General features: G+C 65.0%; 90 protein-coding genes, 1 tRNA gene and 4 pseudogenes (2 of these 95 only partly in view). 52 read left to right on the top strand and 43 right to left on the bottom strand.

Going from position 1 to position 115,343, the window contains the following annotated elements:
- Positions 1-292, bottom strand: the 5' portion of a protein-coding gene (locus tag ACVIYL_RS10920; protein ID WP_253605295.1) for an MFS transporter. It extends 1,199 nt beyond the left edge of the window; 292 of the gene's 1,491 nt are visible here — the first part of the coding sequence; the start codon lies at positions 290-292; its stop codon lies beyond the left edge, outside the window.
- 184 nt (positions 293-476) lie between these two features.
- Here ACVIYL_RS10920 and ACVIYL_RS10915 point away from each other — a divergent pair, with 184 nt between their 5' ends.
- Positions 477-845, top strand: coding sequence for a DUF3175 domain-containing protein (locus ACVIYL_RS10915; RefSeq protein ID WP_253605298.1), 369 nt, complete (start codon positions 477-479; stop codon positions 843-845).
- 190 nt (positions 846-1,035) lie between these two features.
- Here the strand turns inward: ACVIYL_RS10915 and ACVIYL_RS10910 are convergent, their stop codons facing one another.
- A complete protein-coding gene (locus ACVIYL_RS10910) occupies positions 1,036-3,069 on the bottom strand; it encodes a methyl-accepting chemotaxis protein (RefSeq protein ID WP_456778513.1) in 2,034 nt (677 codons plus the stop codon).
- Between the two features lie 465 nt (positions 3,070-3,534).
- Between ACVIYL_RS10910 and ACVIYL_RS10905 the strand changes: the two genes are divergently transcribed.
- Together ACVIYL_RS10905 and ACVIYL_RS10900 are read left to right on the top strand one after the other, a co-directional pair.
- Positions 3,535-4,707, top strand: a complete 1,173-nt coding sequence (locus tag ACVIYL_RS10905) for an FIST N-terminal domain-containing protein (RefSeq protein WP_456778512.1) — start codon at positions 3,535-3,537, stop codon at positions 4,705-4,707.
- Entirely contained in the window at positions 4,704-6,077 is a 1,374-nt protein-coding gene (locus ACVIYL_RS10900) for an ATP-binding response regulator (RefSeq protein ID WP_456778511.1), read from the top strand. Before ACVIYL_RS10905 ends, ACVIYL_RS10900 begins: the two co-directional genes overlap by 4 nt.
- Positions 6,078-6,182: 105 nt before the next feature.
- On the opposite strand, the gene ACVIYL_RS10895 is transcribed toward ACVIYL_RS10900, so the two are convergent.
- The 4 genes from ACVIYL_RS10895 to ACVIYL_RS10880 form a co-directional block, all read right to left on the bottom strand.
- Positions 6,183-6,923, bottom strand: a complete 741-nt coding sequence (locus ACVIYL_RS10895; protein ID WP_456778510.1) for a LuxR C-terminal-related transcriptional regulator — start codon at positions 6,921-6,923, stop codon at positions 6,183-6,185.
- Between the two features lie 280 nt (positions 6,924-7,203).
- The gene (locus ACVIYL_RS10890) at positions 7,204-7,884 is read right to left on the bottom strand and encodes a response regulator (protein ID WP_016843264.1); all 681 of its coding nucleotides are present in this window, start codon (positions 7,882-7,884) and stop codon (positions 7,204-7,206) included.
- 135 nt (positions 7,885-8,019) lie between these two features.
- On the bottom strand, positions 8,020-9,219 hold the full coding sequence (locus tag ACVIYL_RS10885) for a c-type cytochrome (RefSeq protein WP_456781807.1): 1,200 nt from the start codon (positions 9,217-9,219) through the stop codon (positions 8,020-8,022).
- Positions 9,220-9,246: 27 nt separating this feature from the next.
- On the bottom strand, positions 9,247-10,962 hold the full coding sequence (locus ACVIYL_RS10880) for a PQQ-dependent dehydrogenase, methanol/ethanol family (protein WP_456778509.1): 1,716 nt from the start codon (positions 10,960-10,962) through the stop codon (positions 9,247-9,249).
- Positions 10,963-11,366: 404 nt separating this feature from the next.
- Here ACVIYL_RS10880 and ACVIYL_RS10875 point away from each other — a divergent pair, with 404 nt between their 5' ends.
- The 4 genes from ACVIYL_RS10875 (at position 11,367) to ACVIYL_RS10860 (ending at position 16,558) form a co-directional block, all read left to right on the top strand.
- Positions 11,367-11,852, top strand: a complete 486-nt coding sequence (locus tag ACVIYL_RS10875) for a (2Fe-2S)-binding protein (RefSeq protein ID WP_456778508.1) — start codon at positions 11,367-11,369, stop codon at positions 11,850-11,852.
- Between the two features lie 90 nt (positions 11,853-11,942).
- Positions 11,943-14,282, top strand: a complete 2,340-nt coding sequence (locus ACVIYL_RS10870; protein WP_456778507.1) for a xanthine dehydrogenase family protein molybdopterin-binding subunit — start codon at positions 11,943-11,945, stop codon at positions 14,280-14,282.
- Between the two features lie 13 nt (positions 14,283-14,295).
- The gene (locus ACVIYL_RS10865; RefSeq protein WP_456778506.1) at positions 14,296-15,096 is read left to right on the top strand and encodes an FAD binding domain-containing protein; all 801 of its coding nucleotides are present in this window, start codon (positions 14,296-14,298) and stop codon (positions 15,094-15,096) included.
- A 349-nt stretch (positions 15,097-15,445) separates the two neighbouring features.
- The gene (locus ACVIYL_RS10860) at positions 15,446-16,558 is read left to right on the top strand and encodes a CaiB/BaiF CoA transferase family protein (protein ID WP_456778505.1); all 1,113 of its coding nucleotides are present in this window, start codon (positions 15,446-15,448) and stop codon (positions 16,556-16,558) included.
- 370 nt (positions 16,559-16,928) lie between these two features.
- Here the strand turns inward: ACVIYL_RS10860 and hppD are convergent, their stop codons facing one another.
- Positions 16,929-18,047: a 4-hydroxyphenylpyruvate dioxygenase gene (hppD, locus tag ACVIYL_RS10855; protein ID WP_456778504.1), complete on the bottom strand. Its 1,119-nt coding sequence runs from the start codon at positions 18,045-18,047 to the stop codon at positions 16,929-16,931.
- Between the two features lie 123 nt (positions 18,048-18,170).
- Between hppD and ACVIYL_RS10850 the strand changes: the two genes are divergently transcribed.
- Positions 18,171-18,647 carry an Lrp/AsnC family transcriptional regulator gene (locus tag ACVIYL_RS10850; RefSeq protein WP_050384067.1) on the top strand — a complete coding sequence of 159 codons (477 nt, stop codon included), beginning with the start codon at positions 18,171-18,173 and terminating at the stop codon, positions 18,645-18,647.
- Between the two features lie 81 nt (positions 18,648-18,728).
- The gene (locus ACVIYL_RS10845; protein ID WP_092089998.1) at positions 18,729-19,040 is read left to right on the top strand and encodes a DUF1272 domain-containing protein; all 312 of its coding nucleotides are present in this window, start codon (positions 18,729-18,731) and stop codon (positions 19,038-19,040) included.
- Between the two features lie 99 nt (positions 19,041-19,139).
- On the opposite strand, the gene fahA is transcribed toward ACVIYL_RS10845, so the two are convergent.
- The 5 genes from fahA to ACVIYL_RS10820 form a co-directional block, all read right to left on the bottom strand.
- On the bottom strand, positions 19,140-20,411 hold the full coding sequence (gene fahA / locus ACVIYL_RS10840; RefSeq protein WP_456778503.1) for a fumarylacetoacetase: 1,272 nt from the start codon (positions 20,409-20,411) through the stop codon (positions 19,140-19,142).
- Positions 20,412-20,537: 126 nt separating this feature from the next.
- The gene (hmgA, locus tag ACVIYL_RS10835) at positions 20,538-21,884 is read right to left on the bottom strand and encodes a homogentisate 1,2-dioxygenase (RefSeq protein ID WP_057021113.1); all 1,347 of its coding nucleotides are present in this window, start codon (positions 21,882-21,884) and stop codon (positions 20,538-20,540) included.
- Positions 21,885-21,886: 2 nt separating this feature from the next.
- Positions 21,887-22,840: an MBL fold metallo-hydrolase gene (locus ACVIYL_RS10830; protein WP_057021112.1), complete on the bottom strand. Its 954-nt coding sequence runs from the start codon at positions 22,838-22,840 to the stop codon at positions 21,887-21,889.
- Positions 22,841-23,064: 224 nt separating this feature from the next.
- The gene (locus ACVIYL_RS10825; protein WP_050401747.1) at positions 23,065-23,292 is read right to left on the bottom strand and encodes a DUF2783 domain-containing protein; all 228 of its coding nucleotides are present in this window, start codon (positions 23,290-23,292) and stop codon (positions 23,065-23,067) included.
- 9 nt (positions 23,293-23,301) lie between these two features.
- Positions 23,302-24,930, bottom strand: a complete 1,629-nt coding sequence (locus ACVIYL_RS10820) for an FAD-dependent oxidoreductase (RefSeq protein ID WP_456778502.1) — start codon at positions 24,928-24,930, stop codon at positions 23,302-23,304.
- A gap of 169 nt (positions 24,931-25,099) precedes the next feature.
- On the opposite strand from ACVIYL_RS10820, the gene ACVIYL_RS10815 reads away from it, so the two are divergent.
- On the top strand, positions 25,100-25,660 hold the full coding sequence (locus tag ACVIYL_RS10815) for a MarR family winged helix-turn-helix transcriptional regulator (protein ID WP_375167041.1): 561 nt from the start codon (positions 25,100-25,102) through the stop codon (positions 25,658-25,660).
- 238 nt (positions 25,661-25,898) lie between these two features.
- On the opposite strand, the gene ACVIYL_RS10810 is transcribed toward ACVIYL_RS10815, so the two are convergent.
- The gene (locus tag ACVIYL_RS10810) at positions 25,899-26,858 is read right to left on the bottom strand and encodes an NAD(P)-dependent oxidoreductase (protein WP_309145204.1); all 960 of its coding nucleotides are present in this window, start codon (positions 26,856-26,858) and stop codon (positions 25,899-25,901) included.
- Entirely contained in the window at positions 26,855-27,661 is an 807-nt protein-coding gene (locus tag ACVIYL_RS10805) for an N-acyl homoserine lactonase family protein (protein WP_456778501.1), read from the bottom strand. Before ACVIYL_RS10805 ends, ACVIYL_RS10810 begins: the two co-directional genes overlap by 4 nt.
- 387 nt (positions 27,662-28,048) lie before the next feature.
- Between ACVIYL_RS10805 and ACVIYL_RS10800 the strand changes: the two genes are divergently transcribed.
- The 4 genes from ACVIYL_RS10800 (at position 28,049) to ACVIYL_RS10785 (ending at position 34,731) form a co-directional block, all read left to right on the top strand.
- Entirely contained in the window at positions 28,049-29,608 is a 1,560-nt protein-coding gene (locus tag ACVIYL_RS10800) for a caspase family protein (protein WP_253605328.1), read from the top strand.
- 141 nt (positions 29,609-29,749) lie between these two features.
- Positions 29,750-30,400 carry an OmpA family protein gene (locus ACVIYL_RS10795; RefSeq protein ID WP_028343656.1) on the top strand — a complete coding sequence of 217 codons (651 nt, stop codon included), beginning with the start codon at positions 29,750-29,752 and terminating at the stop codon, positions 30,398-30,400.
- A gap of 247 nt (positions 30,401-30,647) precedes the next feature.
- Positions 30,648-31,565, top strand: coding sequence for an efflux RND transporter periplasmic adaptor subunit (locus tag ACVIYL_RS10790; protein ID WP_456778500.1), 918 nt, complete (start codon positions 30,648-30,650; stop codon positions 31,563-31,565).
- 13 nt (positions 31,566-31,578) lie between these two features.
- The gene (locus ACVIYL_RS10785) at positions 31,579-34,731 is read left to right on the top strand and encodes an efflux RND transporter permease subunit (protein ID WP_253588560.1); all 3,153 of its coding nucleotides are present in this window, start codon (positions 31,579-31,581) and stop codon (positions 34,729-34,731) included.
- A 420-nt stretch (positions 34,732-35,151) separates the two neighbouring features.
- On the opposite strand, the gene ACVIYL_RS10780 is transcribed toward ACVIYL_RS10785, so the two are convergent.
- From ACVIYL_RS10780 to ACVIYL_RS10755, 6 genes are all read right to left on the bottom strand, one after another.
- Positions 35,152-35,787, bottom strand: a complete 636-nt coding sequence (locus tag ACVIYL_RS10780; protein WP_253605331.1) for a pyridoxamine 5'-phosphate oxidase family protein — start codon at positions 35,785-35,787, stop codon at positions 35,152-35,154.
- A 107-nt stretch (positions 35,788-35,894) separates the two neighbouring features.
- On the bottom strand, positions 35,895-37,196 hold the full coding sequence (locus ACVIYL_RS10775; protein ID WP_456778499.1) for an ArgE/DapE family deacylase: 1,302 nt from the start codon (positions 37,194-37,196) through the stop codon (positions 35,895-35,897).
- The gene (locus ACVIYL_RS10770; RefSeq protein ID WP_456778498.1) at positions 37,193-38,881 is read right to left on the bottom strand and encodes a dipeptide ABC transporter ATP-binding protein; all 1,689 of its coding nucleotides are present in this window, start codon (positions 38,879-38,881) and stop codon (positions 37,193-37,195) included. The genes ACVIYL_RS10775 and ACVIYL_RS10770 overlap by 4 nt, the downstream gene beginning before the upstream one ends.
- On the bottom strand, positions 38,878-39,711 hold the full coding sequence (locus ACVIYL_RS10765; protein WP_253593437.1) for an ABC transporter permease: 834 nt from the start codon (positions 39,709-39,711) through the stop codon (positions 38,878-38,880). Before ACVIYL_RS10765 ends, ACVIYL_RS10770 begins: the two co-directional genes overlap by 4 nt.
- On the bottom strand, positions 39,711-40,712 hold the full coding sequence (locus tag ACVIYL_RS10760; RefSeq protein WP_310883249.1) for an ABC transporter permease: 1,002 nt from the start codon (positions 40,710-40,712) through the stop codon (positions 39,711-39,713). Before ACVIYL_RS10760 ends, ACVIYL_RS10765 begins: the two co-directional genes overlap by 1 nt.
- The gene (locus ACVIYL_RS10755) at positions 40,709-42,286 is read right to left on the bottom strand and encodes an ABC transporter substrate-binding protein (RefSeq protein ID WP_456778497.1); all 1,578 of its coding nucleotides are present in this window, start codon (positions 42,284-42,286) and stop codon (positions 40,709-40,711) included. Before ACVIYL_RS10755 ends, ACVIYL_RS10760 begins: the two co-directional genes overlap by 4 nt.
- 185 nt (positions 42,287-42,471) lie before the next feature.
- Between ACVIYL_RS10755 and ACVIYL_RS10750 the strand changes: the two genes are divergently transcribed.
- Positions 42,472-43,332: an AraC family transcriptional regulator gene (locus ACVIYL_RS10750; RefSeq protein ID WP_456778496.1), complete on the top strand. Its 861-nt coding sequence runs from the start codon at positions 42,472-42,474 to the stop codon at positions 43,330-43,332.
- A gap of 246 nt (positions 43,333-43,578) precedes the next feature.
- Here the strand turns inward: ACVIYL_RS10750 and ACVIYL_RS10745 are convergent, their stop codons facing one another.
- The gene (locus tag ACVIYL_RS10745; RefSeq protein WP_057021095.1) at positions 43,579-44,253 is read right to left on the bottom strand and encodes a Crp/Fnr family transcriptional regulator; all 675 of its coding nucleotides are present in this window, start codon (positions 44,251-44,253) and stop codon (positions 43,579-43,581) included.
- Positions 44,254-44,464: 211 nt separating this feature from the next.
- On the opposite strand from ACVIYL_RS10745, the gene ACVIYL_RS10740 reads away from it, so the two are divergent.
- The 4 genes from ACVIYL_RS10740 to ACVIYL_RS10725 all read left to right on the top strand — a co-directional run bounded on the left by ACVIYL_RS10740 (position 44,465) and on the right by ACVIYL_RS10725 (position 51,404).
- A complete protein-coding gene (locus tag ACVIYL_RS10740; RefSeq protein WP_456778495.1) occupies positions 44,465-46,483 on the top strand; it encodes an AsmA family protein in 2,019 nt (672 codons plus the stop codon).
- Between the two features lie 130 nt (positions 46,484-46,613).
- Positions 46,614-49,052, top strand: coding sequence for an adenylate/guanylate cyclase domain-containing protein (locus ACVIYL_RS10735; protein ID WP_456778494.1), 2,439 nt, complete (start codon positions 46,614-46,616; stop codon positions 49,050-49,052).
- A gap of 470 nt (positions 49,053-49,522) precedes the next feature.
- Complete coding sequence (locus tag ACVIYL_RS10730; RefSeq protein ID WP_456778493.1) at positions 49,523-50,518, top strand: alpha/beta fold hydrolase; 996 nt, start codon at positions 49,523-49,525, stop codon at positions 50,516-50,518.
- Between the two features lie 7 nt (positions 50,519-50,525).
- Positions 50,526-51,404 (top strand): efflux RND transporter periplasmic adaptor subunit, encoded by an 879-nt coding sequence (locus tag ACVIYL_RS10725; RefSeq protein ID WP_456778492.1) that lies wholly within the window; start codon positions 50,526-50,528, stop codon positions 51,402-51,404.
- Positions 51,405-51,612: 208 nt separating this feature from the next.
- On the opposite strand, the gene ACVIYL_RS10720 is transcribed toward ACVIYL_RS10725, so the two are convergent.
- Entirely contained in the window at positions 51,613-52,464 is an 852-nt protein-coding gene (locus ACVIYL_RS10720) for a caspase family protein (RefSeq protein ID WP_253638342.1), read from the bottom strand.
- A gap of 372 nt (positions 52,465-52,836) precedes the next feature.
- Here ACVIYL_RS10720 and ACVIYL_RS10715 point away from each other — a divergent pair, with 372 nt between their 5' ends.
- The 9 genes and pseudogenes from ACVIYL_RS10715 to ACVIYL_RS10675 all read left to right on the top strand — a co-directional run bounded on the left by ACVIYL_RS10715 (position 52,837) and on the right by ACVIYL_RS10675 (position 65,080).
- Complete coding sequence (locus tag ACVIYL_RS10715; RefSeq protein WP_456781806.1) at positions 52,837-54,567, top strand: hypothetical protein; 1,731 nt, start codon at positions 52,837-52,839, stop codon at positions 54,565-54,567.
- A gap of 249 nt (positions 54,568-54,816) precedes the next feature.
- The gene (locus tag ACVIYL_RS10710; RefSeq protein ID WP_456778491.1) at positions 54,817-55,542 is read left to right on the top strand and encodes a thermonuclease family protein; all 726 of its coding nucleotides are present in this window, start codon (positions 54,817-54,819) and stop codon (positions 55,540-55,542) included.
- A 158-nt stretch (positions 55,543-55,700) separates the two neighbouring features.
- Positions 55,701-56,534 (top strand): LssY C-terminal domain-containing protein, encoded by an 834-nt coding sequence (locus ACVIYL_RS10705; protein WP_456778490.1) that lies wholly within the window; start codon positions 55,701-55,703, stop codon positions 56,532-56,534.
- 131 nt (positions 56,535-56,665) lie between these two features.
- On the top strand, positions 56,666-57,850 hold the full coding sequence (locus ACVIYL_RS10700; protein ID WP_456778489.1) for a pyridoxal-phosphate-dependent aminotransferase family protein: 1,185 nt from the start codon (positions 56,666-56,668) through the stop codon (positions 57,848-57,850).
- A 262-nt stretch (positions 57,851-58,112) separates the two neighbouring features.
- Complete coding sequence (locus ACVIYL_RS10695; protein ID WP_456778488.1) at positions 58,113-58,421, top strand: GIY-YIG nuclease family protein; 309 nt, start codon at positions 58,113-58,115, stop codon at positions 58,419-58,421.
- A gap of 284 nt (positions 58,422-58,705) precedes the next feature.
- Positions 58,706-59,758, top strand: coding sequence for an ABC transporter ATP-binding protein (locus tag ACVIYL_RS10690; RefSeq protein WP_310882791.1), 1,053 nt, complete (start codon positions 58,706-58,708; stop codon positions 59,756-59,758).
- 22 nt (positions 59,759-59,780) lie between these two features.
- Complete coding sequence (locus ACVIYL_RS10685) at positions 59,781-60,845, top strand: extracellular solute-binding protein (RefSeq protein ID WP_456778487.1); 1,065 nt, start codon at positions 59,781-59,783, stop codon at positions 60,843-60,845.
- Positions 60,846-61,060: 215 nt separating this feature from the next.
- Complete coding sequence (locus ACVIYL_RS10680; RefSeq protein WP_456778486.1) at positions 61,061-62,779, top strand: ABC transporter permease; 1,719 nt, start codon at positions 61,061-61,063, stop codon at positions 62,777-62,779.
- Positions 62,780-62,970: 191 nt separating this feature from the next.
- A pseudogene (locus tag ACVIYL_RS10675) lies at positions 62,971-65,080 on the top strand (S9 family peptidase).
- A gap of 418 nt (positions 65,081-65,498) precedes the next feature.
- On the opposite strand, the gene ACVIYL_RS10670 reads toward ACVIYL_RS10675, so the two are convergent.
- The 3 genes from ACVIYL_RS10670 to ACVIYL_RS10660 form a co-directional block, all read right to left on the bottom strand.
- Positions 65,499-66,218, bottom strand: a complete 720-nt coding sequence (locus ACVIYL_RS10670) for a ribonuclease activity regulator RraA (protein WP_456778485.1) — start codon at positions 66,216-66,218, stop codon at positions 65,499-65,501.
- A gap of 104 nt (positions 66,219-66,322) precedes the next feature.
- Entirely contained in the window at positions 66,323-68,062 is a 1,740-nt protein-coding gene (gene araD, locus ACVIYL_RS10665; protein WP_456778484.1) for an L-arabinonate dehydratase, read from the bottom strand.
- Positions 68,063-68,237: 175 nt separating this feature from the next.
- Positions 68,238-68,870 carry a response regulator transcription factor gene (locus tag ACVIYL_RS10660; RefSeq protein WP_018269422.1) on the bottom strand — a complete coding sequence of 211 codons (633 nt, stop codon included), beginning with the start codon at positions 68,868-68,870 and terminating at the stop codon, positions 68,238-68,240.
- A 154-nt stretch (positions 68,871-69,024) separates the two neighbouring features.
- Here ACVIYL_RS10660 and ACVIYL_RS10655 point away from each other — a divergent pair, with 154 nt between their 5' ends.
- The gene (locus tag ACVIYL_RS10655) at positions 69,025-69,333 is read left to right on the top strand and encodes a hypothetical protein (RefSeq protein ID WP_456778483.1); all 309 of its coding nucleotides are present in this window, start codon (positions 69,025-69,027) and stop codon (positions 69,331-69,333) included.
- Positions 69,334-69,469: 136 nt separating this feature from the next.
- Here ACVIYL_RS10655 and ACVIYL_RS10650 read toward each other — a convergent pair whose 3' ends face one another.
- The 6 genes and pseudogenes from ACVIYL_RS10650 to ACVIYL_RS10625 form a co-directional block, all read right to left on the bottom strand.
- Positions 69,470-69,787: a hypothetical protein gene (locus ACVIYL_RS10650; RefSeq protein ID WP_028338017.1), complete on the bottom strand. Its 318-nt coding sequence runs from the start codon at positions 69,785-69,787 to the stop codon at positions 69,470-69,472.
- Between the two features lie 3 nt (positions 69,788-69,790).
- Positions 69,791-70,648 carry a CheR family methyltransferase gene (locus ACVIYL_RS10645; protein WP_456778482.1) on the bottom strand — a complete coding sequence of 286 codons (858 nt, stop codon included), beginning with the start codon at positions 70,646-70,648 and terminating at the stop codon, positions 69,791-69,793.
- A gap of 37 nt (positions 70,649-70,685) precedes the next feature.
- Positions 70,686-71,075, bottom strand: a complete 390-nt coding sequence (locus ACVIYL_RS10640) for a response regulator (RefSeq protein ID WP_456778481.1) — start codon at positions 71,073-71,075, stop codon at positions 70,686-70,688.
- Positions 71,076-71,118: 43 nt separating this feature from the next.
- On the bottom strand, positions 71,119-71,592 hold the full coding sequence (locus ACVIYL_RS10635) for a chemotaxis protein CheW (RefSeq protein ID WP_456778480.1): 474 nt from the start codon (positions 71,590-71,592) through the stop codon (positions 71,119-71,121).
- 22 nt (positions 71,593-71,614) lie between these two features.
- Positions 71,615-74,371: a hybrid sensor histidine kinase/response regulator gene (locus ACVIYL_RS10630; protein ID WP_456778479.1), complete on the bottom strand. Its 2,757-nt coding sequence runs from the start codon at positions 74,369-74,371 to the stop codon at positions 71,615-71,617.
- A 388-nt stretch (positions 74,372-74,759) separates the two neighbouring features.
- Positions 74,760-76,284: pseudogene (locus ACVIYL_RS10625) on the bottom strand (flagellin N-terminal helical domain-containing protein).
- A gap of 550 nt (positions 76,285-76,834) precedes the next feature.
- On the opposite strand from ACVIYL_RS10625, the gene ACVIYL_RS10620 reads away from it, so the two are divergent.
- The 3 genes from ACVIYL_RS10620 to ACVIYL_RS10610 all read left to right on the top strand — a co-directional run bounded on the left by ACVIYL_RS10620 (position 76,835) and on the right by ACVIYL_RS10610 (position 78,859).
- Positions 76,835-77,545, top strand: a complete 711-nt coding sequence (locus ACVIYL_RS10620; RefSeq protein WP_253605379.1) for a Crp/Fnr family transcriptional regulator — start codon at positions 76,835-76,837, stop codon at positions 77,543-77,545.
- A 189-nt stretch (positions 77,546-77,734) separates the two neighbouring features.
- Positions 77,735-78,454, top strand: coding sequence for a Crp/Fnr family transcriptional regulator (locus tag ACVIYL_RS10615; RefSeq protein WP_057020884.1), 720 nt, complete (start codon positions 77,735-77,737; stop codon positions 78,452-78,454).
- Positions 78,455-78,610: 156 nt separating this feature from the next.
- Positions 78,611-78,859: a hypothetical protein gene (locus ACVIYL_RS10610; RefSeq protein ID WP_310882780.1), complete on the top strand. Its 249-nt coding sequence runs from the start codon at positions 78,611-78,613 to the stop codon at positions 78,857-78,859.
- Positions 78,860-78,975: 116 nt separating this feature from the next.
- On the opposite strand, the gene ACVIYL_RS10605 is transcribed toward ACVIYL_RS10610, so the two are convergent.
- A complete protein-coding gene (locus ACVIYL_RS10605; protein ID WP_456778478.1) occupies positions 78,976-79,578 on the bottom strand; it encodes a helix-turn-helix domain-containing protein in 603 nt (200 codons plus the stop codon).
- Positions 79,579-80,177: 599 nt separating this feature from the next.
- On the opposite strand from ACVIYL_RS10605, the gene ACVIYL_RS10600 reads away from it, so the two are divergent.
- Complete coding sequence (locus ACVIYL_RS10600; RefSeq protein ID WP_253609829.1) at positions 80,178-80,573, top strand: hypothetical protein; 396 nt, start codon at positions 80,178-80,180, stop codon at positions 80,571-80,573.
- A gap of 376 nt (positions 80,574-80,949) precedes the next feature.
- On the opposite strand, the gene ACVIYL_RS10595 is transcribed toward ACVIYL_RS10600, so the two are convergent.
- Positions 80,950-81,951: a glycoside hydrolase family 3 N-terminal domain-containing protein gene (locus ACVIYL_RS10595; RefSeq protein WP_456778477.1), complete on the bottom strand. Its 1,002-nt coding sequence runs from the start codon at positions 81,949-81,951 to the stop codon at positions 80,950-80,952.
- 182 nt (positions 81,952-82,133) lie between these two features.
- On the opposite strand from ACVIYL_RS10595, the gene ACVIYL_RS10590 reads away from it, so the two are divergent.
- Positions 82,134-84,179 carry an acetoacetate--CoA ligase gene (locus ACVIYL_RS10590; RefSeq protein ID WP_456778476.1) on the top strand — a complete coding sequence of 682 codons (2,046 nt, stop codon included), beginning with the start codon at positions 82,134-82,136 and terminating at the stop codon, positions 84,177-84,179.
- Positions 84,180-84,217: 38 nt separating this feature from the next.
- Positions 84,218-85,351, top strand: a complete 1,134-nt coding sequence (locus ACVIYL_RS10585) for a threonine synthase (RefSeq protein WP_456778475.1) — start codon at positions 84,218-84,220, stop codon at positions 85,349-85,351.
- A gap of 26 nt (positions 85,352-85,377) precedes the next feature.
- On the opposite strand, the gene ACVIYL_RS10580 is transcribed toward ACVIYL_RS10585, so the two are convergent.
- Entirely contained in the window at positions 85,378-86,571 is a 1,194-nt protein-coding gene (locus ACVIYL_RS10580; RefSeq protein ID WP_456778474.1) for a serine hydrolase domain-containing protein, read from the bottom strand.
- A gap of 143 nt (positions 86,572-86,714) precedes the next feature.
- A complete protein-coding gene (locus tag ACVIYL_RS10575; protein WP_456778473.1) occupies positions 86,715-88,355 on the bottom strand; it encodes a flavin-containing monooxygenase in 1,641 nt (546 codons plus the stop codon).
- 302 nt (positions 88,356-88,657) lie between these two features.
- Between ACVIYL_RS10575 and ACVIYL_RS10570 the strand changes: the two genes are divergently transcribed.
- Positions 88,658-89,560 carry an AraC family transcriptional regulator gene (locus ACVIYL_RS10570; protein WP_076834585.1) on the top strand — a complete coding sequence of 301 codons (903 nt, stop codon included), beginning with the start codon at positions 88,658-88,660 and terminating at the stop codon, positions 89,558-89,560.
- A 19-nt stretch (positions 89,561-89,579) separates the two neighbouring features.
- Here ACVIYL_RS10570 and ACVIYL_RS10565 read toward each other — a convergent pair whose 3' ends face one another.
- On the bottom strand, positions 89,580-90,614 hold the full coding sequence (locus tag ACVIYL_RS10565) for an aldo/keto reductase (protein ID WP_456778472.1): 1,035 nt from the start codon (positions 90,612-90,614) through the stop codon (positions 89,580-89,582).
- Between the two features lie 22 nt (positions 90,615-90,636).
- Positions 90,637-91,818, bottom strand: a complete 1,182-nt coding sequence (locus ACVIYL_RS10560) for an MFS transporter (protein ID WP_456778471.1) — start codon at positions 91,816-91,818, stop codon at positions 90,637-90,639.
- 101 nt (positions 91,819-91,919) lie between these two features.
- Here ACVIYL_RS10560 and ACVIYL_RS10555 point away from each other — a divergent pair.
- Both ACVIYL_RS10555 and ACVIYL_RS10550 read left to right on the top strand, forming a co-directional pair.
- Positions 91,920-92,877 (top strand): annotated as a pseudogene (locus tag ACVIYL_RS10555) (LysR family transcriptional regulator).
- A 7-nt stretch (positions 92,878-92,884) separates the two neighbouring features.
- Entirely contained in the window at positions 92,885-93,373 is a 489-nt protein-coding gene (locus ACVIYL_RS10550) for an SRPBCC family protein (RefSeq protein WP_456778470.1), read from the top strand.
- A gap of 6 nt (positions 93,374-93,379) precedes the next feature.
- Here ACVIYL_RS10550 and ACVIYL_RS10545 read toward each other — a convergent pair whose 3' ends face one another.
- Positions 93,380-94,129, bottom strand: a complete 750-nt coding sequence (locus ACVIYL_RS10545) for a class I SAM-dependent methyltransferase (protein ID WP_456778469.1) — start codon at positions 94,127-94,129, stop codon at positions 93,380-93,382.
- Between the two features lie 340 nt (positions 94,130-94,469).
- On the opposite strand from ACVIYL_RS10545, the gene ACVIYL_RS10540 reads away from it, so the two are divergent.
- The 5 genes and pseudogenes from ACVIYL_RS10540 to ACVIYL_RS10520 all read left to right on the top strand — a co-directional run.
- The gene (locus tag ACVIYL_RS10540) at positions 94,470-96,845 is read left to right on the top strand and encodes a glucose/quinate/shikimate family membrane-bound PQQ-dependent dehydrogenase (RefSeq protein ID WP_456778468.1); all 2,376 of its coding nucleotides are present in this window, start codon (positions 94,470-94,472) and stop codon (positions 96,843-96,845) included.
- 250 nt (positions 96,846-97,095) lie between these two features.
- On the top strand, positions 97,096-98,415 hold the full coding sequence (locus tag ACVIYL_RS10535) for an Hsp70 family protein (protein ID WP_456778467.1): 1,320 nt from the start codon (positions 97,096-97,098) through the stop codon (positions 98,413-98,415).
- Between the two features lie 132 nt (positions 98,416-98,547).
- On the top strand, positions 98,548-100,137 hold the full coding sequence (locus tag ACVIYL_RS10530) for an ABC-F family ATP-binding cassette domain-containing protein (protein ID WP_456778466.1): 1,590 nt from the start codon (positions 98,548-98,550) through the stop codon (positions 100,135-100,137).
- 815 nt (positions 100,138-100,952) lie between these two features.
- Complete coding sequence (locus ACVIYL_RS10525; RefSeq protein ID WP_456781805.1) at positions 100,953-101,591, top strand: flavodoxin family protein; 639 nt, start codon at positions 100,953-100,955, stop codon at positions 101,589-101,591.
- Positions 101,588-102,314: pseudogene (locus tag ACVIYL_RS10520) on the top strand (sigma factor); the annotation flags it as partial. The gene ACVIYL_RS10525 and the pseudogene ACVIYL_RS10520, both read left to right, overlap by 4 nt.
- A 193-nt stretch (positions 102,315-102,507) precedes the next feature.
- On the opposite strand, the gene ACVIYL_RS10515 reads toward ACVIYL_RS10520, so the two are convergent.
- Complete coding sequence (locus tag ACVIYL_RS10515) at positions 102,508-103,923, bottom strand: MFS transporter (protein WP_456778465.1); 1,416 nt, start codon at positions 103,921-103,923, stop codon at positions 102,508-102,510.
- A 251-nt stretch (positions 103,924-104,174) separates the two neighbouring features.
- On the opposite strand from ACVIYL_RS10515, the gene ACVIYL_RS10510 reads away from it, so the two are divergent.
- The gene (locus ACVIYL_RS10510) at positions 104,175-104,930 is read left to right on the top strand and encodes an ArsR/SmtB family transcription factor (RefSeq protein WP_456778464.1); all 756 of its coding nucleotides are present in this window, start codon (positions 104,175-104,177) and stop codon (positions 104,928-104,930) included.
- 230 nt (positions 104,931-105,160) lie between these two features.
- Here ACVIYL_RS10510 and ACVIYL_RS10505 read toward each other — a convergent pair.
- Positions 105,161-105,250 (bottom strand) — tRNA-Ser (locus ACVIYL_RS10505).
- 213 nt (positions 105,251-105,463) lie between these two features.
- Between ACVIYL_RS10505 and ACVIYL_RS10500 the strand changes: the two genes are divergently transcribed.
- Positions 105,464-106,327 carry an alpha/beta fold hydrolase gene (locus ACVIYL_RS10500; protein WP_456778463.1) on the top strand — a complete coding sequence of 288 codons (864 nt, stop codon included), beginning with the start codon at positions 105,464-105,466 and terminating at the stop codon, positions 106,325-106,327.
- A 466-nt stretch (positions 106,328-106,793) separates the two neighbouring features.
- Here the strand turns inward: ACVIYL_RS10500 and ACVIYL_RS10495 are convergent, their stop codons facing one another.
- Together ACVIYL_RS10495 and ACVIYL_RS10490 are read right to left on the bottom strand one after the other, a co-directional pair.
- On the bottom strand, positions 106,794-107,951 hold the full coding sequence (locus ACVIYL_RS10495; RefSeq protein WP_456778462.1) for an ROK family protein: 1,158 nt from the start codon (positions 107,949-107,951) through the stop codon (positions 106,794-106,796).
- Between the two features lie 121 nt (positions 107,952-108,072).
- Positions 108,073-108,876, bottom strand: coding sequence for an SDR family NAD(P)-dependent oxidoreductase (locus tag ACVIYL_RS10490; RefSeq protein ID WP_456778461.1), 804 nt, complete (start codon positions 108,874-108,876; stop codon positions 108,073-108,075).
- 124 nt (positions 108,877-109,000) lie between these two features.
- Here ACVIYL_RS10490 and ACVIYL_RS10485 point away from each other — a divergent pair, with 124 nt between their 5' ends.
- The 4 genes from ACVIYL_RS10485 to ACVIYL_RS10470 all read left to right on the top strand — a co-directional run bounded on the left by ACVIYL_RS10485 (position 109,001) and on the right by ACVIYL_RS10470 (position 111,814).
- Complete coding sequence (locus ACVIYL_RS10485) at positions 109,001-109,951, top strand: GlxA family transcriptional regulator (RefSeq protein WP_456778460.1); 951 nt, start codon at positions 109,001-109,003, stop codon at positions 109,949-109,951.
- Between the two features lie 255 nt (positions 109,952-110,206).
- On the top strand, positions 110,207-110,674 hold the full coding sequence (gene rplU / locus ACVIYL_RS10480; RefSeq protein WP_016847849.1) for a 50S ribosomal protein L21: 468 nt from the start codon (positions 110,207-110,209) through the stop codon (positions 110,672-110,674).
- Positions 110,675-110,776: 102 nt separating this feature from the next.
- Entirely contained in the window at positions 110,777-111,046 is a 270-nt protein-coding gene (gene rpmA, locus ACVIYL_RS10475; protein WP_016847848.1) for a 50S ribosomal protein L27, read from the top strand.
- A gap of 171 nt (positions 111,047-111,217) precedes the next feature.
- Positions 111,218-111,814 carry a GNAT family N-acetyltransferase gene (locus ACVIYL_RS10470; RefSeq protein WP_456778459.1) on the top strand — a complete coding sequence of 199 codons (597 nt, stop codon included), beginning with the start codon at positions 111,218-111,220 and terminating at the stop codon, positions 111,812-111,814.
- A 105-nt stretch (positions 111,815-111,919) separates the two neighbouring features.
- Here ACVIYL_RS10470 and ACVIYL_RS10465 read toward each other — a convergent pair whose 3' ends face one another.
- Positions 111,920-112,834: a DMT family transporter gene (locus ACVIYL_RS10465; protein WP_456778458.1), complete on the bottom strand. Its 915-nt coding sequence runs from the start codon at positions 112,832-112,834 to the stop codon at positions 111,920-111,922.
- A 154-nt stretch (positions 112,835-112,988) separates the two neighbouring features.
- Between ACVIYL_RS10465 and ACVIYL_RS10460 the strand changes: the two genes are divergently transcribed.
- From ACVIYL_RS10460 to proB, 3 genes are all read left to right on the top strand, one after another.
- Complete coding sequence (locus ACVIYL_RS10460) at positions 112,989-113,468, top strand: MaoC family dehydratase (protein ID WP_137484028.1); 480 nt, start codon at positions 112,989-112,991, stop codon at positions 113,466-113,468.
- Between the two features lie 101 nt (positions 113,469-113,569).
- Positions 113,570-114,622 (top strand): GTPase ObgE, encoded by a 1,053-nt coding sequence (obgE, locus tag ACVIYL_RS10455; protein ID WP_456778457.1) that lies wholly within the window; start codon positions 113,570-113,572, stop codon positions 114,620-114,622.
- Between the two features lie 67 nt (positions 114,623-114,689).
- A protein-coding gene (gene proB, locus ACVIYL_RS10450; RefSeq protein ID WP_057020908.1) for a glutamate 5-kinase crosses the window boundary here: on the top strand, positions 114,690-115,343 show its 5' portion. It continues 489 nt past the right edge of the window; only the first 654 of its 1,143 coding nucleotides appear in the window; the start codon lies at positions 114,690-114,692; its stop codon lies off the right edge, out of view.

Raw genomic sequence — 115,343 nt, 5'->3', positions numbered from 1 at the left:
CGGCGCCGGCGAGATACGCGCTGCTGGCAAGACCGACATCGGCATTGGAGAAGCTCATCGTCGGGCTGTCCTTCAGCGCACCCGACAATGCACCCGCGAGCGTCACTTCCAGCCCGTCGAGGATCCAGGTGATGCCAAGCGCCAGCACGACGCGGGTGTGAAAGCGGCTCCAGCTGAGATTGTCGAGCCGGACCGGAATCGAGGTCTCGATGATGCGGTCATCGTCCGGCGTGACCGGAGCCACGGCCTCTTGCGTCGTCGCGGAACTCAATTGTGTCGGCTGCACTGTCATCAGAATCGACCAATGAGAAAAACCCCGGAACGATCTGTTCCAAGGCTCACTCACCCGGAATTGCGGCAAACGGAGTGCCCGCCACGCGACGTCAACGCCGCAGGCCGGCAAGGGTTCCCGCGATGCGGCATAGGAACCGCGATCGCGGCGAACTGTTCTCGGCTCAAAAGACACGGAGGCATCGATGGCCGCACACAAGAAAGCAACGCGCAAGACGGTAAGGACATCACCGGCACGGTCCACGAGCACGACGCGTCGCAGGCGTGGCGCAAGCAAGAGGACGGCGAAGCGCTGGTCGCAGCGGGTGACCAAGGAGAGCGACGCGCTCGACCTCAAGCACGGTGTGTTCAAGCAGACCAGCGCGAAGAAGATCGCATCATCGCTGAAGCAATCCGCCCAGCACAGCGCGCGCCGCAAGAGCGGCGCCTATCGTTCCGCGCTCTCGATGCTGACCTTCTATATCAACCGCGCCGGCAAGACGCTGCCGAAGATCGAGCGGTCGCGGCTGGAGCGCGCCAAGGTCGAGTTGAAGCACCAGTTCGGGCGGGACTAGTCGCATCATCCCGCCAACCAACAGCGTCGTCCCGGCGCAGGCAATTAATTCGTCGTCCTGGCGAAAGCCAGGACCCATACGCCGCGGCCCAACAAAAGGGCACGCGGCGAGTTGCACTTAAAACAATAGTGAGTGGTGATTATGGGTCCTGGCTTTCGCCAGGACGACGATGGATAGATCCGCGCGCGCCTTACGCCGCGCGGATATTCGCCATGAAGCGGTCGAGCTCCTCGCGCAGCCGCGAGCTCTCGACCGACAGCGAACGGGCCGAGTTCAACACCTCCTCGGAGGCAGTTCCGGTCTCGGTGGCGCCGCGATTCACCTGGGTGACGCTGGACGCCGCCTCCTGCGTACCCTGCGCAACGTTCTGCACGCTGCGCGCGATCTCCTGCGTCGCCGCGCTCTGCTGCTCGACCGAGCTTGCGATATTGGTCGCGATCCCGGAGATCTGGCCGATGGTGCCGCCGATCTCCTTGATCGCGGCGACCGATTCCTGCGTCGCCGCCTGCATGCCCGAGATGTGGGTGGAGATCTCGTCGGTGGCCCTGGCGGTCTGGCTCGCCAGCGACTTCACCTCGGCGGCAACCACCGCGAAGCCGCGCCCGGCGTCGCCGGCGCGCGCCGCCTCGATGGTGGCGTTCAGCGCCAGCAGATTGGTCTGCTCGGCGATCGCCGTGATCAGCTTGACGACGTCGCCAATCTCCTGCGCGGCGCGCGAGAGCTTGCCGATCCGCGCGTCGGTCTGCTCGGCCTGACGCACGGCGGAATCCGCGATCTGGCTCGACTCCTTGGCGCGACGGCCGATCTCGTCGACGGACGCCGACAGCTCCTCGGTCGCGGAGGCGACCGACTGCATGTTGCTGGAGGCTTCCTCCGAGGCGCCGGCGACCTGGCTCGACAGGTTTTGCGTGGTCTCGGCAGTCCGCGTCAGCGTACCGGCCGCGGATTCGAGCTGCACGGCGGAGGCCGACACGTTGGAGACGATCGAGCCGACGGCGGATTCGAATTCGTCGGCAAAACGAATCAGCTCGTTGCGCCGCGCGGTCGCACTCGCCTTGTTCTGCGCTTCCTGGGTCGCGGCATCGCGTTCGGCCTTGGCGATCGCCTGGACCTTGAATTCCTCCACGGCGCCGGCCATCTCGCCGAGTTCGTCGCGGCGGCCGAGGCCCGGCAGCACAACGTCGAAATTGCCCGCCGCGAGCTCGCGCATCGCCGCACACATCGCCGCGATCGGTCGCGAAATACCCTTGCCCAGCAGGAACGCCCAGACCAGCCCGAGCACGAAGCTGCCGGCGGCGAGCATCAGGATCAGCTGCTCGGTCTCGCCGATCATGGTGTGCGATTCGTTTTCAAGCCGCTTCTGGTCGGCGAGCAGATCGGACTTCATCGCCGCCGCGCCCTGGCTGATGGCGGCCGCGGACTCCGTCATCTCGACGGTCAGTTCGTCGATCGACTTCGCGTTCGCGATCAGCTTGGCGAGCGCCTCGCGGTACTCTTCGAGCAGCGCGGTGATGTCCTTCACGCTCTGGGTGATCCGCTCGTTATTCGAGGTGATCGCCTTCACCAGATTGTCGGCGAATTTCAGCCGGGCGAGCGCGCTGGAAGCGACCGTCTTGTCGCCGTTGACGACGAAGGTATTGACGGCCCCGGTGATCGACTGGAGCTGGTCGGCCACCTTCTTGGCGCCGAACTGGATCGACTGCAGCTCGGAATCATCGGCGTTGCTCGGGAGATCGTCGAGCTTGTAGCGCATCGAGGTCGCGCTGCGGGTCAGCTTGTTCTGCGCGGTCTGTGCGCTGTCGTTCTTGATGCGGACGATCTCGGCGAAGATCTTGGTGAAGGCGCGGAATTCGCGCTCCAGCTTGGTGATCTGCTCGAGCCGGGCCGGGTTGGTGGTGCCCTTCATCGACGCCATGATGGCATCCTTCAGGCTGCCCTCGGCGGCGAGCGCGGCCTTGGCGTCGTCCTCCTTGCCGGTCGCAACGAAGTAGCGCGCCAGCGAACGGTAGGAGATCAATTCGCGATCGATGTTGCGGGCCAGATCGGCTTCCGCGACGCTCTGGCGATAGGAGCCGACGCCGGCGGAGACCCGCTCGAAGCCCATATAGGCAAAGCCCATGGTGGCTGCCGAAAGCGCCAGCGTGACGGCAAAGCCGAGCATGATCTTGGCGCGAAATCTGAGGGTTGGGATCCTGATCGACAACGATCGCTTCAGCCCCGGCATTCCAACCCCCGTCTTCATTCTGAAAACCACGCGGGGTCCGGCAGCAACCCGCCCCAGACCCCGGAGCGCAAAACTAAGGCAGAATCGATAAGGCCCGGTAAATGGGCAGCGGCCGCTTGGCCCGGCGCGATACTACCTTGGTCGGGCTAGGCGGGTGGGTAAGATGATTGACGCGGGGGTCCGGCCCGATAGTTTAGAACCGATCAAACCTGTCCCTGCCCGGGCCAGGAGAACACACATCGGGAGGTGTCCCATGTCATCGCGTCGACCGGCGCCATTGGCGCTTGCGGCGAGCGTAGCTGCCGGCGCAATAGCCCGGCCAATGGCATTTCCCCTCACGACCTGAAAGACACGGGCAAGCCGGAACGCGAGCCATCGCGCCATTGTCCGGATGCCCTCACGACCCGCGCGGGTTCAACCGCCCGCGCCAAGAAAAGCAAAAGATTCTGGTCAGGGAGAGCGCCTTTGGCGAAGCAGAACGGTGGCACCGCCGACAGTATTGTCGTGGTGCAGGCAAAGACCGACGGGCCGCGGGAAGCAGCCGACGAGATCGCGCGCCAATTGACGGCGGCTGATCTCGCGATGCTCGTGGTGTTCGTGTCGCCGGTCTACGAGCCAGAGACATTCATTGCCGAACTGTCCAGCCGCATGCCCGACGTACCGATCTTCGGCTGCACCACGGCCGGCGAATTGTCGCCCGGCGGTTGGGACGAGGACAGCGTCGTCGCGATGGGCTTCAACGCGGCCGATTTCGTCATCGCGGCCCGGCCGCTGTTCGACCTTTCGACATTTCGGGTCGATCACGGCCGCTCAATCTGCACCGAATTGCAGAACGAATTCGCGCAACGCACCGAGCACTGCGATCACACCCATGATTCCTTCGGGCTGCTCTTCATCGACGGCATGTGCCAGCGTGAGGAGACCATCATGTCGGCGATCTATGCGTCGCTCGGCGACATCCCGGTGGTCGGCGGCTCCGCCGGCGACGGCCTGCGCTTCGAGAAATCGTGGGTCTTCCATGGCGGCGAGGCCTTTACCGATGCCGCCGTCCTGATCCTGATCCGGACCCGGCTGCCGTTCCGCCTGTTCAAGTGCGACCACTTCGAACCGACCTCGACCAAGATGGTGGTGACCGAGGCCGACATCGAGCATCGCATCGTCAAGGAATTGAATGCCGAGCCGGCCGCGCTGGAATATTCCCGCGCCGTCGGCCTCAGCGACAGCAAGCTCGAATTGTTCTCGTTCGCCGCGCATCCCGTGCTGGTTCGCGTCGGCGGCGCCTATTACGCGCGGTCGATTCAGCGCACCAACCCGGACGGATCGCTGCAATTCTTCTGCGCCATCGACGAGGGCATGGTGCTGACGGTGGCGCGCGAGCGCGACCCGATCGACGTGACGAGCCGCCTGCTCAAGGAGCTGACCGAGGATCTCGGCGAGGTCTCGATGTTCATCGGCTTCGAATGCGTGCTGCGCCGGCTCGACGTCGAGCAGCGCCAGCTGTCGCGGGAGATGTCGGAGCTCTATCGCCGCAACAAAGTGATTGGCTTTCAGACCTATGGCGAGCAGTATCGCTCCATGCATGTCAACCAGACGCTGACCGGCATCGCCATCGGCAAGCGGGCACTCGCGCCGCAATGACGGATACCAAGACCACGCGAATTGCGGCGCTCGAACGCGAGGCCGAGAAGCTGCGCAAGATCAACGCGGCGCTGATGTCGCGCGTCGAGCGCTCGACCGATCAGCAGCTCAACGCCTTCTCGCTGTTCGAGACCGCGATCGCGCTGGATCAGCAGGTGCGCGACCGCACCCAGCAGCTCAAGCAGGCGCTGCAATCGCTGGAGAAAACCAATGGTCGCCTGCTGCAGGCCAAGCAGCAGGCCGAAGCGGCGAGCTCGCTGAAATCATCCGTGCTGGTCTCGGTCACCCACGATCTGTTGCAGCCGCTGAATGCGGCGCGGCTGACGCTGTCCGCGCTGACCGAGATGGCAACCGAGTCGAAGAGCGTCGCGCTGACCGATCAGATCGACCGTTCGCTGGCGACGCTCGAGGACATGCTGCGGACGCTGCTCGACATCTCCAAGCTCGATGCGGGCGTGCTCAGGCCCGAATTCGGACCGGTCGCGATCGCCTCGCTGTTCGAGCCGCTGGAGCAGGAATTTGTCGCGACCGCCGCCAAGCGCAATCTCGGTTTCCGGATCATGCCGTCGTCCGCGGTCGTTCGCTCCGATCCGCTGATGCTGCGACGGATTCTGCAAAACCTCGTCGCCAATGCGCTGCGCTACACCCAGCGCGGCAGCGTGCTGATGGGATGCCGTGCCAGGGGCGATGACATCTGCATCGAGGTGCACGACACCGGGCCGGGCATTCCGGAAGCGCAGCGCGAAGCCATCTTCGTCGAGTTTCAGCGCGGCGAAACCAGCGCCGGCGACAAGGCCGGCATCGGGCTTGGTCTCTCGATCGTGCGCCGGTTTGCCGACCTGCTCGGCCATGACATCAGGCTGAGCTCGCGCGCCGGCAAGGGCTCGGTGTTCTCGGTCACCGTGCCTCGCACGCTGGATCCGGTTGCGATCCCGGTGCGCGAACAGGCCAGCGTCGACTATCGCTATGGCGGCATGGAGGGCGCCAAGATCCTGCTGATCGAGAACGACCTCTCGAGCGCCGAGGGGCTCGCCCATTTGCTGGAGAAATGGGGCTGCGACGTCGCGGTGACGATCTCCAAGACCGAGGCGCTCGAGCGCATCCACGCGCTCGACGGCATTCCCGACGCCATCATCGCCGATCTGCATCTCGACAATGGCGAGACCGGAATTCAGGCCGTCGATGTCATCCGCGGCGCGATCAACGCCAAGGTGCCGGCGATCATCGTGACCGCCGACTACTCGGCCAAGGCCGCCTCCGACGTATCGGCCTTCGGCCATGAGCTGTTGAAGAAGCCGATCAAGCCCGCCGAGATGCGCTCGCTGCTGTCGTTCCTGCTGGCGGCGGAGCAGGCGGGTGCGCGGTTATGAGCAGAGCGTTTTCGAGCGAAGTGGATACCGGTTCCCGTGAAGAAAACGCGTCAAGACAAAAACCTGGAGCTTTCCCGTTGCGATTCCATCGAAACGGGAAAGGCTCTAGGCGCCATGCGACGATGGCGAGGCCGTCACCGGCGCGTGGTCGTGCTTGCCGAAGTCCAGCTTCGACAGCGCGATGATGGCCTCGGTGCGGCTGCGCACGCCGAGCTTGCGCAGGATCTCCGAGACATGCACCTTCACGGTGGTGACCGAGATATCGAGCTCATAGGCGATGTGCTTGTTCTGCAGGCCGCGGCAGATCATGTCGAGCACGCGAAGCTGCTGCGCGGTGAACTGGCCGAGCTGCTGCACCAGCTCGCGCGTCTCGGCCTGGGCCTTCCGCGCGGCGGCGGTATCGCGAAAGCGCGGCGGCAGGCACACCGCGCCTTCGAGAATGCCGCGCAACAGCCGCGCCAGCTCGAGCTTCGGCGTCGACTTCGGGATGTAGCCGGAAATCCCGAGCGAGATCGCGCCGCCGACGATCCGGGAATCGTCATGCGCCGACACGATCACCAGCGCGCTGCGCGGCGCGGCGGCACGCACCCGGTAGGCGCCGAGCAGGCCCGTGGTGCCGGGCATCGACAGATCGAGCAGGATCAGATCGAGGCCGTCGCGCGCCGCGATCACATCCAGCGCACCGTCGATCGACGTCGCCTGCAGCACCTCGGCATCGGGAAACTCGGCCCCGATCACGCCGATCAGGGCGGCACGGAACAGCGGGTGATCCTCGACGATCAGCAGTCGAGGCGTACCCGCCTTGCCAAGCGGCGGCTCGTCCGCCAGGGGCGCGGTCGTGGTCAATGCTGCGCCGTCCTCCCTCGGATGCTCATAACAGCCATTGTGCGCACGACGTTATCTCAAAGCCGGATGGCAGCCTATAGGCAGGATTTCCAATGCGCCCGCCTCGCAGTGCAGCACGGCTAGTGTCCCGAATCCGAAGTTCGCATCATTTGCCGCACCTTCGGAGCGAACTTCGGATTCGATAAGGACACTAGCAAACTTATGATTCTAGTGTGCTTTATGAATGCGAAGTTCGTGAAAGTGGCTGCCGCGAAATCGCACGAACTTCGCATTCAGCACACTAGGGCGCCTTCTCCGCCTTTGCGCCCGAACAGGCCTCCGGGACCGGAAGCGGAATCTTGCCGAGCTCGATGATCGCCTTGTTGCGGCTGAACAGCTTCAGCTTGCGCAGGATCTCGGTGACATGCGCCTTCACGGTGGATTCCGCGAGCTTGAGCTCGGCGGCGATCTCGCGGTTCTGCAGGCCGCGGATGATCAGATGGAGCACGCGGATCTGCTGCGGCGTCAGCTTCTGAATGCGTTCGCGCAGCGTCCGCGCCGTCTCGGACTGTTCCAGCGCACCGACCGCGACGAAATCCCGCGGCGCGGAGACCGACCCGCTCAGCACACGCGCGATCGCCTGCGAGAGCTCGCCGAGCGAGGTCGACTTCGGCAGATAGCCGACCGCACCCATCTCGAGCGCCTCGCGGATGGTGTGCTTGTCCTCCTCGCTCGAGACGATGGCGATCGGCAGCCGCGGATAGCGATCCCTGATCTTCTGGAAGCCGGAGAAGCCGACCACGTCGGGCAGCAGCAGATCGAGCAGCGCCAGGTCGATATTCGGCTCGCTGGCGAGGATGCCAAGGGCCCCCTTGATCGAGGTGGCCTCATAGATCCGGGCATCGGGATGCGAGATGCGGATGGCGTTGCCAAGCGCCTCCCCGAACAGGGGGTGATCGTCGATGATCAGGAACCCCATCATGAGGACCCTCGCACTGCTCAAGCCTCCGTTCCGATTGGATCGGAACGGGGCTCTCGATTCATGTTCTGACGCGTTTTCTTCACGCGAACCGGTATCCACTTCGCTCGAAAACGCTCCTCTTGCGAACCGCAGCTTCTAGTTCGGTCCGCCGGTATCCTGCACGCTCTGCAGATAGACATATACGTTTCTGAGCTCGTCGTCGTTGAAGACGTCCTTCCAGGCCGGCATGCCCTTGGCCGGCCGCCCGTCATGGACCGTCTTCCAGAATGTCGATTCCATGTCGTCAGCATAGCGCTTCTTGAGCAGCCTGAGATCGATCTTTCGCTCGGCCTGCACCGCGTCCGGGCCGTGGCAATGCGCGCAGGTTCCGTTAAAGACCTCTCGCCCGGCGGTGGCATCCCCCTTGGCGTCGCCGGCGGTCGCGGCGGTCTGAACCGGTTTCTCGGCCGCGGCCTGCCCGACCGTGACGGGCTCGCTGGCGCCGACGGACGACGTCGTCGCGCGGTCGGCCTCGCCGAACTTCACCGGCGCGCCGTTCGGCACGCCATATTTGGCAAACAGGGCGGCGATCTCCCCCTGCAGCGCCGGCAGCACGCCGTCGACTTCATCGCGCAGCGCGCCGGACGCCTTGGCGAAACCGATCGCGGTCGCCCAGAGCAGGCCGTCGCCCTCGGTCGACACGATCTGATATTTGTCGCCGAAGCTGGTCTTGTTGAGCCAGCCCGCCACCGGCGCCCAGATGAAGGCGATGTCGGCCTTGCCCTGTTCGAGCGCCGCCATGCCCTCCTCCGGGCTGAGCACGGTCACCTTCTGGACGTCGTCGCGCAGCGCGAGCAGGTTCTGCGGCGTCGATTGATACTGCACCGCAACCCGCAATCCCCTGAGGTCGTCGACGCCGGCAAGCTTGCGGTCCTTGCTGCCGACCAGCGCATAGCCCTCATGGGCGATCGGCTTCGAGAAGATCACCGCCGGGCCCATGAAATCGTCGATCAAAGGCAGGCCGACCATGGCGTCGCACTGCTTGCTGAGCAGCGTCTCCCGCACCGTGCGCTTGCCGAAATAGGACTTGTACCAGTTGGTGCTCACCGTGCGGCCGAGCTTCTGCGCCACCGCCTGGCCGATCTCGAGATAGAGGCCGGGCTTGCCCGGGTCGTCGCTCGAGAAAGGCAGGTTGGTCGGATCGGCGCAGAGCCGCAGCGGCGGCTTTGTCTCGTCGGCGCCGGCCGCCAGGGCCGGCACCATGAGCAGGGCGGAGAGCAGCACGGTCCGGATTGCATGTTCCAACCGCGTGTTGCGCGAGGGGGTGCGCAGTTCGTTTCGGGCGATGCAAGACACGGACAATGCTGCCTCCTAGACGATCGTTTACTGCAGGGCGAACACGAACAGCGAGCCGCCTTCGGGCGCCGCGGCGACCATCTTCTTGCCGATGTCACCGAGGAAGGCCGGCAGCGCCGCGGTGCGTCCGACCACGATCGCGACATACTGCTTGCCGTCGACCGAATAGGTCACTGGACCTGCACCAATGCCGCTGCCGAGGTTCTTGCTCCACAGCACCTTGCCGTTCTTGGCATCGATGGCGCGGAAGTCGCCATGCAGGTTGCCGGAGAACACCAAATTGCCGCCGGTCGTCAGCGTGCCGCCGTTGAAGGGCAGGTCTTCCTTGATGCTCCACACCTTCTTGTTGGCGATCGGATCCCAGGCCACGAGCTCGCCGAGGAAGCCGCCGGGGCCCGGCTTGGTCGGGAATTCGGCGCCGAGATAGAACACGCCGCGCTTGTAGTTCACGTCAGAGACCGACCAGTCCATGCAGACATTGTTGCTCGGGATGTAGACGAGGCCGGTCTGCGGGTTGAACGACATCGGCTGCCAGTTCTTGCCGCCGATCAGGTTCGGGCAGATATCCTTGGCGGGATAGCCCGGGCCCGGACGCTTGTCCGGATCCTCTTCCGCCCGCATCGTGTTGACGTCCCACTTCTTGGCCCAGTTGGCGAAGACGTATTTCTCCGCGGAGATCACCTTGCCGGTCTCGCGGTTGGCCACGAAGAAGAAGCCGTTGCGGTCCGCCTTCATCAGCACGGGCGTCTCGGTGCCCTTGATCTTGAGGTCGGCGAGCAGCAGCTCGTTGACGCCGTCATAGTCCCAGGCATCGGCCGGCGTGCCCTGGATGTGCCACTTGATCTTGCCGGTGTTGGGATCGATCGCCAGCGTCGAGGCCGTGTAGAGGTTGGTCAGCTTGCCGAAATTGCCGTCGCCGGTGGAGCGCACCGCGGTATTCCACGGCCCCGGATTGCTGGTACCCCAGTAGACCGTGTCGGACTTGGCATCGTAGGAGCCGACCAGCCAGGCGGCGCCGCCGCCGTGCAGCCCGGTGTCGCCCTTCCAGGTGTCGCTGCCGGGTTCGCCCGGCGCCGGCACCGTGTAGGTCTGCCAGAGCAGCTTGCCGTCCTTGAGCGAGAACGCCTGCAACGCGCCGCGGACGCCGTATTCGCCGCCGCCGAAACCGGTGATGACCTTGTCGCGGACGACGAGCGGCGGCGAGGTGATGACCGAGCCCTGCTTGTAGTCGACGACCGTCGAGGTCCAGAGCTCCTTGCCGGTCTCGGCGTCGAGCGCGGTCAGCTTGCCGTCGAGTCGGCCGACGAAGATCTTGCCGTCGGCATAGGACACGCCGCGATTGTTGACGTCGCAGCAGGCGTATTGGAGCACGTCATCCGGAATGTCGGGCTGCCAGGTCCATTTGCGGGCGCCGGTCGCGGCATCGATCGCATAGACGTATTTCGGGCCCCACGAGGTCGACACATACAGGTTCTTGCCGATCACAACCGGCGACGACTCGTTGGAGCGGAGCGAAGCCAGCGACAGCGAATAGACCAGCTGCAGCTTGCCGGCATTCTCGGAGTTGATCTGCTTCAACGGGCTGAAGCGCGTATTGCCGTAATCGTGGCCGGCGATTGCCCATCCGTTGGGATCGGACGCCGCCTTCACGACGGAATCATTGGCTTTCGACGCACCAATGCCTGCCAGCACCATGGCGACCAGCGACACGCCGGCAAAGAAAATCCCGATCCTCAGCTTCATTGGCTTCCTCCAATATGGTTTCGTTGCCGCGATGGGTGCATCGCGCGCGCGTCTCTCGACCCAATTTCGTGAACCAGCGATCTTCCGTCGCTGCGTCGGCGATGAAAATGACAGCAACGCTTTTGCGTCGTTATAGGCGGAAGGTAGTAGCGATCGCGGCGACGATTTTGGCGTGCGGCGAGCACCGTCAGTTTGCCGAAAACCGCTTGCGCTGCCGGGCAATTTCGTCGCGCCGGAGCACGCCGCCGGCTGCTTGCAAATTGCCCATTGAACGGCCGCCTGCTAGGATCGCAGGCACTGCCCGGCGCCTTCATGACAGGGCCGCGACTACGACTTTGATCGCGGTTACGACCCACATGAAGCGTGGTCTACTGGGCCCATAACGAAGCTATTGGGAGAAACGCGTGTCTACAGTCAAACTGACGGTAAACGGCAAGGCGGTCTCGGTCGACGTTGAGGACCGAACCCTCCTCGTGCACCTCTTGCGCGAAAACCTGAATCTCACCGGCACCCATGTCGGCTGCGATACCAGCCAGTGCGGCGCCTGCGTCGTCCATGTCGATGGACGGGCGGTCAAATCCTGCACCATGCTGGCCGGCCAGGCCGCGGGCTGCAACGTCACCACGATCGAAGGCCTCGCCAAGGGCGACGAGCTGCACCCGATGCAGGCGGCGTTCCGCGACAATCACGGCCTGCAGTGCGGCTATTGCACCCCCGGCATGATCATGTCCGCTGTCGACATCGTGCACCGCCATGGTAGCAAGCTCGATGAGGAAACGGTTCGCCACGAGCTCGAGGGCAATATCTGCCGCTGCACCGGCTACCACAACATCGTCAAGGCGGTGCTCGACGCAGCCGGCCGCATGAAGGTTGCGCAGGCCGCCGAATAGCGCGCCACGCACCGCACACGATCAAGCTCACCACCGCCGGTCTCGATGGAAACGGCGGCAAATCGAATCTCCGGTCGGGAGGACTAGACAATGGGTGTTGAAGGAATTGGCGCACGTGTCGTGCGCAAGGAAGATCGCCGGTTCATCACCGGACAAGGACGTTACGTCGACGACGTCAAAATGGTCGGCATGAGCTACGCTCACTTCATCCGCAGCCCGCATGCCCATGCCAAGGTCAAGGGCATCGATTCCGCCGAGGCCATGAAGATGCCCGGCGTGATCGCGGTGCTGACCGGACAGCAGATCGTCGACGACAAGGTCGGCAATTTGATCTGCGGCTGGGCCATCACCTCGAAGGACGGCTCACCGATGAAAATGGGCGCGTGGCCGGCTATGGCGCCGGAGACCGTGCGCTTTGTCGGGCAGGCGGTCGCGGTCGTGATCGCCGAGACCAAGAACCAGGCCAGGGACGCCGCCGAAGCGGTCGTCGTCGATTACGAAGAACTTCCCGCGGTGCCTGACATCAAGGCCGCGATCAAGCCGGGCGCCGCGCAGCTTCATCCCGAAGCTCCCGGCAACATCGTATATGACTGGCATCTCGGCGACGAAGCCGCGGTCAAGGATGCCTTCGGCAAGGCGGCCAATGTGGTGACGCTCGACCTCACCAATAACCGCCTGGTGCCGAACGCGATGGAGCCGCGCGCGGCGATCGCGCATTACGACCAGGCCGAAGAGCACTACACGCTCTACACGACGTCGCAGAATCCGCACGTCGCCCGCCTCGTGCTGTCGGCGTTCTACAACATCGCGCCCGAGCACAAGCTGCGCGTGATCGCGCCCGACGTCGGCGGCGGCTTCGGCTCCAAGATCTACATCTATCCCGAAGAGATGGTGGCGCTGTGGGCCTCGAAGAAGGTGGGCCGCCCGGTGAAGTGGACCGGCGACCGTTCGGAAGCCTTCCTCACCGACGCGCATGGCCGCGACCATGTCTCGAAGGCGGAGTTGGCGTTCGACAAGGACAACAAGATCCTTGGCCTGCGGGTGAAGACCCACGCCAATTTCGGCGCCTATATGTCGCTGTTCTCCTCGGCCGTCCCGACCTATCTCTACGCGACGCTGCTGTCGGGCCAGTACGTGATTCCGGCGATCTATGCCGAGGTGATCGGCGTCTACACCAACACCACGCCGGTCGACGCCTACCGCGGCGCCGGCCGCCCCGAGGCCAGCTATCTGATCGAGCGCATGATGGAGACGGCGGCGCGGCAGTTGAAGGTCGATCCGACCGAGCTGCGCAAGAAGAACTTCATCACCCAGTTCCCGTATCAGACGCCTGTGATCATGGCGTATGATATTGGTGACTTCCACGCTTCGATCGATGCCGCGATGAAGGCGATCGACTATGCCGGCTTCCCGGCCCGCAAGGCCAAGGCCAAAGCCGACGGCAAGCTGCGCGGCATCGGCATCTCCTGCTACATCGAGGCCTGCGGCATCGCGCCGTCGAAGGCGGTCGGCAGTCTCGGCGCCGGCGTCGGCCTGTGGGAGTCGGCTGAGATCCGCGTCAACCCGGTCGGCACCATCGAGGTGCTCACCGGTTCGCACAGCCACGGCCAGGGCCACGAAACGACGTTCTGCCAGATCATCGCGGAGCGGCTCGGCGTGCCGATCAGCCAGGTCTCGATCGTCCATGGCGACACCGACAAGGTGCAGTTCGGCATGGGCACCTACGGCTCGCGCTCGCTCGCGGTCGGCGGTACGGCGATCGTGAAGGCGATGGAGAAGGTCGAGGCCAAGGCCAAGAAGATCGCGGCGCATGCGCTCGAGGCGTCCGAGAGCGACATCGTGATCGAGAACGGCGAGTTCAAGGTCACCGGCACCGACAAGTCGATCGCGCTGCCGATGGTCGCGCTCGCCGCCTACACCGCGCATAATTTGCCTGATGGCATGGAGCCTGGCCTGAAGGAGACGGCGTTCTACGACCCGACCAACTTCACCTTCCCGGCCGGCGCCTATATCTGCGAGCTCGAGGTCGATCCGGGCACCGGCAAGACCTCCTTCGTCAACTTCGTCGCAGCCGACGATTTCGGCCGGCTGATCAACCCGATGATCGTCGAGGGCCAGGTCCATGGCGGCCTTGCGCAGGGCATCGGCCAGGCACTGCTCGAAGGTGTGGTCTATGACGGCACCGGTCAGCTCATGACCGCGTCCTTCATGGACTACACCATGCCGCGGGCCGACGACCTGCCCTCGTTCCAGCTCTCCCACACCACGACGCTGTGTCCGGGCAACCCGCTCGGCGTCAAGGGCTGCGGCGAAGCCGGCGCGATCGGCGCCTCGGCTGCCGTGATCAACGCTATCACGGACGCGATCGGCAACAACAAGCTGGAAATGCCGGCGACGCCCGATCGCGTCTGGCACGCCATTCACGGTTGAGGGAGGAAGAGCCATGTACGAGACAAATTATCACCGCGCTTCCTCGGTCGCTGACGCCGCCGCAACCTTCGCCAAAGGCGCGGAATCAAAATTCCTCGCCGGCGGACAGACCCTGCTTCCGGTGATGAAGCAGCGTCTTGCCGCGCCTTCCGACGTGATCGACCTGTCCAAGGTGCAGGAGATGATCGGCATCGAGGTGTCGGGCGACACCGTCACCATCAAGGCCGCGACTCCGCATTACGATGTGGCGCAAAGCGATGCGGTGCAGAAGGCGATCCCGGCGCTCGCCAATCTGGCGTCGCTGATCGGCGATCCCGCCGTGCGCTATCGCGGCACGATCGGCGGCTCGCTCGCCAACAATGACCCGGCGGCGGATTATCCGGCGGCGGTGCTGGCGCTCGGCGCGACGGTCAAGACCAACAAGCGGTCGATCGCGGCGGATGATTTCTTCAAGGGCCTGTTCACGACGGCGCTCGAGGATGGCGAGATCATCACCGCGGTGTCGTTCCCGGTCCCGGCCAAGGCGGGCTACGCGAAGTTTCCGAACCCGGCCTCGCGCTTCGCGCTAACCGGCGTGTTCGTCGCCAAGACCAAGTCGGATGACGTCCGCGTCGCCGCGACCGGTGCGTCGCAAAGCGGCGTCATGCGGGTCGCGCCGATCGAGCAGGCGCTGAAGGCGAACTGGGCGGCCTCGGCGCTCGACAGCGTGACGATCCCGGCGAGCGGCCTGCTCGCCGACATCCACGGCTCGGCGGATTACCGCGCCAACCTCGTGAAGGTGATGGGACAGCGGGCGGTGACCGCGGCCGGTTGATCAAGCATGATCCGGAAAAGTGCGAAGCGGTTTTCCTCGCGACAAACGCGAAGCGTTTGCGCGGAGATCATGCTCAAACAAAGGGCTAAAGCGTGATGACGAACCTCATCGCGCTTTAGCGCCTAAACACAACTCTGCAACGGCGCGCAGTGATGCGCGCCGTTCGCGTTTTTACCGGCGGCACAGGACAAAAGGTGCTTGCCACATCCGGCTTTAGGCGAGACAATTTAGCTAATCAGCTAATTAAGAATACCGTCCCACGGACGGCTGGGAGAACGCATGAAGTTCGGCACCAAGCCAGCCGTGACATCTCAGCCGCCTAGCGCCCCGCAACCAACGGAAGAACAACGTGCTCGATAAACCTGCCTCCCAGACCGCCGCCCGCACCTCGGGCCCGCTCGCCGGCTTCCGCATCGTCGAATTCGCCGGCATCGGTCCCGGCCCGTTCGCCTGCATGCTGCTCGCCGACATGGGCGCCGAGGTCATCACGCTCGATCGGGTCGGCGCCGGCAAGAATCTGAAGGCGGTCGCAACCCGCAGCCGCAAGGTCATCGAGCTCGACCTCAAGAACAAGGCGGCGATTGCTGAAGTGCTCGACCTGCTCGGCCACGCCGACGCGCTGATCGAGGGCTTTCGTCCCGGCGTGATGGAGCGCCTCGGCCTCGGCCCCGATGTCGTGCTCGCGCGCAATTCAAGACTGGTCTATGGCCGCATGACCGGCTGGGGCCAGGAAGGCCCGCTGGCCAATGCCGCCGGCCATGACATCAACTACATCTCGATCACGGGCGCGCTGGCTGCGATCGGCACCAAGGAGAAGCCGGTGCCGCCGCTCAACCTGGTCGGCGATTTCGGCGGCGGCGCGCTCTACCTCGTGGTCGGCGTGCTCGCCGCGCTGCTGGAAGCGCAGAAGTCCGGCAAGGGCCAGGTGGTCGATACCGCGATGTGCGACGGCGCGGCCTCGCTGATGTCGATGTTCTACGACATGGCCGCGCAGGGCCGCTGGAGCGGCGGTCGAGACCAGAATTTCCTGGATGGCGGCGCGCATTTCTACGGCGTCTATGAATGCTCCTGCGGCAACTTCATCTCGATCGGCTCGATCGAGCCGCAGTTCTACGCGCTGCTGCGCAAGCATGCCGACCTGACCGACGCCGACTTCGACGCGCAGATGGACCGCAAGGCCTGGCCGGCGCTGAAGGAGAAGCTGACCCGGGTGTTCAAGAGCAAATCGCGCGCGGACTGGTGTCAGATCATGGAAGGCACCGACATCTGCTTCGCGCCGATCCTGACCATGGAGGAAGCGCCGAAGCATCCGCATATGGCGGCACGCCAGGTGTTCGTCGACCGCCACGGCGTCACCCAGCCCGCCCCCGCGCCGCGTTTCTCGCGGACACCGTCCGCAATCCGCGAGCCGGAGCTGGCGAATATCGGGGATGTGACGGCGGCTTGGAAAGCAGCGAAGTAAATCTCGTTGTCGTCCCGGCCAAGCGAAGCGCGAGCCGGGACCCATAACCACGACACGCGGTTGTGGCGCGCGGCTTTTTCCGCGGGACTACTACCCGGCACACGCGATAGATTCCGCGGTATGGGTCCCTGCGAAAGCACTAGCGTATATACATATCCTCCGCAGTCTTTCCGGAGTCTTCTCAAAGAGTTGGCCGAAAACCGCAGAGAACTTACTCATCTGCACTAGGGTTGCGCCCGCCGATTTCGGCTCTCGCCTAGTAGCTAACCCCTTGATGATGAGTCGGTTTTCTAGCCTCGAAGAGATGTGTAAATGCCCTAGTGCTTTCGCAGGGACGACACCAGAGCGCTAGCGTGGCATTACGGCGTGCTCATGCCGCGTGATCGACCTTCAGCACGCCGCGGCGGATCTGGTCTTCCTCGATCGATTCGAACAGCGCCTTGAAGTTGCCTTCGCCGAAGCCATCGTCGCCCTTGCGCTGGATGAACTCGAAGAAGATCGGCCCGATCGCGTTGGCCGAGAAGATCTGCAGCAACACCTTGGTCTGGCCGCCGTCGACCACGCCCTCGCCGTCGATCAGGATGCCGTTGGTCCTGAGCCGGGCGACGTCCTCGCCATGCTTGGGCAGGCGGGCGTCGATCCGCTCGAAATAGGTATCGGGCGGCGACGGCATGAACGGCAGGCCGTCGGCGCGCAACCTCTCGACCGTCGCGTGGATATCGTGCGCGCCGCAGGCGATGTGCTGGATGCCCTCGCCGCGGTAGACGTTGAGATATTCCTCGATCTGACCGGAATCGCCGGCGTCCTCGTTGATCGGAATCCGGATCTTGCCGTCCGGACTGGTCAGCGCACGGGAGAACAGGCCGGATGCGCGGCCCTCGATGTCGAAGAAACGGATCTGACGGAAGTTGAACAGTTTTGCATAGAAGCCGGTCCAGACATCCATCCGGCCGCGATGGACGTTATGGGTGAGGTGATCGATGTAATAAAGCCCCGAGCCTGCGGGGCGCGGGTTGGCCGCGCCGAGCCACTCGAACTCGGCATCATAGGCCGAACCCTTGGCGCCGTAGCGGTCGACGAAATAAAGCAGGCTGCCGCCGATGCCCTTGATCGCGGGCACATCGAGCGTCTTCGCTGCGGGCGAGACTTCCGCCGGCTCCGCGCCGAGCGCGATCGCGCGCTCATAGGCATGCTTGGCGTCGACCACGCGGAACGCCATCGACGGGGCGCAGGGACCGTGCGCGGCGACGAAGTTGAAGCCGTGGCTGCCCGGCTCCTCATTGACGAGATAGTTGATGTCGCCCTGGCGATAGACCGTGATCTGCTTGGTCCGGTGGCGGGCGACCGCGACGAAACCCATCAGCTTGAACAAAGCGTGAAGCTCGCCGGGATTGGGGTGGGCATATTCGACGAACTCGAAGCCGTCGGTGCCCATCGGGTTCTCAGTGCTGATTTCGGCCGGCGGCGCATCGTGCGGAAACGGACCCATGGCGGCAACTCCCTGTTTTGTCTGGAGATCAGTTTCCGTCACTTGGTGCGCAACGTGCGTGCAAAGTGACCCTTGATTTGCTAGTATCGCGCATGACCCGTGCATGAAATGGACATTCTTCGCATGCCTGAAGTCGATGCCTTCGACCTGAAAATGCTCGCCGCGCTGCAGGACGATGGCCGGCTGACCAACCAGCAGCTGGCCGACCTCGTCGGGCTGTCGGCATCGCAATGCTCGCGGCGGCGGATGCGCCTGGAGGAGGAGAAGGTCATCGCCGGCTACCACGCCGATCTCGCCGGCGAGGCGCTCGGCTTCGGCCTGATCGCCTTCATCCACATCACGCTTGCGACCCACTCGCCCGACAACGCCAAGCGGTTTCGCGAACTGGTCAACCGGGTCGACGATATCCAGGAGGCCTATGCGCTGACCGGGGATGCCGACTACGTGCTCAAGGTGATGCTGCGCGACCTCAAGAGCCTGTCCGACATCGTCAACAACGTGCTGATGCCGCACCAGAGCGTGGCCCATGTGCGCTCCTCGATCGTGCTCGACCGGCTAAAGGAGAGCACCAGGCTGCCGCTGAAGTCGCTACAGGCGTGATGGCTCGAATCGAGGGAAATCCGCCATTCGCTTTTGCGGCACCACTTGCGATCATTCCGGCAACGGCAAGAGAGACGAACCATGGCGCTGCAGCTGCGACCGAACTGCGAATATTGCGACAAGGACCTGCCACCGAGCGCAACCGACGCGCGGATCTGCTCCTATGAATGCACGTTCTGTGCGGATTGCGCCGAGACCAAGCTCGGCAATGTCTGCCCGAACTGCGGCGGCGGTTTTGCGCCGCGGCCGATCCGCCCGGCCAAGCCGTGGCGGCCGGGTGTCTGCACGGTCAACCAGCCGCCGTCGGACAAGCGGGTGCATTTGAAGTACAGCCTCGAGGACGTCGCGGCGAATACGGCGCGCTTGAGGGATGTCAGGCCCGAGGAACGGTAGCTGGCCCACCCGTCATTCCGGGATGGTCCGAAGGACCATACCCGGAATCTCGAGATTCCGGGCTCGATGCTACGCATCGCCCCAGAATGACAGCGCGAGCTACTCCGCCGCGATGATCGTGCCTTCGACCTCGCCGAAGCCGACGCGATAGCCGTCGCCCTGGCACCAGCCGCGCATCACGAGCGAATCGCCGTCCTCCAGGAACGAGCGCATGACGCCGCTGGCAAGTTCGATCGGCTCGGTGCCGTTCCAGCTGATTTCCAGGAGACTGCCGCGCTGATGCTTTTCGGGGCCGGAGATCGTGCCGCTGCCCAGGAGATCGCCGACATTCATCGCGCAGCCGCTGGAAGCGTGGTGCACGAGCTGCTGCACCGACGACCAGTACATGTATTTGAAGTTGGTGCTGCAGATTGTCTTCGCCTCGTTCATCGCACCGGCGCGCAGCGCGACGTCGAGCTGCATGTCGTAATTGTTCGGCTGGGTCTGCTTGAGGTACGCCAGCGGCTCCGGCTGCTGCGCCGGGCCCTGCATGCGGAACGGCTCCAGCGCCTCGCGCGTCACCACCCACGGGCTGATCGAGGTCGCGAACGCCTTGGCCTGGAACGGGCCGAGCGGCACATACTCCCACTGCTGGATGTCGCGCGCGCTCCAGTCGTTGAGGATGACGAAGCCGAAGATCATCTCCTCGGCCTGCTTCTCCGTCAGCATCTCGCCCATCCGCGAGGCCTGGCCGACCACCACGCCCATCTCGAGTTCGAAATCGAGCCGCTTGCAGGCGCCGAAGCTCGGCACCTCAGCAGTCGGCGGCTTCAGCTGGCCGCGCGGACGCCGCACTTTGCTGCCCGACACGACCACCGTCGAGGCGCGGCCGTTGTAGCCGATCGGCATATGCAGCCAGTTCGGCTGCAGCGCATTGTCCTTGCCGCGGAACATGACGCCGACATTGGTGGCGTGCTCCTTCGACGAATAGAAATCGGTGTAGCCCGAGACCGCAAACGGCATGTGCAGCCTGACGTCGGCCATCGGCACCAGCGCCCGCGCCCGCAATTCCCTGTTGTCGCGCAGCTCCGGATAATCCGAGCGGAGCAGCTCGCTGATCCGCGCCCGCGTCGCCGACCACACTTTCGGCCCGAGCGCCATGAAGGCGTTGAGCGACGGCTGCGAGAACACGCCGAGCGGCCCGACATCGAGCCGCGAGTCCTGCTCGAGCTCCCAGAGGTCGAGCACATAATCGCCGATCGCAACGCCAACGCGCGGCGCAAGGCCATCCTTCGACGAGAACACGCCGTAAGGCAGGTTCTGGATCGGGAAGTCGGAGGTCGGTGCGACGTCGATGAAGGAGCGGAGCGTTGGGTCGTTGGGATGGGGCACTGATTCCTCCAATCAGAAAGTCGTCATGCTCAGAAAGTCGTCATGCCCGGGCTTGACCCGGGCATCCATCTTCGGAAAGCGCGATGGATCGCCGGGTCAAGCCCGGCGATGACGAGGGACACAAACTCACGGCTTGTTCGGGTCGAACTTCTTCTCCAAGCCCTTCCAGCAATCCGAGTAATCGTCCTGCAGCGTCGACGATTTCGCCGCATGTTCGGTCACGCGCTGCGGGAACCGGGTCTCGAACATGAAGGCCATCGTGCCGGTCAGCTTGACCGGCTTCAGCTCGCTGTTGCTGGCGTGCTCGAAGGCTTCGCGGTCGGGACCGTGCGGCAACATGCAATTGTGCAAACTGATGCCGCCGGGCACAAAGCCCTGCGGCTTGGCGTCGTAGACGCCGTAGATCAGCCCCATGAACTCCGACATGATGTTCATGTGGTACCACGGCGGACGGAAGGTGTTGTCGGCCACCATCCAGCGCTCCGGGAAGATCACGAAGTCGATATTCGCGGTGCCCGCGGTCTCCGACGGCGAGGTCAGCACCGTGAAGATCGAGGGATCGGGATGATCGAAGGCGATCGCGCCGACCGGCGAGAAGGTACGCAGATCGTATTTGTAGGGCGCGTAATTGCCGTGCCAGGCGACCACGTCGATCGGCGAATGCGGCAGCGTGGTCTTGAACAGCGAGCCGCCCCATTTCACGTAGAGCTCGGTCGGCGTGTCCTTGTCCTCGTAGCTCGCGACCGGTGTCAGGAAGTCGCGCGAATTGGCGAGGCAGTTGGCGCCGATCGGGCCGCGCTCCGGCAGCGTGAACGCGCCGCCGTAATTCTCGCAGAGATAGCCGCGCGCCGGGCCGCCGGGAATTTCGACGCGGAATTTGACGCCGCGCGGGATCACCACGATCTCGCCCGGCTCGGCGTCGATCCGGCCGAACTCGGTGACGAAACGCAGATTGCCCTGCTGCAGCACGAACATCATCTCGCCATCGGCATTGTAGAAATGCTGATCGACCATCGATTTGGTGATGAGATAGATGTGTGCGGCCATGCCGGCCTGGGTGTTGGCATCACCCGCCGTGGTCATGGTCTGCACGCCCTGCAGGAAGGTCATGTCCTCCTTCGGGATCGGCGCGGGGTCCCAGCGCAACTGTGCGATCGGCATGTCGTATTCGTGGCACGGCGCGGTGCGCCACAGCCCGCTATCTGCCTTGGCGAAGCGGCCGGAGTGCCGCACCGACGGGCGGATGCGATAGAGCCACGAGCGCTCGTTGGTGCCGCGCGGCGCCGTGAACGGCGAGCCGGACAATTGCTCGGCATAAAGCCCATAGGCGCAGCGCTGCGGCGAATTGCGCCCCATCGGCAGCGCGCCGGGCAAGGCCTCGGTCTCAAAGCTGTTGCCGAAGCCGGACATGTAGCCCGGGGTGACTTGCCCTGAGCTGCGGACGATCTGATCAGGCGAGGTATTGATGTTCATCACTATCCTCCTTGCAGGGCGGCCCACATTTCCTGGTCGCGCTTGTCGGTCCAGATCACGGGATCGTCGATCCCCGACGCCTCGTCATAGGCGCGCGAAACGTTGAACGGCAGGCAGTGCTCGTAGATCGCAAACTTCGAGAACTTCGGATCCATCACCTCGCGCGTCGCCGCCATCGATTCCTTCAGGCTGCGGCCCTTGGCGACCGACGATTCGGCAGCGCCGTAGAGCGTGGTGACGAAATCGCGGGTCATCGCGATCGCATCGCGCCCGGTGGCGAGCCCCTTCAGCGCATCGCCGCGGCCCGGCGCGATCGCCTTCGGATTGAAGGCGCGGATCTCGTTCAAGGTCGTCGGCCATTCGCGCAAATGCGCATCGCCACAATAGCACGCCGAGTGATATTCGATCAGATCGCCGGAGAACATTACCTCCGCATCCGGCACCCAGGCGACGATGTCGCCCGAGGTGTGGCCGGCGCCGAGTTGCATCAGCCGCACCTCGCGCTTGCCGAGATAGATCGACATCTCGCCTTCGAAGGTCAGCGTCGGCCAGGTCAGGCCGGGAATGCTCGCCGCATCCTGGAACAGCCGCGGGAAGCGGCCATATTCGGAATCCCAATCCTGTTGGCCGCGCTCCTCGATCAGGCGATAGGTTTCCTGCGAGGCGACGATGCCCTGCGCGTGATAGGCGGAGGCGCCGAGTACGCGCACCGCGTGATAATGCGACAGCACGACATATTTGATCGGCTTGTCGGTGACGGTCTTGACCCGCTCGATCACCTTGTTGGCCATCGCCGGCGTCGCCTGCGCGTCGAACACCAGGCAGCCGTCGTCGCCGACGATCACGGCGGTGTTGGGATCGCCCTCGGCAGTGAAGGCATAGAGATCGGTGCCGATCTCGGAGAAGGTGACCTTCTTCTCCGAAAGATCCGTGGTCGATGCGAAACCTTTGGCCATCAGTTCAATCCTGTCCGTTCAAGAGCATTCGCCCCCTCTCCCCGTTCTTACGGGGAGAGGGTTGGGGTGAGGGGCTGTCTCCGCATACACGGCGACAGATGTGTCTGCGGAAGCTCCCCCTCACCCGGAACGCATCTGACGATGCGTTCCGACCTCTCCCCGCAAGCGGGGCGAGGTGGAGGCTGCTGCGCGATTTGACACCGATTCATTCGGGTTTGACCTAGCTATTGCTGTTGCTGCTGTTGCTGCTGGCTGGCGTCCAGCATCCGCCGCTTCGCCAGCGCGATCGCCTCGCGCAGCACGTCGAGATCGCCGATATGGTTGGCGAGCACCAGAACCAGCGCAGCATCGAGATCGGCGCTCTGCGCCTCGGTGAGGCCGCGATGGGCCTCGACGATGGCGCGGAAGGCGTCGTCGGGCTTTGCGAAGTTCGAACTGGTCGACAGCGCCATGACGAATCCTCACCTCACACCGGCTGCGCGCGCCAGCGCCGCATCAAGTGCCGGCCGCGCCGCGTTGCGGAAGCGTGCCGCGACATAGCCGTCCGGCCGCAGCAGATAGGCGGTGCCGGGCTCGGCATCGTAGCGCTTGCCGGCAAGGCCCTGCGCGTCGACCAGCCCATCCTCGCCGCCGACTCGGATGCTGCCGACGCCATCGGGCACATCGGCAGCCGCGCCATTGCCAAACTCCAGCAGCGTGAAGCGCGTTCCCTGTCTGATGAAAACATCGGTCAGATAGGTGGAACCTCCGCCCTGCTCCGTCACCGGAGCATCCGGCATCGAGGCGCCGGGCCGCGGGCCGCCGCGCCAATCATCGCGATCGCCGCTCGACAGCGGCGTATCGTAGACCGACGGCACCGACAGCCGCCCGCCATTGACCATGCGCTTGCCGAACTCGGTATCTTTGGCGAGCGACAGCACGGCCTGGCGCAGCCGCGCTTCCTGTTTCGTCACCGGCGCCATGAAGTCGGTCGAGCGGGTCGACTCGCGGATGTTCTCGTCCGCCGCCGCGCTGCGCTCGATGTGATAGCTCTCCAGCAAGCCCTCCGGCGACAGCCGTCGCAGCACGCGGTCGAGCTTCCACGCCAAATTCTCGGCGTCCTCGAGCCCGGAATTGGCGCCGCGCGCGCCGAACGGCGAGACCTGGTGGGCGGAATCACCGGCAAAGATCACCCGGCCGTGGATGAACTTGGCCATCCGGCGACACTGGAACTTGTAGAGCGAGATCCATTCGAACTCGAACTTGTCATGGCCGAGCATGCGCTCGATCCGCGGCCGGACATTCTCGGGCTGCTTCTCGGCCACCGGATCGGCATCCGGATTGAGCTGCAGGTCGATCCGCCAGATATCGTCCGGCTGCTTGTGCAGCAGCGCCGAGCGTCCGGCATGGAACGGCGGATCGAACCAGAACCAGCGCTCGGTCGGGAACGCCGCCGTCATCTTGACGTCGGCGATCAGGAACTGGTCCTCGAACACCTGGCCTGCGAACTCCGCGCCGACCATCTGCCGCAGCGAGGAACGGGCGCCATCGCAGGCGACGACAAAGGAGGCGTGCACTTGATAGGAGCCTTCAGGTGTAGCAATCGTCAGCGCGACGCCATCGTTGCGGCTCTCCAGCGCGATCACCTTGTTGCGCCAGCGCAGGTCGATTTCAGGCAGTTGCCCGACCCGGTCGACCAGATAGGCCTCGGCGTAGAACTGCTGCAGATTGATGAAGGCGGGCCGCTTGTGGCCCTCCTCGGGAAGCAGATTGAACTGATAGAGTTGCGAGGCGCCGTGGAAGATCTTGCCTACGCTCCACACCACGCCTTTCTCGACCATGCGGTCGCCGACCCCGAGGCGATCCCAGAACTCAAGCGAGCGCTTCGAGAAGCAGATCGCGCGCGAGCCTTCGCCGATCCGGTCGGCATCGTCGAGCAGCACCACGCGCTGGCCGCGCTGCGCGAGATCGATCGCGAGCGACAGTCCCACCGGCCCGGCGCCGACCACGACGACGGGATGCTCCGCGACGTTGGCACCCGAGCGCTCCTGGTCGGGGTGACGGCGATAGCCGAACTGGGTTTTGGCCTGTGCCGTGTTGGCGTGTGCCATTGCGTGACCCTGGATGTTTCCCTTGCGCCGCGGCCTCTGGCTGCGGTTCTGTGTGACCGGCTTGCGACCGGGACCTTGCGAGCCGGCCGCAACCTTGCTAAATTAGTCTCACTTGCAACTATCTTAAACCCCCAGTCGGGGCTGCCGTCAACTCAAATTGGAGGGATTTTTGGCACGGACCTCTGCAAGCCAGCCTCCAGCCCGGCCGCGCAGTGCCGTGGAAGCGGAGCTGCGCGACACTATCGCGCCGACCAAGAAGCGCCTCGATCTCTTCCATTTCATGCCGTTCCGCCTGAACCGGCTAGCGGCCGAGGTGTCCTCGGCGCTGTCGAGCGAATATCAGGCGCGCTACGGCCTCGACATTCCGGAGTGGCGCGTGCTCGCAACGCTCGGCTTCCGCAGCGATCCCTGCAGCGCGCAGTACATCGCGCACTGCACGCGCACCCATAAATCCACCATCAGCCGCGCGGTGTCGGCGCTGATGGAGCGCGAGATCGTCGAGCGCGTCGAGAACGCCGACGACCGCCGCGAATTCCGCCTGCGACTGACCAAAACGGGCCAGGCGCTCTACGAGGAACTGATCCCGCGCCTGCTGCGCAAGGAACAGGAGATCTTGTCCTGCCTCTCCGCACAGGAACGCCGCGACCTCGGCCGCTTGCTCGGCAAGGTCGAGAACAGCCTCGAACTGGTGCAGACCAGCGAAGAGGCCGACGCCAAGGACGTGTATTAGGCTCACTCAACCCGTCATCCTGAGGAGCGCGCAGCGCGTCTCGAAGGATGCACGGCCCGGCTGGTGGCCGTCGACCCTTCGAGACGCGCGCAAGAGCGCGCTCCTCAGGGTGACGGTGATGGAATTTTGTGCGCGGCCCCCTCGATCGTCATTGCGAGCGAAGCGAAGCAATCCATGCATCCGAGCATGCGGGACGATGGATTGCTTCGTCGCTACGCTCCTCGCAATGACGGTGCCGTTACGCCCTGTCGATATGTGTCGCGATGACAGGGAAATAATTGTCCTTCGATCCCTTGTCGATCGCTTCCTGCAGCACCGTGCCGATCAGCTCCGCACCGCGGATCTTGATGCCGGCGTCGGCGGCGAGCTCCAGCGCGTAGGACAGATCCTTCAGCGCATATTCGGTCGAGAATGCGCGCTCGGGAAACACGCCGGGCACGATCGCCTTCATGCCATGGTTGCGCAGCGCAAAGCTGTCGGCCGAGCCCTTCGACAAGGTTTCCAGCAGCAGCTTCGGATCGACGCCATTGTGCTTCGCCACCGCGACAGCCTCGGCCAGCGCGTTCACGGTCTCGAACAGCACCATGTTGTTGAGGATCTTGGTCACCTGCCCGGCGCCGACGTCACCGCAATTGGTGACATCGGTGGCGAAGCAGCGGATCAAGGGCTCGATCGCGGCATAAAGCGCCGGCACCGCGCCGACCATCACGCTGAGCGTGCCGTCCTGCGCCGCCTGCCGCGTGCGCGCGATCGGTGCGTCGACCCACGCCGCGCCCTTGGCCTGCAACTGCGCGGCGAAATCGCGGGTCTGGCTGACTGAAGACGTGCCGAGATCGACCACGATCTGGCCGCTTCTCGTGTTCTTCAAGATACCGTCGCCTTCGAACACCGCGCGCACGTGCCTGGCGCTCGGCAAGCAGAGGAACAGCACATCGCTCTGCTTGATGACGTCGGCGACCGACGCGGCAACCTCGGCACCGTCGGCGCGCAACCGCTGCAGCGGTTCGGCCGAGAGGTCGAACACGACAACGCGCTTGCCGCTCTTCTTGACGAGGTTGCGGCAAATCGGCTCACCCATCACGCCGAGGCCGATGAACCCGAGAGTCTTGGTGTCAGTCGTCTTGGTGTCAGTCATATCGCTTCTTTTTGACGTTTCTTGACGTGCTGCAGACGTGCCTCGCCCAACCGGCGAGGCTATTTCGCGAACGATCGCGACGGCGCCAGATGCAGCGCGAACGCGTCGACCTTGTCGCTGACGCGCGGATAGATCTCGCTGACGATCGGATCGTGACCGGGAATGAAACGGTCCGGATGACCGGCGAGCCGCTCGACGGTCTCCCAGCCCTGCGCCATGTCGCCGACATTGTAGACGATCGGGAACGGGCTGCGCTTGTGCAGGTTCGCATAATAATGCGCGGCATCCGACGCCAGCACGACCGGGCCGCGCGCGGTCTCGATGCGTACCACCTGCAGGCCGTCGGAATGGCCGCCGACGCGATGCACGGTGACGCCGGGTGCGATCTCGCCGTCGCCGGAGTGGAAGGTGACGCGCTCGCCATAGACGTGGCGCACCATCTGCGTGACGTGCTCGATGGAGAACGGATGGCGCAGCATGCCGTTGCACATGCAGCGGCCGGTCGCGTAGCTCATTTCGCGTTCCTGCAGATGGAATTTGGCGTTCGGGAAGCGATCCAGATTGCCGGCGTGGTCGTAATGAAGGTGAGTGACGACGACATCCTTGATGCTGTCGGCACTGACGCCGAAGCCGGCCAGCGCGTCGACCGGGTTGAGCGTCAGCTTGCGGGCGCGCGCCTTAGCCTCCTCGGCGTTGAAGCCGGTGTCGACCAGGATGTCGCGGCCATGGCCACGCACCACCCAGACGAAATAATCCAGGTCCTGCGCGGTGGTATCGTGCGGATCGGGCACCAGGAAGTTGAGGTGGGGCGTGCGCGGCGACATCGTCGCATAGCGCAGGGCGTAGATCTCGTAGGCGTTTCCCATCGGTTTCGCTCTTGTTTGCAAGGCCTGTTTGAACGGCTTGTCTTTGAATGGCTTGCCGTCCCGAACACAAAGCCATCGCCTCGCGCAAAGGTCAAACCGTGCGGCGTGCGACGAGCGCATGACAGGGTGGCGACAGCCTTCTTGAGTGCAGGCACGTTATCGGCCCGCAGGAACCAGCACCGTGCCGGATGACGATGGCCGCCTTGACCGCATGCTGCTGCACTGCGGTCTGGCTGGTATCACCGCGATAAACGATGCTGCCGCAAGCCGTTGACGGGGGCTTGGCCGTGGTTTGATAATGGATTTTCGCTAGAGTAAGGTTCCCGAGGCGCAGGCTGGAAGCGGCGCCATTTCATTGGAATGCCGCGATCTGGATTTGCTGCGATTATGAAAATCCGCCTTGCCTTGCTCGCCACGCTGATTTTTTCAATCGCGGCGCCCACTTTGTCCTTCGCCGCCGGCGACCGTTTCGCGCTGGTCATCGGCAACGCCAAATATCCCGACGCCGACGCACCGCTGAAGGAGCCGGTCAACGACGCACGTGACGTCGCCGACGAGCTCAAGCGCGACGGCTTCACCGTCGAGGTCGGGGAGAACCTGACCGGCGACGGGATGCGCCGCGCCTTCGACCGGCTCTACGGCAAGATCAAGCCGGGCTCGGTCGCCCTGATCTTCTTCTCCGGTTACGGCATCCAGTCGAACCGGCAGAGCTACATGATCCCGATCGATGCGCAGATCTGGGCCGAGGCCGACGTTCGCCGCGACGGCTTCAGCCTCGAGACCGTGCTCGGCGAAATCAACAGCCGTGGCGCCGGGGTGAAGATCGCCCTGATCGACGCCTCGCGGCGCAACCCGTTCGAGCGGCGCTTCCGCAGCTTTTCGGCAGGGCTCGCCCCGGTGATCGCGCCGAACGGCACATTGGTGATGTATTCGGCCGCGCTGTCGTCCGTCGTCTCCGACAATGGCAGCGACCACAGCCTGTTCGTGCGGGAACTCCTGAAGGAGATCCGCACCCCCGACCTGATGGCCGAGGAAACGCTGAACCGCACCCGCGTCGGCGTCACCCGCGCCTCGCGGCAGGAGCAGGTGCCGTGGATCTCGTCGTCACTGGCCGAGGATTTCTCGTTCATTCCGGCCGGCGCAGGCGGGCCGTCGAACGCCGCGTCAGCACCCGCCGCGTCGCCGTCACCGGAGGTGGCAACGGCACCGCCGGTCGCGCCTCCGCCGGCTCCGCCCGCCGCAACGCCGACACCGCCTGCGGCAACCCCGACGCCACCTGCGGCAACAGCGCCGACACCATCACCGGCGCCGCCGACGCCTCCGGTTGCGGCAGCGCCGACTGCACCGCCACCCCAGCCCAAGGCGCCCGAGATCGCCCTGCCGCCGCCCGCCGCTCCGCCGCCGGTGGTGATCCAGCCCACGCCGGCGCCGAGCAATTCGCCCGTGCTCGCCGATGATCCGACGATCAAGAGCCTGAGCGAAAAGCTGGACAAGAATCCCGACGACGCAGCGGCGCTGTATCGCCGCGGCCAGGTCTATGCCAGCAAGGGGGCCTACGACCTTGCGGTGAAGGACTTCACCAATTCGCTGCGGCTGAACCCGAAGGATGTCGAGGCCTATAACAACCGCTGCTGGGTCCGCACCGTGATCGGCGACCTGCAGGCAGCGCTGAAGGACTGCAACGAGGCGCTGCGGCTGCGTCCGAACTTCGTCGATGCGCTCGACAGCCGCGGCTTGATGAACCTGAAGGGCGGGCAGAACAAGAACGCGATCGCCGATTTCGACGCCGCGCTGAAGATCAACCCGCGTCTGACCTCGTCGCTGTACGGGCGCGGGCTCGCCAAGCAGCGCAACGGCGCGGTCGCGGAGGGCGATCTCGACATCGCCAACGCCAAGGCGATGGACCCGAACATCGTCAAGGAATTCGCCGACTACGGCGTGCAGTGACAGACCGACGAAGACCTGCCCGCGGCTCGAACCGCGGACGGAATTGCGCGACTAATCAGAGGGTGCGTGCCGGGCAGCAACGCCGACGATCAATCTGAATAGTTGCCTGGAACCGCGCCAGCTTGCGCAAGAGGGACCGAAATGTTCAAGCCGTCGGCAAAGGCCGCGATCGTTTCAATCATGACCGTTGGCGCCGCGCTGTCGTTCGGCATGGCCGTCGCCCATGCCGGCGACGTCACCGAAGATCAGATCATCAAGGCGCTGACGCCCGACAAGAAGCCGCTGACCCGCGGCCTTTCGGCCGGCCCGCAGACCACCTCGCCGGAGCTGAATGCCGACCAGGCCAAATTCGTGCAGAGCGTCCGCGGCCGCGCCACCCGCTCGCTGTCCTCGGCCGAGCGCGAGGAAATCGCGACCATCGTCCAGGACAAGCCCAAGATCGATCTCGAGATCAACTTCGACTACAACTCCGCCGACATCAGCGCCAAGTCGCTGCCGTCGGTGCAGGCGCTCGGCCGCGCCTTGACCAATCAGGACCTGAAGGGCTCGACCTTCGTGGTCGCCGGCCACACCGACGCCGCCGGCGGCGAGGACTACAATCAGGGCCTCTCGGAACGCCGCGCCGACGCCATCAAGCGCTATCTCGTCGACAAATACGGCATCAACGGCACCGATCTTGTCACCGTCGGCTATGGCAAGAGCAAGCTGAAGGACCCGAGCCACCCGATGGCGGAGGTGAACCGGCGCGTGCAGGTCGTGAACGTGGAAAACAAGGCCACCGCCGCCAAGTGATGGGCGGTGGCGTGGCCCCTTTTTGAGGCTACAATGCGTCCCGCACCCCGGCGGGGCGCATTTGCTTTAGGGCCAATGCTGTTGGGCCGAGCCCCAACGCGGCCCACAGGTGACCCGCCTCACATGACGTCAGGGCATGATCCGGAACAATGGCACCGGCCTTCCGAATGCCCAGGCAATACGATAGCGAGCATGATGAGACTTCGACCAACACCGATGACGCGCCAAGCTCTGGATTGATCAGGCGATGAATTTTTCCCAATACCTCAAGCCTGCGCTCGGCACGGTGTTCTTCCTCGCCCTCGCGATCGCCTATTACGCGTTCGAGCACCGCTCCCATCCGGAGGAGAAGGAGACGCCGGGCCAGGCGCTGGTCGTGGTGACGAAGTCGACCAATGCCTGCTTCTCCGACATGGTCCGCGTCACCGGCTTCATCGTGCCGCGCCGCGAGGCGCAGGTGAATGTCGACCAGGACGGCTCCAAGGTCACCGACGTGCTGGTCCGCGAAGGCGATACCGTGACCGAGAGCCAGGAACTGGCACGGCTGACCCCGCCGCCGCAGCAGGCCGCACAGGCCAATGCCAAGCCGCTTGTGCTGCGGGCGCCGGCGGCCGGCCTCGTCACCGAAGTGCGCACCGCGCCCGGCGCGCCGGCCTCGCCGCAGGCTCCTCCGATGTTCAAGATCTCCATCAACAACGAGATCGAGCTCGACGCCGAAGTGCCGGGCTTCCAGCTCCTGAAGCTCAATCCCGGCGCCAATGTGCGGATCAGCCGCGACGATGCGCCCGACATGGTCGGCAAGGTCCGCCAGATCTCGCCGCAGATCGACCGCACCACCCAGCTCGGGCATGTCCGCATCACCATCAACAACAATCCGACGCTGAAGGTCGGCATGTTCGCGCGTGCCAATATCGACGCCAAGCGCTCCTGCGGCGTCGCGGTGCCGCGTACCGCGATCGACCGCCTGACCCTGCAGGTCGTGAAGGGCAACACCGTCGAGACCCGCAGGGTGCGCGTCGGGCTGACCTCCGACACCTCGACCGAAATCCTTGAAGGCCTCGACGTCGGCGAAATCGTCGTGGCCGACGCTGGCACCTCGCTGCATGACGGCGACCAGATCAAGACCATGTTCGCCGACGAACTCGATCGCACACGATCACGGTAATTCGGGCACGCTAATGGCTTTGAACATCTCGGCATGGTCGATCCGGAACCCGCTTCCCTCGATCGTCTTCTCGATCATCCTGCTCGTGCTGGGCTGGGTCTCCTTCACCAAGCTCGCGGTGACGCGGCTGCCGAGCGCCGACATTCCGGTGATCTCGGTCGCGGTCTCGCAATTCGGCGCCGCGCCGTCGGAACTTGAATCGCAGGTCACCAAGACCATCGAAGACGGCGTCTCCGGCGTCGAGGGCGTGCGCCATATCTCCTCCTCGATCACCGACGGCCTGTCGGTGACCACGATCCAGTTCGCGCTGGAGACCAACACCGACCGCGCGCTCAACGACGTCAAGGACGCGGTGACGCGGGTGCGCGCCAATCTGCCGCAGAATGTCACCGAGCCGTTGATCCAGCGCGTCGACGTGATCGGCCTGCCGATCGTGACCTATGCCGCGATCTCGCCCGGCAAGACGCCGGAGCAGCTGTCCTATTTCGTCGACGACGTGGTCAAGCGCGCGTTGCAGGGCGTGCGCGGCGTCGCCCAGGTCGAGCGCATCGGCGGTGTCGAGCGCGAGATCCTGGTCTCGCTCGATCCCGACAAGCTGCAGGCGGTGGGGCTCACCGCGGTCAATGTCAGCCAGATCCTGCGCGGCACCAATGTCGACGTCGCCGGCGGCCGCGCCGAGATCGGCAAGAACGACCAGGCGATCCGCACGCTGGCCGGCGCCAAGACGCTGAACGAGCTCGCCGGCACCATGATCCCGCTGTTCGGCGGCGGCGAGATCCGGCTCGACGATCTCGGCACCGTCACCGACACCATCGCCGACCGGCGCACCTTCGCCCGCTTCAACGGCGAGCCGGTGGTCGCGCTCGGTATCAAGCGCTCCAAGGGCGCCAGCGACGTCGTCGTCGCGGCCGCGGTGCAGAAGCGGATCGACGCGCTGAAGGTGGCCTATCCCGATGTCGACCTGAAGCTGATCGACACCTCGGTCGAGTTCACCAAAGGCAATTACGAGGCCGCGATCTCGACCCTGTTCGAGGGCGCGATCCTCGCCGTCATCATCGTGCTGCTGTTCCTGCGCGACATGCGCGCCACGATTATCGCAGCGGTCTCGCTGCCGCTGTCGATCTTCCCGGCGTTCTGGGCGATGGACCTGCTCGGCTTCTCGCTCAACCTCGTTTCGTTCCTCGCCATCACGCTTTCGACCGGCATTCTGGTCGACGATGCCATCGTCGAGATCGAGAACATCGTCCGCCACATGCGGATGGGCAAGACGCCCTATCGTGCCGCTCTGGAAGCCGCCGACGAGATCGGCCTTGCGGTGATCGCGATCTCGCTCACGATCATCGCGATCTTCGCGCCGGCGAGCTTCATGTCCGGCATTGCCGGACAGTTCTTCAAGCAGTTCGGCATCACCGTGTCAGTGCAGGTGTTCTTCTCGCTGCTCGCCGCGCGCTTCGTGACGCCAATGCTGGCCGCCTATTTCCTCAAGCATCATGACCACGACGATCCACCGCCCGGCCCGATCCTGCGCGGCTATCACAGCCTCGTCACCTGGTCGGTGAAGCATTACTTCGTCACCGTGCTGATCGGCTTTGCGATCTTCGCCGCGTCGATCTGGAGCATCACGCTGCTGCCGCAGGGCTTCCTGCCGGCGCAGGACACCGCGCGCTCGCTGCTCGCGATGGAGCTGCCGCCCGGCTCGCAGCTCGCCTACACCGAGAAGGTCACCGAGGAGATCGTGGCGCGGCTGCGCAAGCGGCCTGAGGTACGGAGCGTGTTCGTCGATGGCGGCCGGGTGCCGCCGGGCCTGCAGGAGGTGCGCCGCGCCGCGCTGATCATCAACTACACGCCGAAGGCCGACCGCAAGATCACCCAGCGCGAGCTCGAACTGTCGATCGGCAAGGAGCTCGATAACGTTCCTGACATCAGGTTCTGGTTCCTCGACGAGAACGGCCTGCGCGCGATCTCGCTGGTCGTCACCGGTACCGACAGCAACATCGTCAACAACGTCGCCAGCGAACTCGCGACGCAGATGAAGCGGATTCCGATCATCGCCAACGTGATCTCGGAGACCGCGCTCGACCGGCCCGAGCTGCGCATCCGCCCGCGCGCCGAGCTCGCGGCCCGGCTCGGCGTCTCGACCGAAAGCCTGTCGCAGACCATCCGCGTCGCCACCATCGGCGACGTCGGTCCTGCGCTGGCGAAGTTCGACGCCGGCGACCGCCAGGTGCCGATCCGCGTCCAGCTCGAGGACAATGCGCGCAGCGACCTGCAGATGCTGGAGCAGCTGCGGGTTCCGCTCGGCCAGCGGGGCGAGCGCGGCGGCGTGCCGCTCTCCGTCGTCGCCGACATCCAGCTCGACCAGGGCCCGACCAGCATCAACCGCTACGACCGCGAGCGGCAGGCCACCGTCGCCGCCGATCTCGTCGGCAATGCCGCGCTCGGCGACGCCACCAAGCTGATCTACGACCTGCCGGTCATGAAGACCCTGCCGAAGGGCGTGAGGGTCAGCCCGTCCGGCGACGCCGAGAGCCTCGCCGAGCTGTCCGACGGCTTCGCCACCGCGATCACCGCCGGCCTGATGATGGTCTATGCCGTGCTGGTGCTGCTGTTCGGCACCTTCCTGCAGCCGATCACCATCCTGTTCTCGCTGCCGCTCTCGATCGGCGGCGCGATCGGCGCGCTGCTGCTGACCGGCAAGCAGCTCACCACGCCGGTGTGGATCGGCATCCTGATGCTGATGGGCATCGTCACCAAGAACGCCATCATGCTGGTGGAGTTCGCGGTGGAGGCGATCCGCGACGGCAAGGCGCGCGAGGAAGCCATGATCGACGCCGGCATGAAGCGTGCGCGCCCGATCGTGATGACCACAATCGCGATGGCCGCCGGCATGATGCCGTCAGCGCTCGCGTTCGGCGCCGGCGGCGAATTCCGCTCGCCGATGGCGCTCGCGGTGATCGGCGGCCTGATCTTCTCGACCGCGCTGTCGCTGGTGTTCGTGCCGGCGATGTTCATGGTGATGGACGATATCGGCGGCCTGATCTGGCGCTTCGGCAAGCGGCTCGTGGTCTCGCATGCCGACCACGAGCTGACCCCGAACGAGCACCAGTCCGACGACACCAAGCGCCCGCCCGGCCCGCCGAACATGATCTCGCCCGCCGCGGAATGAGCTGAGGCCGCGCCTCGCCAGCGGTGCGACCCGTACGAGATGACGTACTCCAAAATATCGAAAACAACCCCATGCAAAGGAGCCGACGGCGGCCGGAATTCGACACGGCGACAAATTCGACACGGCGACTTGACACGTCGGGCAAATCAGCGATATTTTTCCATTATTCCGAAATCATGGTGTGAGTCTACGACTCCTCCAGCACGTCGTCCCTGCCTGGTGCGCAATTGCGCACGGGAGCAGGGACCCATACGCCGCGGCGGACCTTGTTGCAGCGACTCGTCGTTCCAGCATCGCCCAACAATTGGCAGCTGTGGTTATGGGTCCCTGCTTTCGCAGAGACGACGATGAGGAAGGATATCGATTCAGGGCGTTACACCAGGCGGTGTCATCGCCTGCGCATGCGGGTGATCTCAAGTTCTAATACAGCCGCGTCCGATAGGCCTCTTCCATCGCCTTCTCGGCGACCTCGACCTCGATCGCGGCGGTCTGCTCGGCGATGATTCGGCCGAGCGTCGGAAAGCTGTGGCGCTCGACCTGCGCGGCGGGATTCCAGAGCTTCGAGCGCATCAGCGCCTTGCCGCAGTGGAAGTAGGTCTCGTCGACATGCACCTTGAGCCCGATGATCGGCGTGACGTTCTGCACCGTCAGCGGCGTCAACAGATCGACCTCCTGCGAGATCTCGGCGCGCCCGTTGACGCGCAGCGTCTCGTTGATGCCGGGCACCATGAAGATCAGCCCGATCCCGGGTGACGCGATGATATTGCCGAACGTATCGACCCGGTTGTTGCCGCGCCGATCCGGGATCAGCAGCGTCTTGTCGTCGAGCACGGAGACGAAGCCCGGCGCATCGCCGCGCGGGCTGGCGTCGGCATGACCTTTGCCGTCGCTGGAGGCGATGACGAGGAACGGCGACAGCGCGATGAAGTCGCGGCAGAACTTGTCGAGATGGTAGAGCACCTTCTTCTCGGCGAGCGGGCTCAATTGCCCGAAATGCGCACGAAGATCCTCCTGCGATTTGACCGGCGGCTTGCCGCCCGCACTCTGGTCACCCATAGCGAACCTCCCGTTTGGTTTGTCTCAATTCGTTGAGCATGATCTCCGCGCAAACGCTCCGCGTTTGTCGCGAGGGAAAACCGCGTCGCACTTTTCCGGATCATGCTCTATACCGCGTCGATGCCGCACCAGCTCGCGACGAAGAGGGCGTAGGCCTTGGTCACCTTCTTTAGCGAATCGAGCTGGACCCGTTCATTGAAGCCGTGCGCGTTCTCCATCCTGGCGCCGAAGCAGAATGCGGGAACACCATAATCCAGGCCATAGAAGCGCGCATCCGTCAGCGCGGTCGAGGGAAAATCCGTCAGCTTGCGCCCGAACACATGCTCGTAGACCGAGCCGAGGACCGCCTCGCTCTCCTGCACCTCGGTCGCTTCATAGCCCGGCGACAGGAAGCCGGACCAGACGATCTCTGGCGGATTGTTGGCGAGGAACGGATGGGCCCTGGCAGCCTTGGTCACGCACTCGACGATCTCGGCCTGGCAGTCGGCGATTTTCCATCCCGGCAGGATGCCGATCCGGCAATCGACGTCGCACCACGCCGGTACGCTGGAGGCCCAATCGCCGCCCTTGATGATGCCGGGATTGAAGTTGAGCGGGTGATGCACCGCACCGAAGTAGCGATGCGACTTGGCACGCTCGTTCCACTCCGCCTCGAGCGCGTCGAGATGGCCGATCAGATGATAGGCGGCACGGATGGCATTGGAGCCGGTGCCGGCGCGCGCGACATGGACCGGGATTCCACGAACCCTGAGGCGAAACCAGATCACGCCGACCTGGGCGCGCATCAACCGTTCCTCGGTCGGCTCCGGCAGCAGGCAGGCATCGGCACGGTAACCTCGCTGCAACGTCGAGAGCGCGCCGAGACCGGTGCTCTCCTCCTCGATCACGGATTGCAGATGGATGCGGCCTTTCGGCGCAAAGCCCGCGGCCTTCACCGCATCGAGCGCGTAGAGCGCGGCAATGGTGCCCGACTTCATGTCGCCGGTGCCGCGGCCATAGAGCCAGCCGTCCTCGACCACCGGCTGGAACGGCGGCCGCTCCCACATGTCGAGCGGCCCGACCGGCACCACGTCGCAATGCCCCTGAAGGATCAGCGAACGCCCCTCCTCGCGCGCCGGCCGATAGGTGCCGACGACGGTCCGCGCGCGGGAGAAATCGGTCTCGACCGGCCCGTAGCCGGGCAGCGTCTTCAGTTCATCCTGATTGATGACCCAGTCGTCGACCTCATAGCCGCGCTCGCGCAACAGCTTCGCGAACATGTCCTGGCACGGACCTTCCTGGCCGCGCGTGCTGGGAATCGACGAGAAGGCGATCGTGGTCGCGAGTTGCTGCTCGAAGGCGGCGTCGACAGCCGCCTCGATGCGCTCGCGCGCGCCGGCCGGAAGGGGGACTGAACGGCTGTCGGTCATGAATTGATCCTTGCTGTGGGGCGTGCATCGGCCGCGGCCGCAAGGCCCGGCTGGTCGAAGAAATCGCGCCCGGGAATCGCGTCGAGCAGATCGCGAGTGTAGGCCTGGCGCGGCGCGGTGAACACTTCGGCGGTGCTGCCTTCTTCCACGATACGCCCCTTCTGCAGGACGATGACGCGGTCGGCGATCTCGGCGGCGATCCGCAAATCGTGTGTGATGAAGATCATCGCAAGCCGCATCTCCTGGCGCAGCTCGGCGAGCAGCGCCAGCACCTGGGCCTGCACCGAGACGTCCAGCGCCGACACCGCCTCGTCGGCGATCAGAACCCGCGGCTTCAGCGCCAGCGCCCGCGCGATGCAGATGCGCTGGCGCTGGCCGCCCGAGAACTCGTGCGGGTAGCGATCGGCGGCGGTCGCCGACAGGCCGACCCGCACCAGGAGCTTGTGCGCCTGGGCCATCGCCTCGGCCCGCGACGTCCCATAGGCCATCGGTCCGCGCGCGATGGCATCGCCGACCTTCTGGCGCGGATCGAGACTGGCAAACGGATCCTGGAACACGATCTGGAGCCGGCGCCGCGCCTGGCGCAACGCCTCGCCGCGCAGCTGCCGGAGATCCGCGCCGCCAAAGCGGATGGCGCCGGCATCAGGTTCGGTGAGCCGCATGATCATGCGCCCGAGCGTCGACTTGCCGGAGCCGGATTCACCGACCACCGCAAGCGTCTCGCCCTCGTGCAGCGTCAGTGAGATGCCATCAGCGGCGGTCACCTCGCGTGGCGGCTGCAGCCAGCCGCGCTTGACCCGAAAGGTCTTTTGCAGGCCGATGACCTCGAGCAGCGGCTCGGGACGCAGGATGGCCTCGTGGATGTCGGCGAGGCGCGCCTTCGGAACCGCGTCGATCAGTTCGCGCGTGTAGGCGGCCTGCGGATTGCGAAGCACCTCGCTGGCCGTGCCCTGCTCGACCACCTTGCCATGGCGCAGCACCACGACGCGATCGGCAACGTCGGCGACAACGCCGAAATCATGGGTGATCAGCAGCACTCCCATGCCGCGCTCGCGCCGGAGATCGTCAATCAGGCGCAGGATCTGGCGCTGGGTCGTGACATCGAGCGCGGTCGTCGGCTCGTCTGCGATCAGGAGCGCGGGGCGGTTGGCCATCGCCATCGCGATCATCACGCGCTGGCGCTGGCCACCGGAAAGCTCAAACGGGTAGCTCTTTTCCAGCAGCTGCGGATTCGGCAGCCCGACCTGGGTCAGCAGCGTCAGCACCCGCTCGCGGAGTTCGGTCGCCGAGGGCGCAGGCCGCTGGTGCGCCAGGATCATCTCCTCGATCTGCCTGCCGACGCGCTTCAGCGGATTGAGCGAAGACAACGGCTCCTGAAAGATCATCGCGGCGTTGCCGCCGCGCAGCTTGCGGAGAGCGCGGCCGTCGAGCTTCGACGGATCCTGCCCTGCGACCGCCACGGCGCCGGACGCGATGTCGACGCCCCGCGGCAACAGCGACAGCACCGCATGCGCGATCATCGACTTGCCGGAGCCGGACTCGCCGACCAGGCAAACCACTTCGTTTGGCTTGATCTCAAAGGAGACGTTCTCGACCGCGAAGGGCCGATCACCGCCCTTGGGGAGCGCGATCGAGAGACCATCGACGGCAAGAACAGGCGCGCCGGACTGCATGGCTTCGCTCATGAGCGGCGCCTCGAGACGCGCGGGTTGAGGACATCAGACAGTCCCTCGCCGAACAGGTTGATCGCCAGCACGGTGACGAGGATGGCGAGGCCGGGAAACACGCTCATCCACCACGCGTTCCGGATCACGGTGCGGCCCGCGCCGATCATGAAGCCCCACGACATCAGATTGGGATCGCCGAGCCCCATGAAGGACAGCGCGCTTTCCAGCAGGATCGCAGTGGCAACCGTCAGCGACGTCACCACCAGGATCGGCGAGATCGCGTTCGGCAGGATATGGCCGAGCACGATGCGCCAGGTGCGTTCGCCCTGGCACAGCGCGGCCTCGACGAATTCGCGGTGCCGCAGACGGAGGAATTCGGCGCGCGTGAGCCGCGCCAGCGGCGGCCAGCTCACCGCGCCGATGGTCAGGATGATCGTGAGCAGCGACGGATTGAAGGTCGCGACCAGCAGGATGGCCAGCACGAAGGCTGGAATGGTCTGGAACAATTCCGTCATCCGCATCAGCACCAGATCGATCTTGCCGCCGAAATAGCCTGAGATCGCGCCGATCACGACGCCGATCGCCATCGCCGCGAGCGCTGAGGCGATGCCGATCAGGAGCGACACGCGTGCGCCATAGGCGACGCCGGCGGCGACGTCGCGGCCGAGCGTATCGCCGCCGAGCCATAATCCGTCCTCGCCGGGCGGCGTGAACGGCGCGCCGACCATCTCCCAGGGCGAGACCGGAAACGCGATCGGCGCAACGATCGCGACGACAACAACGACGAGCAGCAGGACGAGGCCGATCATTCCGCTCGGATGACGCAGGAAGGCGCGCACCGTGTCCATCACGCCGCTCCCGTGGTCATGCGGGGATCAATCAACCGGTAGACCAGGTCGGTGAGCAGGTTGAGCGCGATCACGACGATCGAGAGGATCAGGAAGATGCCGAGCAGGACCGGATAGTCGCGCTGCAACAGTGCCTCGAAGGTCAAGCGGCCAAGGCCCGGCCAGGCAAACACCGTCTCGATCACCACGGCGCCGCCGACCAGCGCGCCGGCCTGCATGCCGGCGACGGTGACGACCGGCACCAGCGCATTGCGCAACATGTGGCCGACGACGATGCGCGCTCCGGACAAGCCCTTGGCGCGCGCGGTCTTGATGAAATCCTGCTGCGCGACCTCGATGATCGAGGATCGCATCAGCCGGGCATAGATCGCCAGATAGATCGCCGCCAGCGACGTGACCGGCATGATCATGTGTTTCATGATGTCGAGCGCATGCTCGATCGGCGAGAGCTGGACGTTGATGGTCTCGTAGCCGAACGGCGGCAGCCAGCCGAGCGTCACCGAGAACACCAGCACCAGCATCAGGCCGAGCCAGAATACCGGCGTCGCGTAGAGCACGAGCGAGAGCACGGTGAACACCGTGTCGAGCACGCTGCCGGCCGCGAGCCCGGCCAGTGCGCCGAGCGCGGTGCCGATCAGGAGCGCGAGACAGAACGCCGTGACCGTCAGCAGCAGCGTCGCCGGAAGGCGTTCGAGGATCAGATCGACGACCGGACGGCGCTGGCGATAGGAATAGCCGAGATCGAGCCTGACGACGCGGCCGAGGTGGCTCACGAGCTGCACGAAATACGGCTTGTCGAGGCCATATTCCTTGCGCAGGTCGTCGAGCAGCTTCGGATCGGACGCGCCGGATTGGCCGGCCATGACCTGGGCCGGATCGCCGGGCGCGGCGCGCACCAGCACGAAATTGAACGTCGCGATGACGAGGATCACGGCGACGAGCTGGGCGATGCGGCTGACCGCCTGAAGTCCAATCGTCGCGGCGCTGCCGAGCCGGGTCACGATTTGTAGACCGACCCGAAGGTTTCGTGCGAGCCGATGCCCGTCGTCACGATGTTCTTGAACGCCTTGTCGTAGATGATGGGATATTCGATCTCGAGCGTCCAGGCCACCGGCACGTCCTCGACCAGGATCTGCTGCACCTTGCTGTAGAGCTCCTGGCGCTTGGCTTCATCGAGCGTCACCGCGGCCTCGTCGAACAGTTTGTCGACTTCGGGATTCGAATAGCCTTGCGTGTTGGAGAACAGGATGCCCTTCTTGATGTTCGACGAAATATAGGTGCGGGCGACGCCCAGCGCGGGATCGCCGAGCTGGTAGAGCAGATTCTGGGTCATCTCATAGTCCCAGTTGCCGACCTTCTCGGCCCATCCGGCCATGTCGGTGCCGACAAGCACGAGATCGATGCCGACCCGCGCAAAACTCTGGCGGAAGAATTCGCCGGCCCGCTGATAGGACTCGCCATAGGGCGGCACGATATACTTGATCTCGGCGCGCTTGCCGTTGGCGCCAGGCTTCAATCCCATGTCGTCGAGCAGGGCCTTGGCCTTGTCGACCGAAAACTCGTAGCGCTTCACGTTCGGATCGTAGAACCGCGTCTTCGACGAGATCGGTCCGGTCGCCACCTTCGCATTGCCGAAATAGACCCGCTTGCTGAACGCCTCGCGATCGATCAGGTGCATCACCGCCTGCCGGAACCGCTTGTCGTTCATCGGCGCGATGCGGTTGTTCATCTCGAGCCACTGATGCGGCGCGAAATACTCGTAGCCCCTGGTGGTGAATTCGAGATTCTTCTGCGCCTTGAAGCGCTGCACGTCATAGAATTCGACGTCGGACCATTGCACGAGCTGCACCGTGCCGTTCTCGAGCGCCAGCGCGCGCGAGGCCGCATCCGGAATCACGCGGTAGACGATCTCGTCGAGATAGGGCTGGTCCTTCTGATAGTAGCCATCGTGGCGGACGAGATGAACGTGCGAGCCGCGCACCCACTCCTTCAGCTTGAAGGGGCCGGTGCCGATCGCCTTGTCGTTCTCCGGGTTCTTGCGGTAGTCGGTGCCGTCATAGATGTGCTTGGGTACGATCGGTGCAGACGTGCAATCGAAGCAGCCGATGAAGGGCGCGAACGGCTGCTTCAATTTGAACACGACGGTGAGCGGATCGGGCGCCTCCGCCGTCGCCACGCGGGCGAAATTTTGCCGTGCGCGCGGATGCGTCTCCACCAGCAGCTTCATGCAGCTGAAGACCACGTCCTCCGAGGTCATTGGCTTGCCGTCGTGGAAGGTGATGCCCGGAAACAGCTTGAACGTATAGGTCAGGCCGTCGGGCGAGATTTCCCAGGACTGCGCCATGCCGGGCATCGGCTTGAGATCGGCGCCATATTTCAGCAGGCCTTCGTAAATCTTGCCGCCGAGCGTCAGGGTCGGCTGCTGCTGGTTCAGCGCGGTCACCAGGACCGGCGGCTCGGGCTGGATGATGGTGTTGAGCGTCCCACCGCGGGTCTGGCCCGCCGCCCGCGTGATGCCGAACGGGATGGCTGCACCGCAGGCCAGCATTGCCTTGGTGAATTCGCGTCTGTTCATCGGACCTCTCCGTCTCCGCGCTCTCACATTCGATTTCGGCGAATGCCGCGGGGTGAGGCATTGTTGCCAAACGCCATATCCCGCGCTACCTGAAGGGGGACAACAACCATCGCGATCGGGCCAAGTGGCCCGGAAGATGCATGAGCACCCTGCGAAAACGACGATCGATCAGGAGCTCACGACACTTGAAAGTCGCAGCGCGACGAAATGACACCACCGGCTTGCGCGTTTGCCGCAAGCAATCGGGTCCCGCAGCCGCCGCGCACTATGCCGGACAGCTGCAACAGGTCGAACGGCCGCTCGCGGCGATGGCGGCCTCCTATCCGAACGAAAGCGCCAGCGCGCGGCACGCGCACCGACGCGATCAATTCATCCTGCAGACCGCGGGCGTGACCTCGATGATGACCGAGCGCGGCCATTTCGTCGTGCCGCCCGGCCACGGCCTGTGGATTCCGGCCGGCGTCGCGCACCAGTCGCGGGCATGGGGCGAGGTCGAGATCCAGACCATCTATGTCACGCCTGACCGCATCAGGAATGCTCCGGCGACATGCCGCCTGATCAGGGTCTCCGCGCTGGTCGAGGCGTTGATGGAAGAAGCGGTGCACATGCCGACCCGTTACGATCCGGAAGGGCGCGACGGCAGGTTGGTCGATTTCCTGCTCGACGAGATCGGCAGGATGCCGGAAGTGTCGCTGCATGTGCAGGTGCCGCCCGATCCGCGGCTCGCCGCGATCTGCGAAGCCGTGCTGGTCGATCCGAGTTCCGATCTCACGCTCGACGAATGGGCCGATCGCTGCCAGCTCAGCCGGCGGACGCTGACGCGTCTGTTCCGGCGCGAGACCGGCCAGAGCTTTGCGGCCTGGCGCCAGCGGGTGCGGCTGCTCGAAGCGCTGGCGCGGCTCGGCGCCGGCGAGGCCGTCACCTGCGTTGCGCTCGACGTCGGCTATGAAAGTCCGAGCGCTTTCGCCGCGATGTTCAAGCGCGAGCTCGGCGCCGCGCCGCGCCAGTATCTGCGCTGGGCCGATCCCGAAGTGGTGATGCGGTAGGCGCCCTCGCGTCACGCATCTATCGAAATGCAAAACCCCTGCGGTCAACGGGAGAGACCGCAGGGGTTTGCAGGTGGATGGCGTGAGGCCAGCAAGGCTGGGTGTCACCCCAAGGACCGGCGGCCGGATGAAAGCGGTACCGGCCTCATCATGCAAGCACGTCTTTTAGGCAGGAGTGCGTCAACATCGGCAAGCAGAGCACGCGAGAGAATTGAATCTTCCCGCGCGCGTTGCATGCAGTCCGCTCTAGTCGTTGCGGGCGACCGCGGTCAGCTTGGTCATGTTGTGCAGCATGATCCGGCCGCGTTGCAGGTCGACGATGCCGTCCTTGCGCCAGGTCTGCAGCTGCCGGTTGACGCTTTCGCGCGCGGCGCCGACGAAGATGCCGAGCTGTTCCTGCGATATGTGCACCTCGGAACCGAAATCTTCGGCCAGCGCGCACAGCCGCCGTGCGAGGCGGACCGGCAAAGGCTGCAGCACGGATTCTTCCATCCGCTCGCTCTGCCAGCGAATCCGCTGGCACAGCAATTCGATCAGCCTGACCGCAACCTTCGGCTCGCGCTCGAGGAAGCCGAGGAAATCCTGCCGCCGCAACACGAATAATTCGCTGGGCTCGCCCGCGGTCGCATCCGCGGTGCGGTCCTGACCGTCGAGCACGGCGACTTCGCCGAACAGGTCGCCGGATCCCATGAAGTTCAGTGTGAGCCGGCTGCCGTCGGAAGCACCGGTCTCGATCCGGATCTGGCCGCGGCGGACCCCAAACAGGGCATCGCCGGGATCGCCTTTCTGGAACAGCACCTCACCGGTCGCGAGCTGCTGGGTGTGGCAGAGGCCGGAAAGCCGCTGCAACTCGTCCGCACCGAGATCGGCGAACATCGGATTCATCTTCAGAATGACCGCAAATTCGGCCTGTTTGCTCATTGTACTGCCTTCCAAATCCTTCCGAGCAGTCCCCTGACGCCCGGTTAGCAAAAATCACCCTCATAAGAGTGTGGGAGAGGTCACATAAGTTCATGCGGTAACGGATTATTTTTCCGGTCATTGGAGCCAGATCCTGCTTGCGGGATAAACTCGTGTGATCGGCCGTGACTTTCTGCAACGGAACCCCGCTTGCCCGGCCTGGAACAACGACATGAGAGCACTGAAATTCGCCGGGGCCGCCATCGCTGCCGTGATCGTGATCACCGCATTGGTGGCCGTGGTCGGGATCCCGTCCTCGTTCCTCACATCGACCATCACCGATCGGGTCGAGCGCGAGACCGGCTACAAGCTCACCATCAAGGGCGGCGCCAAGATCGGCCTTTGGCCGAAGGTCAATCTGACGCTGAGCGACGTCGTGCTGCAGGACCCGCGCGGACGCGACGTCAACAACCGGTTCGCGGCAAGCAGCGTCGAGGCCGAGATGACGCTGTCGAGCCTGTGGTCGGGCCGGCCCGACATCACCGAGCTCGCGATCGTCAAGCCGGTGATCAACCTGCCGCTGCAGCGCGAGCGCACCCGCGACCACAATCCGCCGGCGAAATCTTCCGCGTCCGATAGCAGCGGCATCACGATCCGGCATGTCAGCGTCAGCGGCGGCACCGTCGTCTTCGCCAATGTACGCGACCGGATCGAGAGCCGGATCGAGACGCTCAATGCGGACGCGACCATCGGCGACGACCGCAAGATCGTCGTCACGGGTGACGCACACGCCGGCGACAAGCCGCTGAAATTCGAGATCCGCGCGACCGCGCCGCAAGCAGCGCTGGAGCGTCAGAGCGTGCCGGCCGAATTCAGCATCGATGCGCCCGGCTTGTTGCCCGCGGCGATCAAGGCGAATGCGGAAGCGCGGCTGAACGGCACGGTGGTGATGTTCAACGGCGTCTCCGGCACGCTCGGCGATGGCGGCTTCACCGGCTGGGCCTCGGTCGATTTCGCCAGCAACAAGCCGCTGGTGAAGCTCGATCTCGACTTCCAGCGCATTGCGATCGCGATGCCGCCGGGCCAGTCCGGCACCACGCAGCCGCTCGGCACCAATACCTGGAGCAACGCGTCGGTCGATCTTGCCGGGCTCAACTATGTCGACGCGCAGGCGCGCATCTCGGCGGCGGAGCTCGTGATCGGCGACGGCCGCTTCACGCAGGCGGCAATCGATGCGTCCATCGACAGCGGCGTGCTGAAGAGCCGGTTCGCCGATCTCGGCGCCTATGAGGGCACCGCCGATGGCGACGTCACCATTGACGCACGAGCTCCGAATCCAACCTACGCGCTGCGGCTCGACCTCGCCGGCGTGCGCGCGCTGCCGGTGCTGAAGAACCTCGCCGAGTTCGACAAGCTCGACGGCAGGATGCAGGCCAAGATCGCGCTGACCTCGCAAGGCGGCAGCGAGCGCGCGGTCGTCGGCAATCTCGCCGGCACCGCCTTCGTCGTATTCCAAGACGGCAAGATCCTCGGCCTCAACGTGGCGCAGATGATCCGGAGCCTCACCACCAGCACCTTGTCAGGCTGGCAGGAGAGCCAGGAATTGTCGACCGATCTCAGCCAGCTCTCGGCCTCGTTCAAGGTCGACAAGGGCCAGGCCGTCACCACCGACCTCAATCTGATCGGCCCGCTGGTGAAGATGACCGGGGTCGGCACCATCGACCTCAACACCCGCCAGATCGGGTTCCGCGTCGAGCCGCAGCTCGTGATGACCACCGAAGGCCAGGGCCGGGCCGGCAATCCGGTCGGCCTCGGCATCCCCGTGATGCTCGAGGGACCCTGGGTATCGCCGCGGATCTATCCGGAGATGCCGGGCATGCTCGACAATCCGCAGGCGGCCTATGCCAAGCTCAAGGAGATGGGCAAGGGCCTGTTCGGGGCGAACGGCCAGGGGCTGAGTGAGGGCCTCAACGGGCTGACCAATCTGCTCAACGGCGTGCAGGGCGGCGGCGCCGGCCAGAGCAACCCGCTCGGCGGGCAGCTTGGCGACACCATCGGCAATTTGCTGCAGCAAGGCCTTTCCACCCTCAACCAGAGCAACGCATCGCGCCCGAGCCGCGACCTGAGCCAGCCCGCGCCGCCAGCCCCCGACCAGGCCCCGCCGCCACCGCCCCCTCCGCCCGGCGAGACCACCGAGCAGCACGACAGTCCGGCGATGAAGGACGTGCTGCGTCAGCTGTTCAATCGCTGATATTCCCGGATATCCCCCGCCGATATGAAGGGATAACCATGCGGCCCGAGCGGCCGCCCCGCCCCGCCGATCCGTGCTAAATAGCGGCGGATCATGCGGCGCACCCCGATTGGGGGCCGGACGAGGCTGGATGAACGCGGCTACGGACAAGGGCAAGAACTGGTTCCTGCGCGGCGGCCTGTTCGCCAAATATGTCCTCGCGCTGGTCGGCCTCGTCGTATTCGTGCTCGCGGTCAACGGCGCGCTCGAGACCTGGATCAGCTACCGCGGCATCAAGGGCACGCTGACGGACGCGATGAGCGAGAAGGCGGACGCCACCGCCAAGCGCATCGAGCAGGCGATCTCCGATCTCGAGCGTCAGATCTCCTGGGTGACCCGCGCCTCCTCCAACACGATCGAGCTGCGCCGCGCCGACTACGCGCAATTGCTCGGCCAGGTACCGGCGGTGAGCCAGCTCACCCTGATCAGCGGCCAGGGCCGCGAAATGCTGCGGCTGTCGCGCCAGACCACCACCGTGAATTCCAACGCCGACTTCTCCCGCGATATCAGATTCACCGAGACCATCGCCCGCGGCACCGCCTACGCGCCGGCGTATTTTCGCGACGGGCGGCCCTTCATGTCGATCGGCGAGCAGCATTCCGGCTTCAATGCCGGCGTCACCATGGCCGAGATCGACCTGCGCTTCCTCAATGACTATTTCGGCGACTCCCAGGTCGGCCGCCTCGCTCATGCCTATGTGGTCGACGGCAGGGGCCGCGTGCTGGCGAGCTCGTCGAAGGGTCCGGAGGTCGGCAAGGACCTCGCCGCGCTGCCGCAGGTCGCTGCGGTGCTGTCGCCCGGCGGCAGGCCGATCGCCTCCGGCAAGGACGTCGACGGCAACGCGGTGCTGACGACAGCAACGGCCGCGCCGAACCTCGGCTGGCACGTGTTTTATGAGCAGCCGACCGCGCAGGCGCTGTCGCCGATCCGCGACCAGCTGGTGCGCATTGCGCTGTTGATCGCGCTCGGCCTCGTGGTCGCGATCATCGCCGGCACGATCCTGGCGCGGCGCATGCTGGAGCCGATCACCGCGCTGCGCACCGGCGCGCGGCGGTTAGGGGCCGGCGATTTCGGCCATCGCATCGAGGTAAAGACATCCGATGAGCTGGAGGAGCTCGCCGGCCAGTTCAACAGCATGGCCACCCAGCTTGCCGAGACGTATTCCGACCTCGAGGCCAAGGTGAAGGAGCGGACCCGCGACCTCGCGCAATCGATCAACGAGCTGAAGGTGCTGGAGGAGGTCGGCCGCGCGGTGGCGTCCTCGCTCGACCTCAATGCCGTGCTGCCGACGGTCGGCGCCCGCGCGCTCGAGATCACCCATGCCGACGCCGTGCTAATCTATGGCTATGACGCCGCACAGCGCAGCTTCAACCTGACGCAATCGATCGGCATCGACGCTGCGATCGAAGGCCATCATCGCGCGATCGATGCGGCGAACAGCAGCCCGCTCGGCGAAGCCGCCGCGAAGGGCGAGCCGCTGGCGTTCCCGGATCTCACCGACCAGCCAAATCATCCGCTGCGCGATGTCGTGGTCGGCGCCGGCTTCCACTCGGTGCTCGTGGTGCCGCTGGTCGATCAGCAGGGCGTGCTCGGCGCGCTGGTGGTGCTGCGTAAGGCGGCCGGCGACTTCCCGGCGAGCCTGATCGGCCTGATGAAGACCTTTGCGCACCAGGCGGTGCTGGCGATGCGCAATGCGCGGCTGTTCACCGAGGTGGACCAGAAGAGCCACGCGCTGGAAGAGGCCAACGCCACCGTGCGCGAGCAGGCCGACAAGTTGCGCGAGCAGACCGAAGCGCTCAAGGACTGGAACAAGTCGCTGGAGCAGCGGGTCGAGACCCAGTTCGGCGAGCTCGAGCGGGTCCGCCGGCTCGAGCGCTTCCTGGCGCCGCAGGTGGCGCAGCTGATCGCCTCGTCCGACAATCCCGAGGGCCTGCTCGACAGCCACCGCCGCGAGGTCACCGTGGTGTTCTGCGATTTGCGCGGCTTCACCGCCTTCACCGAGGCGACCGAGCCGGAGGAGGCGATGAACGTGCTGCGCGAATATCACGCCGCGCTCGGCAAGCTGATCTTCAAATATGAGGGCACGCTCGACAAATATGCCGGCGACGGCGTGATGATCCTGTTCAACGCGCCGATCCAGCTCGCCGACCACACCGCGCGCGCCGTGAAGATGGCCGTGGAGATGCGCGACACGGTCGGCCCGCTGACCGAGAAGTGGCGCAACCGCGGGCACAGTCTCGGCTTCGGCATCGGCATTGCGCTCGGCTATGCCACGCTCGGCCAGGTCGGCTTCGAGCAGCGGCTGGAATATGCCGCGATCGGCAGCGTCACCAACCTCGCCTCCCGCCTGTGCGGCGAGGCCAAGGCCGGCCAGATCGTGGTGAGCCGCCGCGTCTACGGCATGGTCGAGCCCTTCGTCGAAGGCCGCGCCATCGACGACCTCGTGCTGAAGGGATTCAACCATCCGATCCTGGCCGCGGAGATTCTCAGCTGGAAGGGCGAGCCATCAGCGGAAGCGGCGGCGGAGTAAGCGCCCCACTCCCTCCCCACGTCGTCCCGGCGAAGGCCGGGACCCATAACCACAGGGTGAAATTGGTGCGCGACTCTGTGGCCCCAGCTTCGCACCACAACCATCATTCGGGGTATTGGGTCCCGGCCTTCGCCGGGACGACATTGAATATGTGGCCCCGTTCCTGATTCAACAATCAAATAGCCAAGGGATAGACCCGAGGGGAGAAGCACACGCCCGCATCCTCGCAGCGCCACCGCGCCCGAGTCATGCGATCGATCCACCCTCACACAGGAGAGGGCGCAGGGAAGCGCCGGGCGCCGACTGCCACGAGCTCAACATCAACATCCAGTGAATCCCGCCCCTCCCCAATCACGATTCCGACTCCTCCCACCCCACCCAGGAATAACCCATCCCCCACTTCGCTCGCGTCATGACGGGCGCGTGCGAACGCGCGTCCGGCGATAACAAGAACAAGCAGGACGGGTTTGATGACGGGTTTGGATGGGACGCACGCGGCGGCGTCGGTGGTGGCGCTGCATTGCTCGCTGGGGTCGGGACGGCAATGGACGAAGCTTGCGGCCGCGCTCGGCGGCGACCGGTTCATGGCGCCGGATATTTCCGGCTATGGCGTTGCGGCCTGCGGGCGCGACTGGCCGCGGACGCTGGACGGCGAGATCGCGCGGCTCGAGCCCTGGCTCGCCAGGGCCGACGGGCCGATCCATCTGATCGGGCATTCCTATGGCGGGGCGATCGCGTTTCGGCTGGCGACCGCCTCGCCTTATGCGCAGCACATTCGCAGCCTGACGCTGATCGAGCCGGTGTTACCCACGCTCCTGCGTGATGGATCATCACGCAAGAGCGTTCTCTTTGAGCATGATCTTGTCGGAAAACCGCTTCACACTTTTCCGGATCATGCTGTGCGAGACACGCCCGCCGATGCGCGGCTGTACGATCGCTTCGCGCGGATCGCGCAGATCGTCTCGAAGGATATTGTCGACGGCGCCGTGATGGAGGCGGTCGAGGCGTTCACCGCGTTCTGGGCCGGCTCCGGGCCGCGCGAGCAATTCTCGCCGAGCGGGCGGCTGCGGATGATCGAGCAGGCCGACAAGCTGCCTTACGATTTCAGCGCCGCGCTCGACCTTGACGCCGTGGCGGAAGCCGCGCGTGGCTTGAAGGTGCCGGCGCTGCTGATGTCGGGCGGGCTGTCGCCCTATGTGACGCAGCGCATTGTCGCAAAACTCGCCGCGCTGATCGACGGCGCCGAGCTGCGGCATCTGCCGGGTGCCGGCCACATGCCGCCGGTGACGCATGCCGATCGGGTCAACCCGGAGATCCTGCGGCACATCTGGCGCGCCCAGGAGCTGAGGAATTTGGAGCTGGCGAAGCTGGAGCTGGCGGCGAATGCGGGACCGGCCGAGGCAGCGCAGCCGGCTGGCTCGGCCAGGCGGCATCTGGTATTCAGGAGGCCCTCTTTTTGGGAATAGTTTGCCGATGATTTTGCCTCGCACGCGCGCCTCAGCCCTTGCCGCCTCCGCGCTGCTTCTGCTCGCGGCCTCTCCCGCGCGTGCGGCGGGCGAAGCCGACGCCGTGCCGAAGGGCGCGGCGGTGACGGTGCTGAAGGCCTCGAAATTCTGCTTCGGCAATATCGTCGAGGTTTCGGGCATCGTGCTGCCGCGCGACGAGCAGCAGATCCGGCCCGAGCGTTTTGGCTTGAAGGTGGCGGAGGTGATGGTCGATCCCGGCGACACCGTCACCGCAGGGCAAGTGCTGGCGAAGCTGACCGACGGCGCCAACTCGGTCAACGTCACGTCGCCCGTGGCGGGCACGATCTCGGCGTCGTCGGCGATCATAGGCAGCCCGGCCTCGGGCAAGGACGCGCTGTTCTCGATCATCGCCAAGAGTGAGTATGACCTGGTCGGCATGGTGCCGACCCGCGACATCGCCAAGCTGAAGACCGAGCAGACGGCGCAGCTCAAGGTCCTCGGCGCCGGCGATCTCGACGGCAAGGTGCGGCGGATCGCGCCGACGGTCGAGCCGAACAGCCAGCTCGGCCAGGTGTTCATCGGCATCGGCGCGAACAAGCGGCTGCTGGTGAATTCGTCCGGCCGCGCCCAGATCAAGACCGGACAGAGCTGCGGCGTCGCGGTGCCGCTGACCGCGATCCTCTATTCCACCGCCGGCACCGTGGTGCAGGTGGTGCGCGGCGGCCGCGTCGAGACGCGGCGGGTCGAGACCGGATTGATGTCGGCCGGCCAGGTCGAGATCCGCGACGGCATCCAGGAAGGCGACATCGTCGTCGCCCGCGCCGGCGCGCTGCTGCGCGAGGGCGATCCGGTGCGGCCGGTGAGCGCCAGCGCGGATGCGAAGTAGGCGGCGCTCCATCTACAGCGTCGTCCCGGGCAAGCCAACGGGTCGGCGCAAAGCGCCGCCCGATGACAGGCTCCGCGCGACCCGGGACCCATAACCACCAATGTGAATTGTCTGAAGAGCTGTCGCCACAGCGCGCTTCAACAATGCGGCCCTGTGGTTATGGGTCCCGGCTTTCGCCGGGACGACGTGTGGATAGAGCAAAGGAAGCTCAGCCGCCGAGCTTGATGTCTTCCAGCAGCGAGGACGACACGCTCGGCACCTGCTCGCCTTCGCTCGCGCGCGAGATCGCGACGCGGGTCTTGTTGAAGGCGCTTTCGGCGCCGGCCTGGGCGTTGAGGTTGTTGAGCAGCTCGGAGACCAGCACGCTGTTCGGCGCCTTGCTGTCGTCGGCGACCTTGCCCGGCGTCGCCGAGCTCAGCACGATGGTGTTCTCCGGCGGGCTGATCGGGGCGAGACCGTGCGAGAACGCCCGGAAGCGGCGCTCATAGGGATTGCGGCGCGAGGCGTCGAGCACGACGAGCTTGGCCTTGGCGCCGCGCTCCTTCATCGCATCGAGCACGGACTCGACGCTGACGCCGGTGCGCTTGACGTCGGCTTCCTTCCAGATCGTGGCATCGACCGGGATCATGTAGCTCTCGCGGCCGACCTGCACGCCGTAGCCGCCGAAGAACAGCATCACGACGGTGTCGGGGCGGATCTTGGCCTTCATGCGCTCGACCGCGCGGAACATGTCGTCCTTGGTCGCATCCTCGACCACGTCGACGTCAAAGCCCTCGCGGCGCAGCGCCGACGACAGGGTGCGGGCATCGTTGATCGGCTGGGCCAGCGGCGCCGCGGCGTCCGGATAATGGCCGTTGCCGATGATCAGCGCGAGGCGGGACGTGCCTGCCGGAATGCTGCCGGTCAGCTCGGTGGGGGCGACCTTGTCGCCACCCTTGGCGACATCGAGGGTGCGCTTGTTGAGCGCGGCATGGGCGCCAATCGCCAGCGACACCGTGCCGGCCACCGCCACGCAGACGGCGATGGTGCGGCGGGAAATGCGAAGCTGCCTAAGGTCCATAGCGTTCCTAAGTCCCAATTCTTATCCCGATGGCGCTCAAGCGAAGATCGCGCCAGTTAGTCGCGTCAAAGACGTTCAGGTTTAATGGGGTTGAGGTGTGTGTGCCGTTGAATTGAACTCAATTTGCGGCGCCGCAACAAACGCTCCTTTAACCCGGACGGCCGCTCGGGGCAACCCGAATTGCCGCATGCTGCCGCCCGGCAGAGGCCATTGACGCCGTTAAGATCCCGTTACGTGACCTCAGTCACATTTGTGTTTTGTGGCGATTCATGTAGCTTTCCAAGGGCTTGCGAGTTTGGGGCAGAGCGACAGGAAACTCCGTCGGGCGGCGGCGTTAACCGGTTCCTCGGGAAAGGGGATTGTTTGAGCTTCTTGGGCCTTCACGAGATCGCAGGCGCAGTGTGCCGGTCGCTGACCGCCCAAAAGGACGGCCCGTCGCTGTACGAGGTCTGCGACCCCGTGCTGCAGGCCTATCGCGGCGGCGATGCCCATCTCGGAAAATTCTACCGGACGGCGCTCGGCAATCCGCCGCTGCGCGCGCTGCTCCGCCGCACCGGCCTGCCCGCGCTCAACGATCCCGACCGCCTTGCCGGCCTGCGCGCGGCGCTCACCGCGGCGCGCGACGTCGCGGCGCCGGACTGGGCCGCGATCGGCACACCCGTCGCAGCATTGATGGACGGTATCGGCGTGCGCCATCCGGCACCGCCCGCCGCGACCGCACCTAGCCGCCCGCCAGAGATCGCCGAGATCGACCGCGTGATCCGCCTGACCGGCGCGCATCTGTTGCGCTCGTTCGGCAGGAACGGCTTCATCCCGACCTATGCCGCCTTCAACCTGATCGGCGACCCTGACGTCGGCGGACGCGAGTTGCTGATGGCGCTGACCGGGCTGAACGCGCGCGGCTACAAGAACTCGACCCTGCTGTTCAATCTGGCGCGGATCTTCATCGCGCATTCGCCGGCGCGCGCGCTGATCAACCCGGCCTGGCGCGGCATCGCCGAGCCGATGTGGGAGCCGGTGCAGATCCGCCACCGCTCGGCCTATTACGACGCCTTCTTCACCGAGGCGCTGCTCGGCTTCGTCGAGACCGGGCTCGCCTCGCCGGACGAAGCTGTTACCGCGCGGCGCGCGATCGCCGACATGGTGGATTTCTGCCTCAAGACCAGCGCCGAGGAGGTGCCGTCGCATGACGGCTCGACGGTGAAGGTCATCACCGCGCTGGCGCCGGGCCCGCATCCGCGCTTCTCGCGCTTCTTCGCCCAGATCAAGCAGGATCTCGGCTTCGGCATCTATGTGCCGGACTGCGACACCACGGCGTGCTCGTTCTCGGCCGCGACCCAGGCCGGCTCCGACGATCCGATCCTGCAGCAGCCGCTGCTCGACTTCTACCGCGGCTACCAGGTGCGATCGGGCGCCAACGAGCCGCGCGTCACCGTGCCGCTCAACGACAACATCGATTACGAGGGCGGCGTCGTCACCTGGATCGACAATCTCGCCGGCGAGCGGCCCTATGGCAACGACCTCGATCCGACGCTGAACCTCGACATCCTCGAGGTCTCGTTCCGCAACCTCGCCCGCTGGCAGATCATCGAGACGCCGCAGCGGCTGGAGACCGTGCATCGCATCATCGCCTTCCAGAAGAATCTGGTCGAAAGCGGCGCGTTCAAAAATCCGCGCTCGCACATTTATTATCTGCCCGAGCTCTATTCGGCCTATTTCGGCCGCTGCTATGCCGCCTTCGTCGCGCTGCCGCTGGCGGCGCAGCGCATCATCGATCCCGGCAACGTGTTCGCGCTGATCCGCGCCCGCGTGCTCGGCTATGTCACGCACGAGCTGATCGCCCACGAGATGAACCCGTTCGACGCCGCGCTGGCGCTGATGGCGCTGGCGCATCTCGGCGCCGAGGTCTCGACCTTCACGCCGGCGCTGCACTGCATCGTGCAGGGCCTCGGCGAGGGCGGCCGCAAGGGGCCCTACCGGGCCTATGAGTGGAATAAGATGAAGACGCCGACCCGCATCCTGGTCGGCGGGCCGGAGGTGACGTCGGCGTTCGTGCTGATGGCGCTGGCGCTGGCGAAGCGACGAATGGCCGCGGTGTTGTAGCCCGGATGGAGCGCAGCGAAATCCGGGGACTGCCGACGCAGACGCACCTTCCCGGATTGCGCTTCGCTTCATCCGGGCTACGGGACTTCGGAAGACGAACGGCGCATTGATAGCCGGATGACGCGAAGTTGAAACTGGCAGAAACGCAACAGCACTGGCACGGTTGCCCAATTGCCCGCACAATCGTTGGGCACTGACCTCTGCACGCTAAAAGCCATCTGAACGATAAGAACCTGGCCGGGAACGCCGATGTTCAAGACGCTGCTCACCGCGGGCCTGCTGCTCTCGCTGCCGACGCTGGCTGTCGCCGCCGACATCACCGGCGTGCCGAAGATCCGCGACGGCGACCAGCTCATGATCGGCAGCGTCCGCATCCGGCTCGCAGGCATCGACGCGCCGTCGACCGACCAGCTCTGCCTCAACACCAAGGGCGAGCGCTGGACCTGCGGTGTCGCGGCGCGCGACGAGCTGATCAAGCATGCCGGCAACAAGACCTGGACCTGCCACGCCCGCTCGGTCGATCGTCGCGGCCGCACCATCGCGCGCTGCGAGGTCGACGGCGAGGACATCCAGAAATGGCTGGTCGCGAGCGGCTGGGCGCTGGCCTATACCCGCGCCTCGCATGACTACGAAGCCGACGAGAAGGCCGCGCGTGAGGCAAAAGCCGGGATGTGGCAGGGCGCCTTCATCGCGCCCTGGGACTGGCGGGTGCGCAACAAGAAGACCACCGTGCTCGGCGCGATGAAGCCGCCGGATGGCGCCAACGCGATCCTGCTCGCCTCGGCCTCCGGCCCGGTGGCGCCCTCGCCCGACTGCACCATCAAGGGCAACGTCAACCGCTCCGGCGAATGCATCTTTCACCAGCGGACCAGCCGCTGGTACGCCAAGATCGAAATGAAGATCAGCAAGGGCACGCGCTGGTTCTGCTCGGTCGAGGAAGCCGAAGCCGCCGGCTGCCGCGAGACGCGGCGCTAGTCGGAAGTGCGATTGAGTTGTAGCCTCATCGGCACCGCTTGCGACGCTCTTTATGAGGAGAAAGCCCCCACCCGGATTGCATCTTCGATGCAATCCGACCTAAGAGCGAGCTTCGCTCGTCTCGACCCCCGCAAGCGGGAGAGGTGAAGGACCACGGCATGACCGATGTCGAGATCGATCCGCCTTCCGTGCGCCGGCGCAGCCGCCTCAGGCAAGCGCAGATGGCATTGCTGCTCGTCCTGGCGATCTACCTGATCGCGGCCTATCTGCTGCTGCCGGCGCTGTGGACACACTACGAACATCAGAAGGGCCTCGCCAATCTGCCGATGGTGACGCGCACCGCGCAGGGCATTCCCGGCGATCCGATGAATGTCGGGCTGATCGGCGACAAGAGGGACGTGGTCTGCGCGATGCACGAGGCCGGCTGGTTTCCGGCCGATCCGGTGACGCTGAAATCCTCGATCGAGATCGTGGGCAGCGTGCTGCTCGATCGTCCCTACAAGGATGCGCCGGTGAGCAACCTGTTCTATCTCGACCGCCGCGAGGATCTCGCCTTTGAGCGCCCGGTCGGATCGAGCGCGGACCGCCGCAACCATGTGCGGTTCTGGAAGGTGCTCGATCAGGGCGAGGAGAAGCGCCCGGTGTGGCTGGGCGCCGCGACGCTCGACCGCAGCGTCGGCGTCAGCCACTACACCGGCGCGGTGACGCATCACATCGCGGCCGACCTCGACGCCGAACGCGCGCTGCTCGCCACTGACCTCGAGTCCGCCGGTATGGTCACCGCGAAATATCAGGTCACCGGCATCGGCCCGACCTTCAACGGCCGCAACGGCGGCGGCGATCCCTATTACACCGACGGCGAAATCTGGGTGCTGCGGCTGGTCGAGGCCTGCCGCAAGAACCACGGCACCGTCGAGCAGCTCCCGAGCCCCGCCGCGACCGAATTCAAGGACCAGGTCTGGCGCGCGGTCGTCGAATCGATCGGCAAATAGCATCGTGTCCCGCGGTTTTGGAAACGCTGGATTGCTTCGTCCTGCTCGCAATCGTAGCCGCGATGGAATAGTCTTCGCGCTTGACCCCTCACACGCATGATTTGCGCGCTTTATCCAAAAGGAACAGGACGATGACCGTTCGCGCGGGCCGGGAATTTCTGGCCATCCCCGGGCCCACCACGATGCCCGATCAGGTGCTGCAGGCAATGCACCGCCCGGCGCTCGACATCTACTCCAACGAGATGGTCGAACTGACTGACAGCCTGCTGCGCGACCTCTCGAGGCTGTTCGCCACCCAGGGCAAGTCCTACATCTACATCTCCAACGGCCACGGCGCGTGGGAGGCGACGCTCTCCAACGTGCTGTCGCGCGGCGACAAGGTGCTGGTGCTCGAGAGCGGGCGCTTCGCGATCGGCTGGGGCCAGGCTGCGGCCGCGATGGGCGCCGAGGTCGAGGTGCTGAAGGGCGACTGGCGCCGCGCGATCCGCCCGGCCGAGGTCGAGGAGCGGCTGCGGCGCGACAAGGAGCACACGATCAAGGCGATCCTCGTGGTGCAGGTCGACACCGCGTCCGGCGCCTATAACGACATCGAGGCGATCGGCAGGGCAATCAAGGCCGCCGGCCATCCTGCATTGTTCATGGTCGACACCGTGGCTTCGCTCGGCTGCATGCCGTTCGAGATGGACAAATGGTATGTCGACGTCGCGATGTCGGGCTCGCAGAAGGGCCTGATGACGCCGCCCGGCCTCGGCTTCGTCGCCGCCAATGACCGCGCTTGGGACGCCCACAAGAAAGCCGATCTGCGCACGCCCTATTGGGATTGGACCGAGCGCGAGGGCAGCGAGCACTACCGCAAATATGCCGGCACCGCGCCGGTGCATCTGCTGTTCGCGCTACGCGAGGCGATCAACATGCTGCACGCCGAAGGCCTGGAGAATGCGCATCTGCGGCATCGCCTGCTCGGCGAAGCCGTGCGCCGCGCGGTCGCGGTCTGGGGCGAAGGACAGGTGCTCGGCTTCAACATCACTGAGCCCGCCGAGCGTTCCAACACCGTGACGACGGTGACCGTGAAGGGCGCCGACCCCGCCGCGATCCAGCGCTACGCCAAGGAGAAATGCGGCGTGGTGCTCGGCACCGGCATCGGCGATTTGCAGGGCCAGGCCTTCCGTATCGCGCATATGGGCCACGTCAACGCCCCGATGATCCTCGGCACCCTCGGCGTCGTCGAGGTGGCGCTGACAGCGCTGAACATCCCGCACGGCAAGGCCGGCGCCGACGCCGCCATCCAGTGGCTCGGCGAGAGCGTGAAGGCGTAGCTTGAGCCGGTCTGAGGCTTTAACCCGTCATCCTGAGGAGCCCGCCAAAGGCGGGCGTCTCGAAGGATCGACGGCCACGCTCCCGCCGCGAGCGAATCGGAGTGCGCGGAAGTGGCCGGGCCGTGCATCCTTCGAGGCTCGCTCCGCTCGCACCTCAGGATGACGGGATAGGCGTCCGCGGGATCAGAGATAGACGCTCATCCTATTGACCGTGGCGATGATTGCACCATGATGCCCTCGCGCGGTCTGCATGGATTATCGCATGGGCATCTACGTCTACATGCTTCGCTGCACCGACGAGTCCTTCTACGTCGGCAGTGCCACGGGCGACGATCTCGCGCCGCGCATCGAACAACACGATACGGGTGCTTTCCCAGGCTACACTCATAATCGCCGACCGGTCGTCCTCGTCTGGTCGGAGTATTTCGAGCGCATCACCGATGGCACCGCGGCCAAGCGGCAGATCAAGGGCTGGAGTCGGGCGAAGAAGGAAGCATTGATTCGGCTGGATTGGGCCACGATCAGCCGACTGGCTCATCGACGCAGAACGACCCGTTCCCCGTCATCCTGAGGAGGCCGCGGAGCGGCCGTCTCGAAGGATCGGCGGCCACGCCCCCGCCGCGAGAGAATCGGAGCACGCCGAGAGATCCGGGCCGTGCATCCTTCGAGACGCGCGCAAGAGCGCGCTCCTCAGAATGACGGAAGAGTGGTCGGGGAATGACGCAACGAAAAGGTGCCACGACTTTTTGACGGGGCACGAGCACTTTCCGTCGTCATCATTTTCCGCTTTACTGCCGGCAACAGCCGGGCACGGATCCCTGCGACACAACAAAATGGAGGGACCGCTTGGCATCGGTGGAATTGCGCGGCCTGGTCAAGCGGTTTGGATCGTTTGTCGCGGTTGATGATGTTTCGCTCACGATCGATCATGGCCAGTTGGTCTGCCTGCTCGGGCCGTCCGGCTGCGGCAAGACCACCACGCTGCGGCTGATCGCCGGGTTCCTCGAACCATCCGACGGCGAGATCCGCGTCGGCGAGCGCGTGGTGTCATCGAAGGCGCGCACGCTACCGCCCGAGCAGCGCAACATGTCGATGATCTTCCAGAGCTACGCGCTGTGGCCGCATATGACGGTGGCGGAGAACATCGTCTACGGCCTGCGCTTGCGCAAAATGGATCGCGACACAATCGCCAAGAAGCTCGCCGCGATCCTGGCCACCACCAAGCTGGAACCACTGGCGCAGCGCTATCCGGGCGAGCTCTCCGGCGGCCAGCAGCAACGCGTCGCGCTGGCGCGCGCGCTGATCGTCGGCCCCGAGACGCTGCTGCTCGACGAGCCGCTGTCGAATCTCGACGCCAATCTGCGCGAGGAGATGCGATTCGAGATCCGCCGCCTGCACGACGAATATCGCTACACCACCGTCTACGTCACCCACGACCAGTCCGAGGCGATGACGACAGCCGACCTGATCGCGGTGATGAATGCCGGCAAGATCGACCAGCTCGGCGCGCCTGAGGACATCTATGCGCGGCCGGAATCCGAATTCGTCGCGCGCTTCATCGGCGCCGCCAATGTGATCAAGGGCACCGCGCGCGATGCGAACCACGTGGAGTTCGCCGGCGCAACGCTCCAGGTGGTCGGCACCACGCTGACGGCCGGCCAGAGTGCGCCGGTCGCGATCCGCCAGCACGAGATCCAGCTCGCGACGCAACCGCCCGCGGCGGCGCAGAACACGCTCAAGGCCATCGTGACCCGGCAGGTCTATCTCGGCATGAACCGCGACTACATGGTGGAGACCGCTGACGGCACGGCGCTGCGGGTGACCACGCCGACCGAAACCGCAGTCGAGAAGGGCAGCGAGGTCTGGCTGACCTTGCCGCCCGCGCGCTGCCGGGCGCTGAGCCGATAATAACAAGAAACGGAGCGAGCCGATGCGGAAGCCGATTTCCAGACGCGATGTCCTGAGAGGCTCTGCGGCGCTTGCGGTCGGCACGGTGTTCGCGTCACCGGCACGCGCTGCCGCGCCCGAGCCGGTCGCAATCACGCCCGATCTCGTCGCCGCCGCGACCAAGGAAGGCAAGCTCGTGTTCTATTCGTCGATGGACCTGCCGGTCGGCGAAAAGCTCGGCAAGGCGTTCGAGGCCGCCTATCCCGGCATCACCGTGCAGATCGAGCGCTCAGGCTCGGAGCGGCTGTTCCAGCGCGTGGCGCAGGAGTTCGATTCCAATATCCACGCCGCCGACGTCGTCAACAGCGCCGATGCCTCGCATTTCATCCCCTGGAAGAAGAGCGGCTGGCTGATGCCGTTCGTGCCCGAGGACGTCGCGAAGCATTTTCCCGACAACTATCGCGACCCCGACGGCATGGCCGTGACCACGCGGCTGTGGCTGTCGTCGATCGCCTACAACACCAATCTGGTGAAGGCGGAGGACGCGCCGAAGAGCTTTGCCGACCTGCTCGATCCCAAGTGGATGGGCAAGATAGTGAAGGGCCATCCGGCCTATAGCGGCACCATCATGACCACCACGTTCCAGATCGTGCGCGAGCTCGGCTGGCCGTATCTGGAGAAGCTTGCGAAGCAGCGCGTGATGCAGGTGCAGTCCTCGACCGATCCGCCGAAGAAGCTCTCGCTCGGCGAGCGCGCCGTGATGGCCGACGGCAATGAATATGGCATCGTGCTCCTGAAGGAAGCTGGGCAACCGGTCGAGCCGGTCTATCCGACCGAAGGCACGCCGACGATCTCGGGTCCCACAGGCATCTTCGCCGATGCGCCACATCCGAACGCCGCAAAGCTGTTCCAAGCTTGGCTGCACACCCGCGCGACCCAGCAATTCTTCGTCGACTTCACCGGCCAATATTCGCTGCACGCCCAGGTGCAGCCGAAGGCCGGCCGGCGCAAGCTTTCCGACATCAAGCTGATGAAAGAGGACCCGGTCGGAGTGGAAGCGATGACCGAAGAGATCAAGACGCGCTATGCGCGGCTGTTTCGAGTGTGAGCGATGAAGGTCGCGGCGCACGCTTTTTTGCCTCGCCCCGCTTGCGGGGAGAGGCCGACGCGCATCACAAGATGCGCGGCGGGTGAGGGGGACTCTCCGCGCATCCTGTATCCGCGGAAGCGGCCCCTCACCCCACCCCTCCAAGAGCGAGCTTCGCTCGTCTCGACCCCGCAAGAGCGGGGCGAGGGAGCTGAGACAGTTCACCGCGGGTCAACATGACAACAACAACCACCTCCCCCGCCTCCAAACCCCGCATCGACTGGACGCGGCCGGTGCTGTGGCTGTTCGCAGCCGTGCTCATCCTGCTGATCCTGCTGCCGCTGTCGTGGCTTGCGGTGTTCGCCTTCACCGACAAGAGCCGGCATCCGACGCTGCAAAACTTCGTCACGCTGTTCAGCAATCCGGATTTCCTCGATCCGCTGCTGACGACCGCGATCATCGCGACCACGTCGGCGCTGATCTGCTGCATCGTCGCGGCGCCGATCAGCTGGCTGGTGTCGCGCACCGACATGCCGGGACGGCAGACCATCCGCGCGCTGGTGACGGCCTCGTTCGTGACGCCGCCGTTTCTCGGCGCGGTCGCCTGGGAACTGCTGGCTGCGCCGAATTCCGGGCTGTTGAACCAGCTCTACCGGCTGTTCGCGGGCGAAGATGCCGACGCGCTGTTCAACATCTATTCGATGACCGGGATCATCTTCGTGATCTCCTGCTACACGTTCCCATTCGTGTTCGTGCTGGTGGCCAATGCGCTCGACACCATGCCGGGCGAGCTGGAAGATGCCTCCGCGATCCTCGGCGGCAATGCCTGGACCACCGCGCGGCGGGTGACGATCCCGCTCGCGCTGCCCGCGCTGGTCGCGGGCGCGCTGATCGCGTTCCTGCAGGCGATGACGCTGTTCGGCTCGCCCGCGATCCTGGCGCTGCCGGCCGGCTTCCACACCATGACCACCAAGATCTGGAGCCTGTTCCAGTACCCGCCGAAGCTCGAGCTCGCGGCCGCCGCCGCGGTGCCGCTGCTGGTGCTGACCATCCTGCTGCTGCAAGGCCAGAAGGCACTGCTCGGCCGCCGCGGCTATTCGGTGATCGGCGGCAAATATGGCGCGCCGCGCCGGGTGGAATTGCGCGGCTGGCGCTGGGCGGCGCTCGGCTTCTGCCTCCTGGTGCTGCTCAACCCGGTATTCCTGCCGTACCTCGCGCTGCTCAACGCCGCGTTCTCGCCGAACGCGACCACGCTGGTGACGCCGTCGACAGCGACGCTGCACAACATCGTCTTCGTGTTCACCGAGCTGTCGTCGACCCAGCTCGCGCTCAAGAACACCGTGATCCTCGGCACCGCGACCGCGACGATCGGCACCATCCTCGCGCTCGTCATCGCCTATGTCACGACGCGCAAGGTGATCGCGGGCCACCGCGTGCTCGGCTTCCTCGCCACCGCGCCGGTCGCGGTCCCCGGCATCGTGCTCGGCGTCGGCCTGTTCCTGAGCTACACGCGGCCACCCTTCGTGCTTTACGGCACGCTGTGGATCCTGCTGCTGGCGTTCCTCACCATCAATTTGCCCTCGGCCTATCAGCAATTGCAGGCGGCGTTCGCGACCATCCATCCCGAGCTCGAGGAGGCGAGCCGCATCCTCGGCGCGACCCGGCTGCAGGCGCTGCGCCAGATCACCGCGCCCTTGCTGCGCACCGGCGTGATCGCGACCTGGTGCTTCATCTTCATCGGCGTGATGCGGGAACTGTCGGCGGCGATCGTGCTGTTCACGTCGCAGACCAAGGTGCTCTCGGTCCTGATCTACGATCTCAACGAAGGCGGCGACCTTGCCGCGATCGCGGTGCTCGGCATCGCGATGCTGGTGATCACCTTCGCCGTGGTGCTGGCGGTGAACCGGATCCCGATGTCCGGCGGCAATGCGGGGGCCAGGCTGCGGAACGGGTAGTTCGCTCTGTCCCCACGGTCATTGCGAGCGAAGCGAAGCAATCCATTGGTCCGCATACGCGGAGCCATGGATTGCGTCGCCGCTTCGCTCCTCGCAATGACGGGGATAGTGGGGACGTCCAATCACCCGCCCATCTGGCAATCGCCACATTCATCCCGATATAGAGCGGAACCCCGCACCATGAGGATCGTGTGACCAAATCCGCCACCACAACATCGCCCCCGGTCGCGCCGCGCCGGCCGCATTCCTTCACCACCCACGGCATCACGGTGACCGACGACTATGCGTGGATCAAGGATCCCGAAATGGCAGGAGGTGCTGCGCGATCCCTCGATCCTCGATCCCGATATCCGGACCTATCTTGAGGCCGAGAACGGCTACACCGAGAGCCTGCTCGGCCATACCGACGCGTTGCAGAAGCGGCTGGTCAAGGAGATGCGCGGGCGGATCAAGGAGGATGATTCCAGCGTGCCGTCGCCGGACGGCCCGTTCGCCTATTTCCGCAAGTTCCGCGAGGGCGGCCAGCACGAGCTGTACTGCCGCACGCTGCGCGACGGCGGCGACGCCCATGTCGTGCTCGACGGCGACGCGCTGGCGAAGGACCACAAATATTTCAAGTTCGGCGGCAGCCGGCATTCCAACGATCACCGCCTGCACGCCTGGAGTGCCGACACCAAGGGCTCCGAATATTTCTCGATCCGGGTGCGCGACTGGGCCACCGGCGGCGATCTCGACGACCTCGTCGAGGAGACCGACGGCGGCGTGGTCTGGGCCGCGGATTCCAGGAGCTTCTTCTACGTCAAGCTCGACGACAATCACCGGCCGATGCAGGTGTGGCGGCACAAGCTCGGCACCAAACAGGCCGACGACACCCTGATCTATGAGGAGCAGGATCCCGGCTGGTTCACCCACCTGCACGAGAGCGCGAGCGGCCGCTTCTGCGTGATCGCGGGCGGCGACCATGAGACCTCGGAACAACGGCTGATCGATCTTTCCAATCCCGACGCGCCGCCGCGGCTGGTCGCGGCACGCGAGGAAGGCGTGCAATATTCGATCGCCGACCGCGGCGGCGAGCTGTTCATCCTGACCAATGCCGACGATGCCATCGACTTCAAGGTCGTCACCGCGCCGCTCGCCGCGCCCGAACGCAGCAACTGGCGCGACCTGATCCCGTATCGCGAAGGCGTCTATGTGCTCGATATCGAGCTCTACGCCGGCCACATGGTGCGGCTGGAGCGCGCCAATGCGCTGCCGGCGATCATCATCCGCGACCTCAACAGCGGCGAGGAGCACGCGATCGCCTTCGACGAGGCGGCCTATTCGCTCGACACCATGGGCGGCTACGAGTTCGACACCACCAACTTGCGTTTTGCCTATTCGTCGATGACGACGCCGTCGGAAGTCTATGACTACGACATGGCGACACGGACGCGGAGCTTACGCAAGCGCCAGGAGATTCCGTCCGGCCACAACCCGGCCGACTACGTCACCACCCGCATCATGGCGACCTCGCATGACGGCGCGCAGGTGCCGGTCTCGATCCTGCATCGCAAGGATTTCGTTCGCGACGGCAAGGCGCCGCTCTTGCTGTATGGCTACGGCTCCTACGGCATGGCGATGCCGGCGTCGTTTGCCGCCAACCGGCTCTCGCTGGTCGACCGCGGCTTCGTCTATGCGATCGCGCACATCCGCGGCGGCGCCGACAAGGGCTGGGGCTGGTATCTCGACGGCAAGCGCGAGAAAAAGACCAACACGTTCGACGATTTCGCCGCCGCCGGGCGCGCGCTGATCGAGGCGAAATATACCGATGAAAAGCGCATCGTCGGCCATGGCGGCTCGGCGGGCGGCATGCTGATGGGCGCGGTCGCCAACCGCGCCGGCGAGCTGTTCGCCAGCATCGTCGCCGAGGTGCCGTTCGTCGACGTGCTCAACACCATGCTCGACGACACGCTGCCGCTGACGCCGCCGGAATGGCCGGAATGGGGCAATCCGATCGAGAGCGAGAAGGATTTCCGCACCATCCTGTCCTATTCGCCCTACGACAATGTCGCGGCCAAGGACTATCCGGCGATCCTGGCGATGGGCGGGCTCACCGATCCGCGCGTCACCTATTGGGAGCCGGCGAAATGGATCGCGCGGCTGCGCGCCACCATGCGCGGCGGCGGCCCGGTGCTGCTGCGTACCAACATGGGCGCCGGCCACGGCGGCGCCTCCGGCCGCTTCAACCGCCTCGACGAGGTCGCGATCGTCTACGCGTTCGCGCTGTGGGCGGTCGGGATGGCTGAGAAGGCTGAGGTGTAACTTCTCCCTCGCCCCGCCCTTGCGGGGAGAGGGTGGGGGTGAGGGGCCGCCTCCGCAAACTCGGTGAAAATGAATTTGCGGAGACTCCCCCTCACCCGGCTCGCATCTGGCGATGCAATCCGACCTCTCCCCGCAAGCGGGGCGAGGTAAGCAAGAACCCCGGATTGAGCTTCGCTCCATCCGGGCTACGGATCGCAGTTAATCGCCGCACTCCCTCCCCATCGTCGTCCCGGCGAAGGCCGGGACCCATACCGCGTGATCTATCGAGCAAGGAAGTCACAGTACCACGGCACACAACGCAACTGCCAGTCTTCGCCAAACTCCTCCCTGTGGGTATGGGTCCCTGCTTTCGCAGGGACGACGGCGGGATGTATGGCGATCGCTTATCAAGGACGACAGCGTACTGTGAGACGACGAGCTACCGCCCCTTCGCCTTCCGCCACGTCGCGAAATCCTTCAGCGTCTGTTCGTCGGTCGCAGGATAGAGCCCGAAGATGCCGCGGCCGCTCTGGATCTGCTCGGTGACGAAATCCTCGAACGCGGTCATCTCGAAGGTCTCATTGGCGATCTCGTCGGCGAGATGCGCCGGGATCACGATGACGCCGTCGCTGTCGCCGAGGATGACGTCGCCGGGAAACACCGGCGCATCGCCGCAGCCGATCGGCACGTTGATCTCGATTGCCTGGTGCAGCGTGAGGTTGGTTGGCGCGCTCGGGCGATGATGAAAGGCCGGGAAGCCGAGCCGCGCGATCTCGGCCGAATCCCGGAAGCCGCCGTCGGTGACAACGCCGGCGCAGCCACGCTTCATCAGCCGCGTCACCAGGATCGCGCCGGCCGACGCGGCGCGCGCATCCTTGCGGCTGTCCATCACCAGCACCGCGCCCACGGGGCACTCCTCGATCGCCTTGCGCTGCGGATGCGCGCGATCGCGGAACACCTCGATCTTGTTGAGGTCCTCGCGCGCCGGCATGTAGCGCAGCGTGAACGCCTCGCCGACCATGGTCGGCTGATCCGGGCCCAGGGGATGAACATCCTGGATCATCTGGATGCGGAAACCGCGCTTGAACAGCGCAGTCGCGACCGTCGCGGTGGAGACGGATTTCAGCTTGTTGCGGGTGGTGTCGCTGAGTTTTGACATGATGATTTTTCCGATTGTCATTCCGGGGCGGGCGCTACAGCGACCGAACCCGGAATCTCGAGGTTCCGGGTTCGATGCTGCGCATCGCCCCGGAACGACAGTGATCAATAAATCGACGGCTCGCCAACCGGCTTGCCAAAGCCGGTCTCGAGGAAATCGAAGTCGCAGCCCTCATTGGCCTGCTTGATGTGCTTCGAGAACATCCAGCCATAGCCGCGCTCGAAGCGCTGCTCGGGCTGTTTCCATTCGGCGCGGCGCCTGGCCAGCTCCGCCTCCGGCACATCGAGATTGATGGTGCGCGCGGCGACGTCGAGCGTGATGCGGTCGCCGTTCCGCACCAGCGCCAGCGGGCCGCCGATATAGGATTCCGGCGACACGTGCAGGATGCAGGCGCCGTAGCTGGTGCCGCTCATCCGCGCGTCCGACAGCCGCACCATGTCGCGCACGCCCCGCTTCACCAGCTTGGTCGGGATCGGCAGCATGCCCCATTCCGGCATGCCCGGCCCGCCCTGCGGGCCGGCATTGCGCAGGATCAGCACGTGATCGGCCGTGACGTCGAGATCGGGATCGTCGACCGCCTTCTTCATCGACGGATAGTCGTCGAACACCAGCGCAGGCCCGGTGTGCTTGAGGAAACGCGGATCGCAGGCGCTTGGCTTGATGACGCAGCCATCGGGCGCGAGATTGCCCTTCAACACCGCGAGCGCGCCCTCCTTGTAGATCGGGTTGTCGACAGTGCGGATCACGTCGTCATTGTGCACCTCGGCACCTGCGATGTTCTCGCCGAGAGTCTGGCCCGTGACGGTGATGCAGTCGAGATGCAGATGCTGCCTGATCCGGTTCATCAGGCCGGGCAGCCCGCCGGCATAGAAGAAATCCTCCATCAGATAGAGGTCGCCGCTCGGCCGCACATTGGCGATCACAGGCACCTTGCGGCTCGCGATCTCGAAATCGTCCAGCGAAATGTCCTGGCCGGCGCGGCGCGCCTGCGCGATGAGGTGAATAATGGCGTTGGTTGAGCAGCCCATCGCCATCGCGACCGTGATCGCGTTCTCGAAGGCCTTGCGGGTCTGGATCTTCTGCGGCGTGAGATCCTCCCACACCATCTCGACGATGCGGCGGCCGGCCTCCGAGCTCATGCGGATGTGGTTGGCGTCGGCCGCGGGGATCGACGAGGCGCCCGGCAGCGTCATGCCGATGGCTTCGGCGATCGCGGTCATCGTCGAGGCCGTGCCCATGGTCATGCAGGTGCCATAGCTGCGGGCGATGCCGGCCTCCATGTCGACCCAATCCTTGTCGGAGATCTTGCCGGCGCGGCGCTCGTCCCAGTATTTCCAGGCGTCGGAGCCGGAGCCCAGCGTGCGGCCCTTCCAGTTGCCGCGCAGCATCGGTCCCGCGGGCAGGTAGATCGCCGGCAGGTTCATGCTGGTGGCCCCGAGCAGCAGGCCGGGCGTGGTCTTGTCGCAGCCGCCCATCAGCACCACGCCGTCGACCGGGTGACCGCGCAGCAGTTCCTCGGCATCCATCGCCAGCATGTTGCGGTAGAGCATCGTGGTCGGCTTCAACAGCGATTCCGACAGCGACAGCGCCGGCAGCTCGAGCGGAAAGCCGCCGGCCATCAGCACGCCGCGCTTGACGTCGTCGACCCGGCTCTTGAAATGCATATGGCAGGGCTGCGCATCCGACCAGGTGTTGATGATCGCGATCACCGGCCGGTCGCGCCACTCCTCCGGCGCGTAACCCATCTGCATCGCCCGCGATCTGTGGCCGAAGGCGCGCAAATCATCGGGCGCAAACCAGCGCGCGCTGCGCAATTGATCCGGGGTCTTGTTCTTCTTCGTCATCGCCATGGGTCTCGACATTGCTCGCACGCGCGCGGTCCCGGCGCGCTTGCCCTGCGTCAGGCATACACTCGATTTTCAGACATGTCGTCCCGCCCCCGGCGCAGACGTGCCGTTCGCTGAACGTGCGCCGCACACGCTCCGCAATGTGGCAATCGGAACGTAAACCGGCCCTAGGTTATTTTTGCTGCGCCGTCATCACGATGCGGACCAGATCGGCGGCGTTGCGCGCGCCGAGCTTCTTCATGATGTTGGCGCGGTGGTCCTCGATCGTGCGCGGACTGATCCCGAGATGGCGCCCGGCTTCCTTGTTGGAGGCGCCCGCGGTGAACTGCTCGAGCACCTCGCGCTCGCGGCGGGTCAGCGGCTCGCGACCCGGGAAGTGCAGCGCGGCGATCCGCGACGCGGAGGTCTCGGCCTGGCGCCTGGTGTAGGCGTCGATCGCCTCGTTCAGACGGCTCACGATCTCGTTGCCGCGGAACGGCTTCTCGATGAAGTCGAGCGCGCCGTTCTTGATGGCACTGACCGCCATCGCGATGTCACCCTGACCGGAGATCATGAAGATCGGCGCCGGATAATCTTCGCCATGCAGCTCTCTCAGGATATCGAGGCCGGATTTGCCGGGGATATGCACGTCGAGCAGGATGCAGGCTGGCGTCCTGCTGCGCGCCACCGCGAGCAACGCCGCGCCGTCCGCAAAGCAGATCACCTTGTAACCAGCGGTCGACAGGACCACTGAAAGCGTCTCGCGAACGGCAGGATCGTCGTCGACTACAAAGATTTCCCCGCGCGGAGCGCCATTTTCAACCATATGCATCGTCCATCAGTGGTGAAGCGTGCTGCCCTGACCGCACAAGAACTAACTCGACCATCTCGATCAATGGACCCGTATTTGTACGGGACGTCCGCTTAACGCACAAGTAGCACCGCGTTCCCTAAAAGTGGGGGGCAGTGGAGAAACATGCATGGAAAATGCAGCGTCGGACCGCGTTGCAGCGCGCTTGGACGAGGGCCATGATCCCTACGGTCTGATCGTGACGGACCTGGTCGCGCTGATTGGCCATGTCCAGGCGAGCCTGCGGCTGATCGAAGCGGCGATCGCGCGCGAGGCCGTGCTGGCCGAGCGGCAGGCCGACGTCGACACCGTCGTTCTCGACGACGTTACCCCGCACTATCTCACAGCATCCACCGCCCTGAAGGCATGCGATGCCGGCCTCGGCGCGGCGCTCGACCGCCTGCGCGATTCCGGGGCAACAGCGCGTCTGCTGAACTGACCCGCCACCGACAGGTTCGGCCCAATCACCTCGATCGTCCCGACGACGCCCAACCCATCAGGCGACGATCTGTTCCACGCATCGTCCGGATTGGCCGCGGGCCTTGCCCGCCCGGTCGGATCAGTCCCTCTTGACGTCAGGCCCTGGCCCGCTCTTCGTCCGCGGACGATCGCCGTTTGCTCGGCTTGCCCTTGAGGAAACTGACGTCCATTTCGGTGCCGTTGACGCGGACCAGTTCGCAACGGCGATAGGCAAGTCCGGTCGAGGACAGCAGGAGAAAAAACTCCTTCAGGTTGAGCCCCTGAATGGAACCTTCGACCGTCAGCGAGGCATCGGTGTCGGAGATGGCATTGAGCTGGCAGTCGCGCCGCCAGGTGCCGTCGATGGCCATGATGCAGACATCGACACCCCGGCTGAAGGTGACCCGCTCAATGGATTTGCCGTCCTCGGTCATCGCTCAATATCCGACCGCCATGGCAGGCTTCGGCATGGCGAACCCGCCCCGCACCCCGCTCGGCCGGTACAGACCGCGCCGCTCGGGAATCGGCTTGAACGTGTCGGTCAGGCCGACCACGGTTTCGGCGGCGCCCAGCACCAGGAAGCCGTCGGCCTCCATCAACCGGGCGAGACGGTTGAAGATGCTGATCTTGGTGTCCTGATCGAAATAGATCAGCACGTTGCGGCAGAAGATCACGTCGAACGTGCCGAGCTGGGAGAAATCGTGCAGCAGATTGAGCTGGCGGTGCTGGACCATCGCGCGCAACTCGGGATTGACCTGCCAGAACTCACCCGACTGCTTGAAGTACTTGACCAGCATCTGGATCGGCAGTCCGCGCTGCACCTCGAACTGGCTGTAGATGCCGGCCTTCGACTTCTCCAGCACCTCCTGCGACAGATCGGTCGCGATGATCTCGACGCGCCATCCGGCAAGCGCCGCGCCCATTTCCTTCAGGCACATCGCCAGCGAATAGGGCTCCTGGCCGGTCGAGCCGGCGGCGCACCAGATCCGGACGCTGCGGCGCGCGGCGCGTGCCTTCAGCACCTCCGGCATGATGGTGTCGCGGAAGTGCTCGAACGGCACCTTGTCGCGGAAGAAGAACGTCTCGTTGGTGGTCATGGCCTCGACCACCTGAACGGTGTGCGTGGACGAGCCCGCCTTGATCTTGGCGACCAGGTCGGGAATGCCGGACAGGCCGCTTTTGCGCGCCAGCGGCAGCAGGCGGCTCTCGATCAGATATTGCTTGTCCGCGGACAGATCGAGACCGGACTGGTCCTTCAGGAGCTTACGCAGATACTCGTAGTCGGGGGGCGTCACGGGAGCCTCACAAGGGACTGAATGGTGAAACTGGGTGTCAGGCTTCGGCCGACGCGTCGAGCACCAGCAGGCCCACTTCCTGGAATTTCGCGATCACGATGTCCTTGTCGAACGGCTTCATGATGTATTCGTTGGCGCCGGCATGCAGCGCCCGCGAGATGTGGTCGATGCCGTTCTCGGTGGTGCAGAACACGACCTTGGGCTGATCGCCGCCGGGCATGCGGCGGAGCTGCACGAGGAATTCGAAGCCGTCCATGACGGGCATGTTCCAGTCGAGCAGCACGGCATCCGGCAGAGCGCGCTTGCAGGCTTCGAGCGCGACCGCACCGTCCTCGGCCTCGATGACGGTGAACTCCATTCCTTCCAGGATGCGGCGCGCGATTTTTCGCACCACGCCGGAATCGTCGACGACGAGACATGTCTTCATGTGTTGGCCTCCTTGTGGAATCCACCGTCTCCGCGGTGGAGTGTTACGCTGCAGCAGCTGTTTTGGGCACCAGTTCGAGCACGCGATCGACATCGAGGACGACCATGAGCTGGCCGTCGAGGCGGTGGACGCCGCCGGCGAGCTTGGCCATGCGGGGATCGAGGTTGACCGGGTTGTCCTCGCGGCTGTTTTCGGAGAGCCGCAGCACCTCGCCGATCTGGTCGATCAACAGGCCATAGGATTCGCCGCGCTGGTCGACGCCGACCGCCATCGGCAGCTGGCCGTCATCGGCCTTCGGCAGCCCGAGCCGGGCGCGCATGTCGACCACGGTGACGATACGGCCGCGCAGATTGAGCACGCCGGCGATCTCGCTGGAGGCCAGCGGCACCCGCGTCAGCCGCTCCGGCATGAACACGTCCTGCACCCGCGAGATCGGCAGCCCGAACAGCTGCCCGCCGATCACGGCGGTGACGTATTCGGCCATCGCGCCTTCGCTTGTCTCGGTCTTGCTGGTCATCGATCCCTGTCCTTATCCCGTGTCAGGCCGCCCGGCGCAGTTCGGCGGTCTGCTCTTTCAGCGCCGCGATCAGCCCGGGACGATCAAACTTGGCGACATAGTCGTGGAAGCCGGCCTGCCGGCCGCGCTCGATCGCCGCCGGCGACACCATCGCCGACAGCGCGATGATCGGCAGCCCGATCAGATTGTGGTCGCTTCGGATGTTCTCGGCGAACTCAAAGCCGTTCATCTCGGGCATCTCGATGTCGGTCAGCACGACGTCGAAGCTCTGTCCCGAACGCAGCGCCGCGAGCCCTTCCTGCGCGCCGCCCGCGGTCCTGACCTTGTAGCCGGCGGCTTTGAGCACCGGCGCCAGCATGTTGCGGAAGAACGCTGAGTCATCGACCAGCAGCACCGACTGCGCCGAGGCCGACGGGCGCATCTCCTTGCGCGAGAACCAGTCGGCGAACGCCATCGGCAGGAAGTGGCCGACGTCGATCACCTCGGTGGCCTGGCCCTTGATCACGGCCGAACCCAAAATGCCGTCCTGCGAACCCGCGACCTCGATGTTGAGCCGCTCCTCGACGATGTCGATGATCTCGTCGACCACGAGCCCCATCGAGCGGCCGTCGTCGGCGAACACCAGGATCGGCTGCGAGCCCTGGCTCTGCACCTCGACGCCGGCCATCTGCACCAGCGGCATCAGCTGCTCGCGGTACTGCACCATGTAGCGGCCGTTCGAGAGCTCGATCTTGTCGGTTGCGATCTCCTCCAGCCGGGTGACGAGGCCGAGCGGCACCGCCTTGGGCTGCAGGGAGCCGGCGCGGAACACCAACAGCGAGGTCAGCTGCTCGCCGCTTGCGGCATGGGCGTTCGCATTGTCGTCGGCGAGGTCATGGGCCGAGGAGCCGGACGCACCGAGGGCTTTTGCGATCCCGTTGGGGTCGATGATCATGATCACGGCGCCATCGCCCAAGATGGTGTTGCCGGAGAACATGTCGATGTGCCGCAGCTTGGTCGACATCGGCTTGACCACGATCTCCTCGGTGTGGAACACGCCGTCGACCACGATGCCGAAGGTCTGGCTGCCCACCTGAGTGACCACGATGAAGCCATTCTCGGCATCCGTAGTCGTCGCGCCGTCGTCGATCTTCAAGAGCTTCTTGAGGTGGATCAGCGGCAGCAGCTTGTTGCGCAGGCGCAGCACTGCGGTGTCCTTGATCCGCTCGATGCGGTGCTCGGAGTTGGCGCGGGCCCGCACCAGCTCGACGACAGACAATTGAGGAATCGCAAAGCGGTCGCCGCCGGCTTCCACGATCAAAGCGGAGACGATCGCCAAGGTCAGCGGGATCTTGATGGTGACCGAGGCGCCCTCGCCGGCCACGCTCTTGATGTCGATGGTGCCGCCGATCTGGTCGATATTGGTGCGCACCACGTCCATGCCGACGCCGCGGCCGGACACCGAGGTGACCTGTGCGGCGGTCGAGAAGCCCGGCGCGAAGATGAACTTGTGGATCTGGGCCTCGGTCATCTTCTCCAGTTCAGCCTCGGTGACGAGACCGTTCTGGAGCGCCTTGGCCTTGATCCGCTCGGTGTTGAGCCCGCGGCCATTGTCGGCGATGCAGATGATGATGTGGCCGCCTTCGTGATAGGCGGAGAGGCGAATGGTGCCCTGTTCTCCCTTGCCGGCGGCGACCCGCTCGGCGGTGGTCTCCAGCCCGTGATCGGCGGAGTTGCGCACCATGTGCGTCAGCGGATCCTTGATCAGGTCGAGCACCTGGCGGTCGAGCTCGGTGTCGGCGCCATGCATCTCGAGCTCGATCTGCTTGCCGAGTTCGCCGGAGAGGTCGCGGACGATGCGCGGCAGCTTCTGCCAGGCATTGCCGATCGGCTGCATGCGCGTCTTCATGACGCCTTCCTGCAGCTCGGCGGTGACGTTGGAGAGCCGCTGCAGCGGCACCTTGAACTCGGTGTCCTCGTTGCGGCGGGAGATCTCCAGCAGCTGGTTGCGGGTCAGCACCAGCTCGGAGACCATGGTCATGAGGTGTTCGAGGGTGTCGACATTGACCCGGATCGACTGGTTGGCGATTTTGTCGCCTTCCTGGACATCCTCACCGGCGGCCTTGCGGGCCGGCTTCTTCGCAGCCTCAGCCGGCTCGGCGGCGGCGGCAGGTGCAGGCTTCACGACCGGCGCCGGTGCGGCGGCTTCGGTCTCGGTCTCGCGGAAGGCGCGCTCGAGCTCGTCGAGCGAGACCTCGCCCGGACGCAGCGGACGCTCCAGCGTCTGCACCACCAGCGTGCCTTCGGTCATCGCCGCCTGCACCGACGGAGCTTCGACGACCGGCACGTCTTCTTCAGCAGCAACCGGCATCGACTGCGTCGAGCCTGACGATATCGACTGCGTCGAATCGGACATCGCCGCCATGCCGTGCTCGACCATCGCCTCCAGCTGATCGATCAGATCGCGGTCATTGCCTTCAGGCTCGGCTTCGGTCGCCTCGAGCCCGCCAAGGATCTCCTTGATGCGGTCGATCGAGGACAGGATCAGCGTCACGGCTTCCGCCTTCACCGGCATGCCGTCGCGGAATTTGCCCATCAAGGTCTCGCCGGCATGCGCCAGCGCCTCGAGCCGCGGCAGCCCGAGGAAGCCGCAGGTGCCCTTGATGGTGTGCACCAGCCGGAAGATGTTATCCAGGATCTTCGCGTTGTTCGGATCCTGCTCGAACTGCACCAGCTGGTTGTCGACCGTATCCAGGCTCTCGCTGCTCTCCGTCAGGAACTCGCGCAACAGATCGTCCATGAATAGGTCCCCTCAAGGTGCTACGGAGCGCTCGCCTTGCATCGATAACTTGGCCGGCTTCACGGCGACGTTAATTTTGCCGTCCGTGCAAATACGGACGATGAAGCCCTTCTGCAGTTCGACGACGCATCACGACAACACGGCCGGTCTCACAAGGACAGGCCTTACCACCCGGACGGGAAAGAGCCCGTTCCATCGGTCATCGCAATTTGAACTAATTGGAATTGAGGACCGCTAAGTCTAGCAAAACGTTCGCGACATGACGACCGCCTGCATCCGAACGCGATCGCTCATTGGTTGAACCCGGCGGGATGGCTAAGCGCAGCCAAAGAAAAGGCGGCGGAGTTTCCTCCGCCGCCTCGATAGTCGATGCCTGTCGCGGCTACGCTTAGCGGAGCAGCTGCAGCACGCTCTGCTGCGACTGGTTGGCCAGCGCCAGCGCGGACACCGCGATCGACTGGCGGGTCGACAGCGCCTGGCTGTTGGCCGCTTCCTCGTTGGTGTCTGCCAGCGTCAGGTTGGACGAGCCGGTCTGCAGCACGTTGATCAGGTTCTTCGAGAAGTCCTGGCGGATCTGCACGATCGACAGGTTCGAACCAAGGGTCGAAGCCTGGGTGCGCAGCAGGCCGCTCGCGCTGTTCAGCGTCTTCAGCGTGGCGTTGGCCGAAGCGTTGTCCACGAAGTCCGTGCCGGCGGTCAGCTTGGTGAGGTTGAGGCCGGTGGCGTCGAAGGTGACGCCCTGGATCTTCAGCGTCGAGGAACCCGTCTCGTTGAAGGTCAGCTTGAGCTGATCGCCATTGAGCAGGTTGATGCCGTTGTACGACGCGTCCTGGGCGGTCGTGGTGATCTGGTCCAGGATGTTGTTGTACTGGTTGACCAGGTTGGCGCGGTTCGCCAGCGCAGTCGGGTCCTGCACCGGAGCGCTGCCCGCGAGGCCGTTGAACAGCTTGCCGGCGCCGGCCGCCGTGCCGCCGATCGTGCCGATGGTCGCCGAAGCGGCATCGTTGGTGGTGCTGATGGTGAGCGCACCGGCCGCGCTGAGCGAGGCCTGCAGGTTGTTGGCCGCGAGTGCCGCGTTCAGGTCGTTGAGGGACTTCACCTTGCCCGCGCCGGTGCCGAAGGTGATGTTGGTCGCGGTGCCGTTGCCGGTCGCGCCGATGGTCAGCGTGAGCGTGTCCAGCGGGCTCGCGCCAGCCGTGCCGTTCGCGGTCGCCGTCGCACCGGCCGGGAGGCCGAGCTGCGTCGCGTCGCCCGAGCTGAACGTACCGACCGTGAGCGAGTCCGCGGCGCCGGCGGTGTTGGTGCTGGTCAGGACCAGCTTGCCGGTGCCGTCGATCGAGGCGGCGACCTTGGCGCTGGCGCCGACCTGCGTGTTGATGGCGTCGCGAACCTGGGTGGCGGAGTAGTTCGTGCCCGAGTTCAAGGTCACAGTCTGGCTGTTGATCTGGAACGTCAGATTCGCGCCGGCCGCGGTGAGGTCGATGCCGGTATAGGCGGCGGTGCTGGTGAGGGTTGCGTTGGTCGGGGTCGCGGTGCCGAGCAGGTTGTCGGCGGTCGCGCCGGGGATCGCGGCGGTCGTCACCGACGACTTCGCGGAATAGCCGACCGCGGCCTGCAGGGCCTGGTTGGCGACCGACTTGGCGCTGTCGACGAGCTTCTGCAGCGAGGTGATGCCGGTGTTGGCGGCCTGCAGCACCTGCACGCCGTTGCGCGATGCCGTCCAGCAGGTTGTTGATGTCGCTGGCGCGGTTGTCGAGCGACTGCGCCGTGAAGAAGTTGGTCGGATTGTCGAGCGCAGTGTTGACCTTCTTGCCGGTGGACAAGCGGTTCTGCGTGGTGGCGAGCAGGTCAGCGGTCGACTGCAGCGAAAGCAGGTTTTGACGGACCGATGCCGAAAGAACGATGCCGGACATACTGGATACCCTTCTGGATGAACACGATTGACGCGACGCCGTAAATTTCGCACGGCGACCCACGTCACACTGGTCCGTCCGCGCTACCCGTTCGTTAAAGGGCTGGTCCGTACAAATACCCAGGACGGCCTTGCCGGTGATTCGACGAGCGGCCGGCGCGATGGCTGGCCGCGGCAGCGCGCGGTCGGCGCCGGACCGACGTCATGGCCGTGAATTTCCTGCGCATGTGCAGGACTTGCGACATCCCGGCGCGGCGGGCCCGACGCGTCGATAGCCGGCGTTGCAAGTCACCACGATGCAAAGTCCGGCGAGGAACAGAGTTAATGGAAATCAATAAATGAGAGACAAAGTCGCGCTCGGATCTCGCGCCGCGCGGATCGACGTCGATCACCGGTGCCGGCGGCGGCCACGCCGTCTGCCCTCCAGAGGGTATAGTTTCAACACCACAACCCTTGTGCAATTGGACAGGCAAGCTATGTTCGCAGTCCTTCCACACGCCAAGAGTAGGTGATGCGAGACCGTAGTGCTCCCGCCCTCGGCAGGAGCAGCAATGTCCGCGGTATCGCGTCCGCCCAATCGTCTGTTGCAAGCACTTCCCCCCACGGAGTACGCGCAACTTCATCCCCTCCTGGAAACCGTCGACCTGACCAAGGAAACGGCGCTCGCCGATGCCGGCGCGCCGGTGCAGCGGGTTTATTTTCCGCATAGCGGCGTGGTCTCGATGATGATCAATCTGTCCGACGGGCAATCTGTCGAGATTGCAACCGTCGGTCGCGACGGCGCCGTGGGCGCGTCCGCCGCCCTGCACGAGCGGCCGCTGCTTGCCGATGCGATTGTCGTGGTGCCAGGCTCAGCCTCGATGATGCGGGCGGAGGATTTCCGCGAGGCAGCAAATCGCAGCGCGGATTTCCGGACCCTGGTTGCGCTCTATGAGCAGGCGCTGATGGCGCAGACGCAGCAATCCGTCGCCTGCAACGTTTCGCATCCGGTGGAGGCACGGCTGTCACGATGGCTGCTGCGCGCACGCGATCTGTGCGGCAGCGAGGCGTTGCCGCTCACCCAGGAGATGCTGGCGCAGATGATCGGCGTCCGGCGCAATGCGGTTTCGATTGTCGCACATGGGTTTCAGCAGGCCGGCATCCTGCGTTACAGCCGCGGTCATATCGAGATCACCGATATCGACGGGCTGCGGAAGGCGGCGTGTGAATGCTATACGACGGTCAAGGCGCACGCCGAACAATTGATCGGGCCGGAAGACTGACCGGCGCGCCGCCCAGCCCCAACTGTGACCGACCACACAACCCGAATGTGCGGCGATAGGTCTATTCCTATTGGAACCAAGACATGTTTCCATTGGAACCCTGACGTGCCAGAATAGGTTGCAAGGACGTCCAGCCGCACGTCAGCCCTGGGCCCAGAGACAAGCTTTGCCGGCAGGCTGGAGGTTGCTTTGGAAACGGTTCCTCGATCACCCAACGGCTTCCTGGCGTCGCTCTCGGCGAGCGATTTCGAATTGATTCGGCCGCATCTGCGGACGGTCGACCTCGCGGCCGACTCGGTCCTGGTCGAGACCGACGAGATGCTCAAGCGGACATACATGCCGCACAAGGGCGTGATCTCGCTGGTGGTCAAGCTGGCAAGAGGCGAGCGCGTGCAGGTCGCGATGGTCGGCCGCGACAGCATCTATGGCGCATTCGCCCCGCTCGTCGAAGGGCCTGTCCTCAACAACGCCACGGTGCTGGTGCCCGGCGTCGCCTCGACTGTGGAACTCGAGCCGTTGCGCGCAGCTGCCGGCCAGAGCCCGACGCTTCGCGCGAGGTTGATCCGGCACGGGCTCGCCGTCTATGCCCAGATCCAGCAAACCGCCGGCTGCAACGCCGCGCACACCGTGGAGTCACGGCTGGCACGATGCCTGCTGCACACGCGCGATCTCTCCGGCAGCAACAAGATCGTCCTGACGCAGGAGGCGATGGCGCAGATGATCGGCGCGCGCCGCAACAGCGTGTCGCTGGTCGCGCATACCCTGCAACAGGCCAATTTCATCCACTACAGCCGCGGGCACATCGAGATCACCAACGCGGATGGGCTGATCAAGACCGCGTGCGAATGCTACGCCGCGGTCAAGGCGCAATATGCCGGACTGCTGAATTGTCAGGAAGTCGGCCGTTAGAGTTTGTTGTTTTTGCCGCGTCTTCTTCGCGCAAGCCGGCACCCGCTTCGCTCAAAAGCGCTCTGACCGCTGTGCAAGCCGTACTTCTACGGCGTGCGATTTTCATCGTCGGATAACGCTGTTTCCTCACATTCACGTGGACGCACGGGGGAGCCGATGTTCACGTTCCAGACGACCGACCGGAAGGAAGCCCGGCGCTTCCGCATGGCCCAGTTCAACGGCCGGACCGCCACCATACGGTCGGCCGACGCCACCGTTACGGGACGCGTGCGCGCGATCGTCGAAAGCAAGTCTGGCGCGACGGCGGCGTGGGTGGTCACGATCGTTCCGGATGAATCGAAAACATCCGCGCCGGCCGCTCGGCTCGCGCCGCGCCTGTGCTTCGCCGCGGAAGACGATTTCTGAGAACCGGGTTCTAACGAACCGAACACCGCTCAGAGCGTTCCGATGGAATCAGAATGCGGCCTGGATTTCAGTTTTGACGCGTCTTCTTTACGCGAACCACTTCGCTTGAAAACGCTCTATGCCGAATGCAGCAAGGCCTTGCGGACGAGGTCGGCGGTGTTGCGCGCCCCGAGCTTGCGCATCGCCTCGGCGCGATGGCTCTCGAACGTGCGCGGGCTGATGTTCATCCGCAGCGCGCCCTGCTTGTTGGAATAGCCGTCGCTGATCAGGCTTAGCACTTCACGCTCGCGCTTGGTCAATGGCTTGCGGCCGGCTTCCGGTGCGAACATGACATCCGGCGACCGGGAGCCTGCCGGCTTGTCGTCGCCCGGCGGCTTGAGGTCTGCGGCCGGGACGGCATTGGGATAGAGGTCGGAAATCTGCTTCAGCATCGCGGACACGCGCTCGGTCTGCTCGAGCGCGTTCTCGATCACCTGCCGCAGATAGACGCCGTTGCCGGGCGCGTGCGCGAATTGCTGACTGTGCTGCTTGAGTTCGTTCATATAGAGCAGCAGCGCCGTCACCGGCCCATTGAACTGCCGGACGATCGCGGCACCGGCGTCCGCCTGCGGCCGCGGCCCTGCGGGTCCCTGAGTGTCAAGCGACTGCGGCTCGAGCGTCGCGGTTCCACCCGTCCATGCCGGAAGGCGCGCCTCGGCTCGGTCGTCATGTTGCGTCATAAGTATGGTTTACCAAAGGTGAACTTGTGGCCGCGTTAACATGGAGCTCCGTAGAACTACGGGTGACGCAACTGTGACCTCGGTCCCCGACCTGCCAAGCAGGCGCAGGTTACCGCTGATTTGGCAACGAATCTCGCATATTTGAGTCGAATTACGGTATTCTTACGGGACGGATGGGCGAGGCTGCCACCGGCGGGATTCTCCGCCGGGCATCGACCTTCAACGGTTCGGGCAGCCATTTCCGGCCCCCTGGTTCCGGATTGAAAAAGGCCGGAATTCGCGGCCCGGCGCCTCAGGGGCGCCGGAGCCGAAGGAATTTCTGCAGGAACCGCCCCGAAAGAACGAACCTGAACCACCAATACGCCATTCGCCGGGTCGTCATCGATCATCCCTCTGGGCATCGGGATGGCCTCGGCATACCGCACGCGGGCGCGCGCACCTATGAGACGGTTCACATCAACCGAGAAGCGTCGGGCAGGCACCGGATCAGGCGAATGTCAATTTACAGCCCCGGCAGGCGTCGCGATGATCGCCGCCTCTCGATCAGCAATAAGGGCGCGGCCATGAAGCGAGGGCGGAACGGATTCTGGATTTCCTTGATGACGATTGCGGCGCTCGCCGCGGCACTGCTGCTTGGCGCAGGCGCGCAGGCCCAGACCCCGCCGACCAGCGATGCAACGCCGACGCCCGACACCGCGGTCATGCTCACCATCTTCTTCAAGCATGATCAGTCACGACCGCTCGGTGAGCTCAATGCCCAGCTTGAGCGGCAGGGCTTCTACAAGGCGTTTCCGCCCGAGGGTGTCGAGGTCGTCAGCTGGTACGTGATGATGGGGATCGGCCAGGTGGTGACGCTGCGGCTGCCGGCATCGCGGCTGCGCGAGGTCAACCGCGTCATCGAGAACAGCGCCTGGGGCGCCTACCACACCGAGTTCTACCCGACCTACGACTACAAGGCGGTCGGGATCGGCAATCATGAAAAAGCAAAGCAGTAACTGGTCGTATCGAGACCGATGCCGGGAGTCACGGCCGCGCGCCGGAGTTGCCGGTTTTGGCCGAAGACCGGGCTAGCGATTGGATCCGATCCACCGCCTATGCGTGGGCCCGCGAGCGCTGGCTCAATCGCTTTGCCAGTATCCGCAAATCCTCGGGGCGCCCGCTGCAAAGCAGGCGGCTGAATTCGTCAGGATCGATGGAGGCAGGCGGAAAATCGGCTGGTTTGCGTGCGGCCCGACGTAGCCAGGTCAATCGGAAGAGACGCTTGAGCATCTTCATGGTTGTCAGCCCCGATGAGCGTCATTGTTAAATCGCGGCAATGAAATTTTGTTCCACACCTTGAGGTCGCCCGACGCAAAATTTGGTTCAACGCCGTCAGGCGAACAGCGCCTTGCGCTTTTGCACACGCGCAATGGATCGCCGCACCGCGGCCTGATCGAGTGATCCATCCTGCACCGCACTCGCGACCGCCGCGGCGATGCCGGCCATCTCCTGCTCCTGGTCGAACAGATTGTTGCCGATGCAGATCATGTCCGTGCCGGCGGCGATCGACTGCAGGCTGGCCGCGCTTGTGCCGAGCGCCTTCTGCAAACCCTGCATCTGCATGTCGTCGGTGATCAGCAGCGTCTCGGGCAGACGACGGCGAAGCCGGCCGAGCCCGGCCGATGACAATGTCATCGGACGCTGCGCGTCCCACTGCCGGACAATGGCGTGGCTGACCAGCACCGCATCGCCATAGGTGCGCGGCGCCAACGCGTAGAACAGCTCCTCCTGCTCGGGACGCAGCGCATCGGAAATATCCATGAACTCCAGGTGCGAATCGACGCTTGCACCGCCGATGCCCGGAAAATGCTTCAGGCAGAGGCCTACTCCCGCCTGCCGCGCCGCAGCATCGACCAGCCGGGCATTGGCCTCGACCTCACCGATATCGGGCGAATAGGACCGCTTGATCCTGCCGATATTGGGATTGTTGGGATTGTAGTCGACGTCGATGACGGGCGCGAAATTGTAGCGGATGCCGAGCCGGCGCAACTCGCCGTAGCTTGCGGCCAGGACCGTCTGCTTTTCCGCACGCGCGAGCAGATTGAACTCCTTCGCGCTCGGCAGCGGCTGAAAACCGCAGCTGTCCTTGAGCCGCCGCACCAGGCCGCCCTCCTGGTCGATGAAGACCAGCGGCCGCGACGGCAGCGCCGCGATCTCGGCGCAAAGCGATTGCACCTGCGCGGGCGAAGCGATGTTGTTGTCGTATTGCCGGGTCTGGCAGGAATAGTCGAACAGGATCACCCCGCCGAGCCCGAATTGCGCGGCAAATTCCTTCAGCCAAGGCGGAACGACCTTGCCGTAGAAGCCGAGAATGAAGAGTTCGCCGACGGACATGGCCACTCGATTCGGTTGCCGCATGGAATCAGCCGCGCCCGATGGAATAGCACGCTGCGGCGGCGGTAAGAATATGACGCAGGCAGCAGTTCGACTGCGTTCCCCGTGCTCGCATCACTATGTTAAGACACGCCGGCGGGCCTCGATCGCCTGCCACTACACAAGGACTTTCGGAAACGCCCATGACAGCAGCTTACGTCCCGCAAATGGCCCTTTACCGCCAATGGCTGAAGCAAACGCGCGGCCTTGAATTTGCGGATTTCGAAGCGATGCGGCGTTGGTCGGTGACCGATATCGACGGCTTCTGGCAGAGCGTCTGGGATTATTTCGACCTGCGCTCGCCGACGCCGCATTCGGCGGTGCTGGCCGAGCGCAAGATGCCGGGCGCGGTGTGGTTTCCCGGCGCTTCGGTGAACTACGCGCGCCAGGTCTTCCGCCATGTCGCGCCGGCGCATGCCGCGGGACTGCCGGCCTTGATCTCGAGCGGCGAGGACGGCAAGCTCTCGGAGACGAGCTGGCCCGAGCTGCAGCGCAAATCGGCAGCGCTGGCGCTGCATCTGAAGGCCAACGGCGTGCGCGCCGGCGACCGGGTCGCCGCCTACTTGCCGAACATTCCCGAGACGATCATCGCGTTCCTCGCGACCGCGAGCCTGGGCGCGGTCTGGAGCGTCTGCGCGCCCGACATGGCGGCGCCCGCGGTGATCGATCGCTTCAAGCAGATCGAGCCGAAGGTGCTGATCGCCTGCGACGCCGTGACCTATGCCGGCCGGCGCCACGACCGGCAAGGTGTGATCGAGGAATTGCGGCGCGCGCTGCCGACCGTGCAGCATGTCATCCTGCACAGCGACGCCGCGCCGTCCGAGACGCGATTGTCATCGATCCTCGCGGGCCGGAGCGCGGCGATCGACGCCTTCGAGCCGGAATGGCTGCCGTTCGATCATCCGCTCTGGATCGTCTATTCCTCGGGCACCACCGGCTTGCCGAAGCCGATCCTGCACAGCCATGGCGGCATCATCGTGGTGGCGCTGCCGCTCTCGACCCTGCACAACGACATCGGTTGCAGCTATCAGCCAAACTCGTTCGGCGAACGTTTTCACTGGTACTCTTCGACCGGCTGGATCATGTGGAATTGCCAGGCCAACGGCCTGCTCAACGGCACGACCTGCTGCATCTTCGATGGCAGTCCCGGCGGCACCAAGGACAAGCCGGACTGGACCACGCTGTGGCGCTTCGTCGCCGACGCCAAGGCGACCTTCTTCGGCGCAGGGGCGGCGTTCTTTGCCAATTGCACCAAGGCGGAAATCGATCTCGCTGCCGTCGGCGACCTCTCCGGCCTGCGCACGCTCGGCTCGACCGGCTCGCCGCTCAGCGCCGACACCCAGGCCTGGTTCAACGAGCGCTTCGCCGCGCTTGCGAAGCACAACGGCAACGCCGCGCAGGCCGACATGTGGTGGGCCAATATTTCCGGCGGCACCGACTTCGCCGGCGCCTTCATCGGCGGCAATCGCGAATTGCCGCAAACGCCGGGCATCATGCAATGCCGCCTGCTCGGCTGCGCGGTGGAGGCGTTCGACGAGCAGGGCCGCGCGGTGATCGACGAGGTCGGCGAGCTCGTCTGCACCGAGCCGCTGCCCTCGATGCCGCTGCGCTTCTGGAACGATCCCGGCAACGCGCGCTATCTATCCAGCTATTTCGAGACCTACCCCGACAATTTCGACGGAAGTGGCCGCGGCCCGGTGTGGCGGCATGGCGACTGGCTCAAGATCAACCCCGACGGCTCCTGCGTGATCTATGGCCGCAGCGACGCCACCATCAACCGCCATGGCTTGCGGATGGGCACCAGCGAGCTCTATTCCGCGATCGAGGCGCTGCCGGAGGTGCTGGATTCGATGGTGGTCGACCTCGAATATCTCGGCCGCGACAGCTACATGCCGCTGTTCGTGGTGCTGCGCGAGGGCATTGCGCTCGATGCCGCGATGAAAGGCAAGATCAACAAGGCGGTCGAAGCCGGGTTGTCGCGCCGCTTCCTGCCCAACGACATCTTCGTGGTGGCGGAAATTCCGCGCACGCTGTCCGGCAAGAAGCAGGAGCTGCCGGTCAAGAAGCTGCTGCTCGGCCACCCCGTCGAGAAGGTCATCAACCGCGATGCGATGGCCAATCCCGGCTGCCTCGACTGGTATCTCGATTTTGCAAAGAGCTATCTGAGCAGGCAGGCCGGCGCGGCGTAACGGCCGCCGAATGCCACTCGCGTTTGGGATCTCACGACATGTCTCCACCCAGCTACATCGACCCGCTCAACGGAAAGCTCTATCCGCTGGATATCCCGCGCTGGTGCTCCGACGAAGGCAAGCCGCTCCTGATAACGCCGCTGCCGGGCATCTCCCGCGACGAGATCGATCGCGCGACGCGATCGCTGTGGCGCTATCGCGCGGCGCTGCCGGTCGAAATCAGGCAGCCGATCACGATGGGCGAAGGCTGCACGCCTGCCGTCGAGAAGGCGTGGGATGATCTGTGGCCGCATTTCAAGCTCGAATGGTTCAATCCGACCGCAAGCTTCAAGGATCGCGGCACCACTGTGATGCTGTCTTTCCTGCGCCAGCTCGGCGTCGATGCGGTGCTGGAGGACTCGTCCGGCAATGGCGGCGCGTCGGTTTCTGCCTATGGCGCGGCCGGCGGCATGCGGGTCAGGATCCTTGCGCCGGCGACGACGTCGCCGATGAAGGTGGCGCAGATGCACGCCTTCGGTGCCGAGGTGCAGCTGGTCGAAGGCCCGCGCGAGGAATCCGAGGCAGAGGCGATCCGCCAGTCGAAGCAGATCTTCTACTCCAGCCACAACTGGCAACCGTTCTTCCTGCAGGGCACCAAGTCGCTGGCCTATGAGATCTGGGAAGATTTCGGCTTCACCGCGCCGGACAATGTCATCATGTCGGTCGGCGCCGGCAGCAGCCTGCTCGGCTGCTATATCGGCTTCAAGGAACTGCTCGCGGCCGGGCAGATCGCGCGCCTGCCGCGCCTGTTCGCGGCCCAGCCGCTCAACTGCTCGCCGGTCGATGCCAGCTTTGCCGCCGGCGTCGACACGCCCATCGATCGCGCGGTCCGCAAGACCATCGCGGAAGGCACCGCGATCAAGCATCCGCTGCGGCTGAAGCAGATGATCGCGGCGCTGAAGGAGAGCGGCGGCGGCACCGTCGCAATTCCCGAAGACGGCATCGTCGCCGCGTTGAAGCGATTGGCTCAGACCGGTCTGTTCGTCGAGCCGACCTCGGCCTCGGCCGCCGCCGCGCTCGATGTCCTGAAGGCGCGCGGCGCGATCCGGCCGGCGGAGCGCACCGTCGTCATCATCAGCGGCACCGGGATCAAGGCGGCGGGGCTGATCACGGAACTGCTCGGAGCGAGCTAGCCTTTAGCGCGCTCCGATTGGCTGTCCTATCCCGTCTTGCGCAGCTTCAGGGACTCGTAGAACGCCGTCTCGAAATTGATGTAGCCGATAAAGGATGTCGGATCGCCAAACGGCAGGATCTGCGTCGCCCAGTATCCGCCAAAACCGTTCTGCCGATCGATCCAGTAGAACAAATTGGCCAGCCCAGCCCAGCCGAGCGCGCCGGCGGGGCGGCCGGTCGGAGCCTGCTCCTCATTGATCATGAAGCTCAGCGCCCAGGATTTCGACTGACCGGGGAAGAACTCGGCGTCGTTGGCAAGCGAGGTGATCACGCCGGTGATCGCGGTGACCTTGTTGTTGCCGAGATGGTTCTTCTCCGCCATCCGCACGGTCTCCGCCTTCAGGACCCGCCCATGCTCGCCGGCGCCGTCGTTCAGCCACATCCGGATGAATCGCATGTAGTCGCCGATCGTGCCGTAAAGCCCGTGGCCGCCCATGTGGATCTCGGGATTGGCCGGCAGCTCGAAATCCATCGGCGTGAGCGAGCCGTCGGCGTTGCGGGCGTGGATGCCGGCGAGCTTGCGACGCATCGCGTCGGTGAGCTCGAACGTCGTGTCCATGATCCCGAGCGGCTCGAAGATGCGTGTCTTGAAGACCTCGCCGAGCCGGCGGCCGGTAATGGCCTCGACGATCTGGCCGCACCAATCCATGTTGGTGCCGTATTCCCAGCGCTCGCCCGGATCGAACAGCAGCGGCGTCATCAGCGAAGCCTTGGACGCCGTGATGACACTGGGCTGCCCCTTCTCCTGCGCCAGCCGGTTATAGGTGTGATTGATGAAGTCGTAGCTCAGACCCGCCGAGTGGACCATCAGCATGCGGGTTGTGATGTCGCGCTTCGGCGGACGCAGCCGCGGCTCGCCCTTGTCGTCAAAACCCTCGATCACCTGGAGCTTGCCGATGTCGGGCGCATAGGTTTTGGCCGGCGCGTCGAGATCGAGCTTGCCTTCCTCGACGAGTTGCAGGACGGCCGTCCCGGTGATCGCCTTGGTGGTCGAGAAAATCGCGAACACGCTATCGGCGGTCATATCGGCGGGCTGGTCGAGGCGGCGCTTGCCGGCGGCACCTTCATAGATGTTGCGATGGCGGTCGGTCACCATCGCAACGACGCCGGGAACGCGCGGGTTTGAAGTCACGACGCCGTCGAGAATCGCATCTGCTGCTGCACTGAAATTCGTGCTCATTGTCTTCCTCCTGTGTTTTGTGATGTTGACCCGCGTAGCCCGGATGGAGCGGAGCGAAATCCGGGACCGGCGACGCCGGGCGGCACAAGCCCCCGGATTACGCTTCGCTCCATCCGGGCTACGAGGTCCGAATGCGGTCAGCCCTACTGCGTGGCGAAGCCGCGATAGCCGCTCGCGGCGACCTCGTCGCATTTCTGGCGATAGGTGCCGACACCGCCGCAATAGGACAGCACTCGGCGCGGCTTGCCCTCGACATTGGAGCCCAGGTACCAGGAGTTGGTCTTGGCGATCAGTGTTGCGTTGGCGGTCTCGTCGTGATGCGCCACCCACTGATCCTCGGTATCCCTGGTCGGCTCGATGACGTTCAGGTTCTTGCCGCGCAGATATCTGATGCAATCGGCGATCCACTCCACCTGCTGCTGCAGGCAGGTGGTCATGTTGCAAAGTGCGGCCGAGGGCGCGAGCGGCACCGCTGTTGTGAACAGGTTCGGATAGCCATGGACCTGCAGGCCCATCGTGGTGCGGATGTCACTGCCCCAATCGTCCTTCAGCGATCGCCCGTCGCGGCCGCGGATATCGATCCGCGTCAACGCCCCCGTTCCGGCGTCGAAGCCGGTCGCCAGGATGATGACGTCGAACTCGTGCACCGTGCCGTCGGCGGTCTGGATACCCTCAGGCGTGATGCGGGCGATCGGATTGTTCTTCACGCTGACGATCTCGACATTGGGTCGGTGGAAAGCCTCGAGGAAATTGCTCTCCAGCGGCACGCGGTGCGTGCCAAAGCCGTAATCGGCAGGAATCAGCTGTTCGCACAGCTTGGGGTCCTTGATCCGCTCGCGCATCTTCTCGCGGACGAATTCGGTAATCTCGGCATTGACGGCTTCGTCGAAAAACAGTTCGGCGAAGGACGAGACCCACAGCTTCAGGGATCCGTCGTTCCAGCAGTCCTCGATCACCTGGCGACGCTGCTGCGGCGTCAGGTCGGCCCAGGCGTGCTCGAAGTCGAATTCGAAGCCGGTGAACGTCTTCGGCAGCCGCTCGGTGAGGAATTTGAATTTCGACTTGTAGGCCTCGGCGTCCGACGCATCCCATTTCGGGTTCTTCATCGGGATGATGTATTGCGGGGTGCGGATGAACACCTTGAGGTGGCCGACCTCACCGGCGATCGACTGGATCACCTGGATTCCGGTCGCGCCGTTGCCGACCACGCCGACGCGCTTGCCGGCGAGCTCGATCGGCCCCTTCGGCCAGCGCGCGGTGTGGAACAGCTTGCCCTTGAACGTCTCCTGTCCCGGGAAGGACACGTGCGGGGCCGAGAGCATGCCGCAGCAGGTGACGAGGAACTGGGTATCGATCACGTCGCCCTGGTCGGTCGCGATCAGCCAGCGTTGCGTCGCCTCATCGAAATGCGCGCTCTTCACCGTGGTGCCGAACTGAATGTCCTTCCTGAGATCGAGGCGGTCGGCGACGTAGTTCAGCCAGCGCTCGATTTCCGGCTGGCCCGGGAATCGCTCGCTCCAGCTCCAGCCCTTGTAGAGCTCCTCGGAGAACAGGTACTGGTAGGTGTGGCCTTCGGAATCGAAGCGCGCCCCGGGATAGCGGTTCCAGTACCAGGTGCCGCCGACGCCAGATCCGGCGTCGATCGCCTTCACACTCAGTCCCTGCTCACGCAGGCGGAACAATTGATAGAGACCGGCGACGCCGGCGCCGACGACCACGGCGTCGAGCTTGGTCGTTGCATGCGCACCATCGCTTCCGTTCGACCTTGTGACGGTCTCGGTCATGATTTCCTCCTGTGCCTGGCTTCTCGCACGCACCTTCCCACCCGCGGTATCGCCGGATGATGGTGCGTTGCGTCAATTTGGGTCTCGACCGCTCGCGCTTTTGCCGAAACGCAGAGCAGGCTACGGGTCGTTCGGCCGCGCGGCTTGGATGAAACCGACAATCTCTGGAACGCGACCGTGCAATCGAGCACCGGCCGTTGGTCGGCTTGGCAAATGGCGAAAGCGGCCTATTCTGCGCTCAGCCGTCCGGCCAAGAACAAGCGGTCAACCGCGCCACCAATCCCAGGGAGGAGGCTCACGCGATGGGCCAGTTGATCACGGTCGAGGAGCTGCCGCGCTACGCTCCCGGCGAGATGAAGCTGGATAGTTTGTCGGTCGGGAGAAGTGATTTCCGGCTGCGAATTTTCCGCTATGCGCCGTCGGACATCTGGGTCCCGCCGTCGGCAAACTTCCTCCTGGTGCTCTATCGCGACGGCGTGACGTCGATGAACCGCCGCGTCACCGGCGCGTGGAAGCAGGATCAAGTCGGTCGCGGCGTCACGTCGCTCATGACGCGCGCAGAGCCGTCAAGCTGGCATTGGAACAACGACATTGAGGTCAGCCATTTCTACATCTCTCCTGCCCTCATGACGAAGACCGCGAGCGATGCCTTCGACCGCGACGCCGAAACGATCGAGATTCACGACCTGCTCAAGGTCGAAGACCCAATGCTGACCTGGATCAACGATCAAATGGTCCAGGAAGTCGCCGCGGGCGGTCCCGGTGGACGGCTCTGCTATGATGCACTGGCGCTGCAGGCGAGCGTGCATATCCTGCGGAAATATGCGGCGATCGAGTTCAAGATGCCCTGCGCGCAAGGACCCTTTCGCCCGGCGCATGCCCGGCTGATCGAGGACTATATCGAGCAGAACATCTTCCGGAACATCACGCTGGAGGAGCTCGCGAACATCTGCAATTGCACGCCGGTCCAGTTCGCCCGCAAATTCCGCGTGCATTACGGCATGCGGCCGCATGCCTATGTCCTGCGGCGCAAGGTGGAGCATGCGTGCCAGCATCTGCGCAAGGACCGCGTCGCGCTGAAGGAGATCGCGCTGCTCGCCGGCTTCGCCGATCAAAGCCACCTCAATCGCGTGTTCCGGCAGCACATGAACGTGACGCCGGCGGAATACCGCCGGCAGGTCTGCGAGCACACCGTCCAGGCATGAGACCGGGTCTGCGACGGACTCACACTGGCGGCGGATTGAGGCGCGCGAAGCCTTCCTGGATTCGGTAGGGATAGTAGGGATAGGCCGGCATCACCGCGCTCGCGCGATCGAGACGCGCGATCTGGTCCGGCGAGAGCCACCATCCGACCGCGCCGAGATTGTCGCGCAACTGCGCCTCATCGCGGGCGCCAATGATTACGGACGAGACGCTCGGCCGCGTCAGCAGCCAGGCAATCGCGATCTGGGGCACGCTGCGGCCGGTCTCTGTGGCGACCGCGTCCAGCGCGTCGACGATCGCATAAAGCTTCTGGTCGTCGACTGGCGGCCCGAACTGCGCGGTCTCGTGCAGGCGGCTGTTGGTCGGCAATGGCTGACCGCGCCTGATCTTGCCGGTGAGGCGCCCCCAGCCGAGCGGGCTCCAGACCAGCGCGCCGACGCCCTGGTCGAGCGCGAGCGGCATCAGCTCGGATTCATAGTCGCGACCGACCAGCGAATAATAGACCTGGTGCGCCACGTAGCGCGGCCAGCCGTGCCGCTCGGCGACACCGAGCGATTTCATCAGATGCCAGCCGGAGAAATTCGAGGCGCCGACATAGCGCAGTTTGCCGGCGCGCACCAGCGCGTCGAGCGTCGACATCACCTCATCGACCGGCGTGAAGGCATCGAAAGCATGAAGCTGCAGCAGGTCGATATAGTCAGTGTTGAGCCGGCGCAGCGCGGCGTCGACCGCGGCGACCAGGCGATATCGCGACGTACCAGCATCGAGCGGGCCGTCGCCCATCGGCAGGCCGGTCTTGGTCGAGATCAACACCTTGTCGCGGCGGCCCTTGATCGCGGCGCCGAGGATCTCCTCCGACGCGCCGTTTGAATAGACATCGGCGGTGTCGAACAAATTGACGCCGGCCTCGAGGCAGATGTCGATCAACCGGCGTGCCTCGCTGGCGTCGCTGCGGCCCCAGGCCGAGAACAGCGGCCCCTGGCCACCGAAGGTGCCGGTGCCGAAGCTAAGCACGGGGACCTTCAGGCCGGATGCACCGAGATTGCGGTATTCCATGGTCATGCTCCCTTGATCCGATTCATTCCGCCAGGCACTGCGCGGCGAGCGCGATCGGCCGATCGAGGCGCAGGCTCCACAGCGCGAGCAGCAGGCCGATTGCAGTGATGACGGCGGCCACCAGCGGCAGCGCGCCGAGGCCGAGGCCGCGATCGATGGTGACGCCGCCGGCCCAGGCGCCGAGCGCGTTGCCCAAATTGAACGCCGCGATGTTCAGGCTGGAGGCCAGCGTCCGCCCTTCGACGCCGGCGGCTTCGAGTACGCGGAGCTGCAGCGGCGCCACGGTCGCGAACGCGGCGATGCCGAGAATGAACAGCAGCACGACCGCCAATGCCTTGATCGAGACGACCGCCGTCAGCGCGACGAGCACGGCGGCGAGGCCGCCGAGCGACACCAGCAGCGCCCGCGCCAGTCCCTTGTCGGCGAGCCGTCCGCCGGCGACGTTGCCGATCGCAAGGCCGGCACCGAACACCAGCAGGATCGGCGACACCGCGGCGTCGGAGAAGCCCGTGAGCCGCGTCAGGATCGGCTGCACATAGGTGAAGACCGCGAACAGCCCGCCGAAGCCGAACACCGTCATGGCAAGTCCCAGCAGCACCTGCGGGCGGCCGAGCACGGCGAGCTCCTCGCGCAGCGGCGCGGGCTTGTCGTTGGCGCCGACATGGCCGGGGACCAGCACCGCCAGCACGATGAACGCGATCACGCCGATCGCCGCCACCGCCCAGAACGCCGCGCGCCAGCCGAGCATCAGCCCGAACCAGGCGCCGAAGGGCACGCCGAGCAGGGTCGCGACCGTGAGCCCGATGAACATCGTGGCGATCGCCGACGCGCGCTTGTCTTCCGGGACGAGGCTTGTCGCCACCACGGAGCCGACGCCGAAGAAGGTGCCGTGCGCCAGCGAGGTGAGAATGCGTGCCGCCATCAAAAGCCCGTAGCTCGGCGCCAGCGCACACGCCGCATTGCCGAGCGTGAAGATCGCCATCAGCGCAAGCAATACCGCCTTGCGCGGCATCCGCCGTGTTGCCAGCGTCAGGATCGGCGCGCCGACGAACACGCCGAGCGCATAGCCGGAGATCAGCAAGCCTGCCGCGGATACGGATACCTGCATGTCGGCGGCGACCTGCAGCAGCAGTCCCATGATGAGGAATTCGGTGGTGCCGATACCAAAGGCACCGGCGGTCAAGGCAAGGACTGCAGCAGGCATGTGTCGCTCCGGACAAAAAGGATTCCGCAAAGCGAGATAGCGGTCCGGGCGGGGAAGGATTAGAATGACCGCAATCCAATCATTTGTGACTTGAATTCAAGATGGCCCGCACAGACACCAACCGCTCCGGCGAGATGGACGTATTCGTCCGCGTCGTCGATCTCGGCGGCTTCACGGCTGCCGCGAACAGCCTGCGCCAGACACCGTCGGGCGTCAGCAAGCTGGTCTCGCGGCTCGAGACCCGGCTCGGCACGCGGCTGGTCAACCGCACCACGCGCAAGCTGCAGCTCACCGAGGAAGGCCAGGCGTTCTACCAGCGCGCCCGGCGCATCCTCGCCGATATCGACGAGGCCGAACGCGAGGCCGCCTCATGCGTGCCCCGCGGCCATCTCACCGTGAACAGCAACATCCCGTTCGGCATGCTGCATGTGATGCCGCTGCTGCCGCGCTTCATGCGCGAACATCCCGATATCACGCTCGACATCGTGCTGACCGACACGCTGGTCGATCTGATGCAGGCGCGCGCTGATGTCGCGATCCGGGTCGGCCCGCTCGGCGCCTCGCGGCTGATCGCACGCAAGCTTGGCACCAGCCGCATGGTGGTGGCCGCCGCGCCGTCCTACCTCGCCCGCTTCGGCACGCCGAAGACGCCGGCCGACCTCGCCGCCCATCGCGGCATCGGCTGGACCTTTCCACGCAGCATCCGCGGCTGGCCGTTCCGCCGCGCTGAACGAATCGAGGAAGCGCTGCCGCCGCCGGTCGCCCCGCGTCAGCGACGGCGAAGCCGCGCGTCAGCTCACGCTCGGCGGTGTCGGGCTCGGGAGGCTGGCGCTATTTCACATCGGCCCCGATATCGAGGCCGGGCGTCTGGTGCCGGTGCTGCAAAACCTCAATCCCGGCGACCGCGAGGACATCCACGCGGTCTATGTCGGCCACGCCGGCCCGCTGCCGGCGCGGGTCCGCGCCTTCATCGATTTTCTCGCGCAGCACATCCGCATCGGCGATCCCTCGCTGCGGCGCGGCGCCGATGGAAAATGGAAAGTCGTGGGCGACAAGTGAGCATTCAATGACGCACGAGCCCCCGGCCTTCCTGTCCGTCACCGAAACGATCCGCATCGCCGCGGAGCCAACGCATGTGTGGGACGCGATCATGGACCCCAAAGCGGGCGAGAGATGGCGCAACTCGCATTTCAGGACCGATTGGCGGATCGGCACGCCGATCGACATCGAGGCGGAGATCGGCGCAAAGCGCTATCGCGACAAGGGCCGCGTCCTCCATGTCGAGCCGCCGATGCGGCTCGAATACTCCTATTGGTCGCAGGTCTCCGGCCTGCCGGATGTTCCGCAATCCTATGCGACGATCACGATGACGCTTGTGCCTGACGGCAGCGATACGGTGCTGACCGTCACCCAGCAGGCGCCGCCGTCGCCGATCCGCCGCGGAAGCGGCTGGGAAATCGGGCCCGACTCAGGCGCCAAACACGTTGCCTTCTACTGGCGCATGACGCTGCCGCGCCTGAAGCAGGCGGTCGAGCAAGGACGTGCCGCGCAATAGCGCGGTCTATGCCCGCTTCAGCAAGAAGAGCTGCGTGACATAGGGAAACACCACTTCGTCGGCGTCGCCGAGACCGGCTTCGCGCAGGATATTGTCGGTCTTGTCGCGCAGGATCGCCTTCTCCGCATCGGGCAAATTGGCGACATAGCTCGTCGATGCGATGCGCTCGAAGACGTCCTGTCGCTTCATCCGGTGCGGATGGTCCTGCACGATTTCCCTCTCAAGCACGAAGCGCGGGTCCTTCAGGATCCAGCGCCAGCGTCCGGTCCGTTGCCGGGGCGTGTCGCCCGCATAGCCCTCGATCATGACGGACAACGCGTCGACCCACGGCGTGCGGTCATCCCGGTTGTTCCAGACCAGCGCAAGCGTCCCGCCGGGATGCAGCAGTCGCGCGATCTCGGCCACCGACGCCTCGTTGTCGAACCAGTGGAACGCCTGGGCGCAGGTGACGAGGTCGACGCTGCCGGTATCAAGATTGATCGCATCGGCGCGCGTGTTGATGACCTCCACCCCGGCTTCCCTGGCCAGCCTGGCCGACATCTCGGCGACGGGCTCGACCGCGATCAGGCGCGCAGCCGCGGGCAGATGCTGCAGCAGCAGGCGGGTCAACTTGCCGGTTCCGGCACCAAGGTCGACGACGCAGCGCGCGGCCCCAAGCGGCAGCGCGGCGACGATCTCCGCAGGGTAGCTCGGCCGGCCCGCCTCGTAGGCGGCGACCGCGACACGATAATTCTCGGCAGTGGGGTTCAGTGTCATTGTTGCTTCTCCTGCGCGCCAACCATCCGCGGTGCGATCCGCGGAACGGTATAGAGCAGCGCCTGCACAGGACTGGAAGAGCGCGTCGATTCAAAATTCGCTGAAGATCTCTCACCTTTGCGTCAGCCCCGCAGCTCCACTGCTCCCCGTTGAAGATGCGCGCATTTTGAATGATTTGCTTCGGCGGGTTTCGCATAGCAACCTTACGCGCTTGTGGCACATCAACATCGCAGTTCCAGGTTGCAAGTTGCGGTTGGCTGAACGACAGTCCGCGATGGCGGACGCGGTCTGTCGCGCTTGTGCGGGACAAGCCCGATCCCTCCCCCGCACCGGAGCGACCATGCAGCGATCCAGGGCAGTCTTCATCACGGCTATCGTCTACGCCCTGATCGGCCTGGTCCTCGCGGGCGGGGGCATTTGGCTCGCCGCACTAGGTGGATCGCCCTTCTACATTGTCCTCGGCGTCGGCATTCTCGCCACGGCTGCGCTGTTGCTGGCGCGGCGCCATCAGGCGCTCTGGCTGTTTGCGATCGTGCTGCTCGGCACGCTGGCGTGGGCCGTCTATGAGGTGCGGTTCGACTGGTGGCCGCTCGCGGCGCGTGGCGACATCATCTTCCCCATGGCGCTTTGGCTGCTTACGCCGGTGATCGTTCGTGCCCTGACACGAAGCGGGCCGGTGCCTTACATGCGCGCGACGGCGCCACTCTGGATCGGCGTCGTCGCTGCTGCGGCGGTGCTCATCGCCGGGCTGCTGTCCAGCTATCACGACATCAACGGCACGATTGCCGAGTCCGGCTCTGCCGTGCCGCAAAGCGAAGCCGACCCGCAGCCGGACGGCGACTGGCGCGCCTATGGACGCACGCAGTTCGGACAGCGCTATTCGCCGCTGAAGCAGATCAGGCCTGACAATGTCGGCAACCTCAAGGTCGCCTGGACCTTCCGCACCGGCGACGTGAAGACACCAGACGATTCCGGGGAGACGACCTTCGAGGTCACCCCGATCAAGGTGCGCGACACGCTCTATCTCTGCTCGCAGCACCAGGTGCTGTTCGCGCTCGACGCCAAGACCGGCACGGAGCGCTGGCGCTACGACCCCAAGCTCGTGCACAACAAGACGTTCCAGCACATGACTTGCCGCGGCGTCTCCTATCACGAAGCCGCGCAGGGCGCTGTCGACAGCAGCGGCAATCCGGCGCGGGCCGAATGCCCGCGGCGGATCTTCCTGCCCGTCAATGACGGCCGCATGATTGCGCTCGATGCCGACAGCGGCAAGCTCTGCGATGGTTTCGCCGATCACGGCATCCTCGACCTGCAGCAAGGCATGGGGATCAAGACCGCCGGCTTCTTCGAGCCGACGTCGCCGCCGGTCGTCAGCGACAAGATCCTGGTCGTGGCCGCCGCGGTGATCGACAATTATGCGGTCGAGGTGCCGTCGGGCGTGATCCGCGGCTTCGATGTCTATACCGGCAAGCTGGTTTGGGCCTGGGATTCCGGCGCGGCGGACGAGAACGCATTGCCGTCGCCGACGCGTCATTACACCAACGGGTCACCGAATTCCTGGATCACGGCCTCGTTCGATCCGAAATTGAATCTGGTCTACATCCCGACCGGCAACAACGGACCTGACATCTGGGGCGGCAATCGCGATGCGCTGGTCGAGCGCTATTCCAGCGCCATCGTCGCGCTGGATGTCAACACCGGCAAGCGCGCCTGGTCGTACCAGACCGTGCATCACGATCTCTGGGACATGGACGTTCCCTCGCAACCGAGCCTGGTCGATGTGACGACCGCCAAGGGCGTCGTTCCCGCGCTGATCCAGCCGACCAAGGTGGGCAACATCTTCGTGCTCGACCGCAGGACCGGCGAACTGATCGTGCCCGCGCCGGAACGCGCGGTGCCGCAAGGGCCCGCGCCCGGCGACCGCTCTGCACCGACCCAGCCGTTTTCCGAACTGACCTTCCGCCCGGAGGCGAAGCTGACCGGCGCCGACATGTGGGGCGGCACGATCTTCGACCAGTTGCTGTGCCGGATCATGTTCCACCGCTTGCGCTACGAAGGCACCTTCACGCCGCCGTCGTTGCAGGGCACGCTGGTCTTCCCGGGCAATCTCGGCATGTTCGAATGGGGCGGCATTGCGGTCGATCCTGTCAGGCAGATCGTCATCGCCAATCCGATGTCGTTGCCGTTCGCCTCCAGGCTCATTCCGCGCGGTCCGCTCAATCCTCCGGCGCCGACGGCCGAGAAACCGGTCGGCAGCGAGGTCGGGGTGCAGCCGATGTACGGCACGCCGTTCGGCGTCGGCATCTCGAGCTTCCTCTCGCCGCTCTCCGTGCCGTGCTACCGGCCGCCATGGGGCTCGATGGCCGCGATCGATCTGAAGACGATGAAGATCGTCTGGCAGCATCCCAACGGCACGATCCGGGACACCACGCCGCTGCCGCTTCCTTTCAAGATGGGCGTGCCGATGCTGGGCGGGCCGATCACCACCGCCGGCGGCGTTGCGTTCTACACCGGGACCTATGAGTACACGATCCGGGCCTACGATGTCCGCAACGGCAAGGTGCTCTGGGAGGATCGCCTGCCGGCCGGCGCCCAATCGACGCCGATGAGCTACGAGTCTGGCGGCAAGCAATACGTCGTCACCGCGGCCGGCGGCCACGGCTCGTTCGGCACCAAGCGCGGCGACTACGTCATCGCCTACGCATTGAAGGACTGAGCCGCGTCATCGAGGCCGTCGTCTTCCTTCTCCTTCCCCCTGAAAGGGGGAAGGTCGGGATGGGGGTCAGCCGCAGGCGATGCTCTCTGCGGAGGGCGCGGATCCCCACCCGCTTTGCTCTGGCGAGCAAAGCGACCTCCCCTTTCCAAGGGAGGTGGAACTGGCCCAACTGGATAGCTCCAGACGGGTTGGCAAATCCGGCCAAAGCCGCTAATGGTCCGCCCCCTTTCACAGACAGTCCGAGCATGACATGTCGAGCGCCCCGCCCGCCGTCTCGATTGGCGTCGATTTTGGCACCAGCAACACCGTGGTCGCGCTGTCCGACGGCGACGGCCGCGTCGAGGCTGTTCGTTTCGACCACGGCGGCCGCACGCATAGCGTCTATGTGTCCGCGCTGTGCTTCTGGGAGGAGCGGCCGGGCGCGGGCCTGCATCCGCGCGCCGAGGGCGGCCCGTGGGCGATCGAGCAGTTCCTCGAGGGACGCACGATCCATCGCTTCATCCAGTCGTTCAAGACCTTCGCGGCAAGCTCGGCCTTCAACACCACCCAGATCTTCCGGCAACGCTACAAGTTCGAGGACCTGCTCGCGGCGTTCCTGCGCACGTTGACGCGCCATGCCGGCGAAGGATTCGATCTCGGCGCGCCGACCATCATGGTCGGCCGACCGGTACGCTTTGCGGGCGGCAACCCCAATGACGAACTCGCGATGCAGCGCTACCGCGCTGCGTTCGAGCGGCTAGGCGCCGGCCATGCGCGCTATGTCTACGAGCCGGTCGGCGCGGCGTTCTCCTTCGCACGCACGCTGGACCACGATGCCACCGTGCTGGTCGCCGATTTCGGCGGCGGCACCAGCGACTTCTCCGTGATGCGGTTCTCGCGCAAGGGCGGCGTACTGCGCGCCGAACCGCTAGGCCACGCCGGCATCGGCATCGCCGGCGACACCTTCGATTACCGCATCGTCGACCACATCGTCTCGCCGCGGCTCGGCAAGGGCACCAGCTACCGCTCGTTCGACAAGGTGCTGCCGATCCCCAATCACTATTATTCGAGCCTCGCCCGCTGGCACCAGCTCGCGATGATGCGGGGCAATGGCGATTTGCGCGAGTTGCAGCAGCTCGCGCGCACCGCGCTCGATCCGGCGCCGCTGCACGATTTCATCACCATCGTCGACCACGATCTCGGCTTCGCGCTTTATCGCGCCGTGTCGGACACCAAGGTCGCGCTGTCGAGCCGCGACCGCGTCGAGTTCCGCTTCGCCCGCGAAGGCATCGATATCGGCGCGACCGTGACGCGCGACGATTTCGAATCCTGGATCGCCGACGACATCGAACGGCTCGGCGCGACCGTGGACGAGGCGCTGGCCAAGTCGGGCATCACCGCGCGCGACGTCGAGAAGGTGTTCCTGACCGGCGGCACCTCGTTCGTGCCGGCCGTGCAGCGCCTGTTCGCCGAACGCTTCGGCGCGGCGCGGCTGACCTCGGCGGATCAATTCGAATCGATCGCCTACGGCCTCGCTTTGATCGGCCACACGCCCGATCCCGACCGCTGGACCTTCGCCGAAGCCGCGTGACGGCTGGCTTCGCGCCTTGATCCCGGCTCAATCGACGACTACATCACGTCAACCATCAATTCCTAAGGATGCCGACGGCCATGGATTTCACCCTGACAGCAACGCCCGTCAGCCTTGCCCTCGGGGATATTCATGCCTGCATCGATCGCGCTCTCTCGTCTGACCCTGTCCGCGCCTGACGGTCGGGTTCTCCTTTCCAACATCGATCTGAACTTCGGACCCGAACGCACCGGCCTTGTGGGCAGGAACGGCGTCGGCAAGACGACGCTGCTCGGCCTCATCGCAAGTCGGCGCACGCCGCAATCCGGCACGGTCTCGGTTCAGGGACGCGTCAGGATGCTGCATCAGACGGTTCAGCCGAAACCGGATGAACGCGTCGTCGACCTGTTCGGCGCGCGCGGTGCGCTGGCCGCGTTACGCCGCGCCGAACAGGGCGTTGCGAGCACTGAAGAGCTTGCGGATATCGACTGGACGCTCGACACGCGTATTGCGGCCGCGCTCGAGCGCGTCGGACTGAGCGATGCACTCGACGCGCCGCTGGCAGCGCTGTCCGGCGGCCAGGCCACCCGGGCGCGCCTCGCCGCCCTGACCTTCGCGCAACCTGATTTTCTGCTGCTGGATGAGCCGACCAACAATCTCGACCGCGCGGGACGCAAGGCGGTGATCGACCTGCTCGCCGACTGGCGGCAAGGCGCCATCATCGTCAGCCACGACCGCGAACTGCTGGAGACGATGGATGCGATCGTCGAACTGACATCGCTGGAAGCCAGGCGGTACGGCGGCAATTGGAGCCAGTATCGCGCACGCAAGGCCATCGAGCTGTCGGCAGCACGACACGATCTGGCCGATGCCGAGAAGCGCGTCGCCGAGATCGACCGTAACACAAGAGAAGCCAACGAACGGAAGGCGCGCAAGGACGGCGCGGGTGCAAGGAAGCGCGCCAAGGGCGATCTGCCGCGCATCGCCGCCGGGCTGCGCAAGGACCGCAGCGAGGACAGCGGCGGCGAGAACGCCCGCCTCGCCGAACGACGGCGGACGCAAGCGCTCGAACTTGCCACCGCGGCGCGGCAACGCATCGAGGTGCTGCAACCGTTCGCGGTGCAGCTGCCCTCGACGCATCTGCCGGCGAGCAGGATGGTGCTGCGGATCGACGCGGCCGACGTCGGCTACGGCACGGAAGCGCCGATCCTGCGTGACGTCACCTTCTCCATGTCGGGTCCGGAGCGCGTCGCGATCACTGGCCCCAACGGTGCCGGCAAGACGACGCTGCTCAAGCTCGTCAGTGGCGACCTGACCGCGGCGCGCGGCACCGTCGAGGTGATGACCCGGTTCGCCGTGTTCGATCAGGCGGTCAGCCTGCTCGATGCGTCGGCCTCCATCCTGGAGAATTTCCGGCGCATCAATCCGGATGCCGGCGAGAACGCCTGTCGCGCGGCGCTGGCGCGATTCGCGTTCCGCGCCGATGCCGCGCTGCAGCCCGTTGCGAGCCTCTCCGGCGGCCAGTTGCTTCGCGCAGGTCTTGCTTGTGTGCTGGGCGGCGTGATGCCGCCGCCACTCCTGATCCTCGACGAGCCGACTAACCACCTCGACATCGAATCCATGGAAGCGGTCGAGGCCGGCCTGCGCGCCTATGACGGCGCGCTGCTGGTCGTCAGCCACGATGAGGCCTTCCTCGAGGCCATCGCAATCACGCGCAGACTGGATCTCGTGTCGTGGAGGTGATGCGGAGAGCGGAGCAATTGCCCTTACGCAATCAATGCGTCGAACGGCGAAGATTGGTCAGGAATTGAACAGCCGAGCACGCGTCGCCTTGGGGTAGGTCGTAAGGCGCGGTGCTCGGCTGTCAGGCCGCGCGGCGGTGCGGCCATCCCGACAGCCACGCTCGCTCGTCCCCGTGAGCGAGGCCGCCGGATCTCAATCTCGACTGTTGCTAAATCCGCGCCGTCGAATGGAGCGCGTTTCTCCAAAGGGCAAATGCGACGAAGCCAGCCAGCAACAAAAAGCCGCCACCGGCCGCGATCAGGACATGCGCGAGCGTCATCTTGGAACATCCCAATTGAAAGGCTTCATGCGGAGCGATATGCGCCGCAACCTGGCAATCAAAAGCACTTCAAAATTGATTTGCCCCGCCGGCCGCCGCCGAACAGCCCGAAAGGTGGCTGGCACTGCGCTCTGCCCACCCTTCGATTTCAGAGCGGTCGTCCAGCCACTCGGCTGTTGCCGCTCATCGTGCGGTTCGTCAAACCGCTCAACTGCCACGAGGATAATCGATAAAACTTTATCGACAATCGAAAGGAAAAATTAAGGTTACCGATGGATGGGATTGTCGGGGTCATCCTTCGGCGAGGCTCGCCCGGTGGCCGCGGCTCCCGCCAAAATATCGAAAACAACCCCATGCAAAGGAGCCGGCGGCCGCCGCTCCGGCCTGCGTGGCGGTCAATTGGAGCAACATCCTCCGGACGAAAATTCGCAGGGCATGTCACGTTTCGACGCGCTGCCTTGTCTTGACTTCTGCAAGGGCAGCAGCAGAGGACACCATGCACACACTCGGAACCGGCGGCGGTCGCACCCTGATCGCAATCGTCTATCATAGCGCCTACGGCCATACCCGGCGGCAGGCGGAGGCCGTCAGGTCCGGCGTCCAGGATATCGATGGCGCAGAGGCGCTTCTGGTGCCTGTCGAGCACGTGGAACAGAACTGGGATCGGCTGATGGATGCGGAAGCGTTGATCTTCGGCACGCCCACCTACATGGGCGCCGCCTCCGCGGCCTTCAAAGCCTTTCAGGAAGCAACTTCACGCGCGGTGATGTCCAAAGGCTATCGCTGGAAGGACAAGCTCGCGGCAGGCTTCACCAATTCGGGGGCACACGCCGGCGACAAGCTGTCCACATTGATCCAGCTTGCATTGTTCGCCGCGCAGCATGGGATGCATTGGGTCAATCTCGATCTGCCCCCGGGGAACAACTCCGCATCGGGATCGGAAGCCGATCCGAACAGGCTGGGGTTCTGGCTCGGAGCCGGCGCACAGTCGAACACCGACGAGGGCGCGGACACCGCCCCGCCCGATTCCGATCTCGCAACCGCCCGCCACCTGGGACAGCGGGTGGCAAAGACGGCACTTCAGTTTGTACGCGGCCGTGACGCGGCCTCGGTGCCCGTTCCGGCGGCGTCATGACAGATGCAGCTGAACCGTCAGCTGCCGAGATCTTCGCCGAGTTGCGGCCACGCCTGATCCGGCTGGCCTATCGGATGCTGGGCTCGGTCGCCGACGCAGAGGATGTCGTGCACAGCGCCTGGGTACGCTGGCTCGCTGCCGATCGCGATCAGATGCGCGATCCCAAGGCAGTCTTGCACACCATCGTCACCCGATTATCCCTCAACGAATTGAAATCCGCACGGCGCCGGCGTGCCGCCTATGTCGGACCGTGGCTCCCCGAACCATTCTTCGACCCCGAAGCAGAGGAAGCGGCGGACGATCTGATCCTGCCGTTGATGATTGCCCTGGAACGCCTGTCGCCTTTGGAGCGGGCGGCCTTTCTGCTGCATGACGTGTTCGGATTGGGGTTCGATGCCGTATCCGAGACGGACGGGCGACCTTGCTGCGCTCCGCGCGATGCTCGCCGAAGATGTCGTGGTCTATGCCGATGGCGGTGGCCGGGTCCCGGCGCCGACAGAGCCTCTGGTCGGGCGTGATGCCGCGATGGAGCGTTTCGCGGGGCTCGCCCGCCTGTTCGCCATGCGTCCCTCACGATTGATCCGCTACGCCACCATCAACGGATTGCCGGGCTTCATCACCATCGAGGACGACCTCGTTCAAACGACAGCGTTGCATGTCGAGAATAAACGGGTCGTCGCTGTCTATGTGACCCGCAATCCCGACAAGCTGCACAACGTGCCTTGTGACGGGACGGCGGAATTGAGCGCGCCTCGCGCGTCCCCGCTCAGCGCGGCCGATAGCGATAGACCAGATCGCGGGGGTCGCCTCGCGGCGCTGACGGATCGAGCGCTTCGCGCCAAACTGAGAAGAACTCAGCGTGAGCAGATCTAGACCGCTCCACCGGGGGCACCACATGAGCCCGACCTGCCCCCTGTCATCGTCCCTCCTTTGCTCGGCCCTGCCAGATCGCGACCGCACCTGCGAGCAACACAGCGGCCGATATCACGAGCGAAGCATGCGCGCCTGCCATGAACGCGTTGTTCCCTGCGACCAGCGAGCCGAACAGGGCAACGCCAAGCACGCTGCCGGTCTGCCGTGTCGCGTTCAAGACGCCCGCGGCGATGCCGGATCGCGATTTCTCGACACTGCCGAGCAGCGTCGAGGTCAAAGACGGCACGAGCAGGCCGAGCCCGCCCCCGAGGACCATGAGCTGAGCGCAGATCTCCCCGTAGCTCGTGCCTGAGGCCATATGCAGCAGCGCAACGCAGCCCGCGGCAGTGATCACACAAGCTAGCGCAATGGTTTGCGGTGCGCCGAGGCGCTCGCTGACCGAAGCGGTGACGAGGTTGGCGGGCAGCACCATGGCCATCATGGGCACGAAGGCGAGGCCCGTTGCGAACGGCGACCAGCCATTGACGTTTTGGAAGTAGAGACTGAGCACGAAGATCAGGCCGTAGAAGGCGATGTTGAAGAGGAGCCCGACCAGCGCGGTCAGCGCGAACATGCGATGGCGGAACAGCGATAGCGGCAGCATCGGTTGCGGCGCGCGCGCCTCGCGCCATACGAACAGGATGCCGAGTACGGCCGCCCCCGCGAAGCCCATCATGACGAGCGGATGGCTCCAGCCGAGCGCGCCGCCCTCGATCAGCGCGCCGGCCATCGTGCCAAGGGTTGCAATCGCCGCGATCTGTCCCGGCAGATCGATCTCGCGTTGCGCGAGCCGCGGCGTCTCCTCGGCATAACGCCAGGCGAGCCAGAGGCCGGCGGCACCGATCGGCAGGTTGACGAGAAAGATCGCGCGCCAACCGACCAGCGCGATCAGCGCGCCGCCGACGAACGGCCCCGAAGTCAGTGCGACGCTCGCGCCTGCGGCCCAGAAGCCGACCGCGCGGCCCCGCGCCTTCGGATCGGTATACGCGTGATTGAGCAGCGTCAGCGAGTTCGGCACAAGGATCGCCGCCGCGAGGCCCTGCACGGAGCGCGCGGCGATCAGAAACATCGCCGACGGGGCCAGTGCGCAGGCGAGCGATGCCAGCGTGAAGATTGCAAAGCCCCCTATGAAGATCCGTTTGGCGCCAACGCGGTCGCCGAGCGCGCCGGCGGTCAGAATGAAGGCGGCGAACGCGATGGTATAAGCTGTCACCACCCATTGCAGCTCGGCGACGCTGCCGCCGAGCGAACTGCCGATGCTGCTGAGCGCGGTATTGACGATGGTGATATCGAGCTGCACCACGCCAAGACCGAGGCTCGTGGCGGCAAGTGCCAGTGCCATCGCGAGAGGCGAACGGGATGACGTGTTGTCGGAGTGGGCTAGTTCCGGCTGCCTGGTGTTGAGGGAAGTTGTTTGCATTGATCACACTCGGTTGTCTGTGAGATTTTGATGGCTCAGACCAGCCCGCTTTGCGATTATCATTCGATGCCAATCGAATACTTGGAGCCGCGAGACGATCTTTCGTCCCGCCGCGGCGATGCCTTTCGCTTGGGCTTAGTGGTGTCCAGACAACCTATGTCCCGCGATTGAATCGGTCTTGCAGAAACACTACGGTCTTGGCCGAAGTATTCGTGCTTGGCACTGCGTCCTCATCGGCGTAGGAGAAACGCATGGATACGGGACCCAAAATCGCCCAAGTCGCGGCACTCATCGGCGATCCGGCGCGCGCCAACATGCTCAGTGCGCTGATGGATGGCCGAACGCTGACCGCCTCGGAGCTCGCCTATGTGTCTGGCGTGGCGCCGCAGACAGCCAGTGGCCATCTTGCGAAACTCAGCGACGCCGGATTGCTTGCGCTCGCAAAGCAGGGCCGACGACGATATTTTCGCTTGGCCTCTCCGCACGTCGCACGCGTGCTGGAAGGCCTCATGGTGGTGGCGCAGGACGGCCCCGCCCGGCAGCGCAATCTCTGGCGCGGCGGAGAGACGCTCCGACACGCGCGGACGTGCTATGACCACATGGCCGGCCGCATCGCCGTCGCGATCGCCGACCGGTTGGTCCAACAGTCGTTCATTCTGCTCGACGAGGATGGCGGACAACTCACCGATGCCGGTCGGTCATTCTTCGATGAGTTAGGCGTCGATCTTCGCCGCGCCTCCAAGCGCCGGGTGTTCTGTCGCCCCTGTCTCGACTGGAGCGAGCGCCGGCCGCATCTGGCCGGGGCGCTCGGCGCTGCCATTCTTCATCACGCTCTTGAGCACGATTGGGTCGAGCATGTCAGGGATAGCCGTGCGCTCGTCGTGACTCCTTTTGGAGTTAGAGATCTCGCCACAACGTTCGGCATCGAGGGCGCACTCCCGAGGGATGGACGCGAAGGGCAGGTTGCATCACTGTCCCGCGGACGGGTAGCGGTTCTCTCGGGTTGAGTCAGCTCCAACGCGTCCAATACCCGGAGCCGGCGGACCGGGACGAAGCCAGGAACGCCTGGTAGGCGGGGAAGTCATGGACAACCTGCGCACGAAGCGTCAGGCGAGCGGTCGAGATCGTTGGAATGTCAGGGGGCATTGGCCCTACGCTTCTCCGAAGCTTCGGGAGACTCCCTTCGCGCTGGTCTGAAAGGGTGGCCTTCCACCCGAAGCCCGGCAGGGCTGCAGGGTGGCGGAGAGGGAGGGATTCGAACCCCCGATAGGCTTGCACCTATGCCGCATTTCGAGTGCGGTGCATTCAACCACTCTGCCACCTCTCCGATGGCCCGGGTGATTTGCGCCACCCGCGGTCGGGGCGTGTTCTAGGCGAGGATGGCGGGACAGACAAGGCGCTGCAATAATATTTCCGTCACTGCCGCCTCGCCCCGTCAAAGCACCGGGGCAGCGGGAGAAAGCGCGCGGAAACAAAGCGCTAGCGGAACGGTTCTGGCTCGATCGGCGCGCGAGCGAACCAGCCGGAGCAGGAGCGGGCCATGGAGCATGTGACGATTCGAGCCAATGGTGCGGCGTTCCACGTCGCGCGGACCGGCACTGGGAGACCGCTGCTGCTGTTGCACGGCTGGCCGGAATTCTGGCTGACCTGGAAGCCGGTCATGGCGCCCCTCACAGACCGCTACACCCTGATCGCCCCCGACCTGCGCGGCTTCGGCGACAGCGACAAGCCGCAAGGCCCTTACGGCCCCGATCAGCATACCGACGACATGCTGGCGCTGCTCGACGCGCTCGGCGTCGACAAGGCCGGCGTGGTCGGCCACGACGTCGGCGGCGCCGTGATGCAGCCCCTCGCCCGCAAGGCGCCCGAGCGCATCGCCGGATTGTTTTTCTTCGATTTCGTCTATCCCGGCATCGGGCCGCGGATGGCCGCGCCAGACCGGCTGAACCACATCTGGTACCAGTCGTTCCACCAGATGGAGATGGCGCCCGCGCTGGTCGGCGCCAACAGAGACAGCTGCCGCGCTTACATCGGCCATTTCCTGCACCACTGGTCGCACCGCAAGGCCGCGTTCGACGACGTGATCGAGGATTTCGCCGACAATTTCTTCAAGCCCGGCAACCTCGCCGGCGGATTTGCGCATTATCGCGCGTCACATGCGGCGCGCGTGAAGATGATGCAGGGCGAGGCCCCGGCACTGTCGCCGATCACTGTTCCGACCTGCATCCGCTGGGCGGAGCACGATCCGCTGCTTCCCTATGCCTGGACCGACCGGCTGGGCGAGACCTTCTCCAATCTGGACCTGAAGATGTTTCCCGATGTCGGGCATTTCCCGCATCGCGAGGACCCCGACCGCGCGGCCGCCGAGATCGCCGGCTTCTTCGGGCGGATCAATTGGAAGTAGAAGTGGTGGGACCGCCAGGACGCGACAAAAACTGGCGGTCCCGTGCCGCTTCTTAATATTGCTGGCCGGGAAGTGCGGCTTCGCCGGTCGGCGGGAGCGACACGGGCCACGGTAGCGAGCGACGTCGAAACGGCAACGCGAACCCGATCTTAACCTAACCGATCAACCTTACCGCGCGTAATCCGGAGCCGCTGGATCTGCGGATGGAGGTGCCCCGGATTTCGCGGAGCCTGTCATCGGGCGCGCATTCGCGCGACCCGTTGGCTGCATCCGGGCTACGCATGCTTACCTCCCCTGAAAAGGGGAGGTCGCTTTGCTCGCCAGAGCAAAGCGGGTGGGGATCTGCTCTCTCCGCAAACAGCATCGCCTGCGGCTAACCCCCATCCCGACCTTCCCCCTTTCAGGGGGAAGGAGAAGACAGACCGTAGCCCGTATGGAGCGCGCGCGATCGCTGAATCCTGACGGCTCAGGCATCGGCTTTCCTGGCTTTTTTGGCCTTTTTCTCGCTCTTTTCGCTCTCGTCATCCTTGTCTTTTTTCTCGGCCTTCTTCTCGTCCTTGCCGTTATCCCGCTTGCGATTGGTGTAGCGGGCATTGCCAAGCCCGGTTCCGATCGTCAGCACGCCCCAGCGCGCGACATCCTGCATGAACGGGACCTCGGCCAGCCCCTGCACCACGCCGTCATTATGCATCACGATCGCGGTGTCATGATCACCAATCTGCGGGATCGCCTCGACCAGGCTCGCCGGCAAGTTGAATTTGCTGCTCTCCCAATTGCCGGGCAGGTTCTGCGCCCCCTTTTCGATCGATCCGTCCTCATTGATGACGCCGGGACAGGCGATGCCGATGAACGGCGCGAGCTTGAGATTCTCCTTCTCGGCGGCGGCAATCAACTCCTTCAGCATCTTCACCAGCCGCTTCACCGCACCTTCGCGCGTCGGCTCGTCATCGGCGTGGCGCCACAGCTCCGATTTCCAGACCGCCGCCTTGGAGAGATCGGGCGCCTTCTTCCAGCGCGTCTCGACAACGCCGCAGCGGATATTGGTGCCGCCGATGTCGACGGCGAGGACGCCGTCATGGGCTTCGAAAATCCACGATGGCGCGAGGTGCAGCGTGCCGATCAGGCCGGCATCATCGGGGTGAAAGCGGATCGGCACCATGTCGACCTTGAAATCCTCTGACTTCAGGATGATCTCGGTGCGCGCGATGGCGAGCTCGCCGAGCCTGGAGTCGCGGAAGCCGCCGCCGACCACGATGCGCTCGGTCTTGGCCCAGGCCTTGGTGTTGAGGAAGCGCCGCGTCACATAGGCGAGCTCCTGCGCAAACTCCTCGATCGCGCTGTGCACGACCGCCGAGGCCTCGGTGTCGTCGCCGACCAGCAACTCATCGAGCTTCTTCTTGCTGATTTTGTCCGACTGCTCGTCGCCGAACGGATCTTCGTCCGATTTGCGCAGCGGCTTGCGCCAGCGGTCGAGGATCTTGCGGAACGCGCCCTTGGAGGCGCGATCGCCGAGAAAGCCCTCGTCGTCCTTCAGCTCGATATTGAAGCTGTCGATGTCGACAGACGGCAGCCGCGCGGCACCGTGGTGCGCGATGCCCGTGGTCAATCCAGCGTCTTCGGCCATTCGCCCTTGCCTGCCCGCTTGAGGGTCCCAGTTTCCGGATCATGCTGTAACGGCCGGGAACTCAAATGGTTGCGTCCCGCGCTGCGCCGTCTGGCCAGCGCGGGACGCAATTTCGCGTGCCTCAGGCGGCCTTCACCCGGTAGCGCGCCGCAGGTGCACTGCGCGACAGGTTCGGCATCAGCTTCTGGCGGGCGGCTTCATAGGCATGCCAATCGGCGGCCTCCGGCAGCGACGGCACGGTGAAGACCTCGCCCTGGTCGAGACCGGCGAGCGCGGCATCGACCATGTCCTCGGCCCTCATCACGATCTCACCGGGCAGATGCTCGACCGGCGTGCCGGCCACGTTCCAGAACTCGGTCGCCGTGGCCCCCGGCAGCACAGCCTGGACCCGGATGTTCTTGTCCTTCAGCTCGTGCTGCAGCGAGTGGGTCAGCGCCAGCACGAAGGCCTTGCTGCCGCCGTAGACGCCGTTGAGCATCTCCGGCGCGACGCCGACCACCGAGGCGATGTTGACGACGGTGCCGCCGCCGCGCGCCACGAATCCGGGCACTGCCGCATAGGTCAGACGCATCAGCGCGTCGACATTGAGCGCGATCAAGTCGCTCATCTTGTCGACATCGGATGCGAGCAGCGGCGCGGTTGCACCGACGCCCGCATTGTTCACCAGCAGGCTGATGCCGGTATTGCTGCGCAGAATGGATTCGATCCGTGACACGTCGCCGCGCTTGCCGAGGTCGGCGGCAACGATCTCGATCGATCGGCCTGTCTCCGCCGACAGACGCTTGGCAAGCCCGTCGAGGCGCTCGCGGTTGCGTGCGACGAGGATCAGATCGTAGCCACGCCGTGCGAGCCGGTCCGCGTAGATGGCACCGATTCCGGACGACGCACCGGTAACGAGCGCCGTTCCTTTGGCTGACTTGGTCATGTTGGTCTCCTGTTTGACCCGAACGGCCGGTTTTGGCCGCTGTTCAGGTTCTACAGGCTCCCTTGCATGTCTCAAATGTCATATATACACCTTTTTAGGACACACATCGTCACTGGAGGGTTCCATGCAGGAGATCGGCTTCGTCGTCTTCCCGGGCTTCCAGGTGATGGGCTTCACCGCCATCACCGCCTTCGAGATCGCCAATCTGGTGGCCGGTGAAAATTTCTACCGGGTCACACTGCTGTCCGAGAATGGCGGCCCGGTGCGGTCATCCGCAGGCTTCAATGTCGAGACCGAAGCGTTCAGCGAGCGCAGCTTCGACACGCTGTTCGTCGGCGCGGGCACCGAGCTGCATCCGGCGTCACCGAAGCTGACCGACTATGTTCGCCGCGCCTTGACGGCGTCACAGCGCATCGCCGCGCCCTGCGTCGGCGCCTTCTCGCTCGCCGAAGCCGGCCTGCTCGACGGCCGGCGCGTCTCCACGCATTGGCAATACGCCGCCGAGCTGCAGGCGCGCTTTCCCAAGCTGAAAGTCGAGCAGGACCGCATCTACATCGTCGACGGACCGATCTGGACCTCGGCCGGCATGACCGCGACGATCGATCTGGCGCTGGCGATGGTCGAGCATGACCTCGGCGTCGAGGTCGCCCGTTCGGTGGCGCGCAAGCTCGTCGTCTATCACCGCCGCACCGGCGGACAGTCGCAGTTTTCGGCGCTGCTCGAGCTCGACCCGAAATCCGATCGTATCCAGAACGCGCTCAATTACGCCAAGGCGCATCTGCGCAACGAGTTCTCCGTCGAGGAGTTGGCCGCCGTCGCACGGCTCAGCCCGCGCCAGTTCAGCCGCGCCTTCCGTTCAGAGACCGGCCAGTCACCGGCCAAGGCGATCGAGCATCTTAGGGTCGAGGCGGCGCGCGAATTGATCGGTGACGGCCGCCATTCGATGGACGAAATTGCCGTAGAGACCGGCTTTGCCGACCGCGAACGGATGCGGCGGGCGTTCTTGCGGGTGCTGGGCCAGCCGCCCCAGACCATCCGACGCCACGCGAGGATCGCGGCCCAGGCGCAGGCTTGAGCCGCCAATCTCGGCCAAAACCATGCCAAACCCTTCATTTTTGGCCGGTTTTTGCCCTGCTTTACCTTGACTCTCGGTCGTTTGCGGCTATAAGTCCCCCCATCCGGCGCGGGGATTTCTCGCGCCGATCGTTTTTGTGCGGACCATTTGGGAATTCATTCCCTTCGCACGAGACACGCAACCCATAGCGACTGAACAAAAAGCCGACCCGGGCGAACCGTCCGAGGCCGGGATCGAACACGAAGGAATCAAACGATGTTCGCAGTCATCAAAACCGGCGGCCGGCAATACCGTGTCGTTCCGAATGATGTACTCGAGATAGGCAAGATCGCCGGCGATGTCGGCACGATCGTGCAGCTTGGCGAAGTTCTGGTGCTCGGCGGTGATACGCCGGTGCTGGGAACGCCCACCGTGGCAGGCGCGTCCGTTGCAGCCGAAGTGCTGCAGCACAAGCGCGGCGCCAAGGTGATCGCGTTCAAGAAGCGTCGCCGCAAGAATTCACGCCGCAAGCGCGGCTATCGCGACGAGCTCACGGTGCTTCGCATCACCGAGATCCTCGCCGATAACGCCAAGCCGACCGTCGGCCCGCGGCCGAAGAAGGAAAAGGTCGCAGCGCCCGCCGATGGCGAGGACGCAGCGCCGAAGGCGGCCAAGAAGAAGGCGCCCGCAAAGGCGCCGGCCGCCAAGAAGGCTCCGGCCAAGAAGGCCGCGGCCAAGGCTTAAGAAGAAGTGATCGTCGCGCTTTCAGATGTGAAGCGTGACAAAACGTGAAATGATTCCGTCAAGGAATTGATCTAGAGATCAAAGCGAAGTCGGAGACGAGCCATGGCTCACAAAAAAGCAGGCGGTTCATCGCGCAACGGACGTGATTCCAAGGGCAAGCGCCTTGGCATCAAGGCGTTCGGTGGCGAGCGCGTGATCCCCGGAAACATCATCGCGCGTCAGCGCGGCACCACCTGGCATCCTGGCCTTAATGTCGGCATGGGCACCGATCATACTCTCTTCGCCAAGGTCGAGGGTCATGTCGAGTTCCGTGCCAAAGCCAACGGCCGCACGTTTGTATCGGTTATTCCGATGGCAGAGGCGGCCGAGTAGACGGTGGACACACATGAGTCCGCCGGGTCCTGTTGAACCGGCGGAGTCGCAAAGGGCTCCAAGGGGAGGCGGGATGACCGGCCTCCCCTTTTTGTTGCGCGCGTTCCAGTTCGACCGCGCGTGACGTTCCAAGCGTTGCGTACAGATTTTTTCGCATCACAGGAGCTCGACATGTTGCAGGACATCCCGACGCCGACCTTGCGCGAGGCAAGAGCTTGCGTCCTCGAGACCGAACGGCTGACATTGCGCAAGCCGACGCTCGCGGACGTAAAAGCAATCGCACGCCTCGCCAATGACCGCCGCATCGCGGAGAACACCCGCCGCCTGCCGCATCCCTATACCCACGACGACGCCATCGACTTCGTGCGCGCGCTCGGCGCCGGCGGACGCGAGACCGTTTTCCTGATCGAGAACAATCACACGCCGATCGGCATGGTCGGCATCGACTGGCGCGAGGAGGCATCGGCCGAACTCGGCTACTGGCTCGGCGTCGACTATTGGGGCCAGGGTTTTGGCACCGAGGCCGCGCGCGCCGTGATCGATTACTTCTTCGAGGAGTTCGATCTCGACCAGCTGATCTCGGGCGCCCGCGTCGTCAACCCGTCGTCGCGCAACATCCTCGAGAAGTGCGGCTTCCAGTGGGGCGGCGTCGAGCTGCACCGCTTCGAGGCGCTGGGCTCGTCGAGCCCGGTCGACTGCTTCCGCCTGTCGCGCGGTGTCTGGACGTCGCTGAAGCGCTGGAACAACTCGACCCGGCGAGAGAGCTAGCACCCGTCATTGCGAGGAGCAAAGCGACGAAGCAATCCATCTCTGCGCTTGCGGCACCATGGATTGCTTCGCTCCGCTCGCAATGACCGAATTTGTCAAACGGCCTTACGCCGGCGGATTCACCGCGGAGTCCGGGCGTCCAAGCTGTTGCTCGCGGACGAAGATGTAGAGGCCGGCCGCGATGATAACAGCGGCACCGATGATGGTGGCCCAGGACGGCACGTCGCCGAACACCACGAAGCCGAAGATCACCGCCCAGACGATCATCGAATACTGGTACGGCACCACCACGCTCGCCGGCGCGAGCTTCAGCGAACGATTGACGCAAAGCAGCGCCGCGACCGAGATGATGCCGGCAGTGAAGAACAGCACGAGGCTGCCGGCTGACGGCGTCACCCAGCCGAACGGCGAGAGCACGAGGCCCAGGATGAACGTGCCGCCGAATTGCGACGTCGCCAGCGCGATATCGGGCGTCGCGCGCAGCGAGCGCGTGATCAGCATCAGCACCGCGAACGACAGGCTGCCGCCAAGCGCGATCATCGCCGGCCAGCTGATCGTCTGCGCCGACGGCCGGAGCGCGATCAGCACCCCGCAGAAACCGACCAGGATCGCGGTCCAGCGCCGCCAGCCGATATGCTCGCCGAGCACGAGGCCCGACATCGCGGTGACGAAGATCGGTCCGGCGAGGTAGTAGGTGATGACGTCGGCGAGCGGCAGATAGACGGTCGCCAGGAAGAACGCCGCAACCTCCACGGTCGACAGCGTGACGCGCAGCAATTGCAGCCACGGCCGTTCCAGATGCAGAAAATCCGCGCGCCGCTGCCATACGATCGGCAGCAGCACGAGCAGCGCCGCACAGGCGCGCAGCCACAGCAATTGCCCGACCGAATAGGTGGCGACGATGAATTTGCCCATCGCGTCGCCGAACGAGAACATGAAGATCGACAGCAGCATCAACCCGATGCCGGCGAGCCGCGCCGACCGGTCGTCGTAGGAGGACAGCTTTGCGAACAGGCTCATGAGCAGACTTGCGCTTTTGTTCCGGAGTCGTCCGGTTTTAAAGACGTGGATGCCCGGGACAAGCCCGGGCATGACGAATTGAACGGATTGCCGCACCTGCGTCGCTGCGATACCGGTAGCTGATCCCGGCAACAAAAAGAGCAGGAAACGCCGCATGAGCGACTTCGATCCCACCCAGCATCGCATGGTCCCCGCGCAGCGGTGGTTCGAGGATTTCGTGCTCGGCGAGCGCTTCGTGATTCCAAGCCGGACCCAGACCTCGGCCGTGTTCGCGGCGTTCCAGACCGCCAGCGGCGACACCCATCCGATCCATTACGACGTCGAATATTGCCGCGCGCGCGGCATGCCTGATCTGCTCGCCCACGGCTTCCAGACCCTTGTGCACACCGCGCCCGGCGCCGGATTGTTTCCCTACGTCGTGGAGGAGTCGCTGATCGGCTTCCTCGAGCAATCGAGCAAGTTCCTGAAACCGGTCTATGCCGGCGATACCATCTACCCCGCGCTGGAGGTGATCGAGCTGTCGCCGGGCAAGACCACCGGCGTCGTGACGCTGCGCTCGACCGTGCACAACCAGCGCCGCGAGCTGGTGCTGGAGGGGATGCAGAAATTCCTGGTCCGGAGACGGCCTGCTTAGCCGCTTGGGCCGCAAAAAGGCCCGAAAATTAAGGCTTTTCGCTGAAGTCAGGGCCTTTCCGGGTTGCCGCAAAGGCCACCCTGCCCTAACTAGAGCGGATCATGAAATTCCTCGATGAAGCCAAGGTCTATATTCGCTCGGGCGACGGCGGCAACGGCTGCGTCGCGTTCCGGCGCGAGAAGTTCATCGAGTTCGGCGGTCCTTCCGGCGGCAATGGCGGCCGCGGCGGCGACGTCATCATCGAGTCCGTCGACGGACTGAACACGCTGATCGACTACCGCTACCAGCAGCACTTCAAGGCACAGAAGGGCACCAATGGCATGGGCAAGGACCGCCATGGCGCCAACGGCAAGTCGATCGTGCTGAAAGTGCCGGTCGGCACCCAGGTGTTCGACGAGGACCGCGAGACCTTGCTGCACGACTTCACCGAACTCGGCGAAACCTTCGTGCTGGCCAAGGGCGGCAATGGCGGCTTCGGAAACGCGCATTTCAAATCCTCGACCAATCGCGCGCCGCGCAACGCCAATCCCGGCGCGCCGGGCGAAGAGCGCTGGATCTGGCTGCGGCTGAAGCTGATCGCCGACGCCGGCCTGGTCGGCCTGCCCAATGCCGGCAAATCGACCTTCCTCTCGGTGGTCAGCGCGGCGCGGCCGAAGATCGCCGATTATCCCTTCACCACGCTGCATCCGCAGCTTGGCGTGGTGAATTTCGGCGGCCGCGAATTCGTGCTCGCCGACATCCCCGGGCTGATCGAAGGCGCGCATGAAGGCGCCGGCCTCGGCGACCGCTTCCTCGGCCATGTCGAGCGCTGCCGCGTGCTGCTGCATCTGGTCGATGCGACTTGCGAGCATGCCGGCAAGGCCTACAAGACGGTGCGCACCGAGCTCGAAGCCTATGAGGGCCATCTCGCCGACAAGATCGAGATCGTCGCGCTCAACAAGATCGACGCCGTCGCGCCCGACGAACTGAAGAAGCAGAAGGACCGCCTCAAGCGGGCGGCGAAGAAGACGCCGCTGTTGCTCTCGGGCGCGACCGGCGAAGGCGTGCAGGATGCGCTGCGCGCGCTGGTCGAGGTGATCGGCGAGGCGCCGGTGTCCAACAAGGCCAAGGGTGGCCAGGCGGAGCCGTGGGCGACGCCGGTGCCGCAGGGTTGACGGCATCTCGACTTCCCAAGCCACATTGTGGCGTCTATTGCTTCCACCTTCCTGCCAGACCGAACCCATGAAACGCCCCGCGCTCAAGAACTTTCGCCGCATCGTCGTCAAGGTCGGCTCGTCGCTGCTGGTCGACTCGCAGGCCGGCGAAGTGCGCGCGTCCTGGCTCGCCGCGCTGGTCGAGGACATCGCAAAGCTGCACAAGCGAGGCTGCGAGGTCATGGTGGTGTCGTCGGGCTCGATTGCGCTCGGCCGCAGCCGCCTGAAGCTGCCGCGCGGCCCGCTGAAGCTCGAGGAGAGCCAGGCCGCCGCAGCGGTCGGCCAGATCGCGCTGGCGCGAATCTGGTCGGAGGTGCTCGGCCATCACGGCATCGGCGCCGGGCAGATTCTGGTGACGCTGCAGGACACCGAGGAGCGCCGCCGCTATCTCAACGCGCGCTCGACGATCGCAAAGCTGCTGGAATGGGGCGCGGTGCCCGTGATCAACGAGAACGACACGGTCGCCACGACGGAGATCCGCTACGGCGACAATGATCGCCTCGCCGCCCGCGTCGCCACCATGGCGAGCGCGGATCTCCTGATCCTGCTGTCGGATATCGACGGCCTCTACACCGCGCCGCCCGCGCTCGATCCCGACGCCAGGCTGATCCCGGTGGTCGAAAGCATCACCTCGGAGATCGAGGGGATGGCCGGCTCGGCCGGGTCCGAACTATCGCGCGGC

This window comes from Bradyrhizobium sp. USDA 3315, assembly GCF_054056795.1.
This window is presented reverse-complemented; position numbering and strand designations above follow the sequence as displayed.

Coding starts and splice junctions, on each gene's coding strand:
- ACVIYL_RS10775 (WP_456778499.1), bottom strand. CDS start 37,196: ATGACCGACAGCCGTTCAGTCCCCCTTCCGGCCGGCGCGCGCGAGCGC.
- ACVIYL_RS10490 (WP_456778461.1), bottom strand. CDS start 108,876: ATGACCAAGTCAGCCAAAGGAACGGCGCTCGTTACCGGTGCGTCGTCC.
- ACVIYL_RS10680 (WP_456778486.1), top strand. CDS start 61,061: ATGACAACAACAACCACCTCCCCCGCCTCCAAACCCCGCATCGACTGG.
- ACVIYL_RS10720 (WP_253638342.1), bottom strand. CDS start 52,464: ATGGACCTTAGGCAGCTTCGCATTTCCCGCCGCACCATCGCCGTCTGC.
- ACVIYL_RS10510 (WP_456778464.1), top strand. CDS start 104,175: ATGGATACGGGACCCAAAATCGCCCAAGTCGCGGCACTCATCGGCGAT.
- ACVIYL_RS10770 (WP_456778498.1), bottom strand. CDS start 38,881: ATGAGCGAAGCCATGCAGTCCGGCGCGCCTGTTCTTGCCGTCGATGGT.
- ACVIYL_RS10790 (WP_456778500.1), top strand. CDS start 30,648: ATGAATTTTTCCCAATACCTCAAGCCTGCGCTCGGCACGGTGTTCTTC.
- hppD (WP_456778504.1), bottom strand. CDS start 18,047: ATGGGTCCGTTTCCGCACGATGCGCCGCCGGCCGAAATCAGCACTGAG.
- ACVIYL_RS10685 (WP_456778487.1), top strand. CDS start 59,781: ATGCGGAAGCCGATTTCCAGACGCGATGTCCTGAGAGGCTCTGCGGCG.
- ACVIYL_RS10575 (WP_456778473.1), bottom strand. CDS start 88,355: ATGACCGAGACCGTCACAAGGTCGAACGGAAGCGATGGTGCGCATGCA.
- ACVIYL_RS10580 (WP_456778474.1), bottom strand. CDS start 86,571: ATGAGCACGAATTTCAGTGCAGCAGCAGATGCGATTCTCGACGGCGTC.
- obgE (WP_456778457.1), top strand. CDS start 113,570: ATGAAATTCCTCGATGAAGCCAAGGTCTATATTCGCTCGGGCGACGGC.
- ACVIYL_RS10765 (WP_253593437.1), bottom strand. CDS start 39,711: ATGGACACGGTGCGCGCCTTCCTGCGTCATCCGAGCGGAATGATCGGC.
- ACVIYL_RS10560 (WP_456778471.1), bottom strand. CDS start 91,818: ATGCCTGCTGCAGTCCTTGCCTTGACCGCCGGTGCCTTTGGTATCGGC.
- ACVIYL_RS10830 (WP_057021112.1), bottom strand. CDS start 22,840: ATGGCCAAAGGTTTCGCATCGACCACGGATCTTTCGGAGAAGAAGGTC.
- ACVIYL_RS10780 (WP_253605331.1), bottom strand. CDS start 35,787: ATGGGTGACCAGAGTGCGGGCGGCAAGCCGCCGGTCAAATCGCAGGAG.
- ACVIYL_RS10900 (WP_456778511.1), top strand. CDS start 4,704: ATGACGGATACCAAGACCACGCGAATTGCGGCGCTCGAACGCGAGGCC.
- ACVIYL_RS10595 (WP_456778477.1), bottom strand. CDS start 81,951: ATGTCCGTCGGCGAACTCTTCATTCTCGGCTTCTACGGCAAGGTCGTT.
- ACVIYL_RS10700 (WP_456778489.1), top strand. CDS start 56,666: ATGACCGTTCGCGCGGGCCGGGAATTTCTGGCCATCCCCGGGCCCACC.
- ACVIYL_RS10755 (WP_456778497.1), bottom strand. CDS start 42,286: ATGAACAGACGCGAATTCACCAAGGCAATGCTGGCCTGCGGTGCAGCC.
- ACVIYL_RS10640 (WP_456778481.1), bottom strand. CDS start 71,075: ATGAAGACATGTCTCGTCGTCGACGATTCCGGCGTGGTGCGAAAAATC.
- ACVIYL_RS10605 (WP_456778478.1), bottom strand. CDS start 79,578: ATGACGCAACATGACGACCGAGCCGAGGCGCGCCTTCCGGCATGGACG.
- ACVIYL_RS10660 (WP_018269422.1), bottom strand. CDS start 68,870: ATGGTTGAAAATGGCGCTCCGCGCGGGGAAATCTTTGTAGTCGACGAC.
- ACVIYL_RS10805 (WP_456778501.1), bottom strand. CDS start 27,661: ATGGGAAACGCCTACGAGATCTACGCCCTGCGCTATGCGACGATGTCG.
- ACVIYL_RS10565 (WP_456778472.1), bottom strand. CDS start 90,614: ATGGAATACCGCAATCTCGGTGCATCCGGCCTGAAGGTCCCCGTGCTT.
- ACVIYL_RS10635 (WP_456778480.1), bottom strand. CDS start 71,592: ATGACCAGCAAGACCGAGACAAGCGAAGGCGCGATGGCCGAATACGTC.
- ACVIYL_RS10710 (WP_456778491.1), top strand. CDS start 54,817: ATGTTCAAGACGCTGCTCACCGCGGGCCTGCTGCTCTCGCTGCCGACG.
- ACVIYL_RS10795 (WP_028343656.1), top strand. CDS start 29,750: ATGTTCAAGCCGTCGGCAAAGGCCGCGATCGTTTCAATCATGACCGTT.
- ACVIYL_RS10870 (WP_456778507.1), top strand. CDS start 11,943: ATGGGTGTTGAAGGAATTGGCGCACGTGTCGTGCGCAAGGAAGATCGC.
- ACVIYL_RS10735 (WP_456778494.1), top strand. CDS start 46,614: ATGAACGCGGCTACGGACAAGGGCAAGAACTGGTTCCTGCGCGGCGGC.
- ACVIYL_RS10540 (WP_456778468.1), top strand. CDS start 94,470: ATGCAGCGATCCAGGGCAGTCTTCATCACGGCTATCGTCTACGCCCTG.
- ACVIYL_RS10460 (WP_137484028.1), top strand. CDS start 112,989: ATGAGCGACTTCGATCCCACCCAGCATCGCATGGTCCCCGCGCAGCGG.
- ACVIYL_RS10820 (WP_456778502.1), bottom strand. CDS start 24,930: ATGGCACACGCCAACACGGCACAGGCCAAAACCCAGTTCGGCTATCGC.
- araD (WP_456778484.1), bottom strand. CDS start 68,062: ATGACGAAGAAGAACAAGACCCCGGATCAATTGCGCAGCGCGCGCTGG.
- ACVIYL_RS10545 (WP_456778469.1), bottom strand. CDS start 94,129: ATGACACTGAACCCCACTGCCGAGAATTATCGTGTCGCGGTCGCCGCC.
- ACVIYL_RS10530 (WP_456778466.1), top strand. CDS start 98,548: ATGCCTGCATCGATCGCGCTCTCTCGTCTGACCCTGTCCGCGCCTGAC.
- ACVIYL_RS10850 (WP_050384067.1), top strand. CDS start 18,171: ATGCCTGAAGTCGATGCCTTCGACCTGAAAATGCTCGCCGCGCTGCAG.
- ACVIYL_RS10655 (WP_456778483.1), top strand. CDS start 69,025: ATGGAAAATGCAGCGTCGGACCGCGTTGCAGCGCGCTTGGACGAGGGC.
- hmgA (WP_057021113.1), bottom strand. CDS start 21,884: ATGAACATCAATACCTCGCCTGATCAGATCGTCCGCAGCTCAGGGCAA.
- ACVIYL_RS10585 (WP_456778475.1), top strand. CDS start 84,218: ATGTCTCCACCCAGCTACATCGACCCGCTCAACGGAAAGCTCTATCCG.
- ACVIYL_RS10890 (WP_016843264.1), bottom strand. CDS start 7,884: ATGATGGGGTTCCTGATCATCGACGATCACCCCCTGTTCGGGGAGGCG.
- ACVIYL_RS10465 (WP_456778458.1), bottom strand. CDS start 112,834: ATGAGCCTGTTCGCAAAGCTGTCCTCCTACGACGACCGGTCGGCGCGG.
- ACVIYL_RS10600 (WP_253609829.1), top strand. CDS start 80,178: ATGACGATTGCGGCGCTCGCCGCGGCACTGCTGCTTGGCGCAGGCGCG.
- ACVIYL_RS10825 (WP_050401747.1), bottom strand. CDS start 23,292: ATGGCGCTGTCGACCAGTTCGAACTTCGCAAAGCCCGACGACGCCTTC.
- rplU (WP_016847849.1), top strand. CDS start 110,207: ATGTTCGCAGTCATCAAAACCGGCGGCCGGCAATACCGTGTCGTTCCG.
- ACVIYL_RS10650 (WP_028338017.1), bottom strand. CDS start 69,787: ATGACCGAGGACGGCAAATCCATTGAGCGGGTCACCTTCAGCCGGGGT.
- ACVIYL_RS10915 (WP_253605298.1), top strand. CDS start 477: ATGGCCGCACACAAGAAAGCAACGCGCAAGACGGTAAGGACATCACCG.
- ACVIYL_RS10485 (WP_456778460.1), top strand. CDS start 109,001: ATGCAGGAGATCGGCTTCGTCGTCTTCCCGGGCTTCCAGGTGATGGGC.
- ACVIYL_RS10865 (WP_456778506.1), top strand. CDS start 14,296: ATGTACGAGACAAATTATCACCGCGCTTCCTCGGTCGCTGACGCCGCC.
- ACVIYL_RS10880 (WP_456778509.1), bottom strand. CDS start 10,962: ATGAAGCTGAGGATCGGGATTTTCTTTGCCGGCGTGTCGCTGGTCGCC.
- ACVIYL_RS10705 (WP_456778490.1), top strand. CDS start 55,701: ATGACCGATGTCGAGATCGATCCGCCTTCCGTGCGCCGGCGCAGCCGC.
- ACVIYL_RS10590 (WP_456778476.1), top strand. CDS start 82,134: ATGACAGCAGCTTACGTCCCGCAAATGGCCCTTTACCGCCAATGGCTG.
- ACVIYL_RS10535 (WP_456778467.1), top strand. CDS start 97,096: ATGTCGAGCGCCCCGCCCGCCGTCTCGATTGGCGTCGATTTTGGCACC.
- ACVIYL_RS10500 (WP_456778463.1), top strand. CDS start 105,464: ATGGAGCATGTGACGATTCGAGCCAATGGTGCGGCGTTCCACGTCGCG.
- ACVIYL_RS10800 (WP_253605328.1), top strand. CDS start 28,049: ATGAAAATCCGCCTTGCCTTGCTCGCCACGCTGATTTTTTCAATCGCG.
- ACVIYL_RS10745 (WP_057021095.1), bottom strand. CDS start 44,253: ATGAGCAAACAGGCCGAATTTGCGGTCATTCTGAAGATGAATCCGATG.
- ACVIYL_RS10610 (WP_310882780.1), top strand. CDS start 78,611: ATGTTCACGTTCCAGACGACCGACCGGAAGGAAGCCCGGCGCTTCCGC.
- ACVIYL_RS10570 (WP_076834585.1), top strand. CDS start 88,658: ATGGGCCAGTTGATCACGGTCGAGGAGCTGCCGCGCTACGCTCCCGGC.
- ACVIYL_RS10495 (WP_456778462.1), bottom strand. CDS start 107,951: ATGGCCGAAGACGCTGGATTGACCACGGGCATCGCGCACCACGGTGCC.
- ACVIYL_RS10740 (WP_456778495.1), top strand. CDS start 44,465: ATGAGAGCACTGAAATTCGCCGGGGCCGCCATCGCTGCCGTGATCGTG.
- ACVIYL_RS10670 (WP_456778485.1), bottom strand. CDS start 66,218: ATGTCAAAACTCAGCGACACCACCCGCAACAAGCTGAAATCCGTCTCC.
- ACVIYL_RS10620 (WP_253605379.1), top strand. CDS start 76,835: ATGTCCGCGGTATCGCGTCCGCCCAATCGTCTGTTGCAAGCACTTCCC.
- ACVIYL_RS10845 (WP_092089998.1), top strand. CDS start 18,729: ATGGCGCTGCAGCTGCGACCGAACTGCGAATATTGCGACAAGGACCTG.
- ACVIYL_RS10785 (WP_253588560.1), top strand. CDS start 31,579: ATGGCTTTGAACATCTCGGCATGGTCGATCCGGAACCCGCTTCCCTCG.
- ACVIYL_RS10550 (WP_456778470.1), top strand. CDS start 92,885: ATGACGCACGAGCCCCCGGCCTTCCTGTCCGTCACCGAAACGATCCGC.
- ACVIYL_RS10470 (WP_456778459.1), top strand. CDS start 111,218: ATGTTGCAGGACATCCCGACGCCGACCTTGCGCGAGGCAAGAGCTTGC.
- rpmA (WP_016847848.1), top strand. CDS start 110,777: ATGGCTCACAAAAAAGCAGGCGGTTCATCGCGCAACGGACGTGATTCC.
- ACVIYL_RS10515 (WP_456778465.1), bottom strand. CDS start 103,923: ATGCAAACAACTTCCCTCAACACCAGGCAGCCGGAACTAGCCCACTCC.
- ACVIYL_RS10725 (WP_456778492.1), top strand. CDS start 50,526: ATGATTTTGCCTCGCACGCGCGCCTCAGCCCTTGCCGCCTCCGCGCTG.
- ACVIYL_RS10630 (WP_456778479.1), bottom strand. CDS start 74,371: ATGGACGATCTGTTGCGCGAGTTCCTGACGGAGAGCAGCGAGAGCCTG.
- ACVIYL_RS10525 (WP_456781805.1), top strand. CDS start 100,953: ATGCACACACTCGGAACCGGCGGCGGTCGCACCCTGATCGCAATCGTC.
- ACVIYL_RS10695 (WP_456778488.1), top strand. CDS start 58,113: ATGGGCATCTACGTCTACATGCTTCGCTGCACCGACGAGTCCTTCTAC.
- ACVIYL_RS10730 (WP_456778493.1), top strand. CDS start 49,523: ATGACGGGTTTGGATGGGACGCACGCGGCGGCGTCGGTGGTGGCGCTG.
- ACVIYL_RS10910 (WP_456778513.1), bottom strand. CDS start 3,069: ATGCCGGGGCTGAAGCGATCGTTGTCGATCAGGATCCCAACCCTCAGA.